Origin of the sequence: Paenibacillus sp. GCM10028914 (assembly GCF_042666275.1) — a bacterium.
Classification (GTDB): Bacteria; Bacillota; Bacilli; order Paenibacillales; family Paenibacillaceae; genus Paenibacillus_AQ.
Genome location: NZ_JBHTFO010000012.1, coordinates 230686 through 346028, shown reverse-complemented (window position 1 = coordinate 346028; position 115343 = coordinate 230686). Strand labels below are relative to the sequence as shown.

The window sequence follows — 115343 nt, the reverse complement described above, 5'->3', positions numbered from 1 at the left end:
GTATGAATGGTCATCATCATCTGTTGGATGCGATTATGTACAGTTATGATTGGATGCCAATCACAGGTAATATCTTCGCTAAGTTTCAAGATGGCAGTGTAACCGATTTTCTGATTTCGACATTCGCACATTCATTTGTGCTAGCTCTTCAAATGGCAGCACCTTTGGTGGCAGCGCTGTTTCTTACCGATGTAGGGCTCGGGTTTTTAGCGAGAACTGCACCACAATTTAACGTGTTTGTAATTGGGATCATTTTGAAAATTATCGTAGGTTTAGTTTTGCTAATGTTGCTTATGCCAGGACTAGTAGCGCTGTTTGAATATCTATTTGCTGAAATGTTCGAGGCTCTGCAGAAACTGCTAAGCGAAATGGGCGGTAATCCGGCGGGGTGAAGTTAGGAGTGGTAGGGGTGACATTGAAGTACAGTATAGACCTCCAGCTGTTTGCAGGCGAGAAGACGGAAAAGGCAACGCCCAAGAAGAGACAGGAAACTCGAAAGAAAGGGCAAATCGCCAAAAGTATGGAGTTGTCTGGTTCATCTGTCCTAATGGCAGCCTTTTTATGTCTCATGGTCTTTGGAGACTATATTCGTGATCACCTGGTCCGCTTATTTACCGACGTGTTTTTAAACCGTCTGTCTATGGATGTTACGGTGGACAATACGATGATGTTGCTAGGAGAGTATGGGATACAAATACTGTTACTGCTTGCTCCTCTTTTTATCGTTGTGTTTGTTATTGCCCTTGCGGTGAACTATCTGCAGGTAGGATTTCTTCTGTCTGGAGAATCCTTGAAGATGAAATTCAGTAAAATTGATCCGATCAAAGGATTTAAGAACATCGCATCCATGCGTTCACTTGTGGAATTTCTGAAGTCCATCATCAAGCTAACCATTATCGGTTACCTCGTTTACACTTCTTTATGGGGTGCAAGACAAGGATTATCATCGTTATCCCTAATGAGTCCGGTTACGATCTTTCAATATACTTCGGACGTAACCCTTTCCTTGGGTATCAAAATCGCAGTCGGACTGATGATTCTTGCAGCACTTGATTATATGTATCAGAAATATGAGCACGAGAAGAACATTCGAATGTCCAAGCAAGACATTAAAGATGAATATAAGAAGATGGAAGGGGACCCGCTCATCAAAGGGAAGATTCGTGAAAGGCAGCGGCGAATGGCACTCCAACGGATGATGCAGGAGGTCCCGAAAGCTGATGTGATCATAACGAACCCGACCCACTTTGCAGTAGCGCTGAAATATGATGGTTCCTCCATGGAGGCTCCACAGATTATAGCCAAAGGTCAGGATTATATGGCACTGCGTATCAAGGAAATCGCCAAGAAAAATGGCGTAATAACTATGGAAAATAAGCCGCTTGCACGCGCGTTATACCAAAGAGCAGAAATCGGGGATTCGATCCCGGGAGATCTGTTTCAGGCTGTGGCAGAAGTGCTTGCGTATGTATACAAACTTAAAGGTAAGGCGAAATAACTAGGGATCGGAGGATGGACAGCAGTGAAAATCAAAGATATATCTGTTCTAGCAGGTGTTATTGGCATCGTACTCATGATGATTCTTCCGATCCCTATATGGCTACTGGACGTATTGCTTATAGTAAACATTTCACTCGCACTGATGATATTACTTGTAGCAATGAATACGAAAGAGGCACTCGAATTCTCGATTTTCCCTTCGTTATTGTTGATAACAACGCTGTTTCGACTGTCTCTGAACATCTCAACAACAAAACTGATTTTATCAAAAGGTGAAGCAGGTGAGGTTGTTGCGACTTTCGGAAGTTGGATAGCGGGTGGGGAAATTGCAATTGGGTTTATTGTCTTTCTCATTCTCGTTGTTGTTCAGTTTATTGTTATAACCAAAGGTTCCGAGCGGGTAGCGGAAGTTGCAGCAAGGTTTACCCTCGATGCTATGCCTGGTAAGCAAATGAGTATTGACGCTGATTTGAATGCCGGCATGATAAATGAGAATCAAGCTCGTGAACGACGCCGTAAAGTTGAGAGGGAAGCTGATTTTTATGGTGCAATGGACGGTGCCAGTAAGTTCGTTAAGGGTGATGCGATCGCATCGATCATTATTCTATTGATCAACCTGATTGGCGGATTTATTATAGGTATTTCTATCCATGGCATGTCGTTTGGCGAGGCAATGAGCACCTACTCGATCTTAACAATCGGAGATGGCTTGGTAAGCCAAATTCCGGCTCTCTTAATTTCAACGGCTGCAGGCCTTATTGTGACCAGGGCTTCATCAGAAGGTAATCTGTCAGATGATTTGACAGGACAACTATTCTCTTATCCCAAATTGCTGTACATTGTTGCAGTGACCGTGACATTTTTAGGATTATTTACCCCTATTCATTTCATAACAACTTTCCCTATAGCGGTTCTTCTCTTTATCTCGGCTAGACGTATGCAGAGTAATCTGGAGCGCAAGCAAGTGGAGGTTGAACAGATGGAAGAAGAGCAACAGATTGAAGAGGTTCGAAGTCCCGAGAGTGTTATCAATTTGCTGCAGGTTGACCCAATAGAGTTCGAATTTGGCTATGGACTTATTCCGCTGGCAGACACGCAGCAGGGTGGAGATCTACTTGATCGGATCATTATGATTCGTAGACAATGCGCACTAGAATTGGGACTTGTGGTACCGGTCATTCGCATTCGCGACAATATTCAACTAAAACCGAATGAATATGTCATAAAAATTAAAGGGAATGCTGTCGGCGGTGGTGAATTATTATTAAATCACTATCTTGCCATGAGCCCTGGATACGAAGATGATTCAGTAACAGGGATTGAAACGACAGAGCCAGCTTTTGGTCTACCGGCACTTTGGATTGATGAACCTGCTAAAGAGCGGGCGGAGCTTGCAGGATATACAGTGGTTGATCCACCTTCAGTCGTTGCTACTCATTTAACTGAACTGATTAAGAGACATGCACATGAATTAATAGGACGCCAGGAGACGAAGACACTAGTCGACAATATCCGAGAAAGTTACCCTGTTCTTGTTGATGAGTTAATTCCATCTGTACTCACCATCGGAGATGTACAGAAAGTACTAGCTAAACTATTGAAAGAGAAAATCTCAATTCGGGATCTAGTTACTATTTTTGAGACGCTTGCCGATTATGGCCACTATTCCAAAGATCCGGATGTTCTAACCGAGTATGTGAGACAGTCGCTATCCCGTCAGATTACACAACAATACGTGCAAGAAGGGGAAGCGATGCGCGTTATTACCGTGGGTCCCGCCTTAGAGAAAAAAATTGCGGAGAGCGTACAGCAGACCGATCAAGGAAGTTATATTGCGATGGATCCTGTGTCGACTCAAAGCGTATTCCAGAAGCTGAGCGAACAGGTCAATCGATTGATTCAGATGGGTCAGCAGCCTGTACTATTAACCTCCCCGGCAATTCGGATGTATCTTCGTCAGGTTATTGAGCGCAGTATGCAAGATATTCCAGTTCTTTCTTACAGTGAGCTTGAGCCCAATGTCGAAATTCAAAGCGTCGGGGTGGTGAATTTATGAGAGTGAAACGATATATCGTTGACACAATGCCGGAAGCTATGCAGCATATCCGTAATGAACTCGGTGGTGATGCGGTAATCCTCAGCTCGAAAGAAATTAAGATAGGCGGGTTCATGGGGATATTTAAGAAAAAAAAGATTGAGGTTATAGCGGCGATAGAAAAAGATGAGAAATCGAAGCCGAAGACAAACAAGGCTGTCACACCTATAGCTCCGGTGCCAAGGAAAATAATACCTCAGGCATATAAGCAAGTCTCATCTACTCAGTCTCAGAGTCAGGTGAAACAAGAAACGGATTTTGATGTGGCTCGAGAGCTTAAAGCGCCAGAAAAGCCGTCTAATCGTGAACAAGCTGCTGTTGATTTTGCAGCAGCACTTGCCCAGGCAGCATCTAGTGTCTCGGATAACAAGCAAGATGAGTATAGCGGACAGTCTCCTTTAAGAACCGATGAACAGGAACGTTCTGAAAGATTGGAATCAGCTGAGTTTGAGAATGAAGCTGCAGTGAAGCATGGAACTAATACGATCGCTGAACAAAAAATGCTAGATGAATTACGAGAGATGAAAGAATGGATTGCTCGTTTATCTCGGCAAAGTCATGTTCAGCAGGAACTGCCGTCAACACTTGAATCGTTGCGTAACCAGTTTGAACGCCAAGGTTTATCTGAGACTTTGTCTGAACGTTTTCTAATTTCTGCTGCCGATCAATGGACGGAAAGCGGAAAAACCTTATCCGATGAACTTATGACTAATTCTGTTCAAGCACAAATCGATTCTTTTTTGGAAGGACGTTTTGGAGGCGGTATACAGAGAGATACTCGGATTGTTTACGTTGCTGGCCCAACAGGTGTGGGTAAGACGACAACCATTGCTAAATTAGCAGCGGAGCAATTGTTTCGATATCAGCGGAAAGTAGGGTTTATCACATCTGACACCTATAGAATTTCAGCTGTTGAGCAGCTAAGAACGTATTCTTCGATATTAAATGTACCTCTTGAGGTCGTTCAGTCGCCTGGTGATATGAAGCGGGCTATGCATCGCTTGGAAGACTGCGATTTAATACTGATGGATACAGCGGGGCGTAATTACCGTAATGAGCTACTCGTATCTGAGCTGCAAAGTCTATTAACTGCATCTGATCAAAGTGAGACCTATCTCGTACTTAGTCTGACGTCTAAGAGCAGCGATATGCTTGAAATCACGGATCATTTTAGTAAGTTTGGATTAGATAAGGTCATCTTTACCAAGATGGATGAAACCGGGGGGTATGGCCCGTTGTTTAACCTGCTGGAATCTTATCCTTTAAAGCTCTCTTACATGACCAATGGTCAAAATGTTCCTGATGATTTGTTAATGCCAGACACTGAGATGCTTTCAGGTATGTTACTAGGAGAATCTAGGTCATGACGGATCAGGCTCAATCACTTAGAGAACTGGTATCAGCACAAGTATCAGATCTATCCGAAATAACTCCAAAAGTTTCTGCGAAGATCATTACGGTCTCAAGTGGAAAAGGAGGTGTTGGAAAGTCCAATTTCACGCTCAACTTTGCACTGGCTCTTAAATCAATGGGCAAGAAAGTACTCGTGTTTGATGCTGATATTGGAATGGCCAATATTGATGTATTGATGGGTGTGTCTTCAAAATTCAGCCTGTATCACCTGCTACGTAAAGAAAAAAATATTGAGGAAGTTATTCAATATGGCCCGGAAGGGCTGCCCTACATAGCCGGCGGCTCAGGAATCGCAGATATGATCTCTTTATCTGAGAATGATCTTAATTATTTCATTTCTCAAATTGAAAGGATCTCATCGGAAATGGACTTTATCATATTTGATACAGGCGCAGGCTTATCTAAGGAAAATATGAAATTCATTACCTCTGCTGATCAATGTTTAGTCGTAACCACACCAGAACCTACGTCGATTACGGATGCATATGCCTTGATAAAGGTCGTCCATGGAAGTGATCCGGATGTGCAGTTTAGTCTGGTTGTTAACAGAGCAGGAGATGAAGTGGAAGCTCGTCAAGCAGCTGATAAGATTACTTTTACTTCACGCCGATTTTTGGATTTGGAAATTGAAATGCTCGGTTATGTGACGGACGATCCCTATGTCGTAAAATCCGTAAAGCGTCAGATTCCTTTCACACTTGCTTTTCCGAAGTGTGAAGCGGCTCGCGATGTAAAGCGCTTAGCACTTCGTTATTTGGCCATTCCGTCGGCTCCGGAATCAGGTCCCCTTACAGGAATCAAGGGATTCATGCAGCGGTGGCTAAAACGAACATAATGATTCTTTTTTACTAGAAGGGAACTGAGGTGGACTAGAGTGACGCCATTTCGTGTGCTGGTGGTAGATGATTCTCCGTTTATGAGGAAGATTTTTTCCGATCTGATTGAACGGGATGATCGATTTCGAGTAGTAGGTACAGCAACCAACGGCAAAGAAGCCATTAGTAAGGTCAAAGAGCTTAAACCTGATGTCATCACGATGGATGTCGAGATGCCTGAAATGAATGGCCTTGATGCACTCAGGTCCATTATGGAATCAGAGCGTCAGATGGTTATTATGTTGTCAGGTGTAAATGAGCAGGGAATGAGGGAGACAATTCTTGCTCTAGAGTTTGGAGCTTTTGATTTCATACGCAAGCCTTCTATTCTAAATGCTCAAGATATTGAGCAAGTAGGCTGTGAATTGCTGTGTCAGCTGAATGCAGCGATGCAGGCAAAAGAACGGAGGGCATTGTGGGAGGAAGAAGAGCAGAGGCGCCTTGATCATTCAAAAGCTACTCCTCTTTCGCCAAGGCCTTCCGATCGACAGACTCCTTTACGTACGAGCGAATCTTTAAAGGCTCCATCTACAAGGTCTGTGCGTAAAGAAGTTTCAAATGTACACAAGAACAATGAGGAAATGCAGACTGTTAAACTCCCGAAAACAGATCCATTCAAGAGTTCAGTAGATTCTAAAGTGACGAAAGATCGTAAAGGCTCAGTAGGGAAGTCAAAGGAACAAGGCATAACCCCTGCTCCTGATATCAATCGTGTCGATAGGAATGATCAATTATCAAACAGCAAGTTTTTAAACCAGGCTGCTCACAAGGAATCAGATGTTAAGACTGAATTTGTTCGTGAGCACTTAATCGGGCAAAGGTTTAATCAGATTGTTGCAGTAGGGTGCTCTACAGGCGGTCCTCGTGCGTTGAAAACTTTTCTAGAGGGTATCCCTGCTGACTTTCCAGCTCCCATTGTGATCGTACAACATATGCCGCCAAACTTCACTAAATCGTTAGCTCAGCGTTTGGATACATTTAGTGCTTTGGATGTCGTTGAGGCGTACGACGGAATGTTCTTAAAAGCTGGAGTTGCTTATATCGCTCCAGGAGGAAGCCATATGACCATCAGTCAGTCTATGGATGGACAATTTCAGATTACAATCCGTAAAGGTGATCCTTGCAATGGTCATCGTCCATCGGTTGATGTGCTTTTTGAGTCCCTGCTACCTTTTTCTTCTCTAAATCGGCATGTGGTGCTAATGACCGGAATGGGAAGCGACGGAGCAAAGATGATGAAAAAACTGTACGATTCCGGCGTCACTTCAACGTTTGCTGAGAGTGAGGAGACTTGCGTCGTGTACGGTATGCCTCGTTCAGCCGTTGAATTGGGATGTGTAAGTTATGTTCTGCCGCTGCAAAATATTTCAGGTAAGTTGGTACAAGCCGTAAATATAAGTAAGTGAACTCATAGAGGGGGGTATCTCAGAAGTGGACATGAATCAATATTTATCCATGTTTATCGATGAGTCGAACGATCATCTGCAGTCATTAAATGAAAATATGCTTCAATTGGAAAGCAACCCGAATGATCTGGGTATTGTACAGGTGATCTTCCGTTCAGCTCATACCTTAAAAGGGATGGCTGCAACAATGGGCTTTGAAGATTTAGCGTCTCTGACTCACCAGATGGAAAATGTGCTTGATTTGGTTCGGAACGAAAAGCTCAGAATGCAGGATTTTATTTTTGACACCCTTTTTAAAAGCTTGGATGCACTTGAATCTATGGTTCAGGATATCGTACAAGGCGGGGAAGGAAAAGCTGATGTTTCCTCTATTGTCGCTTCGCTTCAAGCTATTGTTCGCGGGGAAGGCGCAGGTGGTACAGCGGAAGCATTGTCCGCTGCAAACAATGTGGAGACTGCACCAATGTATCCTGGTATTGAACTGGATGAGTTTCAATATTCTGTTCTCGACCAATCGATTACAGAGGGACACAAGGTCCTTTATATTCAAGTGCAACTTCGTGAAGATTGTCAGCTGAAAGCGGTACGAGCTTACATGGTATTCGAACTGCTTGAAAGAGCTGGGGAAATTGTTAAGACCTATCCCGACGTGCAGGATATTGAACAAGGGGAATTTGAAACTACTTTCTCACTTTATTTTATCACCCAAAAAGATCCTGAAAATCTTGAAAGCCAAATTTTGAATATTTCAGAAATCGATGCGGTAACCGTAGCTAATCTTGATCATGAATCGCTTCAGCAAATGGCTCAGCAGAGTGCAGCAACAGTCGAACCTGTGGAGAAGGCAACAACAGCGATTTCTTCACCTGATCCAACCGTAGCAGCTTCACCTAAGGCTGTAACTAGCGGTGGCGCTTCTTCAACGAAGACACCTTCAAAAAGTACAAGCTCTGCCGCGCCGACTCGAACAATCCGTGTGGATATCGAGCGTCTGGATGTACTGATGAACTTGTTTAGTGAGTTGTTGATCGACCGTGTGCGGCTAGAGCAGCTTGCTAGCGATGCGAAGATCCAGGAGCTGACCGATACAGTTGAGCATATGAGCCGTGTTAGCAGTGATCTTCAAAACATTGTTCTTAAATTGCGGATGGTACCTGTAGATACGGTGTTTAATCGGTTTCCTCGGATGGTCCGTGACCTTGCCAAAACACTTGATAAAAAGATCGATTTGATCATTACCGGTGCGGAGACAGAGCTTGATCGGACGGTTATTGATGAAATAGGAGATCCACTGGTTCACTTGATACGTAACTCAGTTGATCATGGTGTAGAGCCAATTGCGGATCGAATTGCTGCTGGAAAATCAGAGACAGGTACCGTTCATCTACGAGCTTTCCATAGTGGTAACCATGTATTCATTGAGATTGAAGATGATGGACGAGGGATTCTTCGAGATAACATCATAGGCAGTGCCATCAAAAAAGGTGTCGTAACCGAAGAACAGGCAGCTGCGATGTCTGATGAAGAAGCGCATCAGCTATTGTTCGCACCGGGATTTAGCACAGCTGAGAAAATTTCAGACGTGTCTGGCCGGGGAGTTGGATTGGATGTTGTTAAATCTAAAATCAATTCTTTGGGCGGTAACGTAACTATCTATTCGAAACCAGGAATAGGAACTAACTTTTCAGTACAACTACCATTAACACTCTCCATAATTGCTGCGATGTTAATCAAAATGGGATCTGAGAAGTACGCAATTCCGCTTACTTCGATCGTAGAGACAGGAATTATTAAAAAAGGACAAATTCGCACGGTTCATGGTATTCGTATGATCCCATTCAGAGAGGCCCATATACCAATTATTTCACTTAGCCGTGTGTTTGATATTCCTGACTTTGATGAACGCACAGAAGACGAGACAGAAATTGTTGTTATTCGCAAAGGGGAACGCCTTGCTGCATTAGCGATCGACGACTTTATCGGACAAAATGAGATCGTCATCAAGAATTTAGGCAAGTATTTGCCTGCGATACAAGGTGTTTCTGGGGCTACCATACTTGGAGATGGTCAGGTGGCACTTATTATTGATCCTAATGCTTTCATCAAGTAGTCACGGTTGGATAACACACCATCGCTCAGGGTGTGAACATATAGGGAGGGTTTTACAATGGGAGAAGAAATTAAAGTAATTGTCTTCAAGCTTGGAAGTGAGGAGTATGGAATCGAAGTTGATAAGGTTCAGACGATTGAACGTCTTATGCCAATTACTCGAGTTCCGAAAACTTACGCATTTATAAAAGGTGTTATTAATTTGCGAGGCGTAGTTATTCCCGTTATAGATCTGCGCGGAAGATTTGGTTTGCCAGAAGCTGAACACACCGACCAAACTCGTATCATCATTGTTTCAGTTAATGAAATGGAGGTCGGATTCATTGTTGATTCGGCCAGCGATGTTATCGATTTGAATAACGATAATATTGATTCTCCTCCGGAAGTGGTAGGCGGTGTAAAAGCGAAGTATCTCCGCGGTGTCGCTAAAATTGGTGAAGAGCGATTGCTCGTTATGCTCAACCTGTCTGAAGTTCTTAACAAAAGTGAAATTATACAACTCGAAGGTTTAGAGGAATAGACCTGTGGATCTCTTTAAGTTTGATAAAGACTTTAAAATGGATGTCCTGAAGGAGGTTGGGAATATCGGGGCGGGAAATGCCGCAACCGCCCTATCCCAGCTATTGGACAAACCGATTGACATGGCGGTTCCGAAAGTTCAACTCCTTTCTTTTGAAGAGATTACCGAAAGTGTGGGAGGGGCCGAAAGGATCGTATTAGCCGTCTTTTTGCGAGTAGAGGGTGATGCACCCGGAAATCTCTTCTTTATCATGAGTCCTGAGGCAGGTAAGAATCTTCTTCAGAGACTAGTAGGATTAGAAGTGCTGGAAGACGATGAGTTCTCCGAAATGGAACAATCAGCACTTAATGAGATCGGTAACATTTTGGCAGGTTCATATTTATCTTCCTTAGCTGATTTTACGAAATTGTCGATGACACCAACTGTGCCTGGTCTGGCAATAGACATGGCGGGAGCCATATTAAGTTATGGACTACTGCAATTTGGTGAAATGGGCGATGATGCCTTGCTGATTAACACGACGTTCTTAGAAGGCCATCACGAAGTAGAGGGACAGTTTTTTCTAATACCAGACCCTCAGTCTTTTGCTGAAATATTTGAAGCTTTGGGAGTGCCTCTAGAGAATGATTGATGAACAAAGTTTGGTTAAAGTGGCGATGGCGGATCTAAACGTCGTGGGTCCCAGCGGATTATTACGTACAACAGGTTTAGGCTCTTGCGTGGGGTTGACCCTTTATGATCCACTGCTGAAGATTGGTGGTATGGCACATATCATGCTCCCTTCTTCTTCCATTGCCAGGGAGGGCCAATTGAATTTGGCGAAATATGCGGATACGGCCCTTCCGGTGCTTTTAAACAAGCTAAAGGATATGGGTGCTTCACCTGGAAGACTGGTGGCTAAGATGGCCGGGGGTTCTCAGATGTTTGCTTTTGCAGGAGCAGGTGACAGCATGAGAATTGGACCTCGAAATGTGGAAGCCTGTAAAGCAGGCTTAGAACAGCTAGGGATCCCACTGATTGGTGAAGATACCGGAGGAAATTATGGTAGAACTGTTGAATTGGACTGCACAACGGGTAAATTTACCATACGTAGTGTACAAAAGGGCATAAAGGAATTGTAGCCATGATAGGAAATATTCGAGTTAATTTATGGGCAGGTTTTGCCGGATTCATATTCACGTTTCTTTTTTGCTTAAGAAATAACTTATGGTTAACGAGTTTAAACAGAGCAGCTGTTGCATTTGTATTATGGTTTGCCCTTGCATTTCTGATCAGGTGGGTTTTTACTTTGGCAGTTAAACCTGCAGATGGCTTTATTCAAGAAAATGAACACCCTGGTGAGGCCGCAAAGGGGCAGCTCGGAAATCGACTTGATATGACAACGCCTGATGAAGATAAAGAATTGATGAGTCTCATAAAACCGGAGGCAGAGCAGGCCCAAGAAGAAAAGGGTTTTGTGCCATTAGATCCTCCCAAATTGGTTTCAACTAAGGACCCCGAAGAACTGGCCAAGGCCGTTCGTCACCTGACAGAAAAATAAGGATGGTGAAGGCAATTGGACGAGCGCAAAGCTTCTCCTCTCAATCATGTTGATCTGTGGACAGCATGGAAGGAAGATGGCGACCAAGAAGCGAAGAAGAAACTAATCGAATATCACTTACACATCGTTGACTATGTTTCAAGTCGTTTGGCAATCGGACTTCCCCGTAATGTATCAAAAGGAGATTTGGCAAGCAATGGGGTAATGGGCTTGATTGATGCCATTGAAAAATTCGATTATAAGCGTGGACTCCAGTTTGAAACGTATGCATCATGGCGAGTTCGAGGTGCCATTCTGGATTCGTTACGACAAGGGGACTGGGTTCCGCGTTCCGTACGTGAGAAAGCCAAGAAGATTGAATCAGCATATCAGCAACTGGAACAAAAATATCTCAGAACAGTTAGTGATTCCGAAATGAGTGACTATCTTGAGGTTTCCGAAAAAGAGTTCAGACATATGCTGCAGGAAGTTGCAGTAATGACCCTTAACTCGCTAGAAGATCCGATCCGCGAGGAAGAGTCAGAGACTCGAATGTCACTTTTAGTTGATGAAAAGGCAAAAAATCCTGATCATAAAGTACATGAGTTTTATTTGCGCGAATCCCTTGTGAAAGGGATTGGGAAGTTGACCGAAAAAGAAAGAACAGTAGTCTCTTTGTTATATTACGAGGATTTATCACTTAGTGAAATTGCTGAAGTGATGTCGCTTTCTCCTTCTAGGATTTCTCAGCTTCATTCTAAAGCGATCTTGAGATTGAGAGGTACACTTGAGAAAGATCGGGATTTATTGATGCAGAACGATTGACGCTTGCCAATTAAGGAAGGGGGTTCACGGATTGTCTGTTGATTATGCGCTAGATAAGTATTTTAAAGTCACGTTTTCGGATGATAAGACAGTCGCTTATTTGCAGATGTCAGATTGGGACAAGGATTTCAAGTGTCAGATTGAAACCCTTGAACAATTTCTCCGAGGCCACCAAATCCGTTACGGGCTTCAGCACGATACATTAGGTCGTATTGTCAGTCATTCAGAAGAATATCAATATAGTAGAACTCCTATAGCGATGGGAACCGAACCTATACATGGTGAAAACGGTGTGATTGAACTTAAGTTTGATTTGGGAGAGCAAGGGACACCTCGGCCGCTTGAAACGGTTGATGGAAAAGTTGATTATAAGGAAATAACTCGTCTTAACAATGTCAAGAAGGGTCAATTGATCGCAACCCGTACTCCACCTAAACCAGGTGTACCCGGGACGACAGTTACAGGCGAAACAGTCCCTTGTAAACCCGGCAAAGAGACTCACTTTAAGGTGGGTAAGAATGTTTTAGTAAATCCAGAAAAAACAGCGATGTATGCTGCTATTGACGGCCTGTTGACCATTACTGAAAAAGGTAAAATTAATGTTTTCCCTATTTACGAGATTAATGGTGATGTCGATTATAGTATCGGTAACATCGATTTTGTAGGAACGGTAGTCATTCGTGGGAATGTATTGTCTGGCTTCCGTATTAAAGCTGCTGGTGATATTCGTGTTACGGGCTTTGTTGAAGGTGCTGAGCTTGAAGCAGAAGGTTCTATTGATATATCAGGTGGAATTATCGGATACAACAAGGGATACGTTAAAGCTGGACACAATGTGAAAAGCTCCTTTGTTCAGGATGGGAATGTTATTGCCGGTGCAGATATAACGATTTCTCAAAGCATCATGCACTCGAATATTCGAGCTGGGCAAAATGTCATTTGTAATGGTGCGAAGGGATTAATCGTTGGTGGCGTTGTTCAAGCTGGTGAAAAGGTCATTGCCCGCACAATCGGCAACACGATGTCGACCGCTACTGTCATTGAAGTAGGTGTATTGCCTGAACTTCGTAACGAACTTTCTGAGCTGAGGACACAGTTGAAACAACAAGTGGAGAGTATGGACAAAACAGATAAAGCTTTATATTTATTGAATCAACTGGCCGCTGCTGGACAACTTTCTCCTGACAAGCTTGCACTTCGCGTGAAACTGAATGTTACCAAAAAGTCTAATATGTCGGAACAGAATGAAATTAAGGATCGAATGCTTGAAATTGAACGGATGCTTGAAGATACCGGCATAGCAAAAGTGGAAATTGTTAAAACGATATATGGCGGGGCAAAAATCGTCATTGGACGTTATACACGGTTTATTAAGGATCCGACGCAGCGGGTTTCTTTTTATTATCAAGATGGTGATATCAGTATGGTACCTCTGATTTAATCCGGTAAAGTAATTTACATAGTTATCCGTCAGGGCTAACCATTAGGGGGACGAGGTGATTCCACTTGAGTCTTAAATCAGTGGAGATGCAAATCGCGGTGCCGCGAACGAGTGAAGCGGGCAAAATCCAACAAGAGCATCATCAGCGTCCTTCACAGGACCAGACTTTTTTAGCCAGTGAGCAAATGAAGCATAGCCGACAGGCTGCGCAGCGGAGTACTGAAATCAACGAAACGGCAGAGTCTGCAATCCGGGAAGATGGTAGACGACAAACTTCTGCGGATGAGAGAGACACCTCAGAACAGAAAGAACAAACGACAGAGCAGCCTGCTGAACACCCTTATAAAGGGAGGATTCTGGATATTTCTCTCTAACGTAAATTATCGGCACAAAGGAGTTAATTGTTTTGGACTCATGGATATATATTGTACTCCTGGGCATTGGAGCTATCCTGTATGGCCTTATGCTGCCTAAGCGTCGTGAACAGAAAGTTAATAATGATCAGGTCGTTAAAGAAATGGAATCAACTTTAGAGCAGTATATAGGAGAAGTTCAACTTGAAAATGAGCAGCTGCTCGATTTGGTCGGTCAAATGAAGCAGGAACAGAATGCCAAGCAAGCTGCGCAACAGGTTCAGTTAGATGAAATGCGACAGCGTCTTCTTACCGTGGAACAACTACTTTCTACTACTGAAGTACGATTAGGAATAGTTGAAACTTCGATTACATCAGGATCCAAAGAGCTTTCCGTGAACAAGGATACGGAATCAGCTGAATCCGAAAAGGTCTTACAAGCTCCAATAAATACGATTAAGCGGCGTTATACCGCCTTATTCGAGATGTATGAAGCGGGTAAGTCTATGGATATGATCGCAAAATCTACGGGGATGCAGCGAGGCGAGGTGCAGTTAATCATTCAGTTAGCCAAACAGGAGGAATCACCGTGATCAAGAACCGCAATTTTATATTCGGTCTTGGCATAGGTCTCATTCTAGGCGCTGTATTACTGCAGCTCATGATTTTGGGGGAACGTAGTATGACTTCATTGCAACCACAGGATGAACCAATGACAAGAGAACAGGTGGAGCAAGAGGCAAAAGCGCTGAATCTAAAAGTAGTAGATGATGCCGAAGAACTTATGACCGAACAGGAATGGAAAGAGAAGATAAAGAAAGATAGCGGGAATATGAACGGAACATCTGTTGTTCCACCGTCGAAGGCAGATGTTACAGAAAAGCCGGATTCACCACAAACACCGCAGAAACCCGAAAAGAACACAACAAATACGAAAACTCCTGTTGTAAAGGAGCCTTCGACACCTAAAAGTACAGCTCCTGCTCAAATCCGATATGTCATTACAAAGGGCAGCAACCTAAGTAATGTTGCGGATGGATTGGAACAGGTGGGCGTGATTACCGATAAACAAGCTTTTATTAAAGCTGCTACCGTGAAAAAGATCAATCAGAACATTCAGACAGGCACATTCACATTCATTGCCGGTGAAGATTATGATTCCATTATTAAAAAAATTTCCGAAAAGCCGTCCAGTAACCTTAAATAGGTTCCGAACGGCTTTTTGTGAATAATGAGTTTGAATTGATTATTTAATATGAAATATGATGCGCTATTTAAAGAGATAAATAATTGCATCTGGCTGGCAGTTATGATATAGTAATTGACGGTGTTAAAACACACGCTAAGAGATTTCGTTGGGGGTGCTTCCAATTGGAAGTCTTAACGAGAAATGACCTTGGCGGAGGGCACACAAAAACCAAACTTAGGAGGTGTGTGAAGATGGCAGTAATCTCCATGAAGCAGCTTTTGGAAGCTGGGGTACACTTCGGTCACCAGACTCGTCGTTGGAACCCAAAAATGGACAGATATATCTTCACTGAAAGAAACGGTATTTACATTATTGACCTGCAAAAAACGGTCAAAAAGGTAGAAGAAGCTTATAACTTTGTTAAGAGTGTAGCTGGCGAGAACGGAACAATCCTTTTCGTCGGAACAAAGAAACAAGCTCAAGATTCCGTGAAAGAAGAAGCAGAACGTTGTGGTATGTACTACATCAACCAACGTTGGCTCGGCGGAACGCTGACTAACTTCGAAACAATCCAGAAACGTATTAACCGTTTGAAAGAACTGGAAAAGTGGGAAGAAGACGGCACATTCGAAGTACTGCCTAAGAAAGAGGTTATCATTCTCCGTAAAGAGAAAGATCGTCTTGAAAAATTCCTTGGCGGTATCAAGAACATGAAGGGTCTTCCAAGTGCATTGTTTATCATCGACCCTCGTAAAGAGCGTATCGCAGTTGCAGAAGCTCGCAAATTGGGTATCCCAATTGTTGGTATCGTAGATACAAACTGTGATCCAGACGAAATCGACTATGTTATCCCAGGTAACGACGACGCGATCCGCGCTGTTAAGTTGCTGACAGGTAAAATGGCTGATGCAGTTGTGGAAGCTCACCAAGGTGAAGAAACTACAGCCTAATATACGGCTATGGCGTATAAAGAATGAATTAAATGAAAAGGGTGGTTGGTAGGTGGATAACCTCTCACTACCCTTTTTTTAAGGTCAGAATGTGAAAAGATGCTGGAGTTCAGCGTTAAAAAGCTAATTATAATTGGAGGGAATATCAATGGCAGTATCAGCTAGTGCGGTAAAAGAGCTTCGTGAAAGAACAGGCGCAGGTATGCTTGATTGTAAAAAGGCGCTTGACGAAACAAACGGTGATATCGATAAAGCGATCGCGCTTCTTCGCGAAAAAGGTTTGTCAGCAGCTGCTAACAAAGCTGGACGTATCGCAACTGAAGGTGTTGTAGAATCTTACATTCACGGCGGTGGACGTATCGGCGTTCTCGTTGAAATCAACTGTGAGACTGATTTCGTTGGTAAAACAGATCAGTTTAAAGAATTTGCACGCGATATCGCTATGCACATCGCAGCTGCAAGTCCGAAATATGTTCGTCGTGAAGAAGTTCCTGCAGATGAGCTAGAAAAAGAAAAAGAAATTTTGAAAGCTCAAGCTCTGAACGAAGGTAAGCCTGAGAAAATCGTTGAAAAAATGGTTGAAGGCCGTATTAACAAATACTACGAAGAGTACTGCTTGCTTGATCAATCCTTCGTTAAAGATCCAGACAAAACAATCAACACGCTTCTTAACGAGAAAATCAGCACAATCGGTGAGAATATCTCGATTCGTCGTTTTGTACGTTATGAGCTTGGTGAAGGTCTTGAGAAGAAAGTGGATAACTTCGTAGAAGAAGTTATGTCCCAAGTGAATCAATAAGCCGTTCAGGCTACACATAGTTTTAAAAAAGAGTGGAACACTTTGTGTTCCTTCTTTTTTAAACATATAAGAAAGTATAACTTGCGTTATACTTAACTTATATTTCTCGCGGGAACGATTCTCGTCCTTTAAGGGGACGCAGGATTCGTTTCTACTTGGATATAGGAAGGTATTTATACATCATGAGACGGCTTAACCTATATCGCAAGAAAACTTCCGCTTAAAGCGGTCTGTCTTCCCTGAAGTACATCGATATATGGTTTTCTTAACAGATAAGTAATAGTAAAATTATTATTAGAGATTATACTTATCTTGTAGGGACAACTTCATCTAAAGGCGGTCGGCTCCCTGAAGATGTGTCGATAGACGTTTCCCCGCGAAACGGAGTTTTTACCCGATTTTATGTGCCGTCAAGCAGTGTTTTGCGTCTGTCTGTCGTTTTTCAAACGGGCGTCTTTTGAAAGGCGCCGTCTTAAAGTGGAGGGTTAACATTTGGAACAGCCTGTATTTAAACGAGTTATTTTAAAGGTCAGCGGGGAGTCCCTGTCGGGCCAAAATGGTTATGGTATTGACGCTGAGACGATTACATCTATCGCGAAACAGGTTCAAGAAGTTGTTGCGCTTGGCGTGGAAGTAGCAATTGTGTGCGGCGGAGGTAATATCTGGCGCGGCATTGCTGGTAGTGCAAACGGTATCGACCGTGCAACTGCTGACTATATGGGGATGCTTGCAACAGTGATGAACTCACTAGCATTGCAAGATGCATTGGAGCAAATCGGAGTGCCTACTCGCGTTCAAACATCAATCTCCATGCAGCAAATTGCTGAACCATACATTCGTCGTAGAGCGATTCGCCACTTGGAAAAGGGTCGTGTCGTAATCTTTGCGGCAGGTACTGGTAACCCATACTTCTCTACCGATACTACTGCTGCTTTAAGAGCTGCTGAAATTGAGGCTGAAGTTATTTTGATGGCGAAGAATAAAGTGGATGGTGTTTATTCCGCTGATCCGTTCAAGGATGAAACAGCTGAGAAATACGAACAGCTTACTTATCTGGACGTGCTGAATAAAAACCTTGGCGTTATGGATTCCACAGCTTCCTCGTTATGCATGGACAATAACATTCCGCTTATTGTATTCGCCATTACTGAGCAAGGTAATATTAAGCGAGTCGTTCTAGGTGAGAAGATTGGAACAATCGTTAAAGGGAGTGTAGACTAATGCCACAAACGGTTAAGAAAAATGCAGAAGAGCGCATGGAAAAAGCGATCCTGTCATTGAAACGCGATCTCGCAACTTTGCGAGCTGGCCGGGCAAGCTCATCTCTGCTCGACCGTATTCAAGTTGAATATTACGGGGCTCCAACCCCCATCAACCAGCTTGCCAATGTGAGTACACCGGATTCCCGTACGCTGATGATTCAACCTTGGGACAAAAGTTCGCTTGGTGATATCGAAAAAGCGATTATGAAATCCGATTTGGGATTGACACCGGCAAATGACGGTAACCAAATTCGCTTGTCTATTCCTGCTCTTACAGAAGAGCGCAGAACTGATTTGGTTAAAATGACGAAGAAGTTCGGTGAAGAATCGAAAGTTGCGATCCGGAACATTCGTCGTGATGCTAATGACGACATTAAAAAACTGGAGAAAACCGATATTTCCGAGGATGAGTCCCGGAGACATCAGGATGATATTCAGAAGACTACGGATAAATTTATTGCCGAAGTCGACAAAGTTCTCGTTGCAAAAGAAAAAGAGATCATGGAAGTATAAGAGACTTCGCCCCTCCGGTTAGGTGGGGTTTGTCTCTTTTTTGCAGAAAGATGCCTGGAGGAAATGGAATGATCAAACGGGTTCGATCGTGGTTGAATCAGGAGGACAGTCAGCAGGCGCTTCGGCTCTCTCCGGACAACATCCCTGAACATGTGGCCATCATTATGGACGGCAACGGTCGCTGGGCCAAAAAACGCGGTTTACCGCGAATTTTAGGACACCAGAATGGCATGAAGGCAGTCAAAAGGGCAACTATTGCGGCGGATGATTTGGGGATCAAAATTTTGACGATGTATGCTTTTTCAACGGAAAACTGGAAGCGTCCCAAGGATGAGGTCGATTTCCTGATGAAGCTTCCGCAAGAGTTTCTGGCGATTGAGTTGGAAGAACTTATTGAGAAAAATGTTCGGGTTACCATGATGGGTCATCCAGAAGATCTTCCCTCACATACGCTGGAAGCTATGAAAGAGGCGGTTGCTAGGACGGCAAATAATGATGGGCTTGTTTTGAATTTTGCGTTGAATTATGGTAGCCGCAAGGAGATCACCGAATGTGTCAAAGCGCTCGGGCGGGACATTAGTGAGGGGACCCTTCGGCCTGAGGATATTACCGAGGAACTGATTGGCAAACAGCTTCTTTCGGGTGATTTACCGGATCCGGATTTATTGATCCGTACGAGCGGCGAACTGCGTCTGAGCAATTTTATGTTGTGGCAGCTCGCATACAGCGAAATGTGGTTTACTGACATTCTATGGCCTGAATTTACTAAAGAACATCTGATTGAGGCTGTAGTTGAATATCAACGAAGAACAAGGCGCTACGGCGGTCTGACGTAGTTATGGAGGATAGTACGTTATGAAACAGCGTTTAATTACCGGAATTATAGCGGGAGCTGTCTTTTTAGGATTATGTTTCATGGGCGGACTTTGGTATCATTTTCTCGTTCTGGCTATGTCCCTGATCGGTTATTATGAATTCGTTAAGATGATAAAAATAGCGCCGTTCGGTGGAATCGCAGCAATAGGATATCTTGGTGTTCTAATGTTTGTGTTTCCATGGAACCTAACGGGTCTAACGTTTCCATTCTCTTGGGAGCATGGGATATGGCTTGTGATGCTGTTGTTTCTGTTCGTCACAGTGTTTAGTAAGAACAAAGTTGGAATTGAAAAAGTTTCACTCCTATTTATTGCGTCGGTCTATATCGGTATAGGCTTTATGTATATTGCAGAATCGCGGAATACTCCGGACGGCAACGGTCTGTTTTGGACATTCCTGCTTTTGGCATCCATCTGGGCGAGTGACGCTGGTGCTTACTTTGTAGGTCGAAAGCTTGGCCGTACAAAGCTCTGGCCAGCGATAAGTCCGAATAAAACCATTGAAGGTGCTGTAGGAGGCGTGATCATTGCAGTGATCACTGCAATGATCTTTGCTCTCTTATCAGATGGACTACTTCCTTTAGCTAACGCTCTTCTGATCGGGGGCGCTTCTGCGGTAATCGGACAGCTTGGAGATCTCGTGCAGTCGGCTTATAAACGGGTATACGGCATAAAAGATTCCGGTAATCTTTTACCAGGTCATGGCGGGATTTTGGATCGCTGCGACAGCTGGATCGTTGTATTTCCGTTTGTACATATATTGAGTCTTCTGCCTTACTGATGAAAAGGAAGGTGCAGGAATGAAAAAAATCAGTGTGTTAGGTTCCACGGGATCGATTGGAACCCAGACTTTAGACGTTGTGTCGAAATATCCCGATTCTTTTCAAATTGTAGGATTGGCGGCAGGCAGTAATGTGGACTTGCTGACACAACAAGTGAAAGAATTTAAACCGAAGAAAGTTTCGGTTGCTACGAAGGAATTGGCGGATCGTATACGACCAGATCTTCCGGCTGGAACAGAACTGTATTACGGTCAAGAAGGCATGATAGAAGTTGCAGCTGGAACTGATGCTGATATGGTTGTTACCGCTGTGGTTGGAAGCATGGGATTACCATCAACCTTAGCTGCGATCGAAGCTGGCAAAACAATCGGTTTAGCGAATAAAGAAACGCTCGTAACCGCTGGACATTTGGTTATGGCTCTTGCCAAAGCCAAAGGTGTCGATATTATTCCGGTTGACAGTGAACATTCTGCAATCTTTCAATGTTTGAACGGTGAACGCCGCGAGGATGTCGAGTTCATTACATTAACTGCATCGGGCGGGTCATTCCGTGACTTAAGCCGTGAGCAACTTAAAAATGTAACTGTGGAAGATGCTTTGAAGCATCCTAACTGGTCAATGGGCGCTAAAATTACAATTGATTCAGCGACGATGGTGAATAAAGGTCTCGAGGTTATTGAAGCACATTGGTTGTTTGGATTACCTTATGATCAGATCAAAGTTCTCCTTCATCCTGAAAGTATTATTCATTCCTTCGTTCAATACCGAGATTCCAGCATTATTGCACAACTCGGAAATCCGGATATGAGAGTGCCGATCCAGTATGCACTTACGTATCCTGAACGGTGGCCTTCTCCATCTCAGTCTCTATCTTTAGCGGAAGCGGGTAAGCTTCAATTCCGTGAAATGGACTTTGATCGGTTTCCATGTTTAAGGCTTGCTTACGAATGTGGTAGAATAGGTGGAACGGCAACAACGGTTTTTAATGCCGCAAATGAAGTTGCAGTTGCTCGATTTCTGCGAAAAGAAATTTCTTTCCTTCAGATTGAGGATATCATTGAAGGTGTGCTGAATAAGCATCAGATAATACCTGAACCGGCTTTGGAGGTTATTGAAGAAAGTGACACCTTGGCCCGCGAACTTGCCGCACGGCTATAGGAATCTAAAGCTATCCGAAAATTCTCCCTGAAAAAAGCTGACAGCATGTGATTCTCTTGTGGTGTATAAGAGAATAATGATAATCTATAGGGACATACTGCGTTCTCAGAGGAAAAGGGGGATGTCAATATTGGAAATGGTGCAGGTTGTTTTTTTAACGGTGCTCATGTTCTTTGTAATTGTAACGGTACATGAATGGGGGCACTACTATTTCGCTAAACGAGCTGGAATTTTGGTTCGTGAGTTCGCGATCGGTTTCGGTCCGAAACTGTTCTCTTATAAGCGTAACGAAACTCAATTTACGCTGCGTTTACTTCCGTTCGGTGGATACGCCCGAATGGCTGGCGAAGACCCAGAGTTGGTTGAAATTCAGGCAGGACAAACGATAGCCATTAGGTTGAACAGTGATAATCAGGTGAAGCGAATTTATCTAGACCAGCTAGATAGTCGTAAGAATGTGATTCGAGGCGAGGTTCAGTTTATTGATCTGGAAGAACGCCTTTCATTGCGACTCGATGTAGATGGAGAATTTCAACAATATGAGGTACATCCTCAAGCTATGATGGTGACTAAGGGAGTCGAAACGCAAATCGCTCCTAAAAACCGTCAGTTTGGGAGTAAAACGGTTGGTCAGCGTGCGCTTGCTATTTTCGCCGGTCCCGTGATGAACTTTATATTGGCGTTTATATTGTTCGCACTCCATATCCAGATGGCTGGGATTCCTGTAGAGAATCCAACCTACGTACAGATTGGTAAAATCACGGAAGGTATGCCTGCAGATGAAGCAAACCTTCGTGAAGGCGACATCATTGAAACGGTTAATGGTACAGCTATCGGTGCAGATTACAAAAAAATGATTGAGCTTATTTCCAACTCTAAGGACAAGCCGATGGATTGGACAATCCGCCGTGGTGAGCAAGTGTTTAACGTTACGATAACCCCGCGTTCTATGGAAGGTGAAGAAGGCGGTAAGGTAGGTATTGTGACTGAGCTCCCTAGTCGTCCGGCAGGAATTGGTGAAACGATAACTGGATCCGGAAAAGCGATGGTGGACACCACCAATATTATTTTCCAAGGATTTAGTCAGCTGATACAGCAGTTCTCCATGGATGATTTGGGTGGGCCTGTTCGCACCTTTGAGGTGACGGGTCAGATTGCGAAGCAAGGTGTAGTACAGCTGACGTACTGGGCAGCGATACTCAGCTTGTATCTCGGAATATTTAATCTATTGCCGATTCCAGCGCTGGATGGAAGTCGTCTTGTGTTCCTCGGCATAGAAGCACTCCGGGGTAAGCCGATAGATCCGAATCGTGAAGGCATGGTGCATTTTATTGGATTCGCTATGCTGTTTCTGTTAATGATCGCCGTCACATACAACGACATATTGCGGTTGATTAACGGTTAATTCTTTGATTTACGGCTCGGTGCGCCAGCCGCACTAAGCCGTAAATTTTTTTGGTTATTTTTAACGTAATAATCTATAACTCAGCTAATAAGCTGCATAATTGACGTTTTTCATTGGGAGGACAAGTATTCATATGTCTAAGGATAAACAATTCGTGACTGAAATTACCCCGCAAGGAGAAGACTTTTCGCGTTGGTATATCGATGTCATCAAAAAAGCGGACTTGATGGATTATTCACCAGTTCGGGGTTGTATCGTATTTAAGCCAGACGGCTTTGAAATTTGGGAGCATATTAAGGATGAGTTGGATCGTCGTTTCAAAGAGACGGGTCATCGTAATGCTTATTTCCCGCTCTTTATTCCAGAAAGCTTTTTCCAGAAAGAAAAAGAGCATGTCGAAGGTTTTAATCCAGAGCTGCCTTGGGTAACGGAAGCTGCTGGTGAGAAGCTGGAAGAGCGCTTGGCGATTCGTCCGACTTCTGAGACAATGATTGGACATATGTACTCCAAATGGATTCAATCGTATCGTGATCTGCCTGTGCTGATTAACCAATGGGCTAACGTAGTACGTTGGGAGAAACGCACACTTCCATTTTTGCGGACAAGTGAGTTTTTATGGCAAGAAGGCCATACAGCTCATGAAACAGAAGAAGAAGCACGTCAAGAAACGATGCAGATGCTCGATATCTATTGTGACTTTGTTGAAAATTACTTGGCTATTCCAGTCATTAAAGGTCAGAAGACTCCTTCCGAGAAATTTGCGGGTGCAGTAGATACTTACTCTATTGAGGCTATGATGAAAGATGGACGAGCTGTACAGGCTGGTACTTCTCACTATATGGGAACTAACTTCTCTAAAGCCTTTGAAATTGAATACTTGAACCGTGACAATACACTCGAGTTCGCACATACAACTTCATGGGGTGTTAGTACACGTCTGATCGGATCCTTGATTATGGTACACGGGGATGATCGTGGCCTGGTATTGCCACCAAAAGTTGCTCCAACACAAGTTATTATGGTTCCAATCGGGCCGCCGAAGACTTGGGAAGCTGTTGTGGGACGTACAGATGAGCTCTTTAAAGAGTTGAAATCAGCTGGTGTACGTGTTCGAGTGGACGATAATACAAGCGTTCGCCCAGGCTGGAAATTTAACGAGTATGAAATGCGCGGTGTACCTGTCCGTCTTGAAATTGGACCACGTGATATGGAGAATGGTGTATGTGTACTCGTGTCGCGGGTCACTGGCGAGAAGAAAGTTGTAGAGCAAGCGAATCTGGTAGAAGAAGTTAAGGCAATGCTTGATCAGGTTCACCAAGAGATGTATAACCGTGCTAAACAATTCCGTGAAGATCATTTCTATTCTGTGGATACATTGGATGAAATGAAAGAAAGCATGGAAGAAAAACGCGGCTTTACACTCGCTGGATGGTGTGGTTCTGAAGCATGTGAAGATACCGTGAAGCAGGAGACAGGTGCTACAAGCCGGAACATTCCGTTCGAACCGGCTGAACAGAAGAAGACTTGTCTTGTATGCGGAGAAACGGCAAAACATACCGTCCTATTCGCAAGAGCTTATTAATATGATAAAGTATCAGTTATAGAATGTTTGCTTAGAGAATATAAGAAACAAATATTCCGGAAAGCTTCTGGATGGCATGACGCTCTGTGGGCAACAGGACGAATGGGTGCTGCTCCTGAAGCTTTCCGTTTGTCTTTGTCTGACTTTTTTCGTAAGCAGGGGGAGGGAACCATGGGCACAGCGGAAGAGAAGAGAAAAAGGTTTGAACTGCTGATGAAACAGGGAGAAGTCCCGGCAGGTTTGATAGAACCCTATTTTTTGGACGGCATAATTGAGCAAGTAGAAATCAGCCGTGGCAGCAAGGAATGGCTAATCACCATTGAGAAAGAAACCCTCGTTCCGTCAGAGATTTATCGAACTTTTTGCTTGAGAATACAAGAGAAGATGAACCATATCGCAAAGATCAGGTTCGTATTCAAATATCAAGGAGCAGTTCGTGAAGCGGATATCGTACAGGAGTATTGGAGTCTTTTTCTAGAGTGGGTTCATCGGGAGATTCCATCGGTAAATGGATGGATGGCAAGAGCCAAACAGGAAGTGGAAGACGGTCAATTACAGCTTACGATGGCTGATGGAATGTCACTGGAGCTTGCGCGTAAGAAACAAATTGATGGTGCAATTACCCGGTTTTTCAGTCAGTATTTTGCGCTCAATCTTCGGGTGAAGATGAGTGTTGGCGATAATGGACAAGCAGCATATGAGGAATTTGAACAGAAGAAACGTGAGGAAGAACGTGAAGTAATTCAGGCGATGATGACGAGTCTCGAAGCTGAGGATGAAGTGGATGAGGAAGAGGGCGACATCAAGCTACAGGTAGGGAATGAAATTAAGGATCAGCCTGTTCCGATTCAAGAAATCCAAGATGAAGAGAAGAAGATTGTTATTCAAGGAACGATTTTCGGTCTTGATCGTAAGGAGCTTCGAAACGGAATGACGCTCTTTACATTCAACCTTACAGATTTCACAGATTCACTTCAGATGAAGATGTTTGCTAAAACAAAAGAGGATCTAAAGGTTCTGAGTTTGCTGGATAATGGAAAATGGGTGAAGGCACGTGGCCGAGTGGAGTTTGACCGGTTTATGCAAACCCCTGAACTTGTCATGATTCCATCAGATTTGACTGAAGTGAAGGCTCCGCCAGCACGTAAAGATAATGCACCAGTGAAGCGAGTAGAGTTTCACCTCCATACAACGATGAGTACGATGGATGCTGTTACTCCTATCGATAAATATATTAAAACTGCCGCTTCATGGGGTCACAAGGCGATTGCAGTTAGTGATCACGGTGGAATTCAGTGTTATCCCGATGCGGATAAACACTCCAAGAAGAATGGCATCAAGATGATGTATGGTGTAGAGGCCAATGTTGTTAATGACGCGGTCAATGTGGTGGAACAAGCGAAGCCCATTGATTTGAAGAGTGCGACATATGTTGTATTTGATATTGAGACCACGGGTCTATCGATCACGATGAACAAAATTACTGAGATTGCGGCAGTTAAAATGCATGAGGGTAAGGAAATTGATCGATATGCTACGTTTGTCAACCCGCATGAAAAAATTCCGTATCATATTCAGCAATTGACGAATATTACAGATGAGATGGTTAAAGACGCTCCTGATCTTGAACCGGTACTCAAAGATTTTGTAGAGTTTGTTGGTGATGCGGTCATTGTTGCGCATAATGCCAGATTCGATATGGGGTTCATTCAAGCTTCCCTAAAGAACGCTGGGATGCCAACGCTTGAAAATCCATATCTAGATACGCTTGAGTTGGCACGTCTGCTTCATCCAGGGATGAGGAATCACCGGTTGAATACATTGGCTGATAAGTACAAGGTATTGCTAGAAAGCCATCACCGGGCCATTGATGATACAGTTGCACTTGCTGGCATTTTGAACGGGCTGTTAGCTGACGTGGATAAAATGAAGGGAATTAAGATGTTGGATCGACTTAACGACTATGTCGGTAACGATTTATCCAACACAAGACCTTTTCATTGTGGAATTTATGCACTGAATCCGGTTGGCAAGAAGAATTTATACAAGCTCATATCGATGTCTCATACCGATTATTTTAAAAGAGTGCCTTGCATTCCGAAGTCTAAACTTGTAGAGTTGCGCGACGGGTTGATCGTTCTGTCAGGCTGTGAGAAGGGGGAATTCTTCGAAACAGTCCTGAACAAGACAGAGGAAGAAGCGGAAGAGATCGCTCAATTCTATGATGTGTTGGAAGTACAGCCGCTTACGATGTATATGCACCTTGTAGACAAAGGGTTTGTTGCAAGTCCAGATGACTTAAAGAACGCTATTCGTAAAGTAATTCGGATCGGGGAAAAGCTGAACAAGCCTGTTATTGCAACAGGAAATGTTCACTATCTTGAACCGGGTCATAAGCTGTTCCGTGATATTACTATTCATGGTATTACAGGCTTCAGTCCTCTGAAAGATATTCGCAAGCCAGATGCTCATTTCCGTACAACGGAAGAAATGCTGGAGGAATTCAAATATTTAGGTGAGGAAAAAGCTTATGAAATCGTCGTTAAGAATACGAATGATTTGGCTGATCGGTTTGAGGAATTGGAGCTGTTTCCATCCAAGTTGTTTACCCCAATTATTGATGGGGCTGACGAGGAAATTCGGAACACATGTTACGAAACAGCAAAATCGATATATGGTGAAGATTTGCCAGAGGTCGTTGTTGCTCGACTGGAGAAGGAATTGGAACCAATCATTAAGTACGGTTTCTCAGCGAACTATCTGATCTCCGAAAAGCTGGTTAAGAAATCGAATAAAGATGGTTATCTTGTAGGTTCACGGGGTTCGGTAGGTTCATCTGTGGTTGCTACTTTCCTCGGTATTTCCGAGGTTAATCCACTGCCAGCTCACTACATTTGTAAAAATCCGTCATGCAAACATAGTGAATGGTTCCTCGATGGTAGTGTACCGAGTGGGTTTGACCTTCCTGACAAAACTTGCCCAAAATGTGGCGGTGCTCTGAAAGGCGAAGGCCAGGACATCCCGTTTGAGACTTTCCTTGGCTTTAAAGGGGATAAAGTTCCGGATATTGACTTGAACTTCTCGGGTGAATATCAGCCAGAAGCGCATAACTATACAAAGGTCATGTTCGGACCAAAGAACGTTTTCCGCGCAGGTACCATTGGTACGGTAGCCGAGAAAACGGCATTCGGTTATGCCAAAAAATATGAAGAAGACCACCAGAAGCGTTGGCGCGGTGCGGAGTTAAGCCGGCTAGCGTCGGGATGTACGGGCGTTAAACGGAGTACCGGTCAGCATCCAGGCGGAATCGTGGTCGTTCCGGATTATATTGAAGTTGAAGATATAACTCCGGTACAGTTCCCAGCTGATGATGTGAAAGCCGAGTGGAAGACAACTCACTTTGATTATCACGCCTTTGATGCGAACTTGCTCAAGCTTGATATTCTGGGTCATGATGATCCAACGATGATGCGTATGCTTCAGGATTTGACGGGGGTAGATCCTACAACAATCCCTATGAATGATCCGAAGGTCATGAGTATGTTCAACTCTACGGAAGCACTGGGTGTTACACCTGAACAAATCCGGTCTCCTGTAGCTACCTACGGTGTTCCGGAGATGGGAACAAAATTCGTAAGGCAGATGTTGATCGAATCAAAACCATCCAGTTTTGCTGACCTTCTGCAAATATCGGGTCTCTCGCATGGAACGGGTGTATGGCTAGGCAATGCTCAGGAGTTGATTAAGAATGGCACATGTAACATCAAAACCGTTATCGGTTGTCGTGATGATATTATGCTCTTTCTGATCTACAAAGCCGGCATGGATGCGGGACTCGCGTTTAAGATTACCGAGAGTGTACGTAAAGGTAAGGGGCTGTCTCAGGAATGGATTGACGAGATGAAGAGATGCAAAGTACCTCAGTGGTACATCGATTCTTGCTTGAAAATCCAGTACATGTTCCCGAAAGCACACGCTGCTGCATATGTTATCTCAGCTGTGCGTACCGCGTACTTTAAGCTCTATCATCCAATTGAATACTATGCCACTTACTTCTCCGTCCGTGCTGAGGATTTTGATATCGATTTATGTTGTCAAGGTTATGATGCGATCCAGCGGCGGATTGTTGAAATCGAACAGTTAGGTTTCCAGGCAAGTACGAAGGAGAAAGGTATGCTCTCAATCCTTGAAATGGCCTTGGAAATGACAGCTCGAGGATTCTCGTTCAAAAGTATCGACTTGTATCGTTCTGATGCGTTACGGTTTACAGTGGATGGCGATTCGCTGATTCCTCCGTTCTCAGCTTTGCAAGGTATCGGTGATAATGCAGCACGCAATATTGCTGCTGCTAAAGAGCAGGGTGAATTCCTCTCTATAGAAGACTTTCAGCAGAAATCAAAAGCGAGTAAGACAGCGATTGAATTGCTCACACAAATGGGCTGCTTCCGAGGTTTGCCGGAGAGTAATCAACTGTCATTATTTTAAATAATGACCGTAAACACGCGGGAAGAGAGGCCACTTGACAACTCGACAGTCAAGGACTCATACTTGTCACTACTGCCAGACTATGTTATAATTTTTATGGTAATCATGGAGATAAAACCGTTGTGTAAAGAGTGGGGCAACCCACTCTTTACTCTTTGGTATATAGGAAATGAAAGTGTTGGAGGTTATGTTCTTTGAGCACACCGAAGATTAAAACGACTGTGGAAGAAATGGTGCAGCCGTATTTGAATGAGCACGGCTTTGAACTGGTAGATGTGGAATATGTTAAAGAAGGCAGCAATTGGTTTTTGCGTGTGTTTGTAGACAAAGAAGGCGGCATCGATATTGATGATTGCGGTTTAGTCAGCGAATACTTAAGCCAAAAGCTGGATGAGAATGATCCCATTCCGACAGCTTACTTTCTTGAAGTTTCTTCACCTGGTGCAGAGCGTCCGTTGAAGAAGAAAGAAGACGTGGCCAAATCAGTTGGAAAAGATGTTTTCGTTACGGTTTACGAGGCTGTGGATGGAATGAAGGAGTTTGAAGGCAAGCTGGTGTCCTTTGAGAATGAGGAGCTTGTTATCAAAACCAAAAAGAAGCAGCACGTTATTCCATATGCAAGAGTTGCCAGTGCCAGATTGGCCATCATTTTTTAGACGGAAGTTTTGAAAGGGGGAACCGATTTTCAATGAGTATGGATTTTATTGAAGCAATGAATGAGTTGGAAAGAGACAAAGGCATTAGCAAGGATGTGCTGTTCGAAGCGATTGAGGCGGCACTCATTTCCAGCTATAAAAGAAACTTTAACGCCGCACAAAATGTGCGTGTGGATATGAACCGCAATACCGGTGTTATTAAAGTGTATGCCCGGAAGTTAATCGTTGAAGAGGTTCTGGACTCTCGCACTGAAATTTCTCTGACTGCAGCAAGGGATATCAACCCGCATTTTCAACTCGATGATATTGCCGAGATTGAAGTCACACCAAGGGATTTTGGTCGTATTGCTGCACAAACAGCTAAACAGGTTGTTACACAACGTATTCGTGAAGCGGAACGCGGTTTGATCTATAGCGCCTTCATCGATAAAGAAGACGATATCGTTACCGGTACTTTGCAACGCCAAGATCCGCGTAATATTTACATTGATCTGGGTAAGATTGAAGCGGTTCTGCCGCTCACCGAGCTGATGCCTAATGAGAAGTTTAAGCATGGCGACCGGATTAAGGCTTATATTACGAAAGTTGAGAACACGACTAAAGGACCGCAAATTATGTTGTCTCGTACACATCCTGGTCTCTTGAAGCGTCTGTTTGAACTTGAGGTGCCTGAGATTTTTGACGGCGTGGTTGAGATTCGTTCTGTAGCCCGTGAAGCTGGATTTCGGTCCAAAATCGCTGTGTACTCCCGTAACGAGGAAGTTGATCCTGTCGGCTCTTGTGTTGGACCGAAAGGTATGCGCGTGCAGACTATTGTTAACGAGCTTCGCGGCGAGAAAATCGATATCGTGCGCTATTCGGAACAGGTCGAGGAGTATGTTGCAAATGCTTTGAGTCCTTCAAAAGTGTTGGAAGTGCAGGTATTTGAGGACGAAAAGATGGCTCGCGTCATTGTTCCTGATTATCAACTGTCACTTGCCATCGGGATCAAAGGGCAAAATGCTCGTCTTGCGGCAAAATTGACAGGTTGGAAAATCGATATCAAGAGCGAGAGTCAGGCGGAACAGGAATACGGCAGACCAAAAACCCTATCGGGTGAAATGCATCAGGATTCCGTCTCCGTCGATTAATGTGAACAGACGGGGGTGCTAGCTTTGAAACAGAGAAAGATACCGCTTCGTAAATGTGTGGCTTGTCAGGAAATGATGTCGAAGAAGCAGCTTATCCGCGTCGTGAAGACACCCGAAGATACAGTGCTTATTGATCTGACTGGCAAGAAGTCAGGTAGAGGCGCTTATTTGTGCGGTAAGCTATCTTGCTTTAAATTGGCCCACAAAAACAAAGCGCTTGATCGTGCTTTAAAGCATCATGTTCAACCTGAAATTTATGAACAGCTGGCTCAGGATTTCATAAAGGTAGAAGATGAATTTCTAGCGGCTAAGGAGAGTGCCGATGAAGAATAGGGCGCTTTCTCATTTAGGCCTTGCCATGCGTGCAGGTAAATTGGTTACCGGCGATGAGATCGTGCTCAAAGTAATCCGGTCTTCTGAAGCGAAAATGGTGATTCTGGCGGGTGACGCCTCAGATAATACAAAAAAAAAGTTCCGCGATAAGTGCGGGACTTACAAAATCCCTCTGGTAATCGGATTTGACCGGGAAAGTCTGGGCACAAGTGTAGGTAAACCTGAACGTGTTGTGCTGGCAGTTACGGATCAAGGATTCGCAGAAATGATCTCCAAGCAAGTGGAGATAATGTCGGAGGTGGAGTATATTGAGTAAACAGGAAAATAAAGACAATAAACTTCGAGTATACGAGTACGCTAAATCATTGAATATGAGTAGTAAAGAAATTATTACGATACTCAAGCGTCTAAATGTTCCGGTTAATAATCATATGAGTGTGATGGAGAACGATACGGTATCCAAAGTTGAGCAGTTTTTTAAGGACATTAAGTCGAATGCTGCTGCTAAACGTGATGGTTCGGATACCGCTCGTAATGAAAGCCGCAAACCGGCAGTCTCCGGAGTAAGTACAAGCAGTACAGCTCCCGCTGCAAACACTCAATCAAACGCTCCAACACAAAGCAGCGAAGGCGGTCGTTCTGGGCAAAACGGCAGCCGTAATCAAAGTCAAAATGTTACTGGTCAAGACCAGCAACAACAAGTACAGCCTAAAAAACAACAGGAAAAGCAGGTAGGTATGAACAATAGAAATCAAACCAACTCAAATGTAACAGGCACTCAACAGCGCCCTCAAGGCAGTCAGGATTCCCGGAGAACGAATACTGGAACTTCCCAAGGAAGCCAGCAAAATAACCGGAGTAGAAATCCTCAGCAGGGCTCTAGTCAGCAAGGTGGATCTCGTCCTTCACAAGGTGCAGGACAACAAGGCGGTTCCCGTCCTCAACAAGGTGGGGCACGCTCCCAAGGTTCAAGTCAAGGGAACCGTTCCACTCAAGGTGGATCACAGGGTGGACGTTCCGATTCTAACCGTTCCACTGGTAACACGGGCAGCAATAACAACAGTGCTGGAAACCGTGGTGGAAACAGAAACAACAACAACAACAATAATAACAACAACAATAATAACCGTTCCGGCTCTAAACGCTTTGATGATAACCGTCAAGGTGGATTCCGCAACAATCGTGGTGGGAAGAACAATCGCGGACGGAATCAGAGTCAGCAGCCGCCTCGTGAGAAAATCGACAACACGCCGAAGAAAATTATCGTCCGTGGCAACATGACCGTCGGTGAAACGGCGAAGCTGCTTCATAAGGACGCTTCCGAGGTCATTAAGAAGCTGATTTTCCTCGGCGTGATGGCCACTATTAACCAGGAGCTCGATATTGATACTATCCTGCTTCTGGCTGGTGAATTCGGTGTTGAAGTAGAAGTGAAGATTCCGGTTGAGGAAGATCGCTTCGAAACGGTTGAAGAGGTCGATGATCCTGCGGATCTGCTTGAGCGTCCTCCAGTTGTAACGATCATGGGTCACGTTGACCATGGTAAAACAACACTTTTGGATGCAATTCGCTCAGCGAACGTATCCAGCGGTGAAGCTGGTGGTATCACCCAACATATCGGTGCTTACCAAGTGGAAATCAACAGCAAGAAAATCACTTTCCTGGATACACCAGGTCACGAAGCTTTTACAGCGATGCGTGCTCGTGGTGCTCAGGTTACAGATATGACTATTATCGTAGTTGCAGCTGATGACGGTGTTATGCCTCAGACGGTTGAAGCAATTAGCCATGCGAAGGCTGCAGGACTGCCTATCATCGTTGCAGTTAACAAAATTGATAAGCCGGATGCAAACCCGGATAAAGTAAAACAAGAATTAACAGAATATGAACTGGTTCCGGAAGAGTGGGGCGGAGATACAATCTTCGTTAACGTTTCCGCGAAACAGCGCATGGGTCTTGAGGATCTTCTCGAAATGATCCTGCTCGTAGCTGAAGTTAACGAATATAAAGCGAACCCGAATAAGCGGGCGCGTGGTACCGTTATTGAAGCAGAGCTTGATAAAGGAAGAGGACCGGTGGCACGTATTCTGGTTCAACATGGTACCCTTAAAGTCGGCGACGCATTCGTTGCAGGTAACTGCTTCGGTCGTATCCGGGCTATGGTGAATGATAAGGGCCGTCGTCTGAAAGAAGCTGGACCTTCAACGCCTGTAGAAATTACCGGTTTGACTGAAGTTCCAGGAGCGGGAGATCCGTTTATGGTATTTGAAGATGAGCGTAAAGCTCGTTCCATTGCCGACAAACGTTCTATCACGCATCGTCAGTCCGAACTTAACACCAATACACGTGTTACGCTTGATGATTTGTTCCAACATATCAAAGATGGAGAAATCAAAGATCTTAACGTGATTATTAAAGGTGACGTTCAAGGTTCGGTAGAAGCTTTGAAAGGCTCCTTGAATAAGATCGAAGTGGAAGGCGTTCGCGTGAAAATCATCCACAGCGGTGCAGGTGCTATTACAGAGTCTGATGTAATTTTGGCTGCTGCTTCCAATGCGATTGTGATCGGCTTTAACGTTCGCCCTGATACTCAAGCTAAACAAACGGCTGAGCAAGAAAAAGTGGATGTTCGTTTGCACCGGGTTATTTATAACGTAATTGAAGAGATCGAGCAAGCTATGAAAGGTATGCTGGATCCGATTTACAAGGAAAATGTCATTGGTCATGCAGAAGTACGTAACACCTTTAAAGTTAGCAAGGTGGGTACAATTGCTGGTTGTATGGTTACTTCCGGTAAAATCGCGCGTAATGCTGAAATGCGTCTGATTCGTGATGGCATCGTTATTCATGAAGGTAAGATTGATTCCCTCAAACGTTTCAAAGATGATGCTAAAGAAGTGGCACAGGGTTATGAATGTGGTATTACCTTGGAAAGCTATAGTGACGTCAAAGAAGGAGACGTCATCGAAGCCTTTATCATGGAAACGGTAGAGCGCTAATAGAAGAGGTGATCAGACATGGCTAAAATTCGAACTGGACGCGTCAGCGAACAAATCAAGAAAGAACTCAGTCAGCTCATTCAGACTGAACTCAAGGATCCTCGAATCGGCTTTATTACCGTGACAGGAGTAGATGTGACGAACGACTTATCACAGGCTAAGGTTTACCTTAGTGTTCTTGGAGATGACGACCAGAAAGCGGCGACGTTGAAAGGTCTTGAGAAAGCCAGCGGCTTTCTCCGCTCAGAGCTTGGTAAAAGAATCCGCCTCCGGCATGTGCCGGAACTAATCTTCAAGTTCGATGAGTCGATTGCCTATGGCAGCCGAATTGAGAAGCTGCTTGGTGAAATCGGAGAACAGGATTAGAAGTTCGTTTTATAAAGGAGAGGGCGAATGCAGACCTATGAACAAGAGCTGCAGCAGGCCAAAAAATTTCTGCTGGAGCATGACGATTACTTGATCGTGTCGCACGTTCAGCCCGATGGAGATGCAGTCAGTTCCACCCTAGCGGTGGGCTGGCTTCTCTCACGTTTGGGCAAGAAATTCACAATGATAAATGAAGGAGTTATTCCTAAGCGAATGAATTCCTTATGGCATGCTGATGAACTTATCAATATGTCAGAGCAGTTACCTCAGCGCTCATTCAGTAGGGTAATCTGTGTGGATTGTGCCGACTTTGAACGTGTGGGCCGAACCAAGGAACTATTCACAGAAGATGCAATGATTGTGAATATTGATCATCATCCAACGAATAACCGGTATGGAGCGCTCAACGTAGTCCTTCCTGACGCTGCGGCTACTGCCGAGATTCTTTTTGACCTGCTAAGTTTGTTCGATGTGGAGTGGGATGTTGAGGTTGCCACAGCGATTTATACTGGATTATTAACCGATACAGGCGGCTTCCGATATTCGAATACAACTCCAAAAGTGATGAGTATCGCGTCAAAGCTGCTATCTTACGGCGTGAATGGTCCTGAAATTGCCGAGTCATTGCTCGAGGAGATGACACTTCCTCAGTTAAATGTGCTCGTAAAGGCTCTAAATACACTGACTATATCACCAGATGGAAAAATTGCATGGGTGCATGTTACACCTCAACATATGCTGGATACTGGAGCAATTAACGAAGATCTGGAAGGAATTGTTAACTATCCGCGTAATATCCAGGGCGTAGAGGTTGGAATATTGTTCAAGCAGGTAAACACCGGTGCTGTTAAAGTGAGCTTACGTTCTGCTGGAAAAGTAGACGTCGCAGCATTGGCCCAATCCTTCGGTGGAGGCGGCCATGTTCGTGCAGCAGGTTGCCGAATCGAAGGGGATCTGGAAGATATTATTATCCAAGTAGTAGAGCGGGTGAAACAAGCATTATGACAGAACTTGAAGGTATTTTGGCGGTCAACAAACCAGCCGGGTGGACTTCGCATGATGTTGTCGCTAAAGTGCGCCGTCTTGTCAAAATGAAAAGAATTGGTCATGCTGGTACACTTGATCCCGAAGTGACGGGTGTATTGCCGCTTTGCCTCGGTCGTGCGACCCGTGTGGTTGAATACATGCAGGAGCTACCTAAAGAATACCGGGCCGTGCTTCGGCTTGGACTTTCTACGGATACTGAGGATTTAACTGGAACTGTTATTGAATCGGTTGATGAAGTGAAGGTTACGAAGGTGGAAGCTGAGGAAACGCTCCGTTCCTTTTTGGGAGAAATTTCACAGGTGCCGCCGATGTATTCAGCTGTTAAGGTAGATGGAAAAAGACTGTATGAGCTTGCCCGCGAGGGGAAGACTGTTGAACGTAAAAGTCGCTTGGTGAACATACGTGAAATTGAGATGACAGGTTTTGAGGAGCATGGAGCTTATACCGATATTTCTTTTCGTGTTTTGTGTTCGAAAGGAACATATATCCGTACGCTATGTGTAGATATCGGAAGAAAGCTTGGACTTCCATCCACGATGGCGAAATTGGAAAGAACCTTATCAGCAGGGATTTCATCCTCAAAATGTCTGACACTTGAACAAATAGAGCAATTTATGGCTGATGGAACACTAGGTTCCAGGCTGATACCAGTGGATGAAGCTATTGTGCACCTGTCTGCTCATACGGTAATTGATGAGAAGAGAAGTGCCGCCTTACAGGGGCAACGGCTGTCAGCGCGAGCTATCAATCCTCCAGTGGATCATTCGGATTGTATTCGATTGTATGATAGTGAGAAGCGGTTTTTGGGTATATTTCAGAAACAAGAGGAAACCGGCGCGATTGTTCCGGTTAAGGTCTTTTCAGTATGAAAAACTATGGATATCCTATTTAAGTGAATTGCAGGTGAGAAGCACATGAAAATCGTTTCCATATCTTATCCGTTAACCTCGGAACAGAGGAATGACCTCGGCATCCCTCAAATAGCTGCGATCGGTCAATTTGATGGTATCCATTTGGGGCATGCCAGTGTTATTTCAACAGCTGTTGATTTAGCACGCGAAGAGGGAATACCTTCGGCTGTAATCACCTTTTACCCCCATCCGAAGGATGTGATGCGTAAAGGGAACTATGAAGGTTATTTAACACCTCAGCTGGACAAGCAGAAACTGCTTGCTGATATGGGCGTTGATATATTATATGTGGTGGATTTTAATGAGGAGTTATCTCAAGTCAGTCCTCAAGATTTCGTAACGGAAATGCTAATGCCCCTTCAACTTCATACGGCAGTGGTTGGCTTTGACTTCCGCTTTGGATTTAAAGGTGCTGGGCGCGCTGACATGCTTCATGAACTAAGCGGAGGAACGATTCAGGTTGTTACTGTTCCGCCTTTTCTTATAGATGGTGAGAAGGTTGGAAGTTCTTCGATTCGAGCAGCTCTCTATAATGGTCAGGTATCCGATGCGACTCGTTGGCTTGGGCGGTATTACCGGATTCGTGGTACCGTGATACATGGAGAAAAGCGGGGCCGGGCTTTGGGATTCCGCACGGCTAATCTGGAGCTCGAAGACCACTATGTTACTCCCGCTTTAGGTGTATATGCTGTATGGGCTCGCTGTAACTCCAATGATGATTGGCTACCGGGCGTTATGAGTGTAGGTCTAAAACCTACTTTCCATGATGGAATTGTGAAACCAATTTATGAGGTTCATTTACTTGATTTTGATGGAGATCTCTATGGTCAAACTATGGTTGTGGATGTGGTACAGTTCATTCGTAGAGAACTTAAATTCAACTCGGTAGATGAATTGATTAAAGGAATTAGAAGCGATGTGGACAAAACCAGGGAGATACTAGCGCGATAATTCTATTAGTTTAAAAAATATAGAAGAATAAATGGTTATCATATTTTCCTTTTTAAAAAAAGTATGATATACTCAAAAAGGTTGACCGGGTAATCCGGCACCGTAACCTTGGCTTGGTTGTTCGATCTCACCGTCGGTATCGAGGCCAATGGCGATTATAATGAAGGAGGTGAACAGGATGGCATTGACTCAAGAACGTAAACAACAATTGATTGACGAGCACAGAACTCACGAGTCCGATACAGGATCTCCAGAGGTGCAAATCGCTATCCTAACGGAAAACATTACGAACTTGACTGACCACTTGCGTACGCACAAGAAAGATCACCACTCCCGTCGTGGATTGTTGAAAATGGTTGGCCAACGCCGTAAGTTGCTTGCATACTTGAAAAACAAGGATGTTAAACGTTACAGCGCTTTGATCGAGAAGCTTGGATTACGCCGCTAATAATCCATAAGGTGTACGAAAGCAGCCTGGTTGTCCACTGTCCTCCTTGGAACGACAGCGGCGCAGCCGGGCTCTTTTTAGATTATAGGAACTGGGATATGTCTTTTGATTCTTGGTTCTTGATTGTTTGATATCGGGTTTAAATTGGATTCTTCCTGTACATATAGACTGAGGTACTGACCCGAGGACTGCCCTGTGTTTTTTGACGCATGGGTTGTCTTCTTATGAAGAATGCATATGTAGGTAATACTTGAAAGCAGTAGAGTAAAATACGAAGTCCTCAAGAGGAGGGGTTACATGGAAAAACGTGTTGAAATGATGTTAGGAGGAAGACCGCTAGTTCTTGAGACAGGCCGTTTGGCTAAACAAGCAAACGCAGCGGTTATGGTCCGTTATGGTGAGACAGCTGTTCTGTGTACAGTAACAGCATCAAGTGAACCGAAAGATTTGGATTTTTTCCCACTGACAGTTAACTATGAAGAAAGATTGTATGCTGTAGGTAAAATTCCAGGCGGCTTTATTAAGCGTGAAGGTAGACCGAGCGAGAAGGCAATTTTGTCTAGTCGTTTGACAGACCGTCCGATTCGTCCGCTGTTTCCTGAAGGTTTCCGGAATGATGTTCAGGTATTGAATCTGGTTATGAGTGTAGACCAAGACTGTGAGCCTGAAATTGCAGCAATGATCGGTACTTCGGCTGCCCTTAGTATTTCCGATGTTCCGTTTAATGGACCGATCGGCGGTGTAGCTGTTGGACGTATTGATGGCAAATTTGTCGTGAATCCAACGATTGCGGAACAGGAAGCTAGTGACATCTATTTGGTCGTAGCTGGAACGAAAGATGCGATCATGATGGTGGAAGCGGAAGCGAATGAAGTGCCAGAAGAAGTGATGCTTGAAGCGATTATGTTCGGTCATGATGAGATCAAGAGCATCGTAACGACCATTGAAGAGCTTGTTAGCATTGCAGGTAAAGAAAAAATGCAAGTGAAACTGCATGCTGTTAATGAAACAGTGAACCGTGAAGTTCGTGAATTTGCAGCAGAGCGTTTGGTGGAAGCCGTTCGTATCGCTGAGAAGCATGCTCGTCAGGATGCAATCGATGCGATTAACGATGAAACCTTCAACGTTTTTGAAGAGAAATACATTGAAACTCCTGAGCTTTTGAAAGATGTTAAAGAGGTTCTGCATGATATCGTAAAAGAAGAAGTCAGACGCCTTATCACACATGATAAAGTTCGTCCAGACGGTCGTGGTCTTTCCGAAATTCGTCCAATCGATTGTGATACAAGCCTATTGCCTCGTACACATGGATCGGGTCTGTTTACACGTGGTCAGACTCAAGCGCTTAGCGTTTGTACGCTTGGAGCACTTGGTGACGTGCAAATCCTTGACGGTATCGATTTGGAAGAGACTAAGCGTTTCATGCACCACTATAATTTCCCTCCGTTCAGTGTCGGTGAGGCTCGTCCTTTACGTGCACCTGGCCGTCGTGAAATCGGACATGGTGCTTTAGGTGAACGTGCATTGTCCAAAGTTATTCCTTCAGAAGTTGAATTCCCGTACACGATTCGTCTCGTTTCCGAGGTTATTGAATCCAATGGATCAACTTCCCAAGCTAGTATCTGTGCAAGCACACTTGCAATGATGGATGCGGGCGTACCGATTAAAGCACCTGTTGCTGGTGTAGCCATGGGATTGATCAAAGACGGTGATCAAGTTTCCATTCTGACAGATATTCAAGGCATGGAAGATCATCTCGGCGATATGGACTTCAAAGTGGCAGGAACTCCGGATGGTGTTACTGCGATTCAAATGGATATCAAAATTGACGGAATTGACCGTGGAATTTTGCAAGAAGCTTTGGAACAAGCCAAAGAAGGCCGTATGCACATTCTTGGCAAGATGATGGAAGCGATCGATAAACCAAGAGAATCTCTATCTCAGTATGCGCCTAAAATCATTACCATGAATATTAACCCGGACAAAATCCGTGATGTCATTGGTGCTGGTGGTAAAATCATCAATAAAATTATTGAGGAAACTGGTGTTAAAATCGACATCGAACAAGACGGTCGCGTATTTATCGCCTCATCTAATGCGGAGATGAATCAAAAAGCACTGTCGATTATTGAAGGTATTGTTCGTGAAGTGGCTGTAGGCGAAATTTACACAGGTACCGTAAAACGGATTGAGAAGTTCGGTGCATTTGTTGAAATTCTTCCGAACAAAGATGGTCTTGTTCATATTTCCCAACTATCTACTGAGCGTGTGGCTAAAGTGGAAGACGTTGTTGCGATTGGTGATGTGATTACAGTGAAAGTTACTGAAATCGATCAACAGGGCCGGATTAATCTTTCTCGTAAAGCTGTTCTGACAGCAGAAACGAAATAAGGATTAACTTACACAAATACCATTCATAATGAAGGAAAGAGGCAGAAATGTTTATTCTGGCTCTTTTTTTTATGGCTATCTACGTAATCCCTGAGAAGACCGCTACTTAATGAGGTTAAGGTACATAATACGTATCCTCGTCTCATAAAATGGGACAAAGCCAATAAAGGGGATGGATACGTCCATGAAGGGATTGAAGGTGGCTGTGCTGATTGCTGGCATCGCATCAGTAGCAGGAATCGCCGTATTTACGGGTTCTTGGGATTATATTAAACAGCTCGACCAGTCTAAAGGTTCGATACAATTAGAACAGCAAACTGCGTCTGTAGATGTAGAACTGCTGGGTGAGATTGAATCTGAAGCCGCAAAAACAAGAATTGCAGCTATAGATGCCAAGGTAGATTCCGTATGGAAAGCAGTGCCTGGTTATAATGGACAGGAGATCAATGTGGAAGAAACCTATAAGGGTGCAATTAAAAGAAAACCTGGCGAACCAATCCAGTATGTTTATCGACAAATACCAGCGAAGGTAAATCTTCAGGATCTAGGCGAACAGCCCATTTATCGTGGTAACCCGAATAAACCCATGGTTTCTTTCATGATCAATGTAGCTTGGGGTAATGAATTTATTGAGCCTATGCTGAACACTTTGGATGAGGAAAAGATTAAAACAACTTTTTTCTTAGATGGCAGCTGGTTAAAGAAGAATCCGGAGCTTGCAGCCGAAATTGTTAAAAGAGGCCATGAAGTGGAAAACCATGCATACTCGCACCCAAATATGAGTCAACTCAGTAGAGGACGGGCAGAACTAGAAATTGCTAAAACGCAGGATCTCCTCAAAGAAAGCTTAGGAGTGACCAACAAGTGGTTTGCACCACCATCGGGAGATTTTAATCAGCAGACCGTGTCGATCGCTTATGCACGAGGCTTAAAAACCGTTCTATGGACTCTGGATACAGTCGATTGGAGGAAGCCTTCTCCGGAATCAGTCGTGCAAAAGATAACAACAAAAGTAGAACCCGGTTTTCTCATACTTATGCATCCTACTTCATCTTCCTCAAAAGCTCTCAAAGGAATGATCCATGGTATACGCGCAAAAGGGTTGCATATTGGCACGGTAAGTGAAACGTTATCGCCTGAGCGAATTATGCCTTATGGAAGTTGAGCGTCTAAGTTAATTTTGATACAATGGATGGATGGCATCAAATCATAAATTTATATAGATTGAGTGAAACCAAGGAGCAGGTTAGGGGGGCCTTTCGTGAAAAAAATACAGCTGTCAAACGGCCTGAGAGTAGTTATGGAACAGATCCCTACATGTCGTTCGGTTTCTTTCGGGATATGGGTCAAAACAGGTTCTCGAAATGAATCGCTGGACAATAATGGGATTACGCATTTTATCGAACATATGATGTTTAAAGGTACGGAACGGTTCGATGCCCGTGCTATAGCTGAGGAATTCGATGCGATCGGTGGAAATGTAAATGCATTTACATCGAAAGAATATACTTGTTATTATGCTAAGGTACTGGATGAGCATCTTCCGATTGCTGTAGACGTGTTGTCGGATATGTTTTTTAATTCCCGTCTAGATCCGGAAGAGCTTGCGAAGGAGAAAAATGTTATCCTTGAGGAAATTTCCATGTACGAAGATACGCCAGATGATCTAGTTCATGATCTGATGTCGATGGCCGCATATGGTGATCATCCACTGGCTTATCCGATCCTTGGGACAAAGGAACGTCTCGAAGCAATGGACTCTGATCATTTAAGAGCGTATATGAACAGTCATTATACGATTGAAAATACGGTTATTGCTTTGGCTGGAAATATTGACGACAGCGTCATTGAACTGCTGGAGCGTCATTTTGGCGGTTTCAAGAATAGTGGTACAAGTCCGTTACTAACGGTACCAGATTTTCATGATGGACTATTGTTCCGCAAGAAAAAAACCGAACAGAACCATATTTGTTTATCTTTTCCGGGTAGCTCAATTGGTGATGAGCTTCAATATGCAATGGTGCTGCTCAATAACGCGATCGGTGGAGGCATGAGCTCCCGCTTGTTCCAGGAAATTCGTGAAAAGCGGGGACTTGCATATTCAGTCTATTCCTATCATAGTTCTCATGCAGACAGTGGCATGTTTACGATTTATGCGGGTACCGCACCGAAACAAACGAAAGATGTGCTTGAATTAACGAAAGAGATTTTATCTGATTTAGCGATAAACGGGATGACGGAGAATGAATTGCATAAAGGGAAAGAACAGCTAAAAGGAAGTCTTATTCTCAGTCTGGAAAGCACAGGCAGCCGCATGAACCGTCTTGGTAAAAACGAACTGATGATTGGCCGTCACCATAGCTTAGATGAGATGATAAAGCGTATTGAACAGGTGAACATGGATGACATCAATTCGGTATTAGATCGGATGTTCGAAACTCCATTTGCACTAGCGATGGTTGGTTCTTCAGACAAGGCGCTTAACAAAATTAGGAGGGACGAATTTGTTACATTACGTTCAAATTAAAAGATTATCAGGAAATGAAGATGTGAAATTACCAGTAAAAATGTCGGAGCTTGCTTCGGGGTTTGACCTGCATGCTGCTGTGGATGAGTCAGTAGTGCTGATGCCAGGAGAGCGAAAGCTGATTCCAACCGGGTTTGCTATTGCGATGCCAGGAGAGTTAGAAGCTCAAATTCGCCCACGCAGCGGATTAGCATTCAAGCACGGAATTACTTGCCTAAACACACCGGGCACGATCGATGCTGATTATCGTGGAGAGGTAAAGGTACTGTTGATCAATCTCGGACAAGAACCATTTACGATTGTTCGTAATGAGCGCATTGCTCAGATGGTATTCCAAACCGTGCCTAAGGTAGAATTCATGCAAGTGGACGAATTATCTGATACCGTTCGTGGAGCGGGTGGATTCGGACATACGGGCAAATAGAACGATAAGATTATGATCATGAACCGTTTCGGCAAATCACGCCGGGACGGTTTTTTTGTATGAATGTAGATGTAAATACGTAACAGCTCAAGTTTAACAGTTGCCTTTCTCACCTCTTTATAGGCCTGAGCATAAGATGGTCTATACATTGGTTTGGAAAGGAGCGACGCCTTGCATGCTGACAGGAGTCCGAACCGTTTTTATTGGCGGAGACGCACGGCAGATTGAGGTAATCCGTAAATGTATGGAGATGGATGCCTCTGTAGCAATAGCCGGATTTGACAAATTGCAGGATTCCTTCCAGGGAGTAGCCCGGGAGCCGCTCACAGCTGAGCTGTTGTCAGGTGCCGATGTTCTGGTACTGCCTGTCGTGGGTTGTGATGATGAGGGCCGTATTAGTGCACTTTATGCGGAAGGGCCGCTAAAGCTGGAGGAGGAACACATCAAAGCGATGCCTAAACACGCTGTTGTGTATACTGGCATGGCTAAGAGCTACTTGAGAGCTCTATGCGAAAAAAATAACATCAAGCTGGTTGAGCTATTAGAGCGCGATGATGTAGCGATTTACAATTCGATCCCTACTGCCGAAGGCGCGCTGATGATGGCTATTCAAAATACAGATTTTACGATTCATGGATCGACCAGTATGGTGCTAGGGATGGGACGGACTGGATTTACAATGGCTAGGAGTTTACAGGGATTAGGAGCCAAGATCAAAATGGGCGTCCGTAAAAGCGAACACTTCGCCAGAGCGGAAGAAATGGGCTGGAAGGCTTTTATGATCAAGGATCTCAGTACTCAATTGTCAGATATTAACCTGCTTTTTAATACGATTCCAACGATGATTGTTAATGCACAGATTATATCTAAGATGCCTCGTGATGCAGTCATTATTGATCTTGCTTCCGCTCCCGGCGGATGCGATTTCAGATATGCTGAGAAGAGAGGGGTCAAAGCCATGCTTGCACCGGGACTACCCGGAATCGTAGCTCCAAAAACAGCGGGCATTATCATGGCCAATACGTTAGTGGAGTTGATTTCAGAAGAAATCAAGATTCAGGGGGAGATGCATAAATGAACTGGAATGGTAAAACGGTAGGTTACGCTTTAACGGGATCACATTGCACATTTGATGAGGTTATGCCACAAATCAAGCGCTTTAAAGATGGAGGAGCAAATGTCATACCGATCGTATCAGGAACCATTATGACAACAGATACCCGATTTGGTTCATCGGAAAATTGGCAGAAACAGTTGAAAGAAATAACAGGTAATGATATTATTTCTACAATTGTTGAGGCGGAGCCACTCGGCCCTTCCAAGCTTTTGGATGTTCTGGTTATTGCTCCTTGTACAGGTAATTCGACGAGTAAATTGGCTAACGCCATGACGGATGGACCTGTGCTGATGGCAGCCAAAGCGCAAATGAGAAATTGCCGGCCGCTAGTGCTGGCTATTTCGACGAATGATGGTCTTGGACTGAATGCTGCAAACATCGCTAAACTGCTGGTTACTAAAAATATCTATTTTGTTCCTTTCGGACAGGATAATCCACAGCAGAAACCGAATTCACTCGTTGCCCGAATGGATCTTATTCCTGAAACTTGTTACGCAGCCCTAGAAGGGAAACAGCTGCAGCCGATGATAATTGAACGGTTTCATTCAGCATAGCTAATGCAACAGCAATGGAGACAGTTTTAGGTCTGATATCTCCTTGTTTAGCCCAACCATGCTACGACGGATGGTTTTACACTTGGAAGATTGAAAAGGTCCGTGAGACCAAAAATTATTGGGCGGCGAATCCCTATAAATACGGCTACCTGTGTGAATGCTGTGCAGATGCAGAAATAATCGTTCTAGATGAGCGGCCAGGCTAAACTGCTGGCCGTTTCATTAATCGGCGCCTTGTTTGAGTCTCCGGCAACAATAAACGGAGGAATTCTCATGCGCATTCTGGTTCAGAAATTCGGAGGCACCTCGTTGTCATCGCCAAAGGCGAGAGCTCATGTCATCGAACATATCCGTCGTGAGCTTGCCCAAAATTATCGATTGGTTGTTGTCGTATCCGCCATGGGACGAAAGGGCGATCCCTATGCGACAGATACGCTCTTAGATTGGAGCGAGCAGCATGGTAATGGTCTTCCGCCTAGAGAAAAGGATCTGCTGCTCTGCTGTGGTGAGATCATTTCGGCAGCTACGCTATGCAGCTTGCTTCAGCATGAGGGAATTCAAGCAACTGTACTAACGGGCGCGCAAGCCGGATTTGTTACAGATAACCAGTATGGTAATGCGCGTATTTTGGATGTTAGACCAGACAGAGTAAGAGCAGAACTGGAGAAATTTGAAGTTGTAATCGTGACCGGATTCCAAGGGCAAACCGAATCCGGCGATTTTACTACGCTGGGACGAGGGGGTAGTGATACATCTGCTACAGCACTAGGTGCTGCATTGCGAGCAGAAATGGTTGATATTTATACGGACGTAAATGGCATTTTAACGGCAGACCCCCGAATCGTTGAAGATGCCAGACCGCTTAGCCTGGTGAGTTATTCAGAAATATGCAATATGGCGCATCAGGGTGCGAAAGTTATTCATCCGCGAGCTGTTGAAATTGCTATGCAGTCACTGATTCCGCTTCGTGTCCGTTCGACTTTTACAGATACGGAGGGAACCCTTGTTACGCAGCGAGATGGATTTAAAGATATGGCAATGGGAATCGTTGACCGCTATGTAACCGGAGTCGCTTATGTTAGTAACATTACTCAGATTTCCGTGGAATGTGATTGTACAGAAGGCCTTCAATTGAAAATATTTAGGACGATGGCAGAGAACTCGATAAGTGTTGATTTTATTAATGTTACTCCAACAGGAGTTCTGTATACCATATTTGATCGTGATTCAGAACGAGCCATCTCTGCTTTGCAGGAATTAAAGTTGAAGCCAAAGAGTTTATCTGGCTGTGCTAAGGTCTCTGTGATTGGTGGAGGGATAAACGGGGTTCCTGGTATCATGGCTACCATTGTTGAGGCACTGAGTGAGCATGATATTTCAATACTTCAATCTGCGGATTCTAACACAACGATATGGCTGCTTGTAAAGAAGGAAGATATGGTTCAAGCGCTGAGAGCGCTGCATGGTAAATTTGAGCTTCACCGGTAGAATTGTCGAGAATAGATATTTTTTGCCGGTACTAGTTGAGGAGGAATCACAGTGGATTTTGGTAGATTAATTACGGCAATGGTTACCCCTTTTAATGCGAATGGTGAGATTAATTGGGACGAGACTTCAAGACTAATTGATTACTTAATTGAAGAACAAAAGACAGATTCGATCGTGGTTGCAGGAACGACTGGTGAGTCCCCAACTTTAAGTGATGATGAGAAGCTGAAGCTGTTTCAGTTTGTTGTTGAGCATGCAGCTGGAAGAAGCAAGGTTATTGCTGGAACAGGAAGCAACAATACTGCACACTCCGTTGAGCTTACTCAAAAAGCAGAGCAGTGTGGAGTCGACGGAATTCTACTTGTGGCTCCGTACTACAACAAACCGAATCAGGAAGGCATGTTCTTGCATTTTAAAGCCATTGCAGAATCCACTAAACTTCCGATCATGTTATATAACGTACCAGGACGAACTGGAGTTAGTATAAGTGCTGCTACTACGCTAAGACTTGCTCAAATACCAAATATCGTAGCTACCAAGGAGTGCGTTTCATTAGACCAGATAACGCAGATTGCTGCTGGTGCCCCAGAGGGCTTCATCACATATTCAGGTGATGATTCTTCTGCGCTTCCCGCTCTGTCTGTAGGTGCTTATGGAATTGTTAGCGTGGCTAGTCATATAGCAGGTAAACAAATGAAGGATATGATAGAGGCGTACGTCCAAGGCAATGTTCAAGAAGCAGCAAAGTTGCATCAAAAACTGTTCCCTCTGTTTAAAGGATTATTCGAATGCCCGAATCCACTACCTAATCCATCCGCAGTCAAATTTGCGCTTATTGAGAGAGGCTATCAGGTTGGAGGAGTCCGTTTACCACTGATTTCTCCAAGTGAAAGTGAAGCTGCTTATATCAGGAAAGTGCTAGAAGACTTGTAATTTAATCGGTATTATAGTCGAATTTTGTACATTTATACCATAAATCCCGAAAACCCGCCTTCTTGAGCAAAGAAGGCGGGTTTTCTTTTATAAAACTCTGCTTTCTAAGGGTATCCTATGCCTTACTGGGTGGGTGACTTGTGTTTTCACTTTTTCATCATGTATAATGAATTCAAGTGACTGGGTGCGGTATATTTTTGAAATTTAATATAACATTGGTGGACGTCCAAAACTTTAGGAGGGTTAGATTGATTTGTCAAAAAAAATAAATAGCGATAAACTATCGATTTTTGCCTTGGGCGGCGTCGGCGAAATCGGGAAAAATATGTATGTCATTCAATATGCAAATGACATCGTTGTCGTGGACGCGGGCTTGAAATTTCCAGAAGAGGACATGCTAGGAATTGATATTGTTATTCCTGATATTACCTATTTAACTGAGAATCGTGATAAAGTGAGAGGTATTTTGCTAACTCACGGACACGAAGACCATATCGGTGGATTGCCTTACGTATTGAAGCATCTGAATGTACCAGTGTATGGTACAAAGCTGACTCTCGGACTCGTAGAGAACAAGCTGAAAGAAGCTAATTTGCTTGGTGAAACGAAGCGAATTCTTATTCATGCGGATTCCGAAATCGAGCTAGGCAGCACTTTGAAAGCTACATTTTTCAAAACAAACCACAGTATTCCGGATTCGGTCGGCATTTGTATCGACACACCGGAAGGCAGTGTAGTTCATACCGGTGACTTTAAATTCGATCATACTCCAGTCAATGACCAGTATGCCGATTTGCAGCGTATGGCTGAAATCGGAAGTAAAGGTGTTCTGGCACTACTGTCAGACAGCACGAATGCAGAAAAACCGGGCTTTACCCCATCTGAGAAAAACGTTGGCATCGTTATGGAAGATATATTCCGTAAAGCGGAACAACGTGTAGTAGTAGCTACCTTTGCATCGAATGTACACCGGATCCAGCAGGTAATCAATGCTGCAGAGTCAACCGGACGGAAAGTAACCGTTATTGGTCGTAGTATGGTCAATGTTGTATCGATCGCATCTGATTTAGGTTACCTCCACATACCAGATGGAATGCTGATTGAGCCTGAGGAAGTTAATAAAATGGCAGCTGACCGTGTAGTTGTTCTTTGTACAGGTAGCCAGGGTGAGCCGATGTCTGCATTAACACGTATGGCGCGTTCAACGCACCGTAAAGTGGATATTCTGCCTGGAGATACCGTAATTATTGCTGCGACACCAGTACCGGGTAACGAGAAATACGTAGGTCGTACGATCGATGAACTGTTCCGTCTCGGTGCGAATGTTATTTATAGCGGTTCCAATTCTGGAGTGCATGTATCTGGTCATGGTAGTCAAGAAGAGCTTAAGCTCATGTTGAACTTGATGAAACCGAAATTTTTCATTCCTGTACATGGTGAATTCCGTATGCAGCGTCGACATGCTTTACTCGCTGAATCGGTTGGCGTTGATCCAGACAATATTTTCATCACAGATCTAGGTGAAATTGTTGAAATTCAAGGTGGTTCTGCACGTAAAGCTGGTAAAGTAACTGCAGGTAATGTACTGATTGATGGCTTGGGCGTGGGTGATGTAGGAAATATCGTACTTCGTGATCGCAAATTGTTATCTCAAGATGGTATTTTGGTTGTGGTTGTTACGCTTAGCAAACAAACAGGTTCCATTGTATCTGGACCTGATATTATATCCCGTGGTTTTGTATATGTGCGAGAGTCGGAAGGTTTATTGGAAGAAAGTAACCGAATCGTATCAAGTACTTTACAGAAATTGATGAGTGAGAATGTGAACGAGTGGGCTTCCCTTAAAACAAGCGTGAAAGATGCTTTGGGTCGTTTCCTCTATGAGCAAACGCGTCGTAGACCGATGATACTTCCAATTATTATGGAAGTTTAATTGAACACGCGAACAGAATAATTAGGCACACAGTCGCCCCTTTCGCAGGTAATATTGGACGGTTTTCTGCGAAGGGGGCTTTTTGCGTTTTTTATAAAGGACAAATTGTACTATAAAGGGATAATCCGGTATGTGTTTTTGCCATACTACACAATAGCGTAAGCAAGATTATGACTATAAGGCAGGGTGTAGATATGGATAAGAAATTGATGAACAGTAATAAAACAAGCGAAACAGGCGTGCCAACAAATCCAACTGAAGACAATAATAAACCGACTGTAATCGATTCAATACAGCAATTAGGTCAAACGGGAGTGCCTGCAAGCACAGAATCTAATATTTTTTGTATGACGATTATCGGTCAAATTGAAGGGCATCTCGTCCTTCCGCCACAAAATAAAACAACAAAGTATGAGCATTTGATTCCACAGTTGGTTGCTGCTGAGCAGAATCCTCGGGTTGAAGGGCTGCTTATTATTTTGAATACGGTTGGCGGAGATGTTGAAGCTGGGCTTGCCATAGCAGAAATGATTTCCTCTCTGACAAAACCAACGGTTACGGTTGTCATTGGTGGAGGGCATAGCATCGGTGTACCGATTGCGGTAGCTTCGAGTTATTCTTTTATAGCAGAGAGTGCAACGATGACGATTCATCCAATACGCATGAGCGGATTGGTCATAGGTGTTCCGCAGACTTTTGAGTATATGGAGAAAATGCAGGAGCGAGTTGTAAGGTTTGTAACGTCCCATTCGGGGATCACGGAGGATCAATTCAAAGCGTTGATGTTTAAGACAGGAGAGTTGAACCGGGATATCGGAACAGCTGTGTCAGGTAAGGATGCAGTGAAATACGGTCTGATGAATGAGGTGGGGGGCATTGGGCAAGCATTGGCTAAATTAAACGAGTTGATCGGGGAAACAAAGAATGTTAGTTCAGGAGGGATAACCCAATGACGCTCTATACCGTAATGCCAGAGGATCTTGTGTGGCAGAATGGAGCTTCTTATGAACCTGCACCCACCTTGGAAATCCAATTAGGTGGTCTTCTCATGCAGGTCGAACCAATGAGCGACAATAAAGCAAAAATTATTCGATTGCTAAATTGTGAACTAGCAGATTATTTGAATCCGCAGTATGCCCCAGGCAGTATAGTATCCTTTTTACCTGTCATTGAACAAAATAGGGCTAAAGTCTGAAAACAGAACATAGGTACGCCACCCGAAAATATGTTATAATATGGCTTCGGGGGTGACACTATTGGCAAAACGCAAGAAAAAGAAAAGAGCCGTATTTGCCTCGGTTCTTAAATATGAAATTTATGGAATTATACTGATGACACTCTCCGTGATCGCATTATCCGGAGAAGCTCCGGTAGGACGCTCTTTATCGAAGATGTCAGGATATCTACTTGGAAAATACTATTTTGTAATCCCCCTGGTTGGTGTATTTTACGGTTTAATGGTCATGATTCACAGGAAATGGCCTAAGCGCTGGAACAGCCGCCGTACTGGTATTCTTCTGTTAGTCTTATCGCTGACCTTGATGAGCAGTATTAGTGGACTGGAGCCCAAACTGGGCCCGATCGGTCAATTGAGTTCAAGCAATGTGCTTGCTCAGATACATAGTGATTTACAAGGAGAGCTTCTTCACGGTAAAGCAGACGGAAATCACCCTGTAATGGGTAGAGATATTAGCGGAGGATATGTTGGTGCTTTGCAGTTTTCTCTGTTACTAATGTTCTTTGGTGTCATTGGTGCACGGCTGATCATGATTGTGATGCTGTTCATCAGTTTTATGCTGATTACTAACCTATCTTATGTCGATCTCATTCGAATGCTGCGGGTTCGTCTTGTGAAAGCAGGCAAGCATCTCCAAAAGAGAATGAAAGCGACACAGACGAAGTCCAAAGCTTCGACCACATCAAGGAAGAAAAAGCCTCAAGTCATTCCGGAATACGAGGATGATGACGGTGATGATCTGGATGATGTGGAGATGCCACTATCGAGTAAGAAATTGTCTCCTGTATTTTTTCAGTTATTTGGAAACAAACAGTCGAAGAACAAAGCTGTTCAAGATCAGCTTGCTCATGATGATGAAAGCCAAGACAGTAAGTTTAACTTGGGAGCAGAAGGTTTCTCTCAAGATGACGTTTTAATGGATCCATTAGATTATGAGGCTTCACCGCTACAAGCGGATCCATCACCTTCATCACCTATTATTCGTGATTTCTTTGAACAAGTGAAACATGAAGGTGTTGTAGAAGAAGAGGAAATGGATGATCTGGATACCGAACCTCTTCAAGCAATGACACCGGATGAGCCATCTATGGACTCTGGAGACATGGAATCAGGCTCTGTCTCACCGGTGTCGGAAGTAGAGTTAGCTTCATCAGAATCTCCTAAAGGAGAGTCAGAGCAGGAGGCGAGTCCTGCTTCACCGCCACCACCGCCACCGAAACCATATAAGCTTCCTTCATTTCGTTTGTTGTCCAAGCCTAGCAATGGCGGGAAGTCGGGTGATCAGAAGGATTATATGCAGACAGCCCGCAAGCTAGAAGCAACTCTCGAAAGCTTTGGGGTTCGTGCTAAAGTGCTGGAGGTTGTACGTGGTCCATCTGTGACGAGATATGAAATTCAGCCGGATATCGGCGTGAAGGTAAGCAGAATTGTTAGTCTCACAGATGATATTGCACTAGCTTTAGCAGCGAAGGACATCCGGATGGAAGCACCTATCCCTGGGAAATCTGCGATTGGTATAGAAGTTCCGAACAATGAGGTTTCTATAGTAACAATGCGGGAAGTCATGGAGACACCGTCCTTTCAGGATGCGCAATCCAAACTGTCTATAGCTTTCGGGCGAGATATTTCTGGACAGACCATTGTCGGTAATCTGGCTAGGATGCCCCATCTACTAGTGGCAGGTGCTACGGGCTCTGGTAAATCGGTATGTATTAACGGGATTATTACAAGCATTCTCTATAAGGCAAAACCTGATGAAGTAAAGTTCCTGATGGTTGACCCTAAGATGGTTGAGCTAAATGTATATAATGGAATTCCTCATCTCTTGGCCCCGGTTGTGACAGATCCTAAACGGGCGTCGTTAGCCTTGAAGAAAATTGTAGTGGAGATGGAGAAACGTTATGAACTGTTCTCCAAGTCAGGTACAAGAAATATTGAAGGTTATAACACACTGATGAAGGATAATTTGCCCGCCATTCTACCATATATTGTCGTTATCGTAGATGAGTTGGCTGATTTAATGATGGTAGCAGCACATGATGTTGAAGAGGCTATTACACGTCTTGCGCAGATGGCACGTGCTGCGGGTATTCACTTGATTATTGCTACCCAGCGTCCTTCTGTGGATGTCATTACTGGCGTCATCAAGGCGAATATTCCTTCGCGGATCGCCTTCGGCGTCTCCTCACAAGTCGATTCCAGAACGATTCTGGATATGGCTGGAGCAGAGAAACTTCTTGGACGAGGAGATATGCTGTTCATGCCGATGGGATCGTCGAAGCCTATACGGGTTCAAGGTGCATTTATGAGCGATCAGGAGGTAGAGAACATCGTAGGCTTTGTAAGGGACCAAGGACAAGCGGAATATGATGAGTCTCTCGTTCCTGAAATCGATGAATCTGGAGTTTCTGATGATGAAGTGCTCGATGAGCTGTATGACCAAGCGGTAACTATTATTTTGGAAGCCAAGCAAGCTTCCGTCTCTTTGCTTCAGCGGCGTATGAGAGTGGGTTATACACGAGCTGCGCGTTTGATTGATTCCATGGAAGCTCGAGGTGTGATCGGTCCATACGAAGGCAGTAAACCACGTGAGGTATTAATGTCGATGGAGCAATATCAGCAAAGTCGGGTCAGTTCATAAGTGAGAAATCTAATTAGACAGGTATCTTTTTGCATGTTTTATGCGAAAGATACCTGTTTTTTGTTCCCGATGAGAGTGGGCTATATTGTTTCTTTCTAATATTACAATGATTTTTAAAGGTCTATTTGCTTCTCTTGGAATATCGTGCATAGGAAACAGGGTCGCTTGTCATAATAACTTTAGCAATCCTGTTAAACCACAAGAGAAAGGTAGAGCGCAGCATGAAAAACGTAAAGATTTGGCTACTGATCGGCGTCGTGGTATTGTTATCGGCGGCTGTATTTTCACAAACGAAGGCCACTTCAAAAACCGAAAAAGATATACTCACACAGGAAGCCATTCCGACCTTTAGTCAGACTATTTTGAAATTTGGTTCTACAGGTGATGATGTATATGAGCTTCAAGGACGTCTGAAGTATTTAGGCTTTTACCACGGTAAGATTGATAGTATCTTTGGTTCCAAAACCCTTGGATCTGTTAAATGGTTTCAGTCCGAATTCGGTATGAAGGTAGACGGTATTGTCGGTCCAAAAGTAAAACTTAAGCTTTACAATGCAACGAAAAATTGGCGTCCTACAGAACCTAAGCAGACGGCAGGTGGCGGAGCTGCCAACAAAAAAGGGACAGTTTCCTCAGCTAATTCTATGGGATTGTCAGATAATGATCTGAAGATTATGGCTAACGCAGTATATGGTGAAGCACGTGGTGAACCTTTTGAAGGGCAAGTTGCTGTAGCAGCGGTCATTCTAAATCGTGTGAAGTCTCCAAATTTCCCTAACACTCCATCGGGGGTTATCTTTCAGCCGCGTGCCTTTACGGCAGTAGCAGATGGGCAAATCTGGCTTGAGCCTAACGAAACGGCGAAAAAAGCGGTGCTTCAAGCGTTAAACGGTTGGGATCCGTCAGGAGGCTGTCTCTATTACTTTAATCCGAAGACAGCTACCTCCTCTTGGATATGGAGCCGTCCTCAAGTGAAAACAATTGGACAGCATATCTTCTGTATGTAATGCCAGCATGAAGCAACCGGGGGCTTGTCTTCGGTTGCTTCTTCACTTTGCGATGGGTTAGAATGGAACTAAATTAAGCCTAGAGCATCATCAATTCATGTGGTAAGGGAGTTTTGGACCTTGACGACGAAAACGGGATTTGAACACGGCACAGCTGGCGGTATCCGAATTCATGTACTGCCGACACGCCGCTTCAAAACATTCGCAATTTCTCTGTATGCCGGAAGTCCACTGAAAGAAGAATCAGTGACAACAACGGCTTTGACACCGTTTGTACTTCGGAGAGGTACAGTTTCCTATCCGGAGACTAGGGCTTTCCGTGAACGGCTTGAGCAGCTATATGGCGCGGGATTTGGATTTGATGTTTACAAACGTGGAGATCACCAGATCGTGCATTTTCGGATGGACACGATTAATGATTCTTTTGTACAAAGTTCGGAGAGTCTTTTGAAATCGTCATTTGCTTTTTTAGGAGAGGCACTTACGGCCCCGGTTCTTGAGAATGGCGTGTTCCGCACTTCTTATGTTCAAACAGAGCGGGATACCGTTCGTAAAAAGCTGGAAGCGATTGTGAATGATAAAATTCGTTATGCTGCAGAGCGCTGTATTGAGGTCATGTGCCGAAATGAGCCATATCGACTTCATCCTTTAGGCCAGCGTAAGGATTTGGATGGTATTACAGCAGAAGAGCTTTATAAAGCTTATCGTAAATGGCTGGATGAAGCTGTATTTGACCTTTATGTTGTTGGGGATACATCCATTGAGGAAGTAACGAAGCTTGTAGAAGAACACTTCTCTATGGACCGTGTACATGCATCTGAGTATGCGGCATCGGTTGTCCGGTCCGATCCGGGAGAGCCTCAGACTGTTGTTGAGAAACTTGACGTCAATCAAGGGAAGTTGAACCTGGGGCTTCGTAGCAAAATTACGTATAAAGATGAAGATTATGCCGCAGCCTTAATGTATAACGGTATTCTTGGTGGATATCCGCATTCTAAGCTGTTTGTTAATGTCCGTGAAAAGGAAAGTCTCGCTTATTATGCTTCTTCACGATATGACGGGCATAAAGGGATTGCCACCATCCAATCGGGCATTGAAATTCAAAACTACGAGAAAGCGGTTGAGATTATCCGCAAACAGCTCGATGATATGGCAAATGGCGTGATATCGGAGGTTGAAATGACTCAGACGAAGGCAATGATCCGTAATGTAATCAAGGAAATGCAGGATTCTGCCTTTGAGTTAATTGCGTACGATTTTAACCGCGTTCTATCCGGAAAGGAGCGCACGGCAGAGGAACTTCTGGAGCAGGTGGGGAATGTTTCAAATGATGACGTTACACGCGCCGCCTCCGCCTTTTCGCTCGATACAATTTATTTCCTGACAGGCCAAAAGGAGGAATAGCCGGTGCAAAGCGTTCATTATGAGAATTTGCAAGAAACATTGTATTATGAGGTGCTGGATAACGGACTGCATGTATACGTGCTTCCGAAGCCGGGATTCCAGAAAACATACGCTACATTTGCCACGAAATATGGCTCTGTAGATAATCATTTTCGTGTAGAAGGCAAGCCTGAAATTAGAGTTCCTGATGGGATTGCTCATTTTCTTGAACATAAAATGTTTGAAGAGCCAGAAGGCGGCGACGTATTTGCTAAGTTTGCTTCCAATGGAGCATCTGCTAATGCATTTACAAGTTTTGACCAGACGGTATATTTATTTTCTGCAACAGAGAACATCATGGAGAATTTGGAGACGCTGATTGATTTTGTTCAGAATCCTTATTTTACAGATCAGAACGTGGAGAAGGAAAAAGGGATTATTGGACAAGAAATCAATATGTATCAGGATAATCCGGATTGGCGTGTATATTTCGGCCTAATTGAAGCGATGTATAAAGTACATCCAGTGCATATTGATATAGCAGGAACGATAGAATCCATTGGAACCATAACGAAAGAAGACTTATACACTTGTTATAATGCCTTCTACCATCCGAGCAATATGCTGTTATTCGTCGTGGGTGGTGTAGATCCGGAAGAAACGATTGCGCGGGTAAAAGCAAATCAGGCACGTAAAACATATGAAAAGCAAGGTAACATCGAACGCTTATTTGATCCAGAACCGCAGCAAGTTGCTGAAAAGAAAAAGGTATGCAGACTTGCTGTATCACTGCCTAAATGCCTGTTCGGTTTTAAAGAGAAAGAGGTTCAGCTTACCGCAGAGGATCAGCTCAGACGAGATCTAACGACAAAACTGATGCTGGATCTGTTATTCGGTTCAAGTACGGAGTTGTATCAGAAACTATATGATGAAGATTTAATCTCTGACAGTTTCTCGCATGAGTTTAACAGCTCAGCTCAGTATGCTTTCTCCGCAGCGGGTGGCGATACGAAGGATCCGCAAAAGCTGCTTCAGCGTATTCGTGAAGAAGTGGACCGGTTGAAGCAAAGCGGATTTAACCAATCTGATTTTGAGCGCGCACGGAAAAAGAAAATGGGTGGATATTTGCGGATGCTCAATTCCCCGGAGAACATCGCACATGAGTTTACTCGATATGAGTTCAAAGGCAGCAACTTATTCTCGGTTCTTCCGGTGTACGAGTCGATTACACTGGATGATGTTAATCGCAGATTGCAGGAACATGTAGACTGGGAACAGCTTTCTGTATCCTTGGTGTTAAGTCCGGAATGAATGATTTCAAGGGAGAGATTATGAAACCGATCGGGGAAATGACCGTTCTGATCACAGGAGCCAGCAGAGGCATTGGGGCGGCTATAGCCGAGCGTTTTGCAGCTGTGGGCATGAACATCATCATTCACTATATGAGCTCTCACGAGGCCGCTAATGAGGTTGCACGGCGATGTATGAGCCATGGATCTAAGGTGATGACCGTATCAGCGGACTTAAAGGATAAGGAACAAATTTTACGGATGCAAGAAAAACTGAAGAATCATGGCATGGAACCTGATATTTTGGTTAATAACGCAGGGATTTCTCACTATGGCCTACTATCGGATGTGACCGAAGAGGACTGGGATACTGTGATGTCGGTTAATCTGAAGGGGACGTTCCTGTGCACTCAGGCCTTTATGGGGCGAATGGTCTCACAACGATTTGGACGGATTATTAATGTATCATCAGTGTGGGGCATTTCGGGCGCTTCTTGCGAGGTGCTTTATTCGACCAGTAAGGGAGGATTAAATGCATTCACTAAGGCACTGGCAAAGGAGCTTGCTCCTTCTGGTGTAACTGTTAATGCGGTTGCTCCTGGAGCTGTGGATACTTCAATGCTTGGTCATTTGGAGGAAGAAGAGATTCGCATGCTTGAAGATGAGATACCCGCTGGGCGTCTTGCCCAGCCGGATGAGATATCTTCGCTTGTTTACTTTTTAGCTTTGCCGGAGTCGGGGTACATCACAGGACAGGTGATTAGTCCGAACGGCGGCTGGGTGACATAAAGTTCGCTGTTAATGGTGCATTTAACCACTCATAGCGCTTGGAGTACGGGGCATATTAACATTGTTCATTTAAATCTCAATTGCCAACAAGCAGAGGAGGATTTAACATGTCATCCGTACTCAAGAATTTTGATTCCTGGAAAAAGTTCCTTGGAGAGCGTGTCGTTCAAGCAGAGAAAGCAGGGATGAGTGAAGACACCATTTCCCAGCTGGCTTATGAAATTGGCGATTTCCTAGATGAAAAAGTCGATCCTCAAAACTCTTCAAACCGTGCACTAAAAGAGCTCTGGGATGTCGGTAATGAGGAAGAACGACGGACAATTGCGCGTCTCATGGTCAAACTGGCTAAGTCGAACGCATAGTTCCAAATGCAGCCCCCTCATGCAGGGGGCTTTTTATTCGAATGGTTACAGAGTTGTCCTTGCCTTTCATTTTCATTTTATATATCATTAACGTGACCCATTTTTAAAACTTCTTCGGTATGTTCTTTTAGATAAGTCATGACCGGAGGTTAATTGAATAGGAGTTCGGGTGAGGTGCTTTTGGTGGAATCTAAACAATGGTATATGGAGTATAAGATACATAAGAACCGTCCTGGCCTTCTTGGTGATATTGCTTCTATGCTCGGTATGATGGAAGTGAATATTTTGACCATCAACGGTGTAGAGGGCCAGACGAGAGGTATGCTCCTTGAGACAGACGATGAAGAGAAAATTACCTTAATGGGTAAAATGTTAAACAAAGTAGATAATATAACTGTGACGGCATTAAGACCTCCAAAACTGGTGGATATTTTGGCTGTTCGTCATGGCCGTTACATCGACCGCGATTCTGACGATCATAAAACATTTCGTTTTACTCGTGACGAGTTAGGTTTACTAGTGGATTTTTTAGGTGAATTGTTCAAAAGGGAAGGAAATCAGGTCATTGGTCTTCGGGGGATGCCACGAGTCGGGAAGACGGAATCTATTATTGCCGGTAGTGTGTGTGCGATGAAGCGATGGACTTTTGTTTCTTCAACCTTATTAAGACAGACGATTCGCAGTCAATTGTCAGAGGACGAAATGAACCCATCGAATGTCTTTATTATTGACGGAATCGTGAGTACAATACGCTCTAACGAAAAGCACTATCAATTGCTTCAGGACATTATGTCAATGGAGAGTACTAAAGTGATTGAACATCCAGATATTTTTGTGCGGGAATCTGAATTTTCATATGATGATTTTGATATTTTGATCGAATTGCGAAACAATCCGGATGAGGAAATCGTTTATGATACATTCACCGGTTCGTACAGCGACGATCTGTAATGACCGCAGAAATTCCAATAGGAGGTGATGGTATGTCCGAACTGGGACAACAATTGAGAGAAGCACGTTTACAGAAAGGGATGAGCCTGGATGACGTGCAGGAAGTTACAAAAATACGCAAACGCTACTTAGAAGCCATCGAGGCTGGGGACTATAAGGTGCTTCCAGGCAGCTTTTATGTCCGGGCATTCATCAAAACCTATGCGGAAGCGGTAGGTTTAAATCCAGATGAGCTTCTTGAAGGTCATAAGCAGGATGTGCCCAAGGCTGAACCGGAAGCAACCATGGAGCCTGTTATGCAGAAACGTGCTACAAGAGCATCTTCTGATCGTAACATTAGCTGGCTTCCGACGGCGTTGATGTGGACATTTCCAATTTTGATTATTGCTGTTATCTATTTATACGCTTCTAACTCCAACAATGATGTGCCTGATAAGGTACCGCCTGTAACCCAAACAGATCCATCTGATCAAGGAGAGGCCGGAGGCGAGAATCCTACCGTGCCAAATCCTGGAGGTGCTCAGGGTGATGGCGGCACGGGTGAAGGAACGGAAACAGACCCAGGAAATGAAGCTGATCCAGGGGATGAATCGGATGGTGAGGTACAAGAACCTGATGATGAGAATCAGCCGGAAGAGCCAGGTCAAGTTACGGTAACGGAAGACCGCAAGGAAGGCAAGAATGTTGTCTTCAAAGTCGCTGCTTCTGGAGACACACCAGTTAAGGTGGAAATTAAAGCTTCCGGACAAAGTTGGGTGGAAATTTATCGGGGGTATAACTCTACGGGTGAAAAGCTTTTCTTCGGTATGATGAATGCTGGGGACTCTGAGAGCTTTGAATTGGACAGTCAAGGTATGTATGTTAAGTCCGGATACTCTCCGGCTACGGCTATTACTGTAGGTGGACAAACGGTAACAGACGGCAAGACATCTTCCCGCCTGTTGTTTGAGCCTGTTGATTCGTCTTCGACCAATAGCAGTACTACAGGAACTGACGTAGAATAGACTTTCCTTTCTTAGGAGAAGTTAATAGCGGTGTGCGATTAAGCATATCGCTATTTTCACATCCTTAGGAAGTGAGGTGGGCAGCAGGATGACGGTAAGTTGGATTGTAGCCGGATTAGGTATAATCGTAAGCCTATTGGGATACTACCTGATTCCAAATGATTGGGGCTACGGTATACTTGGTTTTGGATTAGCCCATATCATTCTCGGTATTCTTGATATGTTTCGGAGGCCAGATAAAATTAAGGACAGTAATTAGATGACACGGACTTCGTCTTCTCCTTATTAATGGGAAGACGAAGTTATTTAGTATAGAAGTGATTTACCATGGGGATTAGACTTCTACCAGAGTTATAACCTATAATAGAATGGACATATTGCCCGAAAGGAATGAATGATGAATGAGTTCTGAAAGTTCATTTGATATTGTGTCCAAAATGGACATGCAGGAGTTGAATAATGCGATTAACCAAGCGGAGCGTGAGATTGAGAATCGCTTCGATTTTAAAGGTAGTAAAAGTAGTCTGAAGCTGGACAAAGATGCGCTAGTTATCGCGTCTGATGATGAATACAAGCTGAATGCAGTTATTGATATTTTGCAATCAAAGATGGTGAAACGTGGACTGTCTTTGAAGAACGTAGAGTATGGCAAAATTGAACCTGCGTCGTTAGGCACCGTGAGACAACGTCTCTCACTTAAACAAGGTATCGATCAGGAGAACTCGAAGAAAATTAACATCTTGATTCGTGATTCGAAGCTCAAGGTGAAGAGTCAAATTCAAGGAGATCAGATTCGGGTTTCTGGTAAGAGTAAGAATGATCTTCAAGCAGTTATGCAGTTGTTACGCAAAGCTGACCTGCCGCTGGATCTGCAGTTCACCAATTTGAAATAGGCTCCTGGCCTCCCTTCGAATACGAGGAGGAGGTCTTTCTCTTTTGACAGGGAACCAGCCTTAATATTATACTGAAAATCGATATATCAAGTGAGCGGATATATTTTTCTGTATGGACTACTATCCGCATATAGACCCTTTAGGTACATAAGATTTACAACTCTTCAGTTTGGAGAACAGACTGATTCTTGGTCTGACTCGAGTGACAAGACAACCCCAATAAAGGGAGGCTGCTTCATGAATTTACCAAATCGCATAACGCTGGCCCGAATTTGCCTGATCCCCGTTATGATGATTTTTTTGCTTGTAGATTTCAACTTTTATCCAGAGCCGATCGTATGGAATGGTTTTACATTACCATATAATCAACTTATCGCTGCGGTAATTTTTATTGTGGCAGCCAGCACGGATGGAATAGATGGTTATCTCGCGCGAAAGAATAACATGGTGACTAATCTTGGCAAACTTTTAGATCCCCTGGCAGATAAACTACTTGTGGCTGCTGTACTCATCTCACTGGTGGAAATGGGGAAAGTAGAATCATGGATTGTTGTAGTGATTATAAGCCGCGAGTTTGCTGTTACTGGACTGCGTCAGATTGCTCTGCTTGATGGAGCAGTTGTAGCAGCTGGAAACTCAGGGAAATTGAAGACTGTAATTCAAATCGTAGCAATTGTAGCGTTACTGATCAATAATTTTCCATTCGTATTCTTTGGAATTCCGTTTGATCAAATTGCGATCTGGGCAGCTGCATTGATAACGATATACTCCGGCGCTGAATATTTTGTGAAAAATAAACACCTTCTCAGGGGTGCTGGAGCTTAATGGCAATAGGAGAAATCCTATTGCTTTTTTCTTCCATCTTCATGGCGCTTGCTTTATGCTGTGATTTATTGCTTATTAAATAAATATATCGAGATATATTCTAGGAGGTTCGGTGGATGAAAGCAGAGATCATTGCAGTCGGAACGGAGCTATTGCTCGGTCAAATCGTAAACACAAACGCCCAGTATTTGTCAAAACAATTAGCGGGCATGGGTATTGATGTATATTATCAAACCGTCGTCGGCGATAATATAGAGCGCATTAAGGAAACACTTAAGATCTCCAGTGCCCGTGCCGATATTATTATTCTGACTGGCGGTCTTGGGCCGACACAGGATGATATTACAAAAGATGCTTTGGCTGAGTTTATTGGTACATCTCTTCATATCGACCGGATGGCTATGGACAATATTGACCGATTCTTTATGGACCGTGGTAAGGGAATGACAGAGAATAATAAGCGTCAGGCATTATCAATCGATGGGGGCACACCTCTGGCGAACGAGACGGGACTGGCTGTTGGGAATGCTATATCTCATGAAGGCACTTATTATATTGTACTTCCAGGTCCGCCGAGAGAACTGATGCCGATGTTCGAAAATCAGGCAAAGCCCTGGTTAATGCAGCATGTACTCACCGATGAGCTGCCGCTCTACTCCAAAATGCTTAAATTTGCGGGGATCGGTGAGTCTGCGCTGGATGACCGACTTAGTCATTTGATCAGTGCTCAGAGCGATCCAACGATCGCACTGTACGCCAAGGAAGGTGAAGTGACGGTTCGCATTTCTACCAAAGCTTCTAGCGAAGGAGAGGCGATGGAGAGACTGAACAAGCTTGAAGAACAGATCAAAGCGATTGTTCCAGAGCATATGTATGCTAACGAAGACGTTCCTATTGAAAAAGTAATTGTCGATATAATGGCTGATCATGGCTGGACGGTTAGTGCCGCGGAAAGTTGCACGGGTGGTCTCGTGATGGAGAATATTACTTCAATTCCAGGAAGTGCGACGATGCTTCTTGGAGGTATTGTTTGTTATACGAATCAGATCAAGCATAAATTGATAAATGTGCCGCAGCATCTTTTAGAGGGAGACGATGCTCCAGGCGCTGTTTCCACAGAGGTTGCAGAGGTTCTGGCTGAGCAAATTCGAATGGTGACAGATAGTGACTTCGGGCTGTCAGTGACCGGTGTGGCTGGTCCGGGGTATGCGGAACGTAAACCGGTAGGTTTGGTGTATATTGGTTTGTCTGAGCGTGGCAAAAAGACAGAAGTTCATGAGCTCCATCTCAAGGGTGATAGAGAAATGGTGCGGATTCGTGCGACGAAGGCATTGTTATACCGTTTATGGCTGAGACTGACGGCAACAAAATATCAGTAAAAAATTAACAATAGGATTGAAATGCAAATTATTGTTAAGTATAATCGGTATACGGAAGAACCGTGGCATATCAAATGATGTGGCCGCGGTTTTTGCTGTTTATGGAGAAACTGCGGTTAAACCCGGGGAGGGAGCGCCCAGTAAAAAAAACGAATGTATGTTCGAAAAAATGCTTGGCAAACTTATAAAAACAAGGTATTATAAATTTATCAACAATTGAAGGGTTGTGGAAGAATTGTCAGATCGTCGTGCTGCGCTGGATATGGCGCTTCGTCAGATAGAGAAACAGTTCGGTAAAGGTTCGATTATGAAGTTGGGTGAATCAACCCATATGCAAGTGGAAATCGTGCCAAGCGGATCGTTGGCATTGGATATAGCATTAGGAACAGGCGGTCTGCCTAAAGGCCGGATCATTGAAGTTTATGGACCTGAGTCTTCCGGTAAAACTACGGTGGCACTCCATGCTGTTGCTGAAGTTCAAAGAGTGGGTGGACAGGCTGCATTTATTGATGCTGAGCATGCCTTGGATCCAGCTTATGCGAGTAAACTAGGTGTTAACATTGATGAGCTTCTGCTGTCTCAGCCAGATACGGGAGAACAGGCTCTCGAAATCGCAGAAGCACTGGTACGTAGTGGAGCAGTTGATATTATTGTTATTGACTCGGTAGCAGCGCTTGTTCCAAAAGCGGAGATCGAAGGGGATATGGGAGACTCTCACGTGGGTCTGCAAGCTCGTTTGATGTCCCAAGCTCTTCGTAAGCTTTCTGGGGCGATCAGCAAATCGAAGACGATTGCTATCTTTATCAACCAGCTTCGTGAAAAGGTCGGTGTCATGTTTGGTAACCCAGAAACGACTCCAGGTGGTCGTGCGCTGAAGTTCTATTCTACAGTTCGTTTGGATGTTCGTCGTATTGAGAGCATTAAGATGGGTAATGATGTAGTGGGTAACCGTACACGTGTTAAAGTTGTTAAGAACAAGGTGGCACCTCCGTTTAAGCAAGCAGAGATCGATATTATGTACGGAGAAGGCATTTCGAAAGAAGGCAGCCTGATTGATATCGGTACAGAACTTGATATCGTAGATAAGAGCGGTGCATGGTATTCCTTTACAGGTGAACGTTTGGGACAAGGTCGTGAGAATGCGAAGCAATTTTTGAAAGAGCATCCGGAGATTGCTGATGTAATTGAGCAAAAAATCCGTGAAGCTAGTAATCTGTCTACCAATGTACCTGAGCTTAGTGATGCTGATAAGGTGAAGGAAGAGCAAGAAGAGCAAGAGTTGTTTAAAGCAGAATAGATTACCGTATATACTTACGGTGTTTTGTAAGACCGTTTGGTGGCTATTTAACACCAAGCGGTCTTCTTTACAATATTGAGATACTTATATATCGGGGATATATTGCAAGGAGGAACGATGGAAACCGAAAACGAAACATATTTATTATCACAGGAAGAGGAACAAAATGGTGTTTCTCATTTCCCGGATGATGAGGATTTGATCATTACCTCTGTAGAGATGATGCGGAAACCCAAGCATCGTTATCTTATTAGGTTTGGACCATATAGCTTAACCGTTCATGAGGACGTTATGATTAAATACAGGATGATGAAAGGAAGTATATTTCGAAAGGACGAGCTGGAGAGCATTGTTGTCGCTGATGAACGCCAACAGGCCTATGTGGAAGCTTTACGGTTTTTGGAACGAAAGCCTCGTACAGCGAAAGAAATCGCTCAGCGTCTTAGCCAAAAGGGGATGACTGCTGATGGGATTGAGAAGACGATAATTCGACTTCAGCAAGAACGCTTAGTTGATGATGAATTATATGCTAAACAGTGGGCCGAGCAGCGAATCACAAGGCAGAAGAAAGGCCGAATGTGGGTTAAACAGGAACTCCGACAAAAAGGAATTGAGAATGAGCTAATTGCAGAGGCCCTGAGTGAAGTTAGCGAAGAAGATGAATTTAATAGCGCATATACGATAGGTAAGAAGAAATGGCAGCAGGTCAAAGGAGATGCTCTAGAACGAAAGCGAAAGACGGGAGCTTTCTTAATGCGCCGAGGATTTACCGGTGAAAAGGTTCGTAAAGTGATTAATAGATTGATTGCAGAGGATCGGGATGCCGAAGATTCTCTCGAAGAGCTGGAAGCGTTTGAGTAAGAGTAAGCCTTAAATGTTAAATTTTGGTTTAATAGAGTCGATTTTGGATGAACATGGTCATTAACCAGCGCTTTCCCTTGACAATATCTTTTTATAAATACTAAAATGAAATTGAATCTTTATCATTTATAGGTGCCTTTTTCCTTCCAAAAAGTTACTTTTGTGAAAGATTCGCTAATTCATAGTGAAATGTAATCTGCCGGTTTCGGCGGGCTATGCGTATGTTAGACCGGTACGCAGTGTGGACGGCAGAATAAGCTGCCAAAATTTTATGTATGAATGAAGCTAGAGTGACATGACAATTGAACATTTCCCAAGGAATGCCTTGGAGGAACCAACGAGGAGGTGAACAGATGGAAACCGGAATCTGGATCATAGTCGTTCTCTTCGTTGCCGCTATATTCTTTGGGTTCGGTTATTTTATTCGCAAAAACCTTGCAGAAGCTAAAATTTCTAGTGCAGAAACTGCTGCTATTCAGATCGTGGAGAACGCGAAGAAAGAAGCAGAAGCACTGAAGAAAGAAACGGTTCTCGAAGCGAAGGACGAAGTCCATAGAATTCGAGCCGAAGCTGATAAAGACACTCGCGAACGTCGGAATGAAATTCAACGACAAGAACGCAGATTGTTGCAAAAGGAAGAATCGCTGGATAAAAAATTGGAATCTTTGGAACGTAAAGAAGAACAAGTGGCGAACAAAGAGAAACGAATTGAAGAAACCCAGCAACAGATTGATGTGATTTACAAGAACCAGGTTTCAGAGTTGGAGCGCATTTCCAACCTGACTATGGAAGATGCGAGAAGCATCATTTTAAGTAATGTAGAACAAGAAGTTCGCCATGAAACCGCACAAATGATTAAAGAACTTGAACAGCAGGCGAAGGAAGAGGCAGATAAGAAATCTCGTGAGATTATCACTCTTGCCATCCAGCGTTGTGCAGCTGATCACGTTGCGGAAACGACGGTCTCCGTCGTTACACTGCCGAACGAAGAAATGAAGGGCCGGATTATTGGCCGAGAAGGACGTAACATCCGTGCACTTGAAACCCTTACAGGGATTGACCTCATTATCGATGATACTCCTGAAGCAGTTATACTGTCAGGCTTCGATCCAATTCGCCGTGAAATTGCTCGTACTGCTTTAGAGAAATTGGTGGCAGATGGTCGGATTCATCCGGCTCGTATCGAAGAGATGGTTGAGAAGTCCCGCAAGGAAGTGGACGAGCGGATTCGCGAGTATGGTGAACAGGCAACTTTCGAGGTTGGTGTTCATGGCTTGCATCCGGATTTGATCAAAATCCTGGGCCGTCTGAAGTTCCGTACAAGTTATGGACAAAATGTGCTTAAACACTCTATGGAAGTAGCTTATTTAACGGGGCTGATGGCTGGAGAGCTCGGCGAAGATATCACATTGGCGAAACGTGCCGGGCTGTTGCATGACATCGGTAAAGCGCTGGATCACGAAGTGGAAGGTTCGCACGTTGAAATCGGCGTGGAGCTGGCGAAGAAGTATAAAGAACATCCGGTGGTCATTAACAGCATCGCTTCGCACCATGGTGATTGTGAGGCAACTTCAGTCATTGCTATGCTTGTTGGTGCGGCTGACGCATTGTCCGCTGCTAGACCTGGAGCTCGCAGAGAGACACTGGAGACTTACATTAAACGTCTTGAGAAGCTGGAAGCGATCACTGAATCCTTTGAAGGTGTTGAGAAATCATATGCTATCCAAGCAGGACGCGAAGTCCGCGTGATGGTACAACCTGATAAGATCGATGATGCTGAAGCATTCCGCTTGGCGCGTGACATTACCAAAACCATTGAGAATGAACTGGACTATCCTGGTCATATCAAAGTCACGGTCATCCGTGAAACAAGAGCGGTTGATTACGCGAAATAATGTTCCAGATAAAAAGTGGCCGCTTCTTGGCCACTTTTTATCTTTGTACGTAAAGCAATTTCATAATTTGTTAACGATAGAGGAGTGGGTTGGCATCAACGTTTTATTCATAGGCGATATAGTCGGAAGCACAGGCAGAAAGGCTCTTAAAGCATCATTACCGGAACTGAAGTCTAAGTATAACCCGCATATTATAATAGCTAACGGAGAGAATGCAGCATCTGGACGTGGGATCACATCCGCGATCGCTAATGAGTTCTTCAATTGGGGTATTCACGGTATAACAATGGGTAACCATACATGGGATAATCGTGATATCTTTGAGTTTATTGATCATGAACCCCGCATGGTACGACCAGCTAATTATCCGCCAGGTACGCCAGGGCTAGGATCTACTGTTATTAAAGCGAACGGAAAGGAACTGGCTATTGTCAATTTAATGGGGCGGACTTTTTTACCTGCGATCGATTGTCCTTTTAGAGCAGCAGATGAAATTGTAGACGAGCTTCGAAAGAAGCATAAGCATATTTTGGTTGATTTTCACGCAGAGGCTACATCTGAAAAGATTGCTATGGGATGGCATTTGGATGGACGTGCCTCAATCGTTGTAGGTACTCATACACATGTACAGAGTAACGATGATACAATTCTGCCGAATGGAACAGCTTATTTGACGGATACGGGGATGGTTGGCTCTAAAGAAGGGGTGCTCGGTATGCAGCGTGAAGCCGTTCTTTACAAGTTCAAGACACAGCTGCCGGCCCGGTTCCAAGTTGATGAAGGCAAGTGGCACTTCCATGCAGTTTACGTGCAGCTGGACGATACGACCGGCAAAGCGAAAAAAATCGAAAAAATACGTCTCTACGAAGATGAGTGGCGGATGGATTAAAAATGCGCGAAGCGGTTTAAGAGATAATATGGAGCGTTTTGGAAAAAAGAAGGAATTAATTTCTCGCTCATGAATAACATCTAATAAACGGAAGCAAACCATCACTCAACATTCCCAGGGGAGGTACTTACCATGGAAGTATTAAAAGTTTCAGCAAAATCCAATCCAAACTCAGTTGCAGGTGCGCTAGCAGGCGTTCTCCGTGAACGTGGCGGAGCTGAGCTGCAAGCAATTGGAGCCGGAGCACTGAACCAAGCTGTTAAGGCAGTAGCTATAGCTCGGGGATTTGTTGCACCAAGCGGGGTTGATTTAATCTGTGTCCCTGCTTTTACGGATATTGTGATTGATGGCGAAGACCGGACAGCGATAAAGTTAATCGTAGAACCTAGATAACGATGGAATGTTGAGGGTTAGCCTGTTTACCGATCTAAGTAAACAGGCTTTTTGCTGTGGAAATGCTGAGAGGGGATGGCTAGAATGAAGGTTGTAGATTTTCATTGTGATGCTTTAAGTAAGCTGTGGGAAAATCCGAAGGTTTCCTTTGCCAATAGTCCCGAATTGGATGTAACATTACAGACGATGCAAGAAGGTGATGTAGCACTACAAGTGTTTGCTATATTTTTGTCTGAACGTTATGGCCGTGCTTCGTTTGAGCGTGTGATGGCCCAAATCGAAATATTCCGGAATCAATTAATACAGTCAGGACATTTGAGTTGGCTCAAGTGGCGCGAACAGGTTAATGAAGTGAAAAGTGCTGGGAAACGATGGGGTCTGCTATCTCTTGAAGGGGTGGACGGGCTGGAAGGCAATTTATTTTATGTTCGGCTTTGCTACGAGCTGGGTGTAAGGTTTATGGGGCTGACTTGGAATCACGCGAACTGGGCTGCTGATGGTATTATGGAGAAACGTGGGGGTGGACTAACGGACAAGGGCCGTGAGATGATAAGGTTATGTAATGAACTCGGCATTCTATTGGACGTATCTCATTTGTCTATTGCTGGATTTTGGGAGCTAGCCGAACTTGTTTCTAAACCTGTTATCGCTTCTCACTCGAATGTATTTGAGGTATGTCCTCACCCGCGGAACTTGAAGGATGAACAAATTCGTGCGATTATTGCTATGGACGGTCGTATTGGTCTTACGTTTGTTCCTTGGTTCATTCGACGGGATCAACATCCGGTAAAAACGGAAGATTTACTTCCGCATATTGAACGGATCTGTTCGTTAGGTGGAGCACACCACATGATGTTCGGATCTGATTTTGACGGGATTGATCAATGGGTAGATGGCTTAGAAAGCCCGAGAAGATATCAGGAATGGGTGAATATACTATTAAAGCATTATCCTGAAGAATTGGTTCAGGGGTGGATGTCAGGCCATGCACTGGATTTTCTGCAGAAACATCTACCTAAACAACCTACCGTTCTTTCTTGATCTATTTTTCGAAAATAGAACTAGAAAATATTTCTTGCTATTTCACTATTATGCCGATAAACTTTATCGTGATTTAATGAAATTATCCTTATGATATTTATAGTTGCTATTTAGTAAGAAGTTTATTTGTTTTTATAGTAAAAAGGGAGTGGAGAGCTTGATCAGTCAATTATCATGGAAAATCGGGGGTCAACAAGGTGAAGGGGTCGAGAGTACAGACCGTATTTTCTCTACAGCTTTAAACCGTCTGGGTTATTATCTATATGGTTACCGCCATTTTTCTTCCCGTATTAAAGGCGGTCATACTAATAATAAAATTCGTATCAGCACGAGTCCGATCAGGTCAATTGCTGATGATTTGGACATACTGGTTGCGTTTGATCAAGAAAGCATAGACCTGAATGCGCATGAACTTCGTCCGGGTGGCGTGGTTGTAGCAGATGCTAAATTTAATCCTGTCGTTCCAGAGGGTGCTGAGATTCGTTTATTTGCGGTACCCATTACAGCCATCGCTGAAGAGCTGGGCACTTCCCTTATGAAGAATATGGTTGCATCAGGTGCGTCATGGGCATTGCTTGGACTCCCGCTAGATGTATTCAATAAGGCGGTTGAAGAGGAATTTGGACGTAAAGGTCCAGCCGTTGTTGAGAAGAACCTAGAAGCGGTAAAGCGTGGAGCTGATTATGTATTAGATCTTGCCGGTGGTCCGCTTGATGAGTTTAAGCTGATGCCAGCAGACGGTAAACAAAAGTTATTTATGATCGGTAATGATGCAATCGGTTTGGGTGCCGTAGCAGCAGGCTGTCGTTTAATGAGCGCTTATCCGATTACACCTGCTTCCGAGATTATGGAATATCTGATCAAAAAACTTCCGAAATTCGGCGGAACTGTCGTTCAGACAGAGGATGAAATTGCTGCTGTAACAATGGCTATTGGCGCTAACTATGCCGGTGTCCGCACGATGACCGCATCGGCGGGACCTGGACTGTCCCTCATGATGGAAGCGATCGGATTAGCCGGCATGACGGAAACACCAGTCGTTATTGTGGATACCCAGCGTGGTGGTCCAAGCACAGGTCTTCCTACCAAGCAGGAGCAGAGCGATATTAATGCTATGATTCACGGAACACATGGTGAAATACCAAAGATTGTACTTGCGCCAAGCTCCATTGAAGAATGCTTCTACGATACGATTGAGGCGTTCAACTTGTCAGAGCAGTATCAAGTGCCCGTTATTATTGTGACAGACTTGCAGTTGTCACTTGGAAAGCAATCCTGTGAGCCTCTGGATTATAACCGCATCGTTATTGATCGAGGAAATCTTGTAAGCAATGTAGCGGAACAAGAGGAGAAAGCTCTCTTTAAGAGATATGAATTAACTGACAACGGGATATCCCCTCGTGTTCTTCCGGGCGTGAAGAATGGAATTCATCACGTTACTGGTGTAGAGCATGATGAAACAGGACGTCCTTCAGAGTCTGCGGATAATCGCAAGCAAATGATGGATAAACGACTGGGTAAGTTGAAACATATGGTTGTTACCAATCCAATCTTGAAAGATGCACCATACGATAATCCTGACCTTCTTATCATTGGTATGGGTTCTACAGGAGGAACGATTGATCAGGCGCGGGAGTTGCTTGAAAAGGATGGTATCAGTACAAATCACGTGACGGTTCGTCTTCTTCACCCATTCCCTGCAGAAGAGATCAAGCCTTATATAGATGGAGCAAGACAGGTAGTCGTTGTAGAGAATAATGCAACAGCACAACTGGCCAATCTCGTTAAACTGCATGTTGGCAGTAGTGAAAAGCTGAGAAGTGTGCTTAAATATGACGGAAACCCATTCTTGCCGTCTATCATTTATAATGAATGCAAAAGTATTAATGTAGACAGCAAGGAGCTGGTATAAAGATGGCTACGTTTAAAGATTTTCGGAACAATCTCAAACCGAACTGGTGCCCCGGCTGTGGCGATTTTTCTATCCAGGCTGCAATTCAGCGCGCAGCGGCTAGTTGCGGATTAGAACCGGATCAGCTTGCTGTAATCTCGGGTATTGGTTGTTCCGGTCGTATCTCCGGTTATATTCATGCCTATGGTCTTCATAGTATTCATGGACGAGCCTTACCGATCGCACAAGGTGTGAAACTCGCAAACCGCGATTTGACGGTTATTGCATCTGGTGGCGATGGTGATGGTTTTGCCATTGGTATGGGACATACCATCCATGCAATCCGCAGAAACATCAATATTACGTACATCGTTATGGATAATCAGATTTATGGCCTGACGAAAGGTCAAACTTCTCCGAGAAGTGCAGAAGGTTTTGTTACGAAGAGTACTCCTGAAGGATCAATCGAGACGACTCTGTCGCCATTAGAGCTGGCTCTTTCAGCAGGTGCTACATTTGTTGCTCAGTCGTTCTCGAGTGATATTAAACAACTGACAGCTTTAATCGAGGAAGGTATTAAACACGAAGGCTTCTCTATCATTAATGTATTCAGCCCGTGTGTGACTTTTAATAAAGTAAACACTTATGAGTGGTTCAAAGAGAATATCGTGAATTTGGACAGCTTCCCTGAGTACGATCCTACAAATAGAATCGGTGCCATGACCAAATTAATGGAAACGAATGGGCTTGTTACAGGATTGATTTATCAAGATAAAAATCGTAAGAGCTACGAAAATCAAATTTCCGGATTTCAGGACACACCACTTGCTCATCAGGAGCTGCAGTTAACGCCAGAACAATTTGACAATCTTGTAGCAGAATTCAAATAAATTAGATAAAGGCAGGCGGGAAAACCGTACTGCCTTTTTATTTTTGGGTAATAGGGAGTATAATAGATATTGGCATGTACAGCTTATAGAGAAAATGAGGAGTGAGACACATGAGTAAAACTGTACCTGTGGGTGTTTCGGCCCGCCATATTCATTTAACTCAAGAACATATTGAAGCATTATTCGGACCCGGGTATCAATTGACCGAGTTTAAACCGTTGTCCCAACCAGGACAATTCGCAGCGAACGAAACAGTGGCTGTAATCGGCACAAAAGGACAATTCGATAAAGTTAGAATTTTGGGACCTGCACGTCCAGCTTCTCAGCTTGAAATTTCCCGCACGGATTCATTTGCGATTGGTGTTAAGGCTCCTGTTCGCGAATCCGGAAACATTGAAGATACACCAGGCGTAACAATCAAAGGTCCTGCCGGCGAAGTTACCCTTGATAAAGGTGTAATTGTGGCAGCTCGCCATATTCACTTCCATACTTCGGATGCTGAGAAATGGGGCATTCAAGACAAGCAAATGCTGAAAGTACGTCTAGGCGGAGAGCGTGGACTCGTACTTGAGAATGTTATTGCACGCGTATCCGATAACTTTGCACTGGATATGCACATTGATACAGATGAAGCGAATGCAGCTGGTGCTAAAACTGGAGATACTGCAGAAATCCTTGATTAATATTGAAATTCTGAAGAACCAGGCATAGGTTAAATGAACTGCATCCCTTAGAATAGACATTGGAAGAACCCTTGGGTAAATCTGATGTAATTCTAGGGGATGCATTTTTTATGTCATCGAAACAAAGGCCGAAGTTTAACCATTATCCCGAGCCTTGGAAGATTGATTCCACATTCGTAGTGATGCGCAAACTTGCATAGTGTTTTTTGAAAGAACGTGCCGGGCTCTTTTTACAAAATGGAGTGGTCAGAGATAATCTTCTGATAGTAGATTAGGAAGAAAGATCATGATATAATTAAAAACAGTGCCTATATAGCAGTAGTTGAGAAATAAACATCGATTTATAGCGGATTTTAAGGAGTGACCGAGCGAATGTCCAAAGAACAGAAGGACTACTCGAAGTATTTTGATTTTTCGGATGCCAAGATTTTGTCTGAGGACGAGAACGGAAAGAGAATCCGGATCCGGGGACGGGAAATCAACATTCTATCGGAGCCTAACCATAGACAAGAAAAACAACGCGGTAAACAGGATGTTCAAGTACTGTACGATACCGCTTTACCTGAGGATTTCAAAACAATTGGGCTAGGGAAATTCTACCTTGTATACACCTTCGGATGCCAGATGAATGAGCATGATTCCGAAACAATCAAGGGAATGCTGGAGCAAATGGGATATAAACCGACAGAAGACCGTATGGAAGCGGATATTATTCTACTGAATACATGTGCTATTCGTGAGAATGCAGAGGATAAAGTGTTTGGTGAATTGGGGCATTTGAAACATTTGAAGACCGAGAAGCCTGATATGCTGCTTGGTGTTTGCGGATGTATGTCTCAGGAAGAAGGCGTTGTTAAACGGATTTTATCGAAGCATGGTTTCGTAGATCTGGTGTTCGGAACGCATAATATTCACCGTCTTCCTCATCTCATCCAAGAAGCGCTCTTCAGTAAGGAAATGGTCGTTGAAGTATGGTCTAAAGAAGGCGACATTGTTGAGAACTTGCCTAAGAAACGGGAAGGCCTTCGCGGTTGGGTTAATATTATGTACGGTTGTGACAAGTTCTGCACGTATTGTATCGTACCATTCACACGGGGTAAGGAACGTAGCCGTAGGCCAGAGGATGTAATTTCTGAGGTTCGAGAGCTTGCGCGTCAAGGTTTCAAGGAGATTACGCTGCTTGGGCAGAACGTGAATGCTTATGGTAAGGACTTTACTGATATAAAGTACAGTTTTGCGAATTTGATGGACGATATTCGTAAGATTGATATTCCACGTGTAAGGTTTACCACTTCTCATCCAAGGGATTTCGATGATCACTTAATCGAGGTTCTGGCGAAGGGTGGAAATCTGGTGGAACATATTCATCTTCCAGTACAGTCGGGAAGCAGTGAAGTGCTTAAGAAGATGAGTCGTAAATATACGCGTGAAAAGTATCTGGAACTAGCTCGTAAGATTAAGGAAGCCATTCCTGACGTTGTATTGACATCGGATTTTATCGTTGGTTTTCCTGGGGAGACAGACGAGCAGTTCGAGGAAACATTGTCTCTTGTGCGTGAGGTAGGCTATGACTTTGCTTACACTTATATTTACTCACCACGTGAAGGTACACCAGCAGCTGTTATGGAAGATAATGTTCCAATGGAAGTGAAAAGCGAACGTCTTCAGCGTTTGAACGCTTTAATCAACGAGCAAAGCCGGAAAAGCAATGACCGTCTGCTTGGTGCAACGGTAGAGGTACTTGTTGAAGGAGTAAGTAAGAACAATGATTCCATGCTGTCAGGGCGTACACGTTCTAACAAGTTGGTTCATTTTGAAGGTTCGGCTGATTTGATCGGTAGTTTTGTTCATGTGCGGATTACAGATCCTATGACCTGGTACATTAAAGGTGAGATGATTACAGATCCGAGCATGGCAACAGACGCGGTTTAACTCATAAATGCTATTCATTATGCTAAATTGGGAGCGATGAACGTGACACAGGAGCAGAGTCGTGTAAATAAGTATGGAATGCCGTCATATAATTCTCGTGATTTGATCATTCGTGATGATATTATGGCTAAAGCAGGAGAACTTGCAGAACTGATTTCCACAAGTGAAGAAGTGAAAATGTTTCAGCAGGCGGAAGAGAAAATCCGCAATCATGAGCGCGTTCAAGATCTCATCAAGACGATTAAGAAAAAACAAAAGGAAATTGTTGCGTTTGAGACATTCCAGAACAAAGATATGGTTGCTAAAATCGAGCGTGAGATCGAAGAACTTCAGGACGAGATTGATGGTATTCCACTCGTTGTTGAGTTCCAACAAAGCCAAAGCGATATAAATTATTTGCTGCAACTCGTTGTTTCCGTTATTCACGATACCGTTTCACAAAAAGTAAATGTAGAGACTGGTAAAGATACACCACCTAGTAGCTGCGGATAAGAAAAGGTGCGGATTAACATCCGCGCCTTTTCTGTTGGATTCATAAAAGAATATTACTGGGTACATTATAGAGAAATAACATAAGCAAAAACTTGACATCCTAAATCAATATGTCATAATGATATTATCAAAATGAATAATAATGGTGATGAATATGACGGAGAATGATCAGAAGCCGAAAGATCATGTTAAAAAGTACAGAACACCGGACGGAGTTCCTGCCGATATCGTTATGTTTACACTGACGAAGCGGGAAAGGAAGACGGTAACGAAGACACTTCCAATCAGAGAATTAAAAGTCATGCTCATCCGCCGTAGATCGTGGCCTTGTGCCGGGATGTGGGCACTGCCAGGCGGATTTTGCCGGGAGAGTGAGTCTATCTATGATGCGGCAAAGCGTGAGCTGAAGGAAGAGACAGGTGTAGATGGTGGTCATCTGGAATATCTTGGTGTATACAGTGCTCCTGGTCGCGATCCAAGAGGCTGGATTATCAGTCAGGCTTTCTATGCTCTCGTAGAGGAATGGATGCTGGAGCACAGACAGGCAGCAGACGATGCAGAAGAGGTAGGGTTGTTTACTATCGATGAGGCACTCGAAGAATTGGAGCTTGCTTTTGACCACCGAGACATCATTTTGGATGCTTATCGAAAAATCCAACATCAGATGCTGCAAACTACCATTGCAAAACAGTTTTTACCAAAACATTTTACACTAAGTGAGCTGTATCAGGTTATTCAGACGGTGGTGCCTGAATTTAAGGAACCTAACTTTATCCGCAAAATCACTTCTACCAGAAGCCGACAAGGCATTTTGGAGGAAGTACGGGATAAGGAAGGGAAACTGCTGAATTCAAATCAATACTCTCAGCGGCCTGCTCAGTTGTACCGTTTTACAGATCACGCCCCGTTGCTTTCAATCTATACCTGATGATGATGTTAGACCAATGACTTAAATCAAAGGGAGTGTAGCGCGTATGAAAGCGTTGATTGTTGTTGATTTTACAAACGACTTCGTAGACGGGAACTTACCAGTAGGTGAACCTGCCGTTGAAATTCAACATACGGTTGCCGAGTTGACTAAAGCGTATGCTGACCGCGGTGATTTTGTTGTGATGGCAGTAGATTTGCATGAAGAAGGAGATTTGTATCATCCTGAGGCGAAGCTGTTTCCCCCTCATAACATCCGTAATACACGTGGACGTCAATTGTACGGTGAATTAGAAGAAGTATATGAGGCTCGTAAAGATAAGATTTACTGGATGGATAAGACACGTTACAGCGCCTTTTGTGGAACAGATCTTGATGTGAAGCTGCGGGAACGCGGAATCAGTGAGATTCATCTTATTGGAGTATGCACCGATATCTGTGTGCTTCATACAGCAGTTGACGCATACAACCGTGGATATTCCCTCAAAATATATGAGGATGCGGTAGCGAGCTTTAATCCGGAAGGCCACCACTGGGCGCTTAGTCATTTTAAAGGCAGCTTGGGTGCGTGCGTTGTTCAGAGTGGAGATAATTGACAGCTTGATGTGTTCGGTAATTTAGCCGGATGACAGGAGGAGGATCATCATGTTGACAGCAGGACTGGCTTTACATACAGATAAATACCAAATTAATATGATGTACGCGCACTGGATTAACGGTTCTTATCATACCAAGGCGGTGTTTGAGGCTTATTTCCGCAAGCTACCTTTTGGTAATGGCTATGCCGTGTTTGCTGGACTCGAACGTATTGTGAATTATATCAAAGGACTCCATTTTACGGAAGAGAATATTGAGTTCCTCTCGAAACAAGAGGAAAATTATGATAAGGCATTTTTGGATGAACTGCGCCGATTCCGTTTCGAAGGAAACATTCATGCCATGAAAGAAGGGTCACTTGTATTTCCGAATGAACCTTTAATTCGGGTGGAAGGTACCATTTTCGAAACCCAGCTTGTTGAAACGGCAATACTTAACTTCATGAATTTCCAGACGCTCATTGCGACGAAGGCCTCGCGTATTCGGCAAGTAGCAGGCAACGATATATTGCTGGAGTTTGGTACTCGCCGTGCTCAGGAAGCAGATGCAGCGGTTTGGGGGGCTAGAGCAGCGTATTTGGCTGGATTCCATGCCACATCTAATATGCTCGCAGGTGAAATGTTCGGGATTCCGACTAAGGGGACACATGCGCATTCCTGGGTCCAAACATTCAGAAATGAGCAGGAAGCATTTGATATTTTTGCGAAAGTGATGCCGGATCAGGTTACTCTTCTGGTGGATACGTATGATACATTGGAAAGTGGGGTACCCCATGCGATCCAAACAGCGAAAAAGCTGGAGGCTCAAGGCAAACGTATGAATGCGATTCGTCTCGACAGCGGTGACCTTGCTTATTTGTCGATTCAAGCCCGTAAAATGCTTGACGAGGCTGGACTCGATTACGTTAAGATTGTAGCATCCAATGATCTGGATGAAGGTACGATTCTTGATCTTAAGGCACAGGGAGCGCGTATAGATACTTGGGGAGTAGGTACTCAGCTCATTACTGCTGCGGATCAACCAGCGCTTGGCGGCGTGTATAAGCTGGTGGAACGAGAAGTGGATGGTGTTATGGTTCCTACGATCAAAATTTCTGGAAACCCAGAAAAAGTATCCACTCCAGGTAAAAAGAACGTCTATCGTATTGTGTCTAAGGGTAGCGGCAAGGCGATTGCGGATTATATCAGTTTTCCGGAAGAAAAAATGCCTCCAGAAAACGGTAAGTTGAAGTTATTTAACCCACTGCATCCCTATATGCGCAAAAATGTGCGTGACTTCGATGCGGTGTCAATGCTTACACCTATTTATGAGAATGGTGAATTGGTTTATGAACTTCCAACGCTGGAAGAAATCCGCGAATATCATAATAGTCAGCTGAAGCAGTTCTGGCCGGAATATTTAAGAAAACTTAATCCGGAAATTTACCGTGTGAATTTAAGCGAGAAGGTATGGGATATGAAACAAAAACTCATCGCGGAATACATGGAAGAACATCATGAAGAAAATCACGAAGATTAGAAGTAGTTAGTTCTTCGTATTGTAAAGGAATCATAACCTAAAGGCAGGACAAGAGCACCTTCTTGGCCTGCCTTTTGATATTGAGAATAGATTATTTCTCGGGAAAGCGCAGGAGACGACAAAAGATGATACATTGTCACTCTCTTCGATACTCGGATATTTTTAATAGCACTTTAGATCGGTTAGTATTTAATATGAAGAAGAAAGGAGGATATGGATGAATACAGATATAGTTTTTGATGCATTTGTAGTTAGAAATGATGAACAAGGTTTTCGAAGTGGGGTTGAATCTTTGCGGATGGATCAACTGCCTGATGGAAATGTAACGATCCGAGTTCTATACAGTGGTGTTAATTATAAAGATGGTCTTGCAAGTACTCCAAAAGGGAAAATCGTTCGACGATATCCTTTTATCCCAGGGATTGATCTGGCAGGTACAGTCGTAGAATCCTCTCACCCCTCCTATAAAGAAGGCGATGCGGTGTTATGTACAGGCTATAATTTAGGTGTTTCGCATGAAGGAGGATATAGTCAGTATGCCCGGCTAAACGGGGATTGGCTTCTGCCTTTGCCAAAGGGTCTAACCTTACAGGAAGCGATGGGGATTGGCACAGCTGGCTTTACTGCCGCACTATCTGTTGCGAGCCTGCTACAGAATGGTATTACACCTGAAGATGGGCCGGTACTGGTAACAGGCGCTACAGGTGGCGTAGGAAGCTTCTCTGTGTCTATTCTTTCGAAGCTTGGATTTGAGGTCGTTGCAGCTACGGGGAAAGCATCAACTCAAGGCAACTGGTTAAAAAAGATCGGAGCTCACAAAGTTATCACAAGGGAAGAAGCTGCTGTGGAAACCAAGGGTGTGCTTTCAACCGAAAAATGGGCTGCTGTTATAGACCCCGTTGGAGGCGCCCAACTAAGTGCTTTACTGAAGCATGTTAAATATAACGGAGCTATTGCCTTGTCTGGCTTAACGGGGGGTGGAGGTTTCGACGCTACTGTGTACCCGTTTATCCTGAGAGGTGTAAAGCTTCTTGGAATCGACTCTGTTTTTTGTGAAATGAAGACCCGTAAAGAGATATGGTGCAAGCTGGCTAACGAATGGAAACCGGATTCGGCGCTAGAGTCAGGAATTCACGTCCACACGCTGAATGAGCTTCCCGTGATACTTGGGGATATTCTAGAAGGCAAAGCTACGGGGCGAAGTATTATCTCTCTCTAAAGAAGCTTCTTCGCATAATCAGCAACATTGGCTGGCATGCTAACCTTAAAAGTCATACAGCTATTGTATGATTGGAAAGGAAGGATGCATGATGGCGAAACGCATCGTGATTGGGCTGATTGCAGCTACACTGTTGGCTGGTTTAATGGGCTGTACTAGAAACACGTCTAAGGAAGAAATGCGAAAGTATAACATGCAAGCATATCAAGAGGGGAATAAAGAGGCTGAAACACAAGGCCGAGGGCGTAACGGTCAGTTCCTTGATACGATGCAAAAAATATTTAAGGATATGAATATTCAGCTAACGAATGAAACATTTACAGAAGATGCTGCTGGAAATATGTCATATCAATATCGAATAAATAATGATTCTAGTCAAATTATTACGGTATATATTTTTAATGATGAGCTTACAAGAGTTAATGGCATGAAGCATATGTATGGAACAGATGGTACAAAGAACACTGCGAAAGCTAACAATATGATTATCGGATATAAGGATGCTGCCTTAGTATATACATCTGGAGGAACGAAGAAAGATCAGTATACCGATCAGGTGAAAAAAGTGGGATTAGAGGTATTGAAGAATGTGCCTCATCGATCCTATAATAAGCCAAAATGAATACATGCCATCGTAGAAGACGGGCGAATGAAATTCATTTCATTGCCCGTCTTCTACGTGTTCATTTCCGTTTGTATGGTCAAGAGGTAATGTTATTTTAGGAATGTTTGTTCAATTCTCTTACAATATGTCGTAATTCCGGGATTAGTATCTTTTCCATGGCTAACCGGACCGCATTTCGTGATCCAGGCATAGAAAATACGGCTGTTGTACCGACGGTTCCTCCAATTGCTCGACTTAGGATGGCAGCAGCCCCGATCTCTTCATAACTTAAAAAGCGGAATATTTCACCAAATCCAGTTAATTCTTTGTCCAGAAGAGAGGAAACTGCTTCATATGTACAATCACGTTTTGAGATTCCCGTGCCTCCTGTAAATAGAAGTGCTTGAACTTCATGTTTACTGGATACTTCATGAATGGTTTCACGGATTAATTCATATTCATCTTTGATGATAAGGTGATCCACTACATGATAACCTGATTCTTGCAGCATGGTTTTCATCAAAAGACCACTTTCATCGGTTTCTGGTGTTCTCGTATCGGATACCGTAACAATTATACAGGTTACCGTTGTCGGAGCCAGGCTCCGATGTTCTTCAACAGCATTCATATCTACAACTCCAATCGTATAAATTTGTGATTTTATAAGTTATGATAAAACATAAGAACATTTGTGGAAGGGCGATATACATGAACAATGAAGTAACACCCGTATATATATTATCAGGTTTTTTAGGCAGTGGTAAAACGACTCTCCTATCGAGAATGATTGCATACGGGAAAGAGCAAGGTTTAAAACCTGCAATTGTAATGAATGAGATTGGCGAAGTTAATATCGATGGTATGATAGCCGGTCAGGAGGTTCCTACCGCAGAAATGCTGAGCGGGTGCATCTGCTGTTCGATCCGAGCTGATCTCACTTCTGAGCTAGCGCTCTTGATCCAAAATGAGAAGCCGGATGTAATTGTAATTGAAGCTACTGGAGCAGCAAATCCTATGGAAATTTTGGATGGTGTTGCCGAAGCATCTTTATACATCAAAATCGACGTTAAAAATTTGATCACGGTTGTGGATTCGGCGCACCTACTCCACTTGCATGCTGAGCAGAAGGGGAAAACATATCGCTTAATGCAAGAGCAGATCCGTTGTGCTTCTCTACTGATTTTAAACAAAATCGACCGAATTCATGCAGATGAGCAAAAGGATGCAGCTAATATTGTAAGAGGATGGAATTCATTTGCACCAATAATCCCAGCGGTTCGGTGTGATGTGGATCCTGTAGTATTGCTCGAAGATAGAAAGGTTGAGCGTACTACTGATCATCATCCTGAATCGTCTTGTCATAAGGAGCATAATCACAATCATCATTCCCACGATCATGTCATGTCATATACTTATTATTTTAAAGGTCCTGTGAATAGTCATGCTTTTGAAGCTTTAATCTCAGAGTTGCCGCGGGATATTTATCGGGCGAAGGGGATTCTCACGTTTAGTGACACGGCAAGTCGTTTCTTGTTTCAATATGCCTATAGGGAATCCGATTTTATGAAGATCAATCCTCAAGGCAAAATATCGGATGTTGTTGTGTTTATCGGTGAGCATTTCAACCAATCGTGGATACATGAACGTCTGCTTGAGCTAGACCAAGAAACGGAAACTCCATAGTAATCTTAAGTTCTGTACTGTTTTTGGAAATAGAAGGGTTCCTCGTTAATATGTTACTTTAGTCATATGAGTTGGTTCAGTCTGTGTATAGAGGTTTAATACATAGGCATAGCGACAAAGTGCATAGGAGGAAATGAGAATGTATAACGAACTACAATATAATGATTGTATTGAGGCATGTATCGAAACCATGAATGCTTGTAATGTATGTTACATATCTTGTCTAAAAGAATACGATATTGCCATGCTGCGTGAATGTATAACGTTGACTCGGGAATGTGCAGAAATTTCATCATTTGCAGCAGAAGCCATGACAAGAATGAGCCCGTACGCGTTTGAAATTTGTGAACTATGCATTAAGATGTGTGAATCCTGTGCGGAAGAATGTGAGAAGCATAACCAAGAACATTGTAAACAATGTGCTGAAGCTTGCAGAAAATGTGCTCAAGTGTGCCGTGAAATGTGTTGTGTAGCTTAAATATCAATGTTTTATATATAAAAGCCTGCTAAACAAGATGCCGATATCTTGCTCAGCAGGTTTTTTTGTGTTGAAAATTTAATATTTTCTTCGTATTCAACGAACAATGATAATGATGGATTGGTTGAACAACAAAGTGGTGGGGAAATATAAGGTTTGTTTTCTAATCTGCACTAAAATCTTGCAACTTAGAGGAGAGAACGGAATGCACAAACCAAATGACAAGGACAATTCTTCAGGATTTGTTCCCTACATACCTGCTTCGAAATCAATGGCTGAAATGACAGCTTTTGCGATCGTACTGGGGATTGTGCTGGCAGTTGTTTTTGCCGCGGCCAATGCTTATCTGGGACTGAAAATCGGTTTAACAGTGAGTGCTTCCATCCCGGCAGCGGTCATATCTCTAGGTGTTCTAAGAGGGATCTTTCGACGTAAGTCAATTCTTGAGAACAACATCGTTCAGACAATGACGACCGCCGGGGAAGCAGTTGCAGCAGGCGCTATTTTTACATTGCCAGCCTTGTACATGTGGAATCACATACCATCTATGGCTACCATCAGCTTTATCGTGCTGGTCGGAGGTTTTCTAGGCGTGGCGATGATGGTACCACTTCGTAGACTTCTAATTGTGAATGAACATGCGACACTTCCCTACCCGGAAGGAACCGCTTGTGCCGAAGTACTAATGTCTGGAGACACGGGTGGTAAAAGTGCGAAAATGGTCGTGTATGGCTTCTTGATCGGTGGTGCCGTTAAAGCGATGGGGGATGGATTCAAATGGTTCCGAACCGAGATTGAGAGTACGGTTTTCCGTTTTAAAAATGCAGTAGTCGGAATGGATATTTTCCCAGCGTTGTTAGGTGTGGGTTACATTATAGGACCAAGGATTGCTGGACAAATGTTAGCAGGGGGAGTTCTTGCCTGGCTGGTCCTTATCCCTGTTATTGGCTTTATAGGGGCAGGAAGCGAAGCAATCGTCATTCCATCCGAGAGCCCGATTGGAGTATTGGATGCATGGGGGATATGGAGCGATTACATCCGTTACATTGGAGCGGGCGCGGTTGCGGCAGGCGGTTTAATTACGCTTGTAAAGACACTTCCTATGCTGTTTGGCTCATTATCGGCAACACTGCGTGGACTGCAAAAAAAGGACAGTCACAAGGTAACGCTTCAACGCACAGATTACGACATCCCAGGCATATGGGTATTTACGATGATCGCTGTGCTCATCATAATTATTGCATTTGCTCCGTTAACCGATGTCGGTATTATAGGAGCATTAGCTATTGCCATTTTTGGTTTTCTCTTTGTTACGGTAGCTTCTCGTATTGTTGGTCTTGTGGGGAGTTCCTCTTCCCCAGTATCAGGTATGACGATTGCGACACTGCTTATCGTAACATTTGTGTTCAAAATGACAGGTATGACAGGGATGAACGGTATGATTGCTTCATTGACTGTAGGGGCAATTGTATGTGTCGCTTTGGCGGTATCAGGTGATATTTCACAGGATTTGAAAACCGGATATTTGGTTGGCGGTACACCTTGGAAACAGCAGGTAGCGATGATGATTGGTGTGCTTGTATCGGGTCTCGTTATTGGGTTTATTTTGTCTGTATTGAATGAAAGTTACGGATTAGGTTCAGAGGATCTCCCGGCACCGAAAGCAGTATTGATGCGAATTATTGTGGAAGGAATTATGGCTGGTAATTTACCATGGGATTTAATCTTCATTGGCGCTGCTTCCGCGGTGGTCTTCGAACTCCTCGGTCTTAACTCTTTAACTGTAGCTGTGGGTGTTTATTTACCGATTCATGTAAGCACTCCAATTATGGTCGGCGGTTTGGTACGTTGGTTTATTGAGAAAATGTCTCATAAGAACGAAGAGCAACTAAAATCAAGAATAGAGACAGGTACATTGCTTGCTTCGGGCTTAATTGCCGGCGAGTCTTTGATTGGTGTTATTATTGCAGTGCTTATCTGGATGAATGTAGACATACCGGGCAGTACACTGATTGAGAATAACTGGCTTCCGCTTCTTGTATTCCTGATCGTCACCATGATATTGACATGGGGCTCGTTAGCCAGCAAAAAAACAACAGTAACAAAGTAATTAGGAGTGAGAAGCATGGTTTTCAAAAAAAAACCAAGAGAACAAGAAGGTCAGAATCTGCTCCAGATGGTTCCAGTACTAAAAGAAGGACTATCATTACAACAAAGTAATGATGAGATGACTGTATTTGTATCTCGTCAGTCATGGATTGAGCGTCAAGCTGTTCGCTTTCTGAAACAGCCTGCGGTCATTCAGGTAAAGCTGGATAGTCTTGGGGCTGCGGTGATATCAAGATGCGATGGGAATCATACCATTTCCGACATCGCTGAAGCTCTACATGCTCAGTTTGATGAAGCTGCAGAGCCACTTATTCCCCGTTTGGCCAAATTTGTAGAATTAATGGAAGCAAATCATTGGATCGATTGGAAGCTTGTATCCGATAATGAAATACATCGTGTTAGTGTTTAGAATAAGACAGCTGAGATATCGAATCATATGATAGCTTACTCTCACCCCCGTCATGGAAACGGGGGTGTTGTATTTTTCTGGAATAAACAAGTACAATGTGTTAAAAGAACGATTCAGGAGGATGCTCTGGTGGAGGAATTAGTCGTGCTGGACAAAGTAAGTAAAACTTTTGGACAACATTCAGCGATCCTTGAGGTGACATGTCACATTAGCCGCGGGGAGTGTGTTGCTGTCACTGGAACTAACGGGTCGGGTAAAAGCACCTTTTTACACTTGATTGCTGGTCTAGCTCTACCAAGTCGTGGGAAGAGAATTGTGAAGTTTAGCAATCTTCGGATTGGATACGTCCCCGAAAGATTTCCGAGTCTACGTTTTTCCCCTCAGCAATATTTATTACATATTTCTCAAATTCAAGGGATGAATACCCAGTCGGCTATTCGGAGTATAGAAGGTATGATGTCTCTGTTTCAAATGCAGCAGTATGCTGAACGCAGTATGCATCATTTCTCTAAAGGAATGCTGCAGAAAGTAAATCTCATGCAAGCCATGATATCGGCCCCTGACTTGTTATTGCTCGACGAGCCGTTATCCGGACTGGATGAGGCATCACAGCATGAAATGGTCTCAGTCTTAGGAGAAATCAAACATCAGGGAACTGCTATTGTAATGTCTGTGCATGAACCCCTTCTGATTGCTGCTTTAGCAGATAGAATTATCGTTTTGAAGCAAGGAAGAATGATACGTGATGCACTCAATGAGCGGAAAGAAACATATCAAGGCATAAGACTCATTTTTCATAACATCTCGCCTGAAGCGATGATGAAATTGGAGAAATTGAATGGCTTTATGTACTGGGTATCGAGAGGTACACCTGCTGAAGTGGTAATCGATAGAAATTACTCGGATCATATTTTATTATTTGTTCTTACTGCAGGCGGTTCCGTCATTTCTTTGCAAACGATGACAGATGAACAAGTGGAGCGGGGCAATTGTACATTGAATGAGTTACAACAGGTGATGAGATGATAATAAAATGGCAGCTTCTTCGTTATTTATTTGCAAGTTATACACGGTCTTATCGCTATTTTGCTCCAATAGCGTTTATGATCATTACCTTATTGCTGTTATATTCGTACAAGCCGAATCCTGTAATGGACAGTTATGCCGTAACGTCAACACTGCTGTTTATCGGTTGTGCTTGGCTCGGTATGAATTTTCTTAATCATGATCAAGGACGACAGACAGTTCTACTTATTTTACATACCGGAAGTGCGAGAGCGTTCTATGCGACTCAGTATGCGGCGCTCATTGTGATGGGGTTTGTACTCAGTGTCCTTGCGGTTGTTTATCCCGTACTGACAGGAATGTTCGACGAGCCTGTAGGCATTGAACGTTTCACACTGGCCCTATTGTCTCATCTATCTCTATCTTTACTTGGCGCAGTGATTTCACTATATTTCCAGTCGGGATGGATTGAAAATCAGGGTAGATCGATAGGTCTCCTATTAATACTTATTGTTATGTCAATTGCAGGGTTATCTGTGGGAGATTCGCTTCCGGACGCTTTTATCGTCGTAGCATATATCCTTCCTCCGGCCTCGCTCGTGATTGATATGCTAATGAACACAGATGAACGTGGTTTGGCTAGCGGCGCAATCATGCTACTTTATACATACATTTATACGGCTGTTATCCTCTTGATTTATTTAAAAATAGCCTGTTCGAAGGATGCGGCGGAAATAATTAGAAAATCGGGTTGATGAAGGATGAATCTTCCTATACCATAAAGAGAAGGAAAGGTGAACACGAAAAAGGCAGCTTATCTAACAGGAGGAAATGATGAAACAGACGCGACTGCTGGACAGTGACCACTCCAAAGAGCTGTTTGCCTATTTCGGATTGGCGGTATACTACTCTCAGGCATTGGAGCAACAGTTAGCCAATTTGCTGATGCTCATAAAGTTGTCGAAGGGTAAGGTACTATCGGAAGAGGATATTGCACAATTGTATCAACGTAAACTGAGCAGCTCCTTAGGTCAGTTGGTTCAGGAAATACAGCATTATTTTCCCTTTTCCGAAGAAGAAACGCTACAGCTGAAAGAAGTATGGAAACAGCGAAATCATATCGTGCATGATTATTTTAAAGAACGAATTCACGAAACCTTCAGTCCTGCCGGACGATCAAGAATGATCCGCGAATTAACAGCCTTTAAGGACCAGGCTCAAGCACTTGAACAGAAATTACAGGGATATTCCAGGGAGATGTATATCAAATTAGGATTAGAAGGAGAAAAGGGTCCCGAATTCTAATCAGTACAGGATGATCATGTAACATTTTCCACCCGGGATGCGTCAGAGTGAGTAGGAGGTGCAAGTTATGACAAAACCGATAAAGTTATTCTCAGCGTTACTCATCTCATCTTCCATCCTTGGCTTAGGAGCTGGATCAGCAGCGGCCTTCTCTGATGTTCAGGACAGCGCTCAGCTAAAGATTGTGAATTCTTTGCAGTCTCAAGGAATAGTGCGAGGTATTACAGCTGATAAATTTGCTCCACAGAAAACCATTACGTCAGCAGAGGCTGTCCAAATGGTTGTAAAAGCAACAGGTTTGAAGATGCTTCCGAATTTTAGCGGGAAATCGTTCAGTACGGTTCCGGATGAAGCGTGGTATGCGGATGCAGTCAACATTGCGGCCCAGCACGGCTTACCTGTTACGGCCGATACGAAGTGGAACGAGCCGATGAATCGGGAGGATTTTGCAAATCTAGTAGCTACTGCGGTTCAGAAAACAGGGGACTATCCTCTTATTGCGATGTATATTCATGTTGCAGATGAGAACCTGATGAAAGAAAAAACTCGAGGGTCTGTACAATTTTTGCTGCTCACCAAAATCGCAGAGCTCGATAAGAATGATAAATTCCATCCAAAACAAGCGTTGACGAGAATGGAAGCTGCTGAGATGACTCATGCTGCAATGCAGTTTATTGGCAATCACAAGCAAGTGGACATTGATAAATTACAACCGACAGACGAGAATATTTCTGTCCAAACGGTGAAAGTTAATGCTGAGGTAAATAAGATTGTCATTACGAAGGATAATCTTCCACATCCGGGTTATGGTATAGCTGTTACTTCGATTGACTTTGTAAGCGACAAGGAAGCGGTCGTTTATTATAAAATCATTCAGCCGGATCCAGACATGTCGTATCCTCAAGTCATTTCAAAATCATCGGCAGAGACTTTCGTACCATCTAAATATCAAGTCAAAGTTAAAGCCATACAGTAATTTAATGTGGAGCGCATCGCTAGAATTCCGATGATGCAAAACTAATTGTTAAGTGGATATGAAGAGGGAGTCAAAGGTAATTGACCTTTGACTCCCTCTTTGTTCGTTAATGAATCAAAATATCATATCAGAATAATATTAAGTGGCTTCACCTGCAAATTTTACAGCTACACCTGTCGCGACAGGTTCTCTTTCACTCAACGACTGTTGAGATGGAGCCTGTGAACCTTGCTGTAGTTGATACATCTTATAGTAGCGTCCACGTAACTCCATAAGCTCATCATGAGATCCTCTCTCTACAATCTCACCGCGATGGAGAACGAGAATCTGATCTGCGCTCCGGATCGTTGATAGCCTGTGCGCGATAATAAATGTGGTGCGGCCTTTCTTAAGAACCTCCAGTGCATCTTGAATGAGCGCCTCTGTCTCGGTATCGATATTAGCGGTTGCTTCATCCAGGATCAGGATCGCTGGATTAAACGCCAATGCCCGGGCGAAAGAGATGAGCTGGCGTTGTCCTGCAGATAACGTACTACCTTTTTCAATGACAGGTTCGTCAAAGCCCAGAGGAAGATGTCCGAGAAGTCTGTCTGCTCCCACATCACAAAGAGCTTTATTAATCTGATCTCGCGTGATTCGAGAGTCTCCCAGGCTTACGTTGGAAGCGATTGTGCCAGTAAACAAATAGGGATCCTGTAGTACGATTCCCATATGCTGTCTGAGCCACTGCTTCGGGATATCCGTAACGGGCTGGCCGTCAATAGTAATGGTTCCTTTTTGCGGGTCGTAGAAGCGGAACAGCAAGTTGATAATGGAGCTTTTACCTGAACCCGTGTGTCCTACCAGGGCGATCGTTTGTCCTTGCTTCGCTTCAAAAGTGATATCTTTCAGAACAAAATCTTTTTTGTAAGCAAAAGATACATTATTAAACTCTACGTTTCCTAAATAGCGTGGCATTGAGCCGTCCGTAACTTTTTCTCCGGTTTCATCCATAAGCTCGAATACACGTTTAGCAGATACAATAGATGAATCCAGTGCGGCGAGTTGATTGACCATGCCTGTAATCGGCTGGAACATACGGCCCATAAGATCTACAAAGGCGTAAAGTACTCCAATCGATACGATGCCAGCACCATCCAGAGAACCAGCTCCGAAATACCACAATATGACGACAAAAGATAGATTTCGAAGCACGTTAACCAGGTTATGAGTGGTTAGGGAATTCAAATTCAGCATCTTGTTTTGATGTGCCATATAATCTTCATTTAGTGCTTCAAACTCTTCCTGAGTCGCTTTCTGGCGGCGGAAGACACGAATAATTGGCATTCCTTGAATGGATTCGTTAATAATTGCGTTAATCTCACTTAAACGAGATCGAATGATGATGTTATATTTGGTTGCAAATTTACGATAGAGAACGGTCCAGATAACAAGCATAGGAATGATAAACAAACTGATCAGTCCAAGCTTTACATCCAGAAGGAATAGTGCAACATAAACCCCGGTAATGTAGACCATTCCTGAACTGAAGTTAGCAAGTACGGCGACAAATAAATCTTTGACACCCTCTGTGTCATTCGTCACCCGGGATACGACTTTTCCTGCTGGCAGATTATCGAAAAAATATACCGGTAATCGCTGGATATGAGCGTATACATCAGTACGCAGCTTTTGAATAACCCGGTTGGCAGCGGATTGTAGCCAGTACGTGCGAGCGAATACAGTGATCATAGATATAACTAATGCGATGAGAAAGAGCTGCACCAGCTTGTAAATGCCAGGCAATTCAGGCTCGTAGAAAGCAAATACCTCTGAAGTTGACATCTTGACAGCAGGGTATTCTGCATGATCATTTCGATAAGCTATTGTAAATACCCCGTCCTGGAAAGAGCGTTCTCCTTCTGAGCGTATCACTTGTTCGTTAATGAAATAAAAACTTCTTCCGGTTTGGAGGATACGAACCTCCTGTCCTTGATTTTCTCCCTGCTCAAAGCGATCCCCACGTTTATAATGCTTTCCGTTATAGGAGACAGATTGTTCGGTAGATGATGTTTCGAAATAAGGTTTTTCAATACCTAATATATGATTGTCGATCATGTTCTTGGCAATGAATGGACCAGCTAGCTCAGCGGCTACACCGATCGTAAGCATGATCAATGCGGCTATAAATGTTCCTTTAGCCGTTAATGCGTACCGGAATAGCCGTTTGGCAATACCGGATTCACTAGATATCGTTTGATCGGTCGGAGTCAATTAAGACACCTCCTCAGAGGTCAGATTGTTTTCCACTTGCTGACGTTCATATTGTTCACGGTACCAACCGTTATGCTCTAGGAGCTGTTCATGTGTACCTTGCTCAATGACACTTCCTTCGTCCAGCACAACGATCCAGTCTGCATGCTGAACAGCGGATAAACGGTGAGTAGATATCAATGTTGTTTTTCCAGCACGTTTGCTTCGAATGTTATCAATAATTCGTGCCTCTGTACGGGCATCGACCGCGGAAAGCGCATCGTCCAAAATTAAAATTTCCGGATCGGAAATGAAGGCCCGAGCAAGTGACACACGCTGTTTCTGACCGCCAGACAGAGCGACACCCTTTTCTCCAACGAGAGTATCGAGTCCATCAGAGAGGGTGTTTAAATCCCGATCGAATGCAGCTGTTGAAATTGCATCCATAATGACATCGTCAGTGGCGTCTTTTTTCCCGAACTGAATATTTTGTCTGACGGTTTTGGAGAACAAAATTTGTTCTTGCGGGACGTAACCTATCCAGCTGTGCAAGCGGTCTTTCGATAACATTTCGACTGGTACTCCCGAAATAAGAATCTCTCCTGAGCCCATAGGGTATTCGTGCAACAACTGTTTCAAGAGCGTTGATTTACCGCTACCGGTTCTGCCTACTACTCCAAGCGTTTGACCTTTATGAAGTGTAAGAGAGACATTGTTCAGATTATCGACGGTTGAAGTTGGATATCGAAAGGTAACTCCTCTGAACTGAATAGAATCTGGACTTGTTATATCCACAGGTTCTGTGGGGTCTATAACATCCGGTGGAACTGAGAGCGTGTCATTCACACGGTCTAGTGAAGCGTTACCACGTTGCATTATGTTTATCAGTTCTCCAATGGCGAACATAGGCCAGATCATCATTCCGAGATACATATTGAAGGATACGAGATCTCCAAGGGTAATTTGATTCTGGAATACCATGTAAACACCATAAGATAACCCAATTACATAGCTCATGCCGATAGAAAAGTTAATCGTGGGCTCGAATAATGCGTCAACCTTTGCAACAGCTAGATTCTTACGATATACATCGTCGGTTATTTCTTGAAAACGGCGTTGATCCTCACGTTCTTGAACATAGGCACGGACAACACGGATCCCGGCAACGGACTCCAGTACCTGGTCATTCATGACACCGAAAGCATCTTGAGCAGCTGTATATCGTTTATGTATTGCTTTACCGTAAATGACCATACCAATTGCAATAATCGGAAGTGGTAATATAGCTGCCAACGTAAGCTTCCAGCTAATGATAAATCCCATTGCGAATAATATGACAACAAGATAAATCGTTGAATCGGTCATGACCAGCATGCCGAAGCCTGCTGTCGCAGCAACGGAGCGGAGGTCATTGGTTGCTTTTGCCATCAAGTCCCCGGTTCTGTTCTTCTCAAAGAATGGTGGAAGCATACCAAGTAGATGATTCATATAACGTGTGCGGAGTAAGCGTTCTACTAGGTTGGCGCCTCCAAAAATACGGTGCATCCATATGTATGTAGCTAGATAGATGACAGCGACGATTCCCATAATCATAAGCAAATATTTTGCAAGTGATGCCCATGATATCGAACTGCTTACGATATCATCAATGGCATTTCCGAGCAGGAGCGGCGGAAGCAGCTCAAGCAAGCCGCAAAAAATGAGGAAGAATAGACCGATGAGGTATCTTTTCTTCTCGAGCTTGAAGAACCATCCCAAATTTTTAAGTACAGCAAACAAAATAATCCCTTCCTTTCGTAAAGCCGGGTAAACTCAGTTCGCAAGTTAAACCAAAAAAAGCATATCATCCCGAAAACGGACGATATGCTTCAATCATTAACTATCATTCGCGCGGTCTAGTGACGACAACCGTGCGGAAGAGATACGTATAGTTCAACATAAATTCTGTGAACATACGTCAGAATTGAGGGGGCACCGGCTGGGTGTCATCAGTATTCAGTTGTAAGAAATTATCCATAGGACGATGAGCATAGACAATGAACAGATTGAACACCATAACCACCCTTTCGTTTTGAATTTACAATATATTGAAGAACTCGTATGGACTGAATTTTAACACCGATAACCGGAAATTGTCAAACCTAAATTTGGTAATGAAAGGAAGACAAGCAAAAATAACATGTTAGCCGTTTATTTCGAAAAGAATTGTAACCCTGTACAAATATGCGTTATGATACTTATAAAACCTAAAGTCATTGACCTGGGAACTAGACAAATACCTCAAAGGGGAGTGTATTAGCATGATAATTGAAGTCAGCAATGAGGCGGCGCGTTGGTACAAGAAAGAATTGGATCTGAACGCCGGTATGTTTGTTCGTTTCTTTCCGCGTTACAGCTCCGGGGGCGGACTGCATCCTGGTTTTTCACTTGGTATTTCCGTGGAAGAACCGCATGATCCTGGGATTACGGAGCAGGCAGAAGATGTAACATTTTACATGGAAGAACACGACATGTGGTATTTGCGGGGATACAATCTTCATGTAGAATATGAAGAATCCTTAGATGATATTTCATATGTGTATAAAGAAGAGGGTGCAGCGAAATAACGAGATCCAAGAATTCGGCGCACGCTATCTAGGGGAAAGGAGGTTCCCAGGATGAGCGTATATCACCGTGATGTTCGTCAGTACATTGCCAAGAAGAGTTCGATAGGTGTAAAGGCGGCTGTAATCGTACTGAACGACAATGGAGAGATTTTGCTTCTGAAACGTCATGGAAGAGACGAATGGGGCGTTCCAATAGGCAGTATGAAACCCGGCGAATCGATGCAGGACACTGCATCCAGAGAGCTTTGGGAAGAAAGCGGTCTTATTGCGGATGATATGCGGTTACTGGATCTGTTATCAGGCCCACAGTATGTCAAAAAACATCGAGGCGGGGACGAAGTGTATTTTGTAATCGGTGTTTATGAAGCCCAAGGGCTCCGCAGTGCGATCGATCTGCCTGTTGATAGTGAAATATCTTTAAAATACTGTGATGTGGACAATTTGCCGACCATGGATAAGATTTCTGTCATCTTGATGGATACGATCAAAAAACAGATAGATCTCAAGAAGTGATCTGTTTGACGGCAATTCCTTCAGGCGGCTGAGGTTCCCCGTAAGGGGAATTTTTTTTCGTGCAAAATACCCCTGATATCGGTCAAGGTTTTATGAGCTTGACTGTTCTAAAGCAAAGTCGAAATCATCGATGTCGTAAACTTGAATGGGGATAGATGAATCAATAATTCGTTGAATGAATTCATATTGATCTGTAAGAACAGGAGCTTGGATGCGCTGAGCTGTCATTAGAAGCTCTGTTTCCACAGGATCGAATAATTCACCATATGGTGCTGTGTCCATCGCGTTAAGTATCGTTACTAGTGTTGTTTCAGTCAGTGGTATAGAAGGACTTTTCGCCCATGGCACTTGTAATGCACGATCAATTTTCTTCTTGTTAAGCGGCTCTTCGAAATACCGAATAAGCTCATTGATTTTAGTTCGAACATGATGATCATCTGGAGGGGTATGCATGAGCGGTTCCTCACTGCTCTTGAGCTCGTACAGTTCCAAGACAGTCTTATATGGGATGATGTATTCTACGGGTTGTGCTGGTAATAGAAGCTGACCATAAATCGCAAGCATGACAGCTTCGGTGACAAAAATAGTGGACATGTTATTCCTCCTGCGGGTACTACATTTATTAATGAGTTTAAAGATAATAAAGCACTGAAGCAGGGAAAAGTCAACAAGTAGGTAAGTTACGGGTAATAAAGGTGTAGGCTTTTGAACAGGTTGAATCTTACATACCGCAGCTAGAAGGATGCGTAAGGAAGGAGTCGTTATTGCTATTGAAGTCATGGAAAATTTATTATCCTTTTGTTAAACCTTATCTCAAGTGGATCATACTAACGCTCTTCATCGGGATGATCAAATTCACGATTCCACTGTTGCTGCCGATGATTATGAAATACGTGGTTGATGATCTTCTTATTAACTCTCAGATGGACATACAACAGAAATTGGACCAGCTGATGCTTATTCTCGGGGGAACATTAGTTTTATTTATTGTTGTACGTGGTCCGGTGGAATACTTGCGGCAGTACTTTGCCCAGTTTATTACGAGTCGAATCTTGTTTGATATGAGAAATCGACTGTATGCTCATCTTCAGCGATTATCACTCCGATATTATCAGAATACAAAAGTGGGAGAAGCGATTTCTAGGTTTATTAATGACGTGGAACAGTCGAAGAACCTCGTCGAAGTCGGAATGATGAACATCTGGCTCGATATGTTTACCCTGATATTTGTCCTGATTGTTATGTTCTTTATGAATCCGATCTTGACTCTCGTTGCTATTTCGGTTTTGCCGCTATATGCGATTGCGGTTAACCTTTTATATAAGCGACTCAAAAAATTGACCAAAGATAGATCCCAAGCACTTGCGGGAATACAGGCTTATCTGCATGAACGGATACAAGGGATATCGGTCATCCGAAGTTTTACGCTCGAGCGCTACGATCAGAAGAAATTCGAGAGCATTAACGGAAATTTCCTGAAAAAAGCGATGGCACAAACTCGCTGGAACGCTTTGACATTCTCAATTATTAACACCCTAACCGATATCGCACCGATTCTTGTCATCGGTTATGGTGGTTATCGAGTTATTCAAGGTGATCTTACGCTGGGTACCTTTGTTGCGTTTTTCGGTTATTTGGATCGACTTTATGCTCCTTTACGCCGGCTGATCAATTCATCGACTGTACTAACCCAAGCAACAGCTTCATTGGAGCGTGTAAAGGAATTGCTCGATGAACCGTATGATATCGTGGACGCGCCAAATGCCAGAACATTATCATCGGCAGGACGGATCGAGTTTGATCATGTGTGGTTTAAATATAATGAACAAGCGGACTGGGTACTTAAAGATATTAACCTAACGATTGAGAAGGGGCAGACCGTTGCTTTTGTAGGGATGAGCGGTGGAGGTAAATCCTCTCTGATCGGTCTTATTCCAAGGTTTTACGATGTTCAAGAAGGCAATGTTAAGATTAATGGTGAGGATGTAAGAGAAGTAACACTGGATAGTCTTCGAGGCTCTGTAGGAATGGTTCTGCAGGACAACTTCCTGTTTAGCGGATCTGTCCGTGAAAACATTTTATTCGGTAATCCAGATGCGACGGAAGAAGAGATCGAAGCTGCAGCGATGTCAGCGAACGCTCATGAATTTATAATGAATTTGCCACAAGGGTACGATACCGAAGTTGGAGAGCGGGGCGTGAAGTTATCTGGTGGACAGAAGCAACGTCTGGCGATCGCGCGTGTATTTCTGAAGGATCCAGATATTTTGGTTTTGGATGAGGCAACTTCAGCGCTTGATTTGGAATCGGAGCATCTAATTCAGCAAGCACTTCAGTCGTTATCAACAGACCGGACGACGTTGATCGTGGCTCACCGTTTATCTACCATCACCCATGCGGACATGATCGTTGTGCTTGAGAACGGACAAATTACTGAGCAGGGAACGCATATTGAATTGATGGAACGTAACGGAAGTTATGCAAGGCTGTATAATGTGCAGCATCTAGAATCATAGAATAACTTTCTCGTATGTATGAAATAGAAAAATCGCCTTTGATTGTGATGGACGTTGATCATGTCCACTCGATCAAAAGCGATTTTTTTTGTATATCTGAAGTTTGAATTACAAGTTAATTCATAAAATTTATTTCTCCAGCTTCGGTAGTACATTCGTATATGAGGATTGGATATAATCTAGACTTGAAATATGTTTTACGATGTTGTTCGCTAAAGTAACGAGCAGGAAGATAGCGACGATTCCAATTAAAATTCTTTTCATAGTTGTGTTTCGTATACCAGAAACGAAACTTGCTGCAAGAATAAAGAATGCGAATAGATAATGGCCAGCATAAAGATATAAGTCATATGCGTAAGCGCTCAGTCCGAAGCCCACAACAATATGTAGAAGCAACGCGAACAGTATGTAGGTGGATATGGACCATGTCTCCCGAGATTTGATTCCTTTAATAAATCCAAGCACCGACATCAAGATAAGTCCAATGCCGACAACACTGACATACACGGGATAAGGTTTGCTTAAATCCGTAGCGAAGGCTGACAAGCCTGGATCGATTAAGGCAATGTCTGGTGTCAAAATAGGACTGATGATCAGCATATAAAATGCTTTAGCATGGTGGGCGAATGAAAATGAAGTCACATATCCTAGAGCGCCATTTGATAGTCCGCTAAACACATTAGACACCCAAGTTTTCCCTGAGAATAGTAAATATTGCACTGCAGTGAATCCGATGATCATCAGTAGTGCGCTGATCATAATCGACATAAATCGCCGGAAGGTTCTTTTCTTATGAATACGATTAAAAAGACTAAGGAATAGTGCACCAGCAAATGTAACCACATTCGTGGATGTGATCCCGAAATTAAGTAGCGTAAAAGAGGCATTTGGAATCATAGGAAACGACTCTTCAGCCCGGCACTTCTGTAAATATGCAGCTGATAGAACGATCACAAATTGAGCATACGGGTAGGAGTCTGGGATGAAAGATGTAAAGATACTGTACGAACTAACTCCGAAAAAAGCTGAGAACAATAGTGAGACTACCCGATCTGAACCGCTTCTGCGCAACATGAAAAATACAAGGATGGTCGTAAGTGCGTTAATCGCAGATTGCAGCAGCAGAAATAGCATATTACCTAAAGATTGACTTGATAAGTATGTCATCGGGCCGGAAAGGAAGTTGTAGAACGGATGAATGATCGTTCCTGTCGCATTTCCATATTCCATGGATGGATCAAAATTAAATAGATTTAACGAAAAGGGTGCGCCGTAAAATGGACTATAGACACTTAACACATCTGCGTTATCTTTTATGTATTGTACATAAGGCATGTTCAGGCAAATGTAGAATAGACAGAAAATGAACCATAAAAAGAGCGCGATATAATTATCTTTCTTGTCTCTAAAAAAATAGCTGTTAAAAGTCATGTTTAACCACCAGTCTCCGAATTTTTAAGAATCTACCAGATCAAGAGTAATAATCCGGACATAATAAAGAAAACACCTGTAATTTTAATAATGCCAATCGATTCTTTGAAAATGACTTTGGCAAATAACAAAGCCCAGAGAAAAGTTAGGGCATTAGCCGGCATAACGATGGTGTAGGGCAGCTCTTTTAATAAATAAATATTTAGCAAAGCGCCGATTCCATAAGATGCAAAACCGGTGAGCAGCAGAGGGATTTTCTTCTTAGAAGTATATCCTTTGAAAAACACACTGCCTAATGAGCCGAACAATGTCATCACAAGCAGAAGTGTATACAATAGAGGATCATTTTTCATAAGAGGTTAAAGTCACCCCGATTCCTAGGAGGACAACCGCCGCCGTCTTTTTAATCGTAATGGGCTCTCCAAGAAACAGGTCCCCGTAAAATAAAGCAACAATATAACTTATGCACATTAGCGGGTAAGCAACAGAGAGTTTTTCGAGCGCTAATGATTTGATCATGAATATAGCTCCTAATCCATAGCATATAAAGCCGATAGCCATATAGATCAGGTTGCTATGTCCCCATTTCCAGAACAGTTGGCCAGTGGCTGTCAGAAACGCAGACACAATCATTAGCCATTTACCGATATGGCGGTGCTTACCTTGGTTTACAAGCTCCATGTTAAACCCTCACATCCCGCTGTATGTTTATAACAATTAATCATATACTTTTGGTTCACTAATTCCAGCATGGGCATATCAGATATGGAGTCGGAGTATGCGCAGGAATGTTCATAATCGACTGTTATACCTTTTTCTGTCAAATATTCTTTGATGCGAGCTACCTTTTCTTCGCCCTTACAATTGTTCCCTTCGATTACATGAGTGAATCGTTCGCCTTGCATCGTCAACTTGGTACCAATGACACCATCCACAACATCAAGCTCTTCAAAATATTTCATATATGCGTAGGGTGAAGCTGTAACGAGGAGGATATGATATCCTTCCTTTTTTTTGTTCATCATTTCTGCCAGAGCTTCTGGGTAAATATAAGGCTTAATCATCGTATCGAAGAAGTCTCTCAAATCCTGTTCATTCATATACTTAATAAATCGAAAATAGGAGCTCTTTGCTGTTTCAGCTTTCATCAACTTCAGCTTATATAACACGGAATAGATAACGATGAGAAATAAATGATAAACGGAAGAAGGTTTCTTTTTTAGGCCATATCGTATAAATTGAAACATCGAATCCTTATGAATAATCGTTTTGTCTACATCAAATAAAGCGATCTTTTGGGTCATAGTTCATACCTCATTCGTTATTTATTCAAAATAAGCCAGAATCCCGATCACGCATATAACGTAAATGAGTACTGTCACTAATATATGTCTGTCCTCAAACAACACACGGTCAGGGGCGCCGCCTTTTTTCTCAATATGAATCAGATAGAGATAACGAAACATCCCATATATAACAAGCGGAATGGTCCACATGAGATGGATGGTTCTGCCTGATGTGAAGGTGAAGAGCGAATAACTGATGATGGTTGCGGTCGTTACGATTCCACTAAATTGATCGAGCAATTCGAGGGAATAGTGATCCAGTACTTTTCGGTGGGAGCCTTTATCTTCTTGCAATAGTACAAGCTCGTGTCGTCTCTTGCCAATGGCAAGAAAGAGGGAGAGCAGCATCGTACACAATAAGAACCAGGGTGTAAATGGTACGTGAATGACTAAGCCACCTGCAATCGCTCTGAGTACAAATCCTGCTGCGATGATCATGATATCAATAATGACAACGTGCTTTAAACGAAATGAATAGGCAACATTCATCAAAAAATAACATCCGAGGAGTACGGTAAACAGCGGATTTAACAGTGCTGAGGCTGCCAGTGAGCCAATTAATAGTATCGCACCAAATATGAGAGCAAGGTTTGGATTCAATTGACCTGATGCCATGGGACGATGCTGTTTTACAGGGTGATTGCGGTCGGCTTCACGGTCGCAGTAATCATTTATAATGTAAACACAACCGGATATGAAGCAGAGTAGGAAAAATCCTGCGATCGTATGAATAAGCGTAGCTGCATTAACTGTTTCAAATGAAAATAATGGAGCAGCGAAAATAAGCAGGTTTTTTGTCCATTGCTTTGGTCTCAACTGCTTCAATAACAGCATTGGCGTTTGTTGATTAAACGCTGATTTTCTAACAGATTTACTATTGGGGTGGTGCACGTTTGAAGCCTCCTATTAACTGCATAATATGTTATTTATATATGGATATTTAAGATGATTTTCCAAATATCCTTGTTATCATATCATAAATGGATAAGTAATGAATAAGAGGCTATCCTCTTAGGTCTTGGAAGACCTATCGGGATAACCTCATGCTTTTTACGCTTTTAAGATTTTCCGATCAATAGTGATAAGATTCCAGCTGCAATAAGAGGCCCGACAGGAACACCGCGGAAGAGTGCAACGCCCAGTACTGTTCCAACTAATAGACCGGCAACAATTGTGGGGTTAGCCCCCATCAATGTGACTCCTCGACCACCTAAGTATGCCACAAGCATACCTACGCCGATTGCGAGCAGGGACTTCCAGTTAAGGAAGGACTCTCCTATGACTTGAAGGCTCATTTTTCCGCTGGCGAGAGGAGACATTACGCCAATAGTCAGAATAATGATACCAATGGTAAGCCCGTACTTCTCTAACCAAGGGAAAGCTTGCTGAAAGCCCGTTACTCGGATGAGCAGCAGGGCTATCATGGCGATGGTTATAGTTGTGTTACTACTTATAATTCCGAGTGCGGCCAAACCCAAGAGGATGAGTGAGGTGACATCCATTGTGTACGCCAACTCCTTTGATGAGTTAATAAATATGCGTTATGACGACTTGGTCACAAGATGTTCGGCGATTAAACGACCATGTATTCGTCCGGTTTCGATAAATACTTCATTCGCATTTCGTCCGGATGCAATAACTCCAGCAACATACAGACCGGGTACAGTCGTTTCCATTGTTTCAGGATTGAAACGCGGCTTCTCCATCTCTTCGTCAAGTTCTACACCAGAAGAAGCAAGAAGCTTACGATCTGGCCGGAATCCTGTTAATGCTAGGACGAAATCATTCTCAATGAATTGCTCAGTTCCGTCTTGTGACGCAATAGTAATAGAGTTTTCCCGAATTTCCGTTACGCTAGACTCCATATGAAGCTTAATCCGGCCTTTATTTACCATGGCTTCGAAAAGAGGTCTTACCCATGGCTTAATGTTCTCGGAAACCTCCTTGCCACGGTAAATAACAGTTACTTCTGCGCCTACTCGAATTAATTCCATTGCCGCATCCACGGCTGAATTGCTCCCACCAATGATGGCAGTTTTCATACCCGCATATGGATGAGCCTCCCGGAAATAATGAGTTACTTTTTCCAAGTCTTCACCTGGAATGCCAATATAATTCGGATGATCAAAATATCCAGTAGAGATCACGACATTTTTAGCTTCGCGATAGCTTTCTGTACCGCTTCGTTTGCGAGTATGCACTCGGAATGTTCCGTCTGGAAGCTTCTCAATCGAGGTAGCTTCCTCATACGGTGAGATGTTTAGTTTATAATGCTCTGCAACTTTGCGATAATATGCGAGCGCTTCGTCCCGATACGGTTTATCGTTTGATAATGCGAATGGGACATCTCCGATTTCAAGCATTTCAGCTGTGCTGAAAAACTGCATATGTGTTGGATACAGATAAATGGAGTGAACTAGATTATGTTTATCGATTATTTCTGTAGACAGTCCCCGCTTACCGCATTCGATAGCTGCGGACAATCCACATGGGCCTGCACCGATAATGAGAACATCTTGCATGATGAACCTCCTTATGTAATAAGCGTATGTGTTGATAATCAGCAATAATAATCCTACCGCAATTATGAAGATAAATCCACAATGCAGCGGCTGCTGTCTTATGATTCATATTTTCCCAAATAAACATTGACTTGATTTTCCAATTTGATTATCATCAAATTAGATGTTCGTCAAATTAGATTTGCATCTTAATTCTAATTACAGAAAGGAAGGTTTCTTGATGCAGCTAGAGAAGATCGTCAATGTCCATAAAGTGCTTGGTGATCCAAACCGGATGAGAATTTTAATGCTGCTAGGAAGAGGGGAACTGCACGGGCAAGCTTTAGCTGAGAAGTTGAGCCTGTCACAGCCTACGGTTACACACCATATCTCAAAGCTTCGTAATGCTTCATTAATTTGTGAGCGAAGGGACAAGAATACAATTTATTTTACGCTTAATACAGAATTCATACAGCAAGTTCACGAAGCGTCTGTCACGTTTATATTTGGTAAGGAAGGAGAGGAACAAGCATTGGAGACAATAGATACGAAACTGAAGACGTCTGTCATTAACAACTTCTTTAAAGAAAATGGCAAGCTAAATCATTTGCCGGCACAATACAAGAAAAAGCTAATTGTGCTCGAGCATTTAGTTCAGAAACTCCAGCCTGGGAAGCAATATCAAGAGAAGGAGATTAACCATTTTATTCAGCAGTTTCATGAAGACTATGCAACGATCCGTCGCGAGTTTATCATGCATCAATTTATGTACAGGGATAACGGGGTTTATGTTCTAAATCCACAGGAGATGTGGAGCAAATGGGAAGAGGTAAAATAGTATAAACCACCTTCTTGGAATGGTTTTTAGACCAAAACAGGAAGGTGGTTTTCATCATATGCTACAGATTAATTATTTTTTAGAAAGACGAACATCAATATCTCCCGATTTCGTGTCTGCGGTAATCTTTTGTTTACTTTCATTCAGGGATATCGGCGTATTCACTGAACCGGATAGAGAACGTGCTTGATATAAACCATTAAACTCTGGATCAGCTGCTATATCGATATTGCCTGATATTGAAGTTGCAATGATTGATGATAAACCATGCTGTCCTACTGAAATATTACCTGAAAGGTTCTCAATCGTTACATCCCCTTCTGTTTGTGTTAGATCGACATTTCCGGAGCGATTTATTACGTGAATGCCAGCAATGAGATTACTACCCTCAATATTTCCAGACATAGATTCCAGCTTTATTTCATTCGCTAAAAGGTCAGAAGCCTTGATGTCACCTGATGCAGAGGAAATCTTCATGTTTTTAGAGGAGGCGTTGTGTAACGAGATATCCGCTGAATAGGTGGTAATATCTAGAAGGTCTAGCTCTGATCCTTGCGGGAGCATTACATCAATTTTACCCTTCGGAGAATTGAAATTTACGCTGAAGAATTCAGAAGTATTCGGAGGAGTCAGATCAATGGAGAATTCAGAGCCACCCAGGGTCAAGCTATTAAGACGCTCAATGACTTCAGGATGCATATTTCCTTGGAATTTCACATACCCCTCATTACTGCTGCCAGTTGTGAATGAAATATCCATTTTGTAATCACTAATAATTGATAGCTTCTTCAATTCATTTGCCTGAAGTGCCCAGGTCTGATTGTGTTCAGGATAAGCATCGGAGAACTTGAATTTATAAGCAGCCATACCGACAACCCCGACTAGAATAAAAACAATTGCCGTTGTTAACAGAAGTTTATGTTTCATTACAGGGACCGTCCTTTCAACATGTGAATATTCCACTTGAAATACCCTCGAATCATTACCCATAGACCGATGAAAACCCAGCGCACAACATAAGTGAGCAAGATACCGACACCTATGAAGGATATCGACATGAACAGTTTTGCAGGATAATAGGTTCCATTATATAAATAATCAAGTAACACGAGTATCGGGCTTAATATAGTTGCTGCACTACCAACTGCTAAGGCAACTCCTCCAGTACAAAGAGCGATTAAAAAGGGAAAGGCTACAAGTCCACAGAAAAATAGACCAATCCCAATAAATATACGCCCTAATGCTCCATGCTCGCGCTGATTTAGAACAGGCGTATCTGTAATTCGAACACCGAGAGCTTCTCGAGCTATTTCAAATGGGTCACCGAGTTCACGGGCAATTTCTTCTTCAGTGCGACCATTTTGCAAACCAAACTGAAAGTGGGATTCCACATCATTTAGTAGCTCATTGCGTTCATCCGGCTGAAGTGGTCTAAGCCTCGTTTCTAAAATGGATAAAAATTGTTTTTTATTCATGCGTCTGTCCTTCCTCAATTAAATTAGTGACATTACTTACAAATGCTTTCCATTCTTTAATCATAGCGTTCATGTAAATCTCTCCGCTGTCTGTCAGTTTGTAATATTTACGAGGGGGGCCTTCGGAAGATTCCTGAAGATATGTCTTGCAGTAACCTTCGTTTACAAGTCTGCGCAAGAGAGGATAGAGCGCGCCTTCGGCAACTTCGATGTGTCTCGAAACGGACTGAGCTAGTTCATAACCGTATTGGTCCTTGCGATGGATTAGCACTAGCACACATAACTCAAGAACACCTTTTTTAAACTGAATACTGACTTCCAAAGACGGTACCTCCGATCTGCGTTAGGAATTGAATAGTGAACAGTACTAATCATTATTCATTAGTTGGTTTGAGAATATCATATGGTACTGATTAATGCAAGGTACTGAACACCATTTTTTATTCAATTCACATGGAAAGTCGTTATTATCTGAAGTTTGCAAGCAATCGACACATCCGGAATATTATGGTATTTCAACGTTTAACTTAAAATGGGTGAGGTTAATAGAAATTACGGAGGGAAGGGGAATTATTTCTTATTCTACTTTTAAAAAAGGAGTGAACGGCATGTCCATTGATCGCTTTATATTAAAGAAGCTGGACAGCTGCGAGGAAATGCACACTCGTCTTAATTTGGTCAGACTGTTTCAGATTCGGATCTACAAAGCCCAAACGGCTGAGGAAACGTTATTATCTCATTCTTATGGAAGACTAGAGCATGAATAAAGAAACAATGAGTTTATATGAAAACAAAAAAGGGCTATCCCCCTTTAAAAGAGAGATAGCGCAAGAGAGTCGTTTTCACTTTTGCTGTGAAGAATTGCCTCGGACCCCTCAATTTCAATGCTTATGAGTGAGTTCAGGCATTTTTGCAGCGCCTTTTTACCATTTCTTATTTTATGATCAAGTGCGCTAGTTAAGAGCTTCAATACTTTTTGTACCGGTTGTTTGTTCTCTGTTGTAAAATATACAGGTACTGGTTTGTTTTGAAACATAATGAGTGCTTTCATCAAATCACCTCACGAAAAGTCTTGTTTCATGATAATTGCATTATAAACTGCCAATCTTAAAATAACCTTAAAATCAAATAATTAATCAAAATAGTAATTTACGAGAGTGACATTTTTGTGAACTCTCTTTTTTATGCGTAAATATTTGTGCTTTTCGTGAAATTCAGAGCTGTTTTTCCGTAATAAATTCATTTTTTGGTTCTTTTTAACTACATTTATAGCTAATAGAATAGGAAATAGGTATTATGACACAAATTGACAGGATAGACTTGGTAGTGATACAGTTACAATACTGTAACTATTTTTCAATCATATGCTATAGGTGTTCGGCTCTTTCATAGGGAATACTCTACCATTACGATATTTAGAAGGGCAGGAAAGGTAATATGATTATTACAGTGATTTGCGGTCGCAATGAAGGCGATTGGTTTGACATTGAAGTTCCGGACGACTGTTCGGTTACCCGGTTGAATGAGTTGCTTGGAATACGACTCTTTAATGAACCGTCCAGTCCAGGAGTACAATATATATTGGAAGCAAAATTTCCTGAAGGTTTGTGGTTTACGGTGAAAGAGGGAGCGGGAATTGTTGAGGCAGGGATAAGAGAAGGATCATATATCAGATTGCAGCGTGCTTTCTCAACAACGACAGAAGAAGCTCCAGTCTATGGACGAAGAATATTGTTTCAAGAGACATAGAAGTGGGTAAGTAGTCTATTGGTTTCTATGAAAATCAAATACATAGTGAATTTCACTTGATGTTTAGTATAAAAGGGGAGGGCCAAGATGAACGTCTTGTATCAACGTTCGCCACGGATAAAACCAGCTTTACAAATAGAAGAGATGGAGATACTTAGACCCCCTTCTGAACCTAATAAACCTTCATTTTCAATGATTTCGATTATCATTCCGATTATCATGACGGTAGTTACGATTAGCTTTTACGTCTATTTGAATATAAGTGGCAAAATGGGCCAAAACGTCTTCATGATGTTTCAAATGCTGTCCATTTTTATGATGTTGACCTCCTATACTTTGCCCTTCTTTATGTATTTAAGCAATAAGAAAGTGTATAAACAAAAACTAGCAGAGCGAAACCTTAAATATCGAACTCAGCTTGATTTACACCGTGAGGAATTGAAAGAACGCCAGCATAATCAAGTGGAAATCATGTATGAGATCCACGGAGATCCTGATGTGTGTTTTCAGATCGTGAAGAACCGAAGCAGCTCTCTATGGGAAAGGTCACCGGAAGAGACTGATTTTCTTGATGTTCGAGTAGGTAAGGGAATGGTAAAGTTTCATGTACAAGTGCGGGCACCCAGAGCTGACGGATACGAGAAAGATCCACTAATTGAAGCAGCGCAAGAGCTTGCTGATGATTTTCAAACAGTTGATGATGCTTCAATTACACTTCCTCTATTTGAATCTAAAGTTATCGGTGTCGTTGGGGGAAGAGAGAATGTTTTAAATACATTACGCGTGATGATGACTCAAACGGCTGTCCGTCACTCTCCTGATGAAGTGAAAATAGCTGCGTTTTATGAAGAAAAGGAAGCCCATGAATGGGAATGGCTGCGCTGGCTTCCTCATACATGGGATGATGATCGTACTTCCAGATATTTAGCTGATCGACGCAGCAGTGCCCATCAGCTTGCTGATGAAATTTTTATGCAATTGTACCGTCGTAAGAACAATAACTCGAATTACGGCAGTAAATCGATTGAAATACCGGCTTATATTGTTGTTTTGTCGAGCAGTCAGTTGATTGAGGAAGAACCTCTTTTGCCACTTCTGCTTGAAGATGGTGAAGCGGTAGACGCGGTCACGATTATATTGTCAGATCGCAAAGAGAATCTGCCGATGCATTGCCAGCTAATTGTTGAGGTGGAGAGAGAGCAATCGACTTATACAATTAAAAAGAATGGATCCGCTTTACAACAGGTGTTTAAGAACGACTGCATTAGTCGTGAACAGATGGAAGCGTTGACTCGTTATATGGCACCAATTCGTCTTAAACGTTCATCCGCTTCAGATATTCCTGCGGTACTTACCTTGTTTGAGATGATGGATATAGACAATATTTCAGAACTGGATGTCAAAGGACGTTGGCAGAAGAATCGGTACCCTGATACTTTGCCTGTTCCGATGGGTGTTAGAGCAGGGAACAAGAAGATAAATTTGAATCTGCATGATAAGATTGAACGTCATGGTCACGGGCCGCATGGATTAATAGCCGGTACGACTGGATCGGGCAAAAGTGAAGTTATTCAATCTATCGTCGCTTCTCTTGCTGCAGAGTATCATCCTCACGATCTAGCATTCATGCTGATTGACTATAAGGGTGGAGGCATGTCCAATACATTCCTTCATTTACCGCATGTTGTAGGTACGATTACAAACTTGGATAACAACCTGATCGAGAGAGCTAAGATTTCATTAAAGGCAGAATTGGTTCGTCGTCAAAAAATATTAAATGATGCAGGAAATCTGCAGCATATTGACGAATATTATAAAGTTCTTAGAAATCGCCCTGCCAAACCGCTTCCGCATCTAGTTATTATCATTGATGAGTTTGCACAACTTAAAAAGGATCAGCCAGAGTTCATGGATGAGTTGATTAGTATTGCTGCCATTGGACGTACTCTCGGAGTACACTTAATATTGGCTACTCAAAAGCCTGCAGGTGTGGTCGATGACAAGATTTGGAGTAACTCACGTTTCCGAATTTGTTTGCGTGTTCAAAGTGAGGGAGACAGCCGTGATATGCTGAAGATCCCCAATGCAGCATGGATTAATAAGCCTGGTCGCGGTTATTTTCAGGTCGGAAGCGACGAGGTATTTGAAGAAATGCAGTTTGCTTGGAGCGGAGCTCCTTATATAGAAGAGCAAGATACTGAAGGTTTGATTGACATCCGGGAAGTACGATTAAACGGAAAGCAAGAACCGATGCTTGCCCGTGTGAACGATTTAGGAGTTCATCATGATGAGGTTCCAAAGCAACTACAAGTATTTATCGACCGAGTCTCGAAAATTGCACAAGAAGAAGGGATCGAGAGATTGCAAGGACCTTGGCTTCCGCCATTACCAGATATTTTAGATTTAGATGACGTTCTATCTTCGACTGAGGATTCTTCGGTGTCTACGTTTGGAGAAGTACCCCTTATTGCTCATGTGGGATTGGTTGATGATTTGCCAAACCAATCTCAGAGACCACTTATATTGAATATGGAACAGGGACACTTTGCAGTGTATGGTATGCCGGGATTAGGGAAAACAACCTTTATTCAGACGCTTCTAATGTCACTAGCGAGACAGCATACCCCTGATCAATGGCATGGATATATAATCGATATGGGACGAATGATGCGCGATTTTTCTGGTTTACCGCATATCGGTAGTGTTATGACTGCTGAGGAAGAGGATCGTATCAAACGTTTATTCCGATTTTTAACGAAAACAGCTGGTTCAAGAAAAGATCTCATTGCTGACGCGGGCGTGAAGACCATTGCCGCCTATCGTCGAGCAATGTCTCTTCATGTTCCTCAATTGTTGATTGTTATTGATGGATATCTCAATTTTCGGAATACATATCCGGACGAGAATGATATGCTTGAGTATCTGCTTCGTGAAGTAGGAAGCTTGGGCATGACTTTTGTAATTTCGGCTAACCGAATTTCGGATATGTTTGAAAAAGTTCGAAGCAATATATCCCAAGCGGTATCTTTTGAACTTGCGGATCCTGCAGACTATTATTACGCTGTAGGACGTCCTTCTCGAGCCCCAAGCCAGCTCCCACCAGGAAGAGGGCTTATCAAAGGTCAAGTTCCGCCGCTCGAATTTCAGACAGCTTTATCGGCCTCAGGGCAGGATGAAGGGCAACGCTCGTCTGAATTGCGCCGTTTGATTGCTCAAATGAAAGGCACCTGGAGTGGTGAGGTCGCTGCTTCTATCGATCCGCTGCCGGAGAAAATTGCTTTGTCTGAACTTCTAAAAATGGATCAGCCATATGAACACATTAGCAGATCCGCAAGGTACCAGGTTCCCATTGGACTCTCAACAGATGATCTGGCACCGTTCTTAGTTAATCTGCAGGAAGGGCCCCATTTTATCGTAGCAAGTCCGATGGAAGGCGGGAAAACCGCATTTCTTCTGAGTTGGATGTTGTCACTTGCATATCATTCGTCGCCAGATGAATTAGAAATATATACGGTTGATACAAGATATGGAAGCAGTGGACTCAGTAGATTAAGTCATCTGCCACATGTAAAAGGTTACGCTGAGAATGAAGAGGATATGGCTCCGTTCATTTCAGAAATATACGAAAAAGTACAAAGTCGTACAAAAGAGAGTGATGATCCTGCGATTCTTTTGTTGATTGATGATGCAGATGTGATGAGTAAGCAGCTAAATGATTTTACGATAAAGGAACAATTGTCTTCAATTGTGCGGCTCGGTAGGGACCGTAAAGTGCATGTTGTGCTTTCTGGTGTGCCAGCTGATTTTCCAACATATGGTGTAGATTGGTTTACTGACGTCAAAGCGTCACAATCTGGATTTTTATTTGGCACGCTAGATTCTAATGATTTATCGTTCTTTAGAATCCCTTTTTCGGAATCCACAAATAGTCCAGGAGGACTAAAAATATTACCGCCAGGTCAAGGGTACTACGTTAAACGGAAGTTTTCCAGAATTAAAGTAGCAGTTCCGTACGATGAGCAATGGAACGCCCAAAAATGGATCACAGAAATTCGTGACCGATGGCATGTTGTAGTTTGAGGGGAGGTGGCTCATAATGTTGACGATTCAAGCTTCCAAACAGGACACCGTAACACTAAATGAAAAAGAGTTTTTCTTTTTGGCTGGCATTCTCGGTTCAGATCGTCTGCTCGGGGTTGAAGATCCTTTCAGTGGATATTTAACGGAGGAGATCGCAAATGAATGGGAAGCATCGAAAGTTTCACTTCTTGAGAAAAGCTATCTAATACGTGAAGAGAGTGGAGAATTGTCAATTCCGCCTGAAGTATTCTCGCGTGTGGCGATAGCTGGCCTCGCAGAGCGTGCCTGTTGGTTGAAATATGAGAACAATGAAAAAGCATTTGAAGGATATCTACATGTAACAGAAGAACAAGTAGTACAAGTTCGTAAATGTGATGACAATGGTCGTTGTTATATGCTTAGTGAACTTGGATCGATTGAAAATACATGCAATAAGCTGGTGGAAGATCTAGCTCTTAGTGAACAGTCACTAGGTGAAATTCCTGCCCTGCTGCTTAGCCGTAAAGAATTTTCAGATATTTATACTTGTGCTTCGGATATGAACAGTGATGAGATCAGCGACAGATTGGCAAAGTTGACCGACGATGTCGAAGGTTCAATTGCACTGGCAAAATGTTTGAAAAATAGGGTTTCTTCAGGGGAACTTCAGCTGTCAAAATGGAACGGGTATAACTGGGAGAGTCAAAATGCAGCGTTTATTGTGAATGATTCCATGAACTGGCTGCTGCGAATGAGTCTTCAAGGCGATCAGGATTGGCTGACCGCAGCACCTGCAACAAAGGAGCAGTTTCATCATATGCTTCTCATGTGGCTGAAACAGTAGAGGAGCCCGTATGAAAGGTGAGGACCTATGCGTATATCTGTCGAACCGGAGTTACTCCGGGCATTAAGCCGTCAGTTTCAGCAATCCAGCGAACAGTTTTTAACTATAACTAATCAACTTAATCAGGCGATTAGTTCGCTCGTTTGGGAAACATCAATGAAAGCGGCGGTAATTGATGAATGGCAGTCAGCTCAGAAGCTTGGTGAGCATTTGGGAGCTCTATTGTCACAAATGGGCAAGCATTTACAAACGAAAGCCGATCAATTTCAGGAGGTTGATCATCAATATCGTACGATTCTTGAACATGCAATGATAGGCGGCGTGTCTCCTACAGCTTTGTTTGCTGCCTCGAAGCATGAAGGGGTTAACTCTATCTTACCGGAATCCGGCACTTCGGGATCTGTCATTTCGAACCCAAGTTCAGCAGCAGCTGCAGTTGGCATGAGCAGTGAAGACGGCATTTCTTCCGTCAAGGAGGCTGCTCTAAATGGCCAAGGATGGACCTTTACCGATCCATCAAGCTTGAGTATCGCTAACTAACTCCAAAATAAAGAACAAGACCCAGTTTCACACTGGGTCGTTGGGGGTAATTGGAAATTAGGTCTGAGGACATTTTGAAAATACTTCCATCTTCGGCTAACATAACAAATGAAAATCAGAACCGATAAACCAAAGGAGGGTACATACATGGCAGGTCGCATTTTAATTACGCCGGAACAAGTTGAACAAGTAGCAAATCAATTTAAACAAAGCGGTGAACAGAGTCAACAAATCGTTAACAGCTTGACTCAATCTGTAAATGGTATGGAAGGTCAATGGGACGGTATGACGAAGCAACGCTTCTTTCAGGAGTTCCAGGAAGCCAGCCGCTTGATGAATTCTTTCGTTCAAACGCTTGACAGCATCAGCATGGAACTTAAAGCTATCGCACAAAAATTCCGCATGGCAGACGAATCTCGTTAATTTCTAATTGGGCTATTTTGCTATATAATAAGTTCATAGACTAGGAAACCGGGTGTTCAATCTGACTCCCGGTTTTCTTGCAATCTTAGATGACTTATACAAATTTACTATAATAATCCTGATTCCATGAGAGAGGGGGATGTTCATGACTTATCAGCCGAATCCGGGCGATGAAATTATCATAAACGGAACGGCCTATACAGTGGGACAGCACCCTGCCGCCCCAGGTCTAGCTTATGCTCAAGCGGGAAGGCAGGGAATTGTATATCAATTGCTTCCGAAAAATGGAGAGATACATGAGGCGAAAGCCTTAAAAGTGTTTTTCCCAAAGTTTAGGATCCCCGCGATGGTTTATCAATCAGAACATATGGCTAATTACCGGGAAGTTCCCGGATTGAAAGTGTGCAGTCGTGATGTGCTTACTCCCGAAAGAAACGGAGATTTGATTGCAGAATACCCGGACCTTCTTTATGCCGTTCTAATGCCATGGATTCATGGGTTTACGTGGTTCGATGTCGTTAGCGATCAACGTACTCTCGGTCGAGGCGAAAGCCTTATGTTGGCAAAAGCTCTGGCTGCGATCGGTTCGAGTATGGAGCAGCGTGGATTGGCCCACTGCGATTTGTCTGCACCAAACGTCATGCTTCCGTTTTTTTCGGAAGTGAAGCTTCCTGAAGGTTCTGCAGCCGTAGAACTTGTAGACGTGGAACAGATCTATAGTCCTAAGATGGATCGTCCTGATGTGCTTCTGGCAGGGTCACCGGGCTATGCAGCTCACCGTACGGTACACAGTGGTTTATGGAGTGCATATGCGGATCGTTTTGCAGGGGCTGTAATTATTGCTGAGATGCTAGGCTGGAGCGACCAATTGATCGTATCTAAGGCTTGGGGTGAAAGTTTCTTTGATCAGCATGAGATGCAAACACCTTGTGAACGATATTTCTTACTTAAAAAATCTTTAAGTAACCGATGGGGAACAGGGTTGTCAGATCTGTTCAGCAGGGCTTGGGACAGTCAGGATTTGAGTAGCTGCCCTACTTTTGGGGAATGGCTGGTTGTTCTTTCGACGATGTCCGAGGAAGAGATAAAAGAAGAGGAAACCGACAATACAGATGCAGCAGTATTGTCTGCCGCAGGATCTGAAACGAAGGCAGCTCCGCTCCCGTCTAAGGGGCCTGAAACTGATGATGGGCTCCTAGGTATTACTCCAGGCAACCGAGAAGTTAATGAAAATGTGGTCGGTCGTTTATTCCATCAAGCTCGAGATCTTGAAAGTGCGGGCAACCTACTTGGAGCATTGGAAATCTTCCGCTCTGCTTACCATTTTGTTAAGAAAGACAGTCCTCTGGAAGTGGAGTTAGCGGCTGCAATTCAGGAACTGGAACAGAAGCTATATCCACCGGCTACAGGGAAGCATGGCTGGAGGGCGTTAATAAGTTCTAAAAAGTTTATGATTACGTCAGCAGCTGTCATTGCTATTCTGGCAGGATCCGCAATTACGGTAAATCAGATTTTAGCCGATAAAGCCGAAAGCAGGGAAGCAGCTCAGCTCGTCGCTGCTAAAGAAGCTCAAGAGGCGGAAGAAGCCCGCCTAAAGAAAGAGGCTGAAGAAAAAGCGGCAGAAGTAGCTCGTCAGCAAGAACAAGCTCGATTAGATAAAGCTAAGCAGGAGGAAGACCGCAAAAAGGCGGAAGCCGCTGCTAAAGCTGAAGAAGCTAAGAAAGCTAAGCTTGCCGCTGAAAAAGCACAGCTTCAGGAGAAGTATGAGAAGCAAGCCAAATATGAAGCATATTTGGCAGAAGTAGAGGAGAAGAAGAAGCGTGAGGCTGCTGCTGCAGCAGCAGAAGCGGCGAGACAGGAAGCGGCACGTAAAGCACAAGCCCAGAAAGAAGCAGCACGTAAAGCACAGGCTGAGAAAGAAGCAGCGAAAGCTCAGCAATTAAAAAAACAACGTGCTCAGAATGTAGTGCAACTCATCGCATTTTATGACAGGGCCTATAACGCTCAGATTGCCGGCAATACGGATCGAGCGAAGAACTATGCTAGAAGTTTTGCGAATTTGTATAATAAGGATGCTTCTTATTACAACAACGTTGGTCATATGAGCACGCGAGCAAAAAGCATAAATAAATTTATTGATAACAGCAGTTATTGGCTGCCGAATATTTGACATAACGAAAATGCAGGGGTGTTTCATGTGAATTACACAATACAAGCTTCACAGCGTACGCCAGCGCTCATAATCTATCTGATTGACATTAGTGCATCCATGAATATGTTGATGGAAGGACGCAGGCGGATTGATGTTGTCTATGATGCTCTTTCACTTGCTATTCGGCAGATGGTCTTTCGCTCGACCAAAGGAAACCGTCTTACTCCCCGATATCGTATTGCGATATTAGCATATAGTGACGATGTGTTCGACTTGTTAAACGGGATAAAGGGGATTGATGAAATTGCAGCAGTAGGGACGCTGCCTGATCTTACCCCAAAGCGTTTTTCCGATTCAGCGAAGGCTTTTCTTCAAGCGGAGAAAATATTGCAGACTGAAATACCTAATATGCAAGATTGCCCCGCACCTCTTGTATGTCATATGACAGATGGCGTTGCAACAGGGGAAGATCCAGAGCCTATAGCTAGGAGAATTATGAATATGAGTGTGCCGGATGGGAATGTGCTGGTTGAGAATATTTTTATCTCTGATCATTTAATGAGTAAACCAGTGAGTGAGCCCAGACGTTGGAAGGGTATTCTCTCCGAAACAACACTTGAAGATGAACATGCCCATAAATTAAAAATGATGTCATCTGTATTACCGGAAAGTTACCGTGAGATGTTGGTCGAAGCCGATTACCAGTTAAGCCCTGGAGCATTGATGATGCTGCCTGGAACATGTGCTGAACTAGTATCAATCGGGTTTCAGATGTCGGCCGCAACACCGGTCAGGTAGAGCATATGAGATGTTTGAATGCGGGTCATGAGTCGAGAGAATATGACAGATTGAAATCATCTCCTTCTTATTTTTATGAGAGCAAGCAGTCGGGAGAGCAGCCCATTTCCAGCGTTCACCAGGGTTTTAAGTGCAGGTATGCGTATGGAAGAGCGGCTGAAACCGTAATGCAATCCGAGAAGGGGCAAGATTATATGGGATTTGCTGTGGATGGCGGTATATGCAGTTTTGTCCTTTGCGATGGTGTTGGATTGAGCTACAGAGGGGATTTTGCATCAAAGTTTTTAGGCAGCAACTTGCTTGCATGGCTGAGGCAGGGTAACGAGCTTTCGGCACACCACCTAGAACATAAATTGCATGAACTAACTGTGGCATCCACTCAAGAGGCTGATTTATATCGTGTGGAAGATAATACACCTCAACTTCTAAAGGAAGTTCTGTTGGAGAAACAGCGGCTTGGCAGTGAGAGCATGTACATATGCGGAAGAATTGAGCTTCCCAACCGTTTTCAGCGAAAAGGTAAACTGTGGCTTGCCTGGCAAGGTGACTCCCGACTCCGATTATTTCACGACCATAAGGAACTCTCACATCGATTTGGAGATCATTTTCGGACAGCTGAACGTTGGTCTACACGGAATGGATCCGTGGGAGGGAAACCGCATGTTTATCAATGCAGATTTGATAATCTTTCTGGTTACCGTCTGCTTATGTATAGTGATGGCTTAAATGATTTGGATCCGATTTCGCAAATCGTGCCCGACGATGAAGTACAGGTGTTGATGAATGCACTTCATACAGGAGGCTTGGAAGATGATGCTTCCTTTCTTGAAATTATGTGGTAACGCATAGGTTATAATAACTTTTTATTTATATAAAAATGTTACAGAAGGTCACTTTGAGTAATTACTCGGGTGATCTTCTTTGGTTTATTCGAAAAAATGATACAAGTGATTATAATCCTCTTCCTTTTGGGTAATCTTGTGACAGACAGACTCACAATGTGACGGAAAAGGAGATGCGTATTAATGAGTAACAGAGACAACCGATTTTCTGGGAGAACAGCAATTATTACAGGTGCAGGTTCCGGGATCGGTAAAGCTGCAGCGTTAAAGCTTGCTAGGGAAGGCGCTAATGTCGCTCTATTTGATTTAAAGGATACACGTACTAAAGAAGTAGAAGAGGAGCTTAATGGAATCCGTGAA

113 protein-coding genes (2 of these 113 only partly in view) are annotated in these 115343 nt (G+C 43.4%); 98 read left to right on the top strand and 15 right to left on the bottom strand.

Annotated elements, in window-relative coordinates:
* The 76 genes from fliR to ACFQV5_RS11445 form a co-directional block, all read left to right on the top strand.
* On the top strand, positions 1–392 hold the end of the coding sequence (gene fliR, locus ACFQV5_RS11820; RefSeq protein WP_379246920.1) for a flagellar biosynthetic protein FliR. 400 nt of this gene lie to the left of the window's left edge; the window shows 392 of its 792 coding nt (coding positions 401–792); its start codon lies off the left edge, out of view; it ends in the stop codon at positions 390–392.
* A 23-nt stretch (positions 393–415) separates the two neighbouring features.
* Positions 416–1498, top strand: a complete 1083-nt coding sequence (gene flhB / locus ACFQV5_RS11815) for a flagellar biosynthesis protein FlhB (protein WP_379247021.1) — start codon at positions 416–418, stop codon at positions 1496–1498.
* 24 nt (positions 1499–1522) lie between these two features.
* On the top strand, positions 1523–3556 hold the full coding sequence (gene flhA, locus ACFQV5_RS11810; protein ID WP_379246918.1) for a flagellar biosynthesis protein FlhA: 2034 nt from the start codon (positions 1523–1525) through the stop codon (positions 3554–3556).
* Positions 3553–4962 carry a flagellar biosynthesis GTPase FlhF gene (gene flhF, locus ACFQV5_RS11805; RefSeq protein ID WP_379246916.1) on the top strand — a complete coding sequence of 470 codons (1410 nt, stop codon included), beginning with the start codon at positions 3553–3555 and terminating at the stop codon, positions 4960–4962. The genes flhA and flhF overlap by 4 nt, the downstream gene beginning before the upstream one ends.
* Entirely contained in the window at positions 4959–5843 is an 885-nt protein-coding gene (locus ACFQV5_RS11800) for a MinD/ParA family protein (protein WP_379246914.1), read from the top strand. The genes flhF and ACFQV5_RS11800 overlap by 4 nt, the downstream gene beginning before the upstream one ends.
* Before the next feature lie 39 nt (positions 5844–5882).
* Entirely contained in the window at positions 5883–7289 is a 1407-nt protein-coding gene (locus ACFQV5_RS11795) for a protein-glutamate methylesterase/protein-glutamine glutaminase (RefSeq protein ID WP_379246912.1), read from the top strand.
* 25 nt (positions 7290–7314) lie between these two features.
* Positions 7315–9399: a chemotaxis protein CheW gene (locus tag ACFQV5_RS11790; RefSeq protein WP_379246910.1), complete on the top strand. Its 2085-nt coding sequence runs from the start codon at positions 7315–7317 to the stop codon at positions 9397–9399.
* Positions 9400–9456: 57 nt separating this feature from the next.
* On the top strand, positions 9457–9918 hold the full coding sequence (locus tag ACFQV5_RS11785) for a chemotaxis protein CheW (protein ID WP_379246908.1): 462 nt from the start codon (positions 9457–9459) through the stop codon (positions 9916–9918).
* A 37-nt stretch (positions 9919–9955) separates the two neighbouring features.
* The gene (locus ACFQV5_RS11780) at positions 9956–10549 is read left to right on the top strand and encodes a chemotaxis protein CheC (RefSeq protein ID WP_379247019.1); all 594 of its coding nucleotides are present in this window, start codon (positions 9956–9958) and stop codon (positions 10547–10549) included.
* Positions 10542–11039, top strand: coding sequence for a chemotaxis protein CheD (locus ACFQV5_RS11775; protein ID WP_379246906.1), 498 nt, complete (start codon positions 10542–10544; stop codon positions 11037–11039). Before ACFQV5_RS11780 ends, ACFQV5_RS11775 begins: the two co-directional genes overlap by 8 nt.
* 2 nt (positions 11040–11041) lie before the next feature.
* Positions 11042–11458, top strand: a complete 417-nt coding sequence (locus ACFQV5_RS11770) for a hypothetical protein (RefSeq protein ID WP_379246904.1) — start codon at positions 11042–11044, stop codon at positions 11456–11458.
* Positions 11459–11473: 15 nt separating this feature from the next.
* On the top strand, positions 11474–12262 hold the full coding sequence (locus tag ACFQV5_RS11765; protein ID WP_379246902.1) for a FliA/WhiG family RNA polymerase sigma factor: 789 nt from the start codon (positions 11474–11476) through the stop codon (positions 12260–12262).
* Between the two features lie 31 nt (positions 12263–12293).
* Positions 12294–13703, top strand: a complete 1410-nt coding sequence (locus ACFQV5_RS11760) for a flagellar assembly protein A (RefSeq protein ID WP_379246900.1) — start codon at positions 12294–12296, stop codon at positions 13701–13703.
* Positions 13704–13768: 65 nt separating this feature from the next.
* The gene (locus tag ACFQV5_RS11755) at positions 13769–14077 is read left to right on the top strand and encodes a hypothetical protein (RefSeq protein WP_379246898.1); all 309 of its coding nucleotides are present in this window, start codon (positions 13769–13771) and stop codon (positions 14075–14077) included.
* 32 nt (positions 14078–14109) lie between these two features.
* Positions 14110–14649, top strand: a complete 540-nt coding sequence (locus tag ACFQV5_RS11750) for a hypothetical protein (RefSeq protein ID WP_379246896.1) — start codon at positions 14110–14112, stop codon at positions 14647–14649.
* The gene (locus ACFQV5_RS11745) at positions 14646–15263 is read left to right on the top strand and encodes a hypothetical protein (protein ID WP_379246894.1); all 618 of its coding nucleotides are present in this window, start codon (positions 14646–14648) and stop codon (positions 15261–15263) included. The genes ACFQV5_RS11750 and ACFQV5_RS11745 overlap by 4 nt, the downstream gene beginning before the upstream one ends.
* A 233-nt stretch (positions 15264–15496) precedes the next feature.
* Positions 15497–16195, top strand: coding sequence for a 30S ribosomal protein S2 (gene rpsB / locus ACFQV5_RS11740; RefSeq protein WP_379246892.1), 699 nt, complete (start codon positions 15497–15499; stop codon positions 16193–16195).
* A 148-nt stretch (positions 16196–16343) separates the two neighbouring features.
* Positions 16344–16994, top strand: coding sequence for a translation elongation factor Ts (tsf, locus tag ACFQV5_RS11735; RefSeq protein ID WP_379246890.1), 651 nt, complete (start codon positions 16344–16346; stop codon positions 16992–16994).
* A gap of 492 nt (positions 16995–17486) precedes the next feature.
* The gene (gene pyrH, locus ACFQV5_RS11730) at positions 17487–18215 is read left to right on the top strand and encodes a UMP kinase (protein WP_379246888.1); all 729 of its coding nucleotides are present in this window, start codon (positions 17487–17489) and stop codon (positions 18213–18215) included.
* Complete coding sequence (frr, locus tag ACFQV5_RS11725; RefSeq protein ID WP_379246886.1) at positions 18215–18769, top strand: ribosome recycling factor; 555 nt, start codon at positions 18215–18217, stop codon at positions 18767–18769. The genes pyrH and frr overlap by 1 nt, the downstream gene beginning before the upstream one ends.
* Positions 18770–18837: 68 nt before the next feature.
* On the top strand, positions 18838–19605 hold the full coding sequence (locus ACFQV5_RS11720) for an undecaprenyl pyrophosphate synthase (RefSeq protein WP_379246884.1): 768 nt from the start codon (positions 18838–18840) through the stop codon (positions 19603–19605).
* A gap of 19 nt (positions 19606–19624) precedes the next feature.
* The gene (locus ACFQV5_RS11715; protein WP_379246882.1) at positions 19625–20425 is read left to right on the top strand and encodes a phosphatidate cytidylyltransferase; all 801 of its coding nucleotides are present in this window, start codon (positions 19625–19627) and stop codon (positions 20423–20425) included.
* A gap of 19 nt (positions 20426–20444) precedes the next feature.
* Positions 20445–21584: a 1-deoxy-D-xylulose-5-phosphate reductoisomerase gene (locus tag ACFQV5_RS11710; RefSeq protein WP_379246880.1), complete on the top strand. Its 1140-nt coding sequence runs from the start codon at positions 20445–20447 to the stop codon at positions 21582–21584.
* 130 nt (positions 21585–21714) lie between these two features.
* Complete coding sequence (rseP, locus tag ACFQV5_RS11705) at positions 21715–22989, top strand: RIP metalloprotease RseP (protein ID WP_379246878.1); 1275 nt, start codon at positions 21715–21717, stop codon at positions 22987–22989.
* 133 nt (positions 22990–23122) lie between these two features.
* Entirely contained in the window at positions 23123–24571 is a 1449-nt protein-coding gene (gene proS / locus ACFQV5_RS11700) for a proline--tRNA ligase (protein WP_379246876.1), read from the top strand.
* Positions 24572–24742: 171 nt separating this feature from the next.
* Positions 24743–29056, top strand: a complete 4314-nt coding sequence (locus ACFQV5_RS11695) for a PolC-type DNA polymerase III (protein ID WP_379247017.1) — start codon at positions 24743–24745, stop codon at positions 29054–29056.
* Between the two features lie 194 nt (positions 29057–29250).
* A complete protein-coding gene (rimP, locus tag ACFQV5_RS11690) occupies positions 29251–29712 on the top strand; it encodes a ribosome maturation factor RimP (RefSeq protein WP_379246874.1) in 462 nt (153 codons plus the stop codon).
* Between the two features lie 32 nt (positions 29713–29744).
* On the top strand, positions 29745–30842 hold the full coding sequence (gene nusA, locus ACFQV5_RS11685; protein ID WP_379246872.1) for a transcription termination factor NusA: 1098 nt from the start codon (positions 29745–29747) through the stop codon (positions 30840–30842).
* A 24-nt stretch (positions 30843–30866) separates the two neighbouring features.
* On the top strand, positions 30867–31175 hold the full coding sequence (gene rnpM, locus ACFQV5_RS11680; RefSeq protein ID WP_379246870.1) for an RNase P modulator RnpM: 309 nt from the start codon (positions 30867–30869) through the stop codon (positions 31173–31175).
* The gene (locus ACFQV5_RS11675; protein ID WP_379246868.1) at positions 31165–31491 is read left to right on the top strand and encodes a L7Ae/L30e/S12e/Gadd45 family ribosomal protein; all 327 of its coding nucleotides are present in this window, start codon (positions 31165–31167) and stop codon (positions 31489–31491) included. The genes rnpM and ACFQV5_RS11675 overlap by 11 nt, the downstream gene beginning before the upstream one ends.
* Entirely contained in the window at positions 31484–34174 is a 2691-nt protein-coding gene (gene infB, locus ACFQV5_RS11670) for a translation initiation factor IF-2 (protein WP_379246866.1), read from the top strand. Before ACFQV5_RS11675 ends, infB begins: the two co-directional genes overlap by 8 nt.
* 18 nt (positions 34175–34192) lie before the next feature.
* Positions 34193–34540, top strand: a complete 348-nt coding sequence (gene rbfA, locus ACFQV5_RS11665; protein ID WP_379246864.1) for a 30S ribosome-binding factor RbfA — start codon at positions 34193–34195, stop codon at positions 34538–34540.
* A 27-nt stretch (positions 34541–34567) separates the two neighbouring features.
* Entirely contained in the window at positions 34568–35545 is a 978-nt protein-coding gene (locus ACFQV5_RS11660; RefSeq protein ID WP_379246862.1) for a DHH family phosphoesterase, read from the top strand.
* Complete coding sequence (gene truB, locus ACFQV5_RS11655) at positions 35542–36456, top strand: tRNA pseudouridine(55) synthase TruB (RefSeq protein ID WP_379247015.1); 915 nt, start codon at positions 35542–35544, stop codon at positions 36454–36456. Before ACFQV5_RS11660 ends, truB begins: the two co-directional genes overlap by 4 nt.
* 45 nt (positions 36457–36501) lie before the next feature.
* Positions 36502–37449, top strand: a complete 948-nt coding sequence (locus tag ACFQV5_RS11650; protein WP_379246859.1) for a bifunctional riboflavin kinase/FAD synthetase — start codon at positions 36502–36504, stop codon at positions 37447–37449.
* Between the two features lie 178 nt (positions 37450–37627).
* Positions 37628–37897: a 30S ribosomal protein S15 gene (gene rpsO / locus ACFQV5_RS11645; protein ID WP_379246857.1), complete on the top strand. Its 270-nt coding sequence runs from the start codon at positions 37628–37630 to the stop codon at positions 37895–37897.
* Between the two features lie 297 nt (positions 37898–38194).
* Positions 38195–40288: a polyribonucleotide nucleotidyltransferase gene (pnp, locus tag ACFQV5_RS11640; protein WP_379246855.1), complete on the top strand. Its 2094-nt coding sequence runs from the start codon at positions 38195–38197 to the stop codon at positions 40286–40288.
* A 184-nt stretch (positions 40289–40472) separates the two neighbouring features.
* Positions 40473–41453: a polysaccharide deacetylase family protein gene (locus ACFQV5_RS11635; protein ID WP_379246853.1), complete on the top strand. Its 981-nt coding sequence runs from the start codon at positions 40473–40475 to the stop codon at positions 41451–41453.
* Positions 41454–41549: 96 nt separating this feature from the next.
* On the top strand, positions 41550–42815 hold the full coding sequence (locus ACFQV5_RS11630; RefSeq protein WP_379246851.1) for a M16 family metallopeptidase: 1266 nt from the start codon (positions 41550–41552) through the stop codon (positions 42813–42815).
* Positions 42793–43239: a dUTP diphosphatase gene (gene dut, locus ACFQV5_RS11625; protein ID WP_379246849.1), complete on the top strand. Its 447-nt coding sequence runs from the start codon at positions 42793–42795 to the stop codon at positions 43237–43239. Before ACFQV5_RS11630 ends, dut begins: the two co-directional genes overlap by 23 nt.
* A 175-nt stretch (positions 43240–43414) precedes the next feature.
* A complete protein-coding gene (gene dpsA, locus ACFQV5_RS11620; protein ID WP_379246847.1) occupies positions 43415–44317 on the top strand; it encodes a dipicolinate synthase subunit DpsA in 903 nt (300 codons plus the stop codon).
* The gene (locus tag ACFQV5_RS11615; RefSeq protein ID WP_379246845.1) at positions 44314–44910 is read left to right on the top strand and encodes a dipicolinate synthase subunit B; all 597 of its coding nucleotides are present in this window, start codon (positions 44314–44316) and stop codon (positions 44908–44910) included. The genes dpsA and ACFQV5_RS11615 overlap by 4 nt, the downstream gene beginning before the upstream one ends.
* Positions 44911–44924: 14 nt before the next feature.
* Entirely contained in the window at positions 44925–45116 is a 192-nt protein-coding gene (locus tag ACFQV5_RS11610) for a hypothetical protein (protein WP_379246843.1), read from the top strand.
* A 67-nt stretch (positions 45117–45183) separates the two neighbouring features.
* Positions 45184–46398 carry an aspartate kinase gene (dapG, locus tag ACFQV5_RS11605; RefSeq protein ID WP_379247013.1) on the top strand — a complete coding sequence of 405 codons (1215 nt, stop codon included), beginning with the start codon at positions 45184–45186 and terminating at the stop codon, positions 46396–46398.
* A gap of 51 nt (positions 46399–46449) precedes the next feature.
* Positions 46450–47331, top strand: coding sequence for a 4-hydroxy-tetrahydrodipicolinate synthase (gene dapA, locus ACFQV5_RS11600; RefSeq protein ID WP_379246841.1), 882 nt, complete (start codon positions 46450–46452; stop codon positions 47329–47331).
* 253 nt (positions 47332–47584) lie between these two features.
* The gene (locus ACFQV5_RS11595) at positions 47585–49264 is read left to right on the top strand and encodes a ribonuclease J (RefSeq protein ID WP_379246839.1); all 1680 of its coding nucleotides are present in this window, start codon (positions 47585–47587) and stop codon (positions 49262–49264) included.
* A 194-nt stretch (positions 49265–49458) separates the two neighbouring features.
* The gene (locus ACFQV5_RS11590) at positions 49459–50217 is read left to right on the top strand and encodes a ClpP family protease (protein WP_379246837.1); all 759 of its coding nucleotides are present in this window, start codon (positions 49459–49461) and stop codon (positions 50215–50217) included.
* Positions 50214–50459, top strand: coding sequence for a YlzJ-like family protein (locus tag ACFQV5_RS11585; protein WP_379246833.1), 246 nt, complete (start codon positions 50214–50216; stop codon positions 50457–50459). The genes ACFQV5_RS11590 and ACFQV5_RS11585 overlap by 4 nt, the downstream gene beginning before the upstream one ends.
* Before the next feature lie 61 nt (positions 50460–50520).
* Positions 50521–53142: an FtsK/SpoIIIE family DNA translocase gene (locus ACFQV5_RS11580; RefSeq protein ID WP_379246831.1), complete on the top strand. Its 2622-nt coding sequence runs from the start codon at positions 50521–50523 to the stop codon at positions 53140–53142.
* A 221-nt stretch (positions 53143–53363) separates the two neighbouring features.
* On the top strand, positions 53364–54149 hold the full coding sequence (gene sleB / locus ACFQV5_RS11575; protein WP_379246829.1) for a spore cortex-lytic enzyme: 786 nt from the start codon (positions 53364–53366) through the stop codon (positions 54147–54149).
* A gap of 120 nt (positions 54150–54269) precedes the next feature.
* Positions 54270–55553 carry an EF-P 5-aminopentanol modification-associated protein YfmF gene (yfmF, locus tag ACFQV5_RS11570; protein WP_379246827.1) on the top strand — a complete coding sequence of 428 codons (1284 nt, stop codon included), beginning with the start codon at positions 54270–54272 and terminating at the stop codon, positions 55551–55553.
* 3 nt (positions 55554–55556) lie between these two features.
* Positions 55557–56843, top strand: coding sequence for an EF-P 5-aminopentanol modification-associated protein YfmH (yfmH, locus tag ACFQV5_RS11565; RefSeq protein ID WP_379246825.1), 1287 nt, complete (start codon positions 55557–55559; stop codon positions 56841–56843).
* On the top strand, positions 56840–57610 hold the full coding sequence (gene ymfI / locus ACFQV5_RS11560) for an elongation factor P 5-aminopentanone reductase (RefSeq protein ID WP_379246823.1): 771 nt from the start codon (positions 56840–56842) through the stop codon (positions 57608–57610). The genes yfmH and ymfI overlap by 4 nt, the downstream gene beginning before the upstream one ends.
* Positions 57611–57717: 107 nt before the next feature.
* Entirely contained in the window at positions 57718–57972 is a 255-nt protein-coding gene (locus tag ACFQV5_RS11555) for a DUF3243 domain-containing protein (RefSeq protein ID WP_379246821.1), read from the top strand.
* 183 nt (positions 57973–58155) lie between these two features.
* Complete coding sequence (locus ACFQV5_RS11550) at positions 58156–58923, top strand: DUF3388 domain-containing protein (RefSeq protein ID WP_379246819.1); 768 nt, start codon at positions 58156–58158, stop codon at positions 58921–58923.
* A 32-nt stretch (positions 58924–58955) separates the two neighbouring features.
* Positions 58956–59927 carry a helix-turn-helix domain-containing protein gene (locus tag ACFQV5_RS11545; RefSeq protein WP_379246817.1) on the top strand — a complete coding sequence of 324 codons (972 nt, stop codon included), beginning with the start codon at positions 58956–58958 and terminating at the stop codon, positions 59925–59927.
* A gap of 88 nt (positions 59928–60015) precedes the next feature.
* Positions 60016–60186: a hypothetical protein gene (locus ACFQV5_RS11540; RefSeq protein ID WP_379246815.1), complete on the top strand. Its 171-nt coding sequence runs from the start codon at positions 60016–60018 to the stop codon at positions 60184–60186.
* Positions 60187–60328: 142 nt separating this feature from the next.
* Complete coding sequence (locus ACFQV5_RS11535) at positions 60329–60820, top strand: YajQ family cyclic di-GMP-binding protein (protein WP_379246813.1); 492 nt, start codon at positions 60329–60331, stop codon at positions 60818–60820.
* Positions 60821–61057: 237 nt separating this feature from the next.
* Positions 61058–61645 (top strand): CDP-diacylglycerol--glycerol-3-phosphate 3-phosphatidyltransferase, encoded by a 588-nt coding sequence (gene pgsA / locus ACFQV5_RS11530; protein ID WP_379246811.1) that lies wholly within the window; start codon positions 61058–61060, stop codon positions 61643–61645.
* Between the two features lie 116 nt (positions 61646–61761).
* Positions 61762–63024 carry a competence/damage-inducible protein A gene (locus ACFQV5_RS11525; protein ID WP_379246809.1) on the top strand — a complete coding sequence of 421 codons (1263 nt, stop codon included), beginning with the start codon at positions 61762–61764 and terminating at the stop codon, positions 63022–63024.
* A gap of 235 nt (positions 63025–63259) precedes the next feature.
* Complete coding sequence (gene recA / locus ACFQV5_RS11520; protein WP_379247011.1) at positions 63260–64321, top strand: recombinase RecA; 1062 nt, start codon at positions 63260–63262, stop codon at positions 64319–64321.
* 117 nt (positions 64322–64438) lie between these two features.
* Positions 64439–65182, top strand: coding sequence for a regulatory protein RecX (locus ACFQV5_RS11515; protein ID WP_379246807.1), 744 nt, complete (start codon positions 64439–64441; stop codon positions 65180–65182).
* Positions 65183–65535: 353 nt separating this feature from the next.
* Complete coding sequence (gene rny, locus ACFQV5_RS11510; RefSeq protein ID WP_379246805.1) at positions 65536–67077, top strand: ribonuclease Y; 1542 nt, start codon at positions 65536–65538, stop codon at positions 67075–67077.
* A gap of 94 nt (positions 67078–67171) precedes the next feature.
* Positions 67172–67966 (top strand): TIGR00282 family metallophosphoesterase, encoded by a 795-nt coding sequence (locus ACFQV5_RS11505; protein WP_379247009.1) that lies wholly within the window; start codon positions 67172–67174, stop codon positions 67964–67966.
* Positions 67967–68098: 132 nt separating this feature from the next.
* Positions 68099–68359, top strand: a complete 261-nt coding sequence (locus tag ACFQV5_RS11500) for a stage V sporulation protein S (protein ID WP_379246803.1) — start codon at positions 68099–68101, stop codon at positions 68357–68359.
* 84 nt (positions 68360–68443) lie between these two features.
* Positions 68444–69400, top strand: a complete 957-nt coding sequence (locus tag ACFQV5_RS11495; RefSeq protein ID WP_379246801.1) for a dipeptidase — start codon at positions 68444–68446, stop codon at positions 69398–69400.
* A 157-nt stretch (positions 69401–69557) separates the two neighbouring features.
* Positions 69558–71312, top strand: a complete 1755-nt coding sequence (locus ACFQV5_RS11490) for a 2-oxoacid:acceptor oxidoreductase subunit alpha (RefSeq protein WP_379246799.1) — start codon at positions 69558–69560, stop codon at positions 71310–71312.
* 2 nt (positions 71313–71314) lie between these two features.
* The gene (locus tag ACFQV5_RS11485; protein WP_379246796.1) at positions 71315–72181 is read left to right on the top strand and encodes a 2-oxoacid:ferredoxin oxidoreductase subunit beta; all 867 of its coding nucleotides are present in this window, start codon (positions 71315–71317) and stop codon (positions 72179–72181) included.
* Between the two features lie 110 nt (positions 72182–72291).
* Positions 72292–72864 carry a phosphate propanoyltransferase gene (gene pduL, locus ACFQV5_RS11480; RefSeq protein WP_379246794.1) on the top strand — a complete coding sequence of 191 codons (573 nt, stop codon included), beginning with the start codon at positions 72292–72294 and terminating at the stop codon, positions 72862–72864.
* 372 nt (positions 72865–73236) lie between these two features.
* The gene (gene miaB / locus ACFQV5_RS11475; protein WP_379246792.1) at positions 73237–74796 is read left to right on the top strand and encodes a tRNA (N6-isopentenyl adenosine(37)-C2)-methylthiotransferase MiaB; all 1560 of its coding nucleotides are present in this window, start codon (positions 73237–73239) and stop codon (positions 74794–74796) included.
* A gap of 78 nt (positions 74797–74874) precedes the next feature.
* Positions 74875–75288: a YlbF/YmcA family competence regulator gene (locus ACFQV5_RS11470; RefSeq protein ID WP_379247007.1), complete on the top strand. Its 414-nt coding sequence runs from the start codon at positions 74875–74877 to the stop codon at positions 75286–75288.
* 142 nt (positions 75289–75430) lie between these two features.
* A complete protein-coding gene (locus ACFQV5_RS11465) occupies positions 75431–76216 on the top strand; it encodes an NUDIX hydrolase (RefSeq protein ID WP_379246790.1) in 786 nt (261 codons plus the stop codon).
* Positions 76217–76262: 46 nt separating this feature from the next.
* On the top strand, positions 76263–76811 hold the full coding sequence (locus ACFQV5_RS11460) for a cysteine hydrolase family protein (RefSeq protein WP_379246788.1): 549 nt from the start codon (positions 76263–76265) through the stop codon (positions 76809–76811).
* Positions 76812–76860: 49 nt separating this feature from the next.
* Positions 76861–78330 carry a nicotinate phosphoribosyltransferase gene (locus tag ACFQV5_RS11455; protein ID WP_379246786.1) on the top strand — a complete coding sequence of 490 codons (1470 nt, stop codon included), beginning with the start codon at positions 76861–76863 and terminating at the stop codon, positions 78328–78330.
* A 217-nt stretch (positions 78331–78547) separates the two neighbouring features.
* The gene (locus tag ACFQV5_RS11450; RefSeq protein ID WP_379246784.1) at positions 78548–79549 is read left to right on the top strand and encodes an acrylyl-CoA reductase family protein; all 1002 of its coding nucleotides are present in this window, start codon (positions 78548–78550) and stop codon (positions 79547–79549) included.
* Between the two features lie 88 nt (positions 79550–79637).
* A complete protein-coding gene (locus ACFQV5_RS11445; RefSeq protein ID WP_379246782.1) occupies positions 79638–80171 on the top strand; it encodes a hypothetical protein in 534 nt (177 codons plus the stop codon).
* Positions 80172–80268: 97 nt separating this feature from the next.
* Here the strand turns inward: ACFQV5_RS11445 and ACFQV5_RS11440 are convergent, their stop codons facing one another.
* Positions 80269–80781 (bottom strand): MogA/MoaB family molybdenum cofactor biosynthesis protein, encoded by a 513-nt coding sequence (locus ACFQV5_RS11440; protein ID WP_379246780.1) that lies wholly within the window; start codon positions 80779–80781, stop codon positions 80269–80271.
* 80 nt (positions 80782–80861) lie between these two features.
* Between ACFQV5_RS11440 and ACFQV5_RS11435 the strand changes: the two genes are divergently transcribed.
* The 8 genes from ACFQV5_RS11435 (at position 80862) to ACFQV5_RS11400 (ending at position 88118) form a co-directional block, all read left to right on the top strand.
* Entirely contained in the window at positions 80862–81836 is a 975-nt protein-coding gene (locus tag ACFQV5_RS11435; protein ID WP_379246777.1) for a CobW family GTP-binding protein, read from the top strand.
* A gap of 139 nt (positions 81837–81975) precedes the next feature.
* The gene (locus ACFQV5_RS11430) at positions 81976–82314 is read left to right on the top strand and encodes a four-helix bundle copper-binding protein (RefSeq protein WP_379246775.1); all 339 of its coding nucleotides are present in this window, start codon (positions 81976–81978) and stop codon (positions 82312–82314) included.
* A gap of 205 nt (positions 82315–82519) precedes the next feature.
* Complete coding sequence (locus ACFQV5_RS11425) at positions 82520–84424, top strand: OPT family oligopeptide transporter (RefSeq protein ID WP_379246773.1); 1905 nt, start codon at positions 82520–82522, stop codon at positions 84422–84424.
* 15 nt (positions 84425–84439) lie between these two features.
* A complete protein-coding gene (locus tag ACFQV5_RS11420) occupies positions 84440–84832 on the top strand; it encodes a PqqD family protein (protein ID WP_379246771.1) in 393 nt (130 codons plus the stop codon).
* A 129-nt stretch (positions 84833–84961) separates the two neighbouring features.
* The gene (locus ACFQV5_RS11415; protein WP_379246769.1) at positions 84962–85858 is read left to right on the top strand and encodes an ATP-binding cassette domain-containing protein; all 897 of its coding nucleotides are present in this window, start codon (positions 84962–84964) and stop codon (positions 85856–85858) included.
* Positions 85855–86592, top strand: coding sequence for a hypothetical protein (locus ACFQV5_RS11410; protein WP_379246767.1), 738 nt, complete (start codon positions 85855–85857; stop codon positions 86590–86592). The genes ACFQV5_RS11415 and ACFQV5_RS11410 overlap by 4 nt, the downstream gene beginning before the upstream one ends.
* Before the next feature lie 76 nt (positions 86593–86668).
* Positions 86669–87142 carry a hypothetical protein gene (locus ACFQV5_RS11405; protein ID WP_379246765.1) on the top strand — a complete coding sequence of 158 codons (474 nt, stop codon included), beginning with the start codon at positions 86669–86671 and terminating at the stop codon, positions 87140–87142.
* Positions 87143–87209: 67 nt separating this feature from the next.
* Positions 87210–88118 (top strand): S-layer homology domain-containing protein, encoded by a 909-nt coding sequence (locus ACFQV5_RS11400; RefSeq protein WP_379246763.1) that lies wholly within the window; start codon positions 87210–87212, stop codon positions 88116–88118.
* 138 nt (positions 88119–88256) lie between these two features.
* On the opposite strand, the gene ACFQV5_RS11395 is transcribed toward ACFQV5_RS11400, so the two are convergent.
* Both ACFQV5_RS11395 and ACFQV5_RS11390 read right to left on the bottom strand, forming a co-directional pair.
* Positions 88257–90371, bottom strand: coding sequence for an ABC transporter ATP-binding protein (locus ACFQV5_RS11395; RefSeq protein WP_379246761.1), 2115 nt, complete (start codon positions 90369–90371; stop codon positions 88257–88259).
* Positions 90372–92129, bottom strand: a complete 1758-nt coding sequence (locus ACFQV5_RS11390; RefSeq protein WP_379246759.1) for an ABC transporter ATP-binding protein — start codon at positions 92127–92129, stop codon at positions 90372–90374.
* Positions 92130–92650: 521 nt separating this feature from the next.
* On the opposite strand from ACFQV5_RS11390, the gene ACFQV5_RS11385 reads away from it, so the two are divergent.
* Complete coding sequence (locus ACFQV5_RS11385) at positions 92651–92956, top strand: HesB/YadR/YfhF family protein (protein WP_379246757.1); 306 nt, start codon at positions 92651–92653, stop codon at positions 92954–92956.
* Positions 92957–93007: 51 nt separating this feature from the next.
* Entirely contained in the window at positions 93008–93469 is a 462-nt protein-coding gene (locus ACFQV5_RS11380; protein ID WP_379246755.1) for an NUDIX domain-containing protein, read from the top strand.
* Between the two features lie 90 nt (positions 93470–93559).
* Here ACFQV5_RS11380 and ACFQV5_RS11375 read toward each other — a convergent pair whose 3' ends face one another.
* The gene (locus tag ACFQV5_RS11375) at positions 93560–94063 is read right to left on the bottom strand and encodes an ADP-heptose synthase (RefSeq protein WP_379246753.1); all 504 of its coding nucleotides are present in this window, start codon (positions 94061–94063) and stop codon (positions 93560–93562) included.
* A 176-nt stretch (positions 94064–94239) separates the two neighbouring features.
* Here ACFQV5_RS11375 and ACFQV5_RS11370 point away from each other — a divergent pair, with 176 nt between their 5' ends.
* Entirely contained in the window at positions 94240–95985 is a 1746-nt protein-coding gene (locus tag ACFQV5_RS11370) for an ABC transporter ATP-binding protein (RefSeq protein WP_379246751.1), read from the top strand.
* A 129-nt stretch (positions 95986–96114) separates the two neighbouring features.
* Here the strand turns inward: ACFQV5_RS11370 and ACFQV5_RS11365 are convergent, their stop codons facing one another.
* From ACFQV5_RS11365 to ACFQV5_RS11335, 7 genes are all read right to left on the bottom strand, one after another.
* Positions 96115–97416: a DUF6080 domain-containing protein gene (locus tag ACFQV5_RS11365; protein ID WP_379246749.1), complete on the bottom strand. Its 1302-nt coding sequence runs from the start codon at positions 97414–97416 to the stop codon at positions 96115–96117.
* Positions 97417–97448: 32 nt separating this feature from the next.
* Positions 97449–97769 carry an EamA family transporter gene (locus ACFQV5_RS11360; protein ID WP_379246747.1) on the bottom strand — a complete coding sequence of 107 codons (321 nt, stop codon included), beginning with the start codon at positions 97767–97769 and terminating at the stop codon, positions 97449–97451.
* Entirely contained in the window at positions 97759–98097 is a 339-nt protein-coding gene (locus ACFQV5_RS11355; protein ID WP_379246745.1) for an EamA family transporter, read from the bottom strand. Before ACFQV5_RS11355 ends, ACFQV5_RS11360 begins: the two co-directional genes overlap by 11 nt.
* Positions 98085–98720, bottom strand: a complete 636-nt coding sequence (locus ACFQV5_RS11350) for an HAD family hydrolase (protein ID WP_379246743.1) — start codon at positions 98718–98720, stop codon at positions 98085–98087. Before ACFQV5_RS11350 ends, ACFQV5_RS11355 begins: the two co-directional genes overlap by 13 nt.
* 21 nt (positions 98721–98741) lie before the next feature.
* The gene (locus ACFQV5_RS11345) at positions 98742–99653 is read right to left on the bottom strand and encodes a decaprenyl-phosphate phosphoribosyltransferase (protein ID WP_379246741.1); all 912 of its coding nucleotides are present in this window, start codon (positions 99651–99653) and stop codon (positions 98742–98744) included.
* A 167-nt stretch (positions 99654–99820) separates the two neighbouring features.
* A complete protein-coding gene (locus ACFQV5_RS11340) occupies positions 99821–100264 on the bottom strand; it encodes a DUF441 domain-containing protein (RefSeq protein WP_379246739.1) in 444 nt (147 codons plus the stop codon).
* A 39-nt stretch (positions 100265–100303) separates the two neighbouring features.
* Positions 100304–101284: a YpdA family putative bacillithiol disulfide reductase gene (locus ACFQV5_RS11335; protein ID WP_379246737.1), complete on the bottom strand. Its 981-nt coding sequence runs from the start codon at positions 101282–101284 to the stop codon at positions 100304–100306.
* A gap of 220 nt (positions 101285–101504) precedes the next feature.
* Between ACFQV5_RS11335 and ACFQV5_RS11330 the strand changes: the two genes are divergently transcribed.
* Positions 101505–102101 carry a DUF2087 domain-containing protein gene (locus ACFQV5_RS11330; RefSeq protein ID WP_379246735.1) on the top strand — a complete coding sequence of 199 codons (597 nt, stop codon included), beginning with the start codon at positions 101505–101507 and terminating at the stop codon, positions 102099–102101.
* Between the two features lie 72 nt (positions 102102–102173).
* Here the strand turns inward: ACFQV5_RS11330 and ACFQV5_RS11325 are convergent, their stop codons facing one another.
* Genes ACFQV5_RS11325 through ACFQV5_RS11315 form a run of 3 tightly spaced genes read right to left on the bottom strand, consistent with a single transcriptional unit; the run spans position 102174 to position 103898 of the window.
* The gene (locus ACFQV5_RS11325; protein WP_379246733.1) at positions 102174–103028 is read right to left on the bottom strand and encodes a DUF4097 family beta strand repeat-containing protein; all 855 of its coding nucleotides are present in this window, start codon (positions 103026–103028) and stop codon (positions 102174–102176) included.
* Entirely contained in the window at positions 103028–103576 is a 549-nt protein-coding gene (locus tag ACFQV5_RS11320; RefSeq protein ID WP_379246731.1) for a DUF1700 domain-containing protein, read from the bottom strand. The genes ACFQV5_RS11325 and ACFQV5_RS11320 overlap by 1 nt, the downstream gene beginning before the upstream one ends.
* Entirely contained in the window at positions 103569–103898 is a 330-nt protein-coding gene (locus tag ACFQV5_RS11315; protein WP_379246729.1) for a PadR family transcriptional regulator, read from the bottom strand. Before ACFQV5_RS11315 ends, ACFQV5_RS11320 begins: the two co-directional genes overlap by 8 nt.
* Before the next feature lie 286 nt (positions 103899–104184).
* Between ACFQV5_RS11315 and ACFQV5_RS11310 the strand changes: the two genes are divergently transcribed.
* A complete protein-coding gene (locus ACFQV5_RS11310; RefSeq protein ID WP_379246727.1) occupies positions 104185–104343 on the top strand; it encodes a hypothetical protein in 159 nt (52 codons plus the stop codon).
* A 44-nt stretch (positions 104344–104387) separates the two neighbouring features.
* Here the strand turns inward: ACFQV5_RS11310 and ACFQV5_RS11305 are convergent, their stop codons facing one another.
* Positions 104388–104627, bottom strand: coding sequence for a hypothetical protein (locus tag ACFQV5_RS11305; RefSeq protein WP_379246725.1), 240 nt, complete (start codon positions 104625–104627; stop codon positions 104388–104390).
* Between the two features lie 386 nt (positions 104628–105013).
* Between ACFQV5_RS11305 and ACFQV5_RS11300 the strand changes: the two genes are divergently transcribed.
* From ACFQV5_RS11300 to ACFQV5_RS11260, 9 genes are all read left to right on the top strand, one after another.
* Complete coding sequence (locus tag ACFQV5_RS11300; protein ID WP_379246723.1) at positions 105014–105325, top strand: hypothetical protein; 312 nt, start codon at positions 105014–105016, stop codon at positions 105323–105325.
* A gap of 87 nt (positions 105326–105412) precedes the next feature.
* Complete coding sequence (gene essC / locus ACFQV5_RS11295; protein ID WP_379246721.1) at positions 105413–109405, top strand: type VII secretion protein EssC; 3993 nt, start codon at positions 105413–105415, stop codon at positions 109403–109405.
* A 16-nt stretch (positions 109406–109421) separates the two neighbouring features.
* Positions 109422–110228 (top strand): hypothetical protein, encoded by an 807-nt coding sequence (locus ACFQV5_RS11290; RefSeq protein ID WP_379246719.1) that lies wholly within the window; start codon positions 109422–109424, stop codon positions 110226–110228.
* A gap of 27 nt (positions 110229–110255) precedes the next feature.
* Entirely contained in the window at positions 110256–110768 is a 513-nt protein-coding gene (locus ACFQV5_RS11285; RefSeq protein ID WP_379246717.1) for a WXG100 family type VII secretion target, read from the top strand.
* A gap of 147 nt (positions 110769–110915) precedes the next feature.
* Positions 110916–111191: a WXG100 family type VII secretion target gene (locus tag ACFQV5_RS11280; RefSeq protein ID WP_379246715.1), complete on the top strand. Its 276-nt coding sequence runs from the start codon at positions 110916–110918 to the stop codon at positions 111189–111191.
* 145 nt (positions 111192–111336) lie between these two features.
* Positions 111337–113361: a serine/threonine-protein kinase gene (locus tag ACFQV5_RS11275; RefSeq protein ID WP_379246713.1), complete on the top strand. Its 2025-nt coding sequence runs from the start codon at positions 111337–111339 to the stop codon at positions 113359–113361.
* A 27-nt stretch (positions 113362–113388) separates the two neighbouring features.
* Positions 113389–114141, top strand: coding sequence for a vWA domain-containing protein (locus ACFQV5_RS11270; RefSeq protein WP_379246711.1), 753 nt, complete (start codon positions 113389–113391; stop codon positions 114139–114141).
* Positions 114142–114146: 5 nt separating this feature from the next.
* The gene (locus tag ACFQV5_RS11265; protein ID WP_379246709.1) at positions 114147–114983 is read left to right on the top strand and encodes a hypothetical protein; all 837 of its coding nucleotides are present in this window, start codon (positions 114147–114149) and stop codon (positions 114981–114983) included.
* Between the two features lie 183 nt (positions 114984–115166).
* Positions 115167–115343 carry the 5' end (the start) of an SDR family oxidoreductase gene (locus ACFQV5_RS11260; protein ID WP_379246707.1) on the top strand. 624 nt of this gene lie beyond the right edge of the window, so 177 of the gene's 801 nt are visible here — the first part of the coding sequence; the start codon lies at positions 115167–115169; its stop codon lies off the right edge, out of view.

Coding starts and splice junctions, on each gene's coding strand:
- rpsB (WP_379246892.1), top strand. CDS start 15,497: ATGGCAGTAATCTCCATGAAGCAGCTTTTGGAAGCTGGGGTACACTTC.
- ACFQV5_RS11325 (WP_379246733.1), bottom strand. CDS start 103,028: ATGAAACATAAACTTCTGTTAACAACGGCAATTGTTTTTATTCTAGTC.
- ACFQV5_RS11470 (WP_379247007.1), top strand. CDS start 74,875: ATGCCGTCATATAATTCTCGTGATTTGATCATTCGTGATGATATTATG.
- miaB (WP_379246792.1), top strand. CDS start 73,237: ATGTCCAAAGAACAGAAGGACTACTCGAAGTATTTTGATTTTTCGGAT.
- ACFQV5_RS11780 (WP_379247019.1), top strand. CDS start 9,956: ATGGATGTCCTGAAGGAGGTTGGGAATATCGGGGCGGGAAATGCCGCA.
- ACFQV5_RS11350 (WP_379246743.1), bottom strand. CDS start 98,720: ATGACCCAAAAGATCGCTTTATTTGATGTAGACAAAACGATTATTCAT.
- ACFQV5_RS11525 (WP_379246809.1), top strand. CDS start 61,762: ATGAAAGCAGAGATCATTGCAGTCGGAACGGAGCTATTGCTCGGTCAA.
- ACFQV5_RS11660 (WP_379246862.1), top strand. CDS start 34,568: ATGCAGACCTATGAACAAGAGCTGCAGCAGGCCAAAAAATTTCTGCTG.
- ACFQV5_RS11540 (WP_379246815.1), top strand. CDS start 60,016: ATGACGGTAAGTTGGATTGTAGCCGGATTAGGTATAATCGTAAGCCTA.
- pgsA (WP_379246811.1), top strand. CDS start 61,058: ATGAATTTACCAAATCGCATAACGCTGGCCCGAATTTGCCTGATCCCC.
- essC (WP_379246721.1), top strand. CDS start 105,413: ATGAACGTCTTGTATCAACGTTCGCCACGGATAAAACCAGCTTTACAA.
- ACFQV5_RS11615 (WP_379246845.1), top strand. CDS start 44,314: ATGAACTGGAATGGTAAAACGGTAGGTTACGCTTTAACGGGATCACAT.
- ACFQV5_RS11650 (WP_379246859.1), top strand. CDS start 36,502: ATGAAAATCGTTTCCATATCTTATCCGTTAACCTCGGAACAGAGGAAT.
- ACFQV5_RS11450 (WP_379246784.1), top strand. CDS start 78,548: ATGAATACAGATATAGTTTTTGATGCATTTGTAGTTAGAAATGATGAA.
- ACFQV5_RS11320 (WP_379246731.1), bottom strand. CDS start 103,576: ATGAATAAAAAACAATTTTTATCCATTTTAGAAACGAGGCTTAGACCA.
- flhF (WP_379246916.1), top strand. CDS start 3,553: ATGAGAGTGAAACGATATATCGTTGACACAATGCCGGAAGCTATGCAG.
- ACFQV5_RS11275 (WP_379246713.1), top strand. CDS start 111,337: ATGACTTATCAGCCGAATCCGGGCGATGAAATTATCATAAACGGAACG.
- ACFQV5_RS11285 (WP_379246717.1), top strand. CDS start 110,256: ATGCGTATATCTGTCGAACCGGAGTTACTCCGGGCATTAAGCCGTCAG.
- proS (WP_379246876.1), top strand. CDS start 23,123: ATGTCTAAGGATAAACAATTCGTGACTGAAATTACCCCGCAAGGAGAA.
- ACFQV5_RS11545 (WP_379246817.1), top strand. CDS start 58,956: ATGTCCGAACTGGGACAACAATTGAGAGAAGCACGTTTACAGAAAGGG.
- ACFQV5_RS11355 (WP_379246745.1), bottom strand. CDS start 98,097: ATGGAGCTTGTAAACCAAGGTAAGCACCGCCATATCGGTAAATGGCTA.
- ACFQV5_RS11400 (WP_379246763.1), top strand. CDS start 87,210: ATGACAAAACCGATAAAGTTATTCTCAGCGTTACTCATCTCATCTTCC.
- ACFQV5_RS11280 (WP_379246715.1), top strand. CDS start 110,916: ATGGCAGGTCGCATTTTAATTACGCCGGAACAAGTTGAACAAGTAGCA.
- frr (WP_379246886.1), top strand. CDS start 18,215: ATGCCACAAACGGTTAAGAAAAATGCAGAAGAGCGCATGGAAAAAGCG.
- ACFQV5_RS11710 (WP_379246880.1), top strand. CDS start 20,445: ATGAAAAAAATCAGTGTGTTAGGTTCCACGGGATCGATTGGAACCCAG.
- dapG (WP_379247013.1), top strand. CDS start 45,184: ATGCGCATTCTGGTTCAGAAATTCGGAGGCACCTCGTTGTCATCGCCA.
- ACFQV5_RS11465 (WP_379246790.1), top strand. CDS start 75,431: ATGGTGATGAATATGACGGAGAATGATCAGAAGCCGAAAGATCATGTT.
- ACFQV5_RS11300 (WP_379246723.1), top strand. CDS start 105,014: ATGATTATTACAGTGATTTGCGGTCGCAATGAAGGCGATTGGTTTGAC.
- ACFQV5_RS11720 (WP_379246884.1), top strand. CDS start 18,838: ATGATCAAACGGGTTCGATCGTGGTTGAATCAGGAGGACAGTCAGCAG.
- ACFQV5_RS11305 (WP_379246725.1), bottom strand. CDS start 104,627: ATGAAAGCACTCATTATGTTTCAAAACAAACCAGTACCTGTATATTTT.
- ACFQV5_RS11695 (WP_379247017.1), top strand. CDS start 24,743: ATGGGCACAGCGGAAGAGAAGAGAAAAAGGTTTGAACTGCTGATGAAA.
- truB (WP_379247015.1), top strand. CDS start 35,542: ATGACAGAACTTGAAGGTATTTTGGCGGTCAACAAACCAGCCGGGTGG.
- ACFQV5_RS11535 (WP_379246813.1), top strand. CDS start 60,329: ATGAGTTCTGAAAGTTCATTTGATATTGTGTCCAAAATGGACATGCAG.
- ACFQV5_RS11410 (WP_379246767.1), top strand. CDS start 85,855: ATGATAATAAAATGGCAGCTTCTTCGTTATTTATTTGCAAGTTATACA.
- tsf (WP_379246890.1), top strand. CDS start 16,344: ATGGCAGTATCAGCTAGTGCGGTAAAAGAGCTTCGTGAAAGAACAGGC.
- ACFQV5_RS11420 (WP_379246771.1), top strand. CDS start 84,440: ATGGTTTTCAAAAAAAAACCAAGAGAACAAGAAGGTCAGAATCTGCTC.
- ACFQV5_RS11775 (WP_379246906.1), top strand. CDS start 10,542: ATGATTGATGAACAAAGTTTGGTTAAAGTGGCGATGGCGGATCTAAAC.
- pnp (WP_379246855.1), top strand. CDS start 38,195: ATGGAAAAACGTGTTGAAATGATGTTAGGAGGAAGACCGCTAGTTCTT.
- ACFQV5_RS11265 (WP_379246709.1), top strand. CDS start 114,147: ATGAGATGTTTGAATGCGGGTCATGAGTCGAGAGAATATGACAGATTG.
- ACFQV5_RS11375 (WP_379246753.1), bottom strand. CDS start 94,063: ATGTCCACTATTTTTGTCACCGAAGCTGTCATGCTTGCGATTTATGGT.
- ACFQV5_RS11675 (WP_379246868.1), top strand. CDS start 31,165: ATGAAGAATAGGGCGCTTTCTCATTTAGGCCTTGCCATGCGTGCAGGT.
- ACFQV5_RS11785 (WP_379246908.1), top strand. CDS start 9,457: ATGGGAGAAGAAATTAAAGTAATTGTCTTCAAGCTTGGAAGTGAGGAG.
- ACFQV5_RS11445 (WP_379246782.1), top strand. CDS start 79,638: ATGATGGCGAAACGCATCGTGATTGGGCTGATTGCAGCTACACTGTTG.
- ACFQV5_RS11500 (WP_379246803.1), top strand. CDS start 68,099: ATGGAAGTATTAAAAGTTTCAGCAAAATCCAATCCAAACTCAGTTGCA.
- ACFQV5_RS11365 (WP_379246749.1), bottom strand. CDS start 97,416: ATGACTTTTAACAGCTATTTTTTTAGAGACAAGAAAGATAATTATATC.
- sleB (WP_379246829.1), top strand. CDS start 53,364: ATGAAAAACGTAAAGATTTGGCTACTGATCGGCGTCGTGGTATTGTTA.
- ACFQV5_RS11770 (WP_379246904.1), top strand. CDS start 11,042: ATGATAGGAAATATTCGAGTTAATTTATGGGCAGGTTTTGCCGGATTC.
- ACFQV5_RS11430 (WP_379246775.1), top strand. CDS start 81,976: ATGTATAACGAACTACAATATAATGATTGTATTGAGGCATGTATCGAA.
- ACFQV5_RS11515 (WP_379246807.1), top strand. CDS start 64,439: ATGGAAACCGAAAACGAAACATATTTATTATCACAGGAAGAGGAACAA.
- ACFQV5_RS11585 (WP_379246833.1), top strand. CDS start 50,214: ATGACGCTCTATACCGTAATGCCAGAGGATCTTGTGTGGCAGAATGGA.
- ACFQV5_RS11440 (WP_379246780.1), bottom strand. CDS start 80,781: ATGAATGCTGTTGAAGAACATCGGAGCCTGGCTCCGACAACGGTAACC.
- ACFQV5_RS11340 (WP_379246739.1), bottom strand. CDS start 100,264: ATGGATGTCACCTCACTCATCCTCTTGGGTTTGGCCGCACTCGGAATT.
- rbfA (WP_379246864.1), top strand. CDS start 34,193: ATGGCTAAAATTCGAACTGGACGCGTCAGCGAACAAATCAAGAAAGAA.
- rpsO (WP_379246857.1), top strand. CDS start 37,628: ATGGCATTGACTCAAGAACGTAAACAACAATTGATTGACGAGCACAGA.
- ACFQV5_RS11715 (WP_379246882.1), top strand. CDS start 19,625: ATGAAACAGCGTTTAATTACCGGAATTATAGCGGGAGCTGTCTTTTTA.
- ACFQV5_RS11425 (WP_379246773.1), top strand. CDS start 82,520: ATGCACAAACCAAATGACAAGGACAATTCTTCAGGATTTGTTCCCTAC.
- dpsA (WP_379246847.1), top strand. CDS start 43,415: ATGCTGACAGGAGTCCGAACCGTTTTTATTGGCGGAGACGCACGGCAG.
- ACFQV5_RS11610 (WP_379246843.1), top strand. CDS start 44,925: ATGGAGACAGTTTTAGGTCTGATATCTCCTTGTTTAGCCCAACCATGC.
- ACFQV5_RS11335 (WP_379246737.1), bottom strand. CDS start 101,284: ATGCAAGATGTTCTCATTATCGGTGCAGGCCCATGTGGATTGTCCGCA.
- ACFQV5_RS11485 (WP_379246796.1), top strand. CDS start 71,315: ATGGCTACGTTTAAAGATTTTCGGAACAATCTCAAACCGAACTGGTGC.
- ymfI (WP_379246823.1), top strand. CDS start 56,840: ATGAATGATTTCAAGGGAGAGATTATGAAACCGATCGGGGAAATGACC.
- ACFQV5_RS11555 (WP_379246821.1), top strand. CDS start 57,718: ATGTCATCCGTACTCAAGAATTTTGATTCCTGGAAAAAGTTCCTTGGA.
- ACFQV5_RS11330 (WP_379246735.1), top strand. CDS start 101,505: ATGCAGCTAGAGAAGATCGTCAATGTCCATAAAGTGCTTGGTGATCCA.
- ACFQV5_RS11800 (WP_379246914.1), top strand. CDS start 4,959: ATGACGGATCAGGCTCAATCACTTAGAGAACTGGTATCAGCACAAGTA.
- ACFQV5_RS11635 (WP_379246853.1), top strand. CDS start 40,473: ATGAAGGGATTGAAGGTGGCTGTGCTGATTGCTGGCATCGCATCAGTA.
- ACFQV5_RS11590 (WP_379246837.1), top strand. CDS start 49,459: ATGGATAAGAAATTGATGAACAGTAATAAAACAAGCGAAACAGGCGTG.
- ACFQV5_RS11405 (WP_379246765.1), top strand. CDS start 86,669: ATGATGAAACAGACGCGACTGCTGGACAGTGACCACTCCAAAGAGCTG.
- ACFQV5_RS11385 (WP_379246757.1), top strand. CDS start 92,651: ATGATAATTGAAGTCAGCAATGAGGCGGCGCGTTGGTACAAGAAAGAA.
- ACFQV5_RS11360 (WP_379246747.1), bottom strand. CDS start 97,769: ATGAAAAATGATCCTCTATTGTATACACTTCTGCTTGTGATGACATTG.
- ACFQV5_RS11290 (WP_379246719.1), top strand. CDS start 109,422: ATGTTGACGATTCAAGCTTCCAAACAGGACACCGTAACACTAAATGAA.
- ACFQV5_RS11460 (WP_379246788.1), top strand. CDS start 76,263: ATGAAAGCGTTGATTGTTGTTGATTTTACAAACGACTTCGTAGACGGG.
- ACFQV5_RS11310 (WP_379246727.1), top strand. CDS start 104,185: ATGTCCATTGATCGCTTTATATTAAAGAAGCTGGACAGCTGCGAGGAA.
- rny (WP_379246805.1), top strand. CDS start 65,536: ATGGAAACCGGAATCTGGATCATAGTCGTTCTCTTCGTTGCCGCTATA.
- ACFQV5_RS11435 (WP_379246777.1), top strand. CDS start 80,862: ATGAACAATGAAGTAACACCCGTATATATATTATCAGGTTTTTTAGGC.
- ACFQV5_RS11495 (WP_379246801.1), top strand. CDS start 68,444: ATGAAGGTTGTAGATTTTCATTGTGATGCTTTAAGTAAGCTGTGGGAA.
- nusA (WP_379246872.1), top strand. CDS start 29,745: ATGAGTATGGATTTTATTGAAGCAATGAATGAGTTGGAAAGAGACAAA.
- ACFQV5_RS11380 (WP_379246755.1), top strand. CDS start 93,008: ATGAGCGTATATCACCGTGATGTTCGTCAGTACATTGCCAAGAAGAGT.
- ACFQV5_RS11455 (WP_379246786.1), top strand. CDS start 76,861: ATGTTGACAGCAGGACTGGCTTTACATACAGATAAATACCAAATTAAT.
- pduL (WP_379246794.1), top strand. CDS start 72,292: ATGAGTAAAACTGTACCTGTGGGTGTTTCGGCCCGCCATATTCATTTA.